Source organism: Sinorhizobium sp. B11, from assembly GCA_039725955.1.
GTDB lineage: Bacteria > Pseudomonadota > Alphaproteobacteria > Rhizobiales > Rhizobiaceae > Rhizobium.
The window spans coordinates 1,638,758-1,752,192 of record CP091034.1 but is presented as its reverse complement, the minus strand read 5'-3'; the positions used below and the strand labels follow the sequence as shown (position 1 = coordinate 1,752,192).

The following is a 113,435-nucleotide window of genomic DNA, read 5'->3' as shown; positions in this document are numbered from 1 at the left end:
GTTCCGCCACCGGCCACGACATTGGCGCTCAGTGTCGCGAGTTTCGAGCCGATCAGCGGGGTCAGTTACGGTCATATCGGGGAGTGGTCGCGCTACTACCATGCCTCTCAGGGCATGGGCCGCTGGCGTGATATCGGCCACAATAGTTGGCCACTGCACTTAAAGCTCAGTGCCGAGGGAACTGTTGCAGAAAGCGCTATCCTCGATTCGCTTCCCTCGAGGCTGGCTGATCTCGCGCGCGAAACGGACTTGCCGCAGGGTGTCGTCGATGCGCTGATGCGAGCGGATGGCGCGATCGGCAAGGCGATCGAACGTTTTCCGGAACGATCCGCCATCGTGAACGCGTTGCTGCAAGCGGCGTGTGAGATCGAAAAGGCGCTCGAACAAGCACCCGAGGCATTCCGCAGTGCTCACGAGCATCGCCTGCGGCGAAAGCTTGTCGAAATCGATGCAGCCCTTTGCGAGGCCGAGCAGGTCTTCGTTCGCGCCGTTGCCGAGCCGGCCGAGCTTTCGCCTGGCGCGATCGGCACGCTCACTCTTCATCTCAGCGGCAATGCCGGCGCTGCAGTCGTCAATGCCGATGCAAGATTGCCTGATGGCATTTCGGCAAGCCTCAAAGAAACCTCCCCGCTGCGAATCGCCTATGAGCTGACGTCGACAGCGGACGCGCCGCTGACCCGGCAGTATCAGCCGGGATGGTCGAGCCTCGGCGGCAATGGCAATGCTTCCGTCGATATCAGGGCGCAGATCGGCGGCCGTTCGGTCACAGTGGCCGTCGATCTCGAAGAGCCGCTCGTTATCGCCCCACGGCACTCGCTGACCCTTCAGCCCAATGCCTTCATCATTCCGGTAGAAAGCGATGGGCGGAAGCTGACGATCAAGGCTCTATCAGCGGGGCATGTTGGCTTTTCCACGCCGCCCGGCTGGACAATCAGCCAGGCTGATGGCGCGACCACCCTTTCAGCTCCTGATGTCATAACACCTGGCCTCGTCACCATCACGCCGCTCGTGGACGGGCAACCGGCCATGCGCATCTCGCCGATCGCCTATCCGCATATCGGCCATACGAGCTTCCGCGAACCGGAACTGCTGCGGGTTCTGGCCCTCGACCTCAAACTGCCTGAAGGCGCCAAAATCGGCTATGTCGGCGGCGGCGCAGATCGCGTCGGCCTGTGGCTTGGTCGCATGGGGCTCGACGTCACCGAACTCGATGCTCAGGCTTTGTCAGGCGATCTTTCGCACTTCACGACCATCGTCGTCGGCATCTTCGCCTTCGGCATCCGCAAGGATCTCGCGGCCGCGACTGCCCGCCTGCATCGCTTCGTCGAAGAGGGCGGCCACCTGCTAACGCTTTATCATCGCCCTGTTGATGGCTGGCAGCCGGATGCGACGCCACCGAAACGAATCGACATCGGGTCGCCCTCGGTCCGCTGGCGTGTGACCGATCCGACGGCAGAGGTGACCGTGCTGGAGCCTGACCATCCGCTGCTGCGGGGTCCGAACAGAATCACATCGGCAGACTGGGATGGCTGGGACAAGGAGCGCGGCCTCTATTTTGCTGCCCGCTGGGACGACGCCTATGTGCCGCTGCTTGCCATGCATGACCCTGAAGAGCAGCCGCTCAAGGGTGCCTTGATATCAGCAGAGATCGGCAAGGGCCGGCATACACATACGAGCCTTGTGCTGCATCACCAGCTCGACAAGCTGACATCTGGCGCCTTTCGGCTGATTGCCAATCTCGTGCAGCCCGCCTGAGGCACGCGAGATGGATGGCCTTGCCACAGCCAGGGATAGCCGTTTCGGCATTCTCTGGCTGCTTTCCGATACGACACTGGTGACGGGCATGACGGTGCTGGTAAAGATGCAGGGCGCATCCTACCCGGCCATCCAGCTTGTCTTCATTCGCGCACTGATCGGACTGGTGCTTATTCTGCCGTTGATCTGGCGGCATCGCCGGCAGCTTGCCAATTCCAGAGATCCTTTGCGAAACATCATGCGCATCAGCTGCAATGCCGTCGCGCTGACAAGCAATTTCGTGGCGCTCACCATGCTGCCGCTGTTGCTCGTCAATGCGCTCGGCTTCACGCGGCCGCTCGTCTCCATGCTGATGGCAGTCGTCATGCTTGGCGAAAAGGTCAGCCGCTGGCGGTGGGTCGGCGCAGTATTTGCCTTTGTCGGCGTGCTCATCATGCTGGCGCCGGATACGTTCGCCTGGAATCTCGGGCTGATCGCGGTGCTGTTGTCGATCATCTTCGGGGCACTGGCGACGATCCAGACACGGATGCTGCATTATGAGAACACGACCGTCATGATGGTCTTCTATACGGCGGGCCTGACCCTCATCACCTTCATTCCCGCACTCTTCGTCTGGCAGCCCGTGCGCGGCGAAGACTGGCCTGCCCTGCTCGGAATCGGGCTTCTGGCACAGGTCGGGCAATTCTGTTTCCTCCGAGCCTATCAGATTGCGAGCGCCAGCCTGCTTGCGCCTTTCGGTTATCTGTCGATCGTCTTTGCGACGGCCAGCGGCTACATCTTCTTCGATGAAGTGCCCGATCTCCGCACATTCATCGGCATTGCCGTCATCATCGCAACCTTGCAGGCAGTCGCTTTTATGGAACGACGGCGGCGGTAGCGTCCCGCTCGGTCGATCGATCGTCCACACCAATCGGGGCGCCGGCAGAAAATGCTCGAATGTCTCGACGCTGCAATACCGCCCTCCGACGATGGCAAGCATCAAGAAATGTGCGCAATGCGTCCACAAGGAGATTTTTTCGGTTGACCGCGATAGGTCGCCTGCATATGTTCCGCGCACTTCCAGCCGGGGTGCTTCGCACTCGCGGAAAGGGAGAGCGTAGCTCAGCCGGTAGAGCAACTGACTTTTAATCAGTAGGTCTCGGGTTCGAACCCCGACGCTCTCACCATAGTCCTTTTGTTTCCCAACTGTACGCCGCGTGAGGGTGCTGGAAGTCAAATGCCGAAAACACCCAAAGAACCCAAACTCGAGCATTCCGACTTCTCCGGCGAATTCGAAGACGGCGGAGTGACCGTGCTGGTCGACATATATCGGCCGGCTGGCACCAATGGCGATTGGACGCTCGAGGTCATCTCACAGACGGAAGTCGTGACGACCTGGGAAGACAAGTTCGCGACAGATCTGGATGCTTGGGAAGAATTCCTGGCCACCGCAGAACGCGATGGCGTGCAGAGCTTTCTCGATGAGGATGAACCGCAGCTGCATTGACGGGATACTGCCAGGCACAATCCCGGCAGCTTGACGCCCCGACTCACTCACTCTCAATAGCTGCAGGAGCGTCCATCATTCGGCCTGAAACCGTCCCGGCAGGCAAGGTTCATCGAATCTCCAGGCACGTAGCCGGAGGCGGAGCCATAAGAATTCGGGGGCGTCGCGCATGCCGTCAGCACGGAAATGCCAATCAGCGCGCCAACTGCCACAAATGCCCGAAACCTGCTCATCAATATTTCTCCTCTTGGATTCTCTCGCGATAATCTATCACGCGGTCACAACAACGGAATGGCCTTATGCCGGAAAAGGCTTACAGCCCATTTCCACCTGACTGATTCGCGTGGCTATCCCTATTCGGAATCGCACGGCCCTCCAATCGCGGCCGCCTCGGCATTGCAACTTCTAGCTTTACGTTATTAGCAATGTATTAGCCATCATGGCGTCTAACAGACGTACGAACGGCCCGACGCCTTTGCGAGTCGGAGCATGATGCTGGGTACCGTCGATCGGCAGGATGCCGGATAGGCCTTCCTCTTCTTTGGTGACGAGACGATGACCAGTATCCTGACGAACACTTCGGCAATGGCAGCGCTAAAAACGTTGCGCAGCATCAACAAGCAACTGGCTGAAACGCAGCAACGCCTGGCGACCGGCTATCGTATCAACAAGGCCTCCGATAATCCGGCCTACTGGTCGATCGCCACGACAATGCGTTCCGATGACAAGGCGCTTTCCGCCGTTCAGGATGCGCTGGGTCTCGGCGCTGCCAAACTCGATACAGCCTATGCCGCAATGGACAGCGCCATCAGCGTTGTCGACGAGATCAAGGCCAAGATCGTCGCCGCAACCGAAAAGGGTGTGGACAAGGCCAAGATCCAGGACGAAATCAGCCAGCTTCAATCCCAGCTCCTCAGCATTGCCCAGTCTGCCTCCTTTGCCGGCGAAAACTGGCTTGTCGGCGGCAACAGCACGAAGAATGTCATCTCTTCCTTCGTTCGCGATGCAAGCAATGGTGTGAGCGTCAAGACGACCGATTACGCTCTCGACAGCTCCACGAGCGGGAACGTCCTTTTTGGCCTCAATACAAGTGGCATGATCGACACATCGTCCGGCCTGCTTGGTTCATCCATCGTCGGTTCGTATGGCGGCGTTTCGATCACCATGCCCTCGATTTTTTCAATCGACGTCACCAACATGAGCCTTGGCGATCTGCAGGTAGCGCTCCAGGGCGTGGACCTGACGATCGGCAAGATGACGGATGCCGCTTCCAAGCTCGGTTCGATGCAGAAACGAATCGACATGCAGCAGAACTTCGTCAGCGATCTCCGCGATTCGATCCAGTCCGGCATTGGCCGCCTCGTCGATGCCAATATGGAAGAAGAGGCAACCAGGCTTGCGGCGCTTCAAACGCAACAGCAGCTCGCCATTCAGGCGCTATCGATCGCAAATGCATCGACGCAGAACATACTGATCCTGTTCCGCCGTTAACAGGCAGGAGAGCACGCGGAAGGTCCGGCGCCAGCCTCGTATGGACGCAGACCGGACCTCCCGGCATTTGCAGTGGGGTGCCTGCAAATGCCGGGCAATACCACCAGTCACGTCTGAGTCGATCTACTCAGAGAGCCAATGATGGTTTGCGCGCGGTTAATATCCACGCGCCTTGTCTCATGTTGGGATAAATGGAGCATCCCGCATGGCCTGCGGCAATCTGGAGATCCGGCCTGCTATGTCCGCGCAAAAAGGTGATTGGCAATCGCCCCGCCACGGCGCTAGGAACATCGCTCAGACTGCCGCCGGAGAGAATGCGTGTCGATTGCCGATATTTCCCTTTGGAGCGCGCTGCTTGCCGGAGCGCTTTCCTTCCTGTCGCCTTGCGTGCTTCCGCTCGTTCCACCCTACCTTTGTTATATGGCGGGCATTTCGGTCGAGCAGTTCCGTGGCGGCGGCGCGGTTGCTGCCGGGCCGGACGTGCGGCGCGGCGTGCTTTTCTCGGCGCTTTTCTTCACCCTCGGCTTTGCGACCGTCTTCGTGGCGCTTGGCGCCGGTGCATCGACGATCGGCATGGTGCTGCGCCAGCACCTCGACCTGCTCGCCAAGATCGGCGGCCTGATCATCATCGTCATGGGATTGAATTTTCTGGGGCTTTTCCGAATCGGCCTTCTGGCGCGCGAGGCCCGCTTTCAGGGCAATGGCAAGCCGGCGACCCTGACAGGCGCCTATATCATGGGCCTTGCCTTCGCCTTCGGCTGGACGCCGTGCATCGGGCCGGTGCTCGGGGCGATCCTTGGGGTTGCGGCGTCGCGCGAAACGGTTGGCTCAGGTGCGGGTTTGCTCGCCGTCTATTCGCTCGGCCTTGCCGTGCCCTTCTGGATTGCCGCCGGCTTTTCAGGCGCCTTCATGCGCTTCCTGTCGCGCTTCCGCCGGCACCTTGGCACGGTGGAGAAGATCATGGGCGTCTTCCTCGTGCTGACCGGCCTCGCCTTTCTGCTCGGCTGGGTCAGCAACGTGGCGATCTGGTTTCAACAGAGCTTTCCGATCCTGATGCAAATCGGCTGAGCAAAGACGCTCTGGCCGATTGCAATGGAATTCAGGCTTTCTTCCGCTTCAATCGTTCCTTGATCGCATCCGGGATATCGCGGAAGCCGCGCCCCGGCTCGATGCCTTCGCGCATCACGATATTGCGCAAGGGCGGGATGGCCGACAGGACATGCAGTCCTGCGGCGCGCAGCACCTGCACCGGCAGGAAATCGGAAAGAAGCGAACGATTGAGGAGATCGACGCTTGCGGTGCGCGTCATGATGTCGGCACGACGCTTGCGGTCGAAGCTGCTGCCGGCGTCGGCGGCGACGGGCAATTCCGCGCGAGCAGAGAGGAGATCGCTCAGCGCCATGATATCACGAAGGCTGAGATTGAGGCCCTGCGCGCCGATCGGCGGGAAGACATGTGCTGCCTCGCCGACCAGTGCTACGCGGCCCTTGCCGAAACGATGCGCCATCATGCCTGACAGAGGCCAGATCTGCGCGCCTTCCTCGACAGTGACCTTGCCGAGTATGGATTGCATGCGCTCCTCCACGACATTGCCAAGCTCGGCCAGCGACAGCTCGATGCGGGCGGCGGCATCGGAGGGGTTCTGCACCCAGACGAGGCTGGAGCGATTGCCCGGCAGCGGCACCTGCGTGAAGGGGCCGTGCTCGGTGTGGAATTCCGTGGAGATATTCTGGTGCGGCAGCGTATGGGCGAAATTCAGCACCATGGCCGATTGCGGATAGGACCAGGTGCGGACGTCGATGCCGACCGTTTCCCTGAGCTTCGACTTGCGGCCATCGGCGCCGACGGCGAATTCGGCTACGATCTCTTCGCCGTCCGCGAGCGTGACCGTCACGGCTTCAGGAGCAACGCCGATCGTCTCGGCCATGCTGGTGAAACGGGTAATGTTGCCTTCCGCCGCAATCGCGGTTTCGAGCACATCCATCAGCGCCTTGTTCGGGAAGTTGTAGCCAAAGGCGTCGAGCCCTACTTCGGCAGAGCGGAACGTCGTGGTCGGAGCACGCAGCAGGCGGTTTGTGCCGTCGATGATGCGCATGCTGCTAAGAGGTGCGGCTGCCGGACGAAGCTTCTCCCAGAGTGTCAGCCGATCCAGGAAGCGAATCGACTGGTCCATCAGTGCCGTGGTACGGCGGTCCTCCTTGGGAGCGGGAGGAGCGACCAGCGCCACATTGCGACCGCCGCGCGCCAGGGCGACTGCGGCGATCATGCCGGCGAGACCGCCGCCGATCACCGCCACTTCGAATTTGCTCATGCTATCGTTCCGTCATCAAGAAGATGGCAGAACCGGCAGCCTCAGGCGGCCGGCTTTGCCTGACGGCGCCAACTATAGCCCTTGCCGGCTTCGGCGTCACGCACCGCCGGCTGATAATGATGCGGAATGGACGGCAGGCGCTTTTCCGACAGGCGGCGGATCGCCGTCTCGTTGGTGACCGCGAAACTGTCGATGCCGACGCGCAGCATCAGCGGCACCTGGTCGATCAGCACATCGCCGACCGCACGCAGCTCGTTGGTGTAACCGAGGCGCTGGCGAAGAAGCGACGCATGGCTGAAAGCGCGGCCATCGTTGAAGGCCGGAAATGCCACAGCCACGATCTCCAGGCGATACAGATAAGGCTCAAGCTTCAGCACGTCGTCAGCCGGCTTGATAACCACGCCGAGGCCAACATCGTTGCTTTCATCCGCCTTGGCGATCAGTTCGTCGAGCGTCAGCAGCGGCTTCTGGTCGCCTGATGCCTTGACCTCGTCGGTTTCGATCACCCACGGGTCGTTCTCGACAAAACCGGTTTCTCTCCAGATCTTCGTCATCATCCCCTCCTTATGCCGCTTCCTGAGCCGAACCGTAGAGCGCATCCTTGAAAGGCTGCGGACCGACGCGGCGATAGGCCGCTAGGAAGATTTCCGAGGGATCGAGGCGAAGGCCGAGATAGGTGTCGACGATCGTCTCTATGGCATCCGTCACCTTGTCCGGCTCGAAGCCGCGGCCGATGATTTCGCCGATCGAGGTATGCTCGTCGCCCGAACCGCCAAGCGTGATCTGGTAGAGTTCGGCACCCTTCTTTTCAACACCCAGAAGACCGATATGGCCGACATGGTGGTGGCCGCAGGCGTTGATGCAGCCGGAGATCTTGATCTTCAGCTCACCGATCTCGGCCTGACGGGCCGGATCGCCGAAGCGGCGGGAAATTTCCTGCGCAACCGGAATGGAGCGCGCATTTGCAAGTGCGCAATAGTCCAGCCCCGGACAGGCAATGATATCGGTGATCAGGCCGGCATTGGCTTCGGCGAGATCAATCGCAAAGAGGCCACGATAGACGGCTTCGAGATCAGCGAGCGCCACATGTGGCAGGATGAGGTTCTGCTCATGGCTGACGCGGATTTCGTCGAAGGCATATTCCTCGGCGATACCGGCAATGGCATCCATCTGCGAGTCGGAGGCGTCGCCCGGGATTCCGCCGATCGGCTTCAACGAGATCGTCACCATGCCGTAATCGGGGTTCTTGTGCGGCTGGACATTCTGCTGCACCCAGCGGGCAAAAGCCGGATCGGCCTTCTTCCAGCGGGCGAGGTTTTCCCAGCCTTCGGCACGCTGCGGCAGGGCCGGCGGCGCGAAATAGGCGGTGATGGCTTGAACGTCCCGTTCCGGCAGCTTCAGCTCGCTATCCTTCAACTGGGCGAATTCGACCTCGACCTGACGGGCGAGTTCTTCGGCGCCGGTCTCATGGACGAGGATCTTGATGCGGGCCTTGTACTTGTTGTCGCGGCGACCATGCAGGTTATACACGCGCATGACGGCGGTCGTGTAGGACAGCAGGTCCTCTTCCGGCAGGAAATCGCGGATCAGCTTGGCGACCATCGGCGTGCGGCCCTGCCCGCCACCGACGTAGACGGCGAAGCCGATCTCGCCCTTGTCGTTCTTTTTCAGATGCAGGCCGATATCGTGGACCTGGATGGCCGCGCGGTCGCGCTCGGCGCCTGTTACCGCAATCTTGAACTTGCGCGGCAGGAAGGAGAATTCCGGATGGACTGATGACCACTGGCGCAGGATTTCGGCATAGGGGCGCGGATCGGCGACTTCATCGGCGGCGGCACCGGCGAAGTGGTCGGCCGTCACGTTGCGGATGCAGTTGCCCGACGTCTGCATGGCGTGCATCTCGACCGTTGCGAGCTCGGCAAGAACGTCCGGCATGTCCGACAGCTTCGGCCAGTTGAACTGCAGGTTCTGGCGCGTGGTGAAATGGCCGTAGCCGCGGTCATAGGTGCGGGCGATATGTGCGAGCATGCGCATCTGGCGCGAGCTCAGCGTGCCGTAGGGAATGGCAATACGCAGCATGTAGGCATGAAGCTGCAGGTAAACGCCGTTCATCAGGCGCAGCGGCTTGAATGCGTCCTCGGCCAGTTCGCCCGAAAGGCGGCGCTGGACCTGATCGCGAAACTGCTCGACGCGCTCGGCGACAAAGGCGTGGTCAAATTCGTCGTAACGGTACATCGTCTTCCTCAGACTGCAATGAATTCGGGATCGGCCGGCTTGTAGCCGGGCGCATATTCCATGGTCGGGCCCTGGGCGCGGATACGTTCACGCAGGCGCAGCGGCCAGAGCTGGCCGTTGGTCTCCTGGACGTCGACGACGGCAACGTCGACGACCTTGTTGTCGGCGTAGGATTTCTTGCCGATCTCCTCAAGGGCAGCGACGGCTTCGGCATGGCGGGCAACGAGTGCCTCCTGCAACGAGGTCACCCACTCGCCGTTGGCGTTCAGCCAGACGGCGATGCCGTCGCCCAGGCGGTTGGCGGTCAGAACCTTGTCTACCATGTCAGCTCCTTGCAAGTTCATCGAACCGGGCGCGTTCACGCACCAGAGGTTCGGACAGTTCGAAATTGGCGCCTGCGACAGCATCGCCGATAATGACCATGACCGGGCCAGTCAATTCGTCACGATGCTGCAGGTCGGGAAGATCGCGCAAAATGCCATGAAGCAGCCGGCGATCGGCACGGCTGGCATTCTCGATGACGGCAACCGTGGTTTCGGCGGGAATGCCTGCCTGCATCAGCCTCTCGGCAACGGAAGCTGCAACCGTGCGGCCCATATAGACGGCGATCGTGGCGCCCGATACGGCGAGGCTTGCCCAGTCCGGGAGCACGTCACCCGTCAGATCATGTCCGGTCGTGAAAACCAGCGAAGAGGCGACGCCGCGAAGCGTCAATGGCAGCTCGAAATCAGCGGCGGCGGCAAATGCCGAGGTGATGCCAGGCACGATCTCATAGGAGATGCCGGCGGCACGCAGGGCGGCCATCTCTTCGCCTGCCCGGCCATAGACTAGCGGATCGCCGCTCTTCAGGCGTACGACGCGTTTGCCCTGGCGACCGAGATCGACCAAGAGATCGTTGATCTCTTCCTGAGACTTCGAATGGCAGCCCTTGCGCTTGCCGACAGAAAGACGCTCTGCATCACGGCGCCCCATATCGACGATCGCCTGCGGTACGAGCGCGTCATAGACGATGACATCGGCTTCCATCATCACGCGCTGCGCACGCAAGGTCAGGAGATCCTCGGCGCCCGGACCGGCGCCGACGAGCCAGACATGACCTTCGACGTGATCCAGCGAACGCAGCAGACCGTTGGCGGCGCGGCGAGCTTGCGGGATGTTACCGTTGGCGACAGCATCGGCGACAGGGCCGGAGAAGAAGCGACGCCAAAAGATGCGACGGGAAACGCCGCGTGGAACGAGATGCTCAACCGTCTTGCGATAGTTCGTCGCCAGAGCCGCCAGACGCCCGAGCGAGGGTGACAGGAGCTGATCGATCTGGGCGCGGATCATCTGGGCGAGCACCGGCCCTGCCCCTTCGGTGCCGATCGCGACTGCAACAGGCGCGCGATTGACGAGAGCCGGAGTGAAGAAATCGCAATAATCCGGCTGGTCGACGGCATTGGCCGGGATCTTGGCCGCGCGAGCGGCATCGACGATACGGCGATCCTGTTCCGCGTCGCCAGTTGCCGCGAACACCAGGACGGCACCATCGACCTGGTCAGACGTAAAGGCTTCGCGGACGGTATCGATGCGGTTGGCAATCAGAAAAGCGTGGAAATCGGCTTCAGGGCGATCAGTATGCGCAACAATGCGCGCCTGCGTATTCAACAGCAGGCGAACCTTGGCGAATGCTTCGTCGCCATTGCCGAAAACGGCGGCAACCCGGCCTTCCACGCGAAAGAAGGCGGGAAATACCGAAAGCTGTTCAGTCCTGGGAGGCATTCTCAATCCACTTCGAAGTTGCCCGAATATGCATTCTCTGGACAAGCGAATGAAGAAACAGAATTCCAAAGGCCGGCCAGTCACGTATTCTTTTACCCGGTTGATCAATGATTTGAGAAAACTCACCCGTGCGGCGCAAAAGCCACATATTCTGAGCGTGTCGATTAGGTTTTTCGCTGCGGACTGCGGGGCGGCACGGGAAGCGACACCAATAAAGCCTGTGGCAAAGTCGCCCGCGAAACAGTTGCGCATTCCGCTTCATTCCGATGGACGGTAGGATAACACGAACAGGAGAATTTCATGCCGGAAAAGACAATCGCCTCCCGCCTGCTGCAGGTCATGGAAGAGAATATCCTTCCGATGACGGAACTTGGTGTCGCCACCGGCAACAAGGTCTTCGGGGCAGCTATCCTGCGCAAATCCGATCTTTCGCTCATTGTCGCCGAAACCAATAACGAGCTCGAAAACCCGCTCTGGCACGGCGAAGTGCACACGCTGAAGCGCTTCTACGAGCTCAACGACAAACCCGCGACGAAGGACCTGGTCTTTCTCTCCACTCATGAACCCTGCACCATGTGCATGTCGGCGATCACGTGGGCCGGCTTCGATAATTTCTACTATTTCTTCAGCCACGAGGATTCGCGCGACAGCTTCGCGATCCCGCATGACCTGAAAATCCTGAAGGAGGTCTTCGGCCTTGAACCCGGCGGCTACCGGCGGCAAAACGCCTTCTGGAACAGCTTTGCGATCGCCGATCTCGTCGAGACCGAGGATGAACAGCAAAAAGCCGACCTCAAGCGGCAGACCGCACGGATCAAGTCCCGCTATGACGCCCTTTCCAACACCTATCAGGCCACCAAGAGTGCCAACGACATTCCGCTGAACTGAGAGACCATGGAACCTTCGAAAGACATTTCGCGCCTGATCGAAATCATGGCGGCACTTCGCAATCCCGAGACCGGCTGCCCGTGGGACGTCCAGCAGGATTTCGAGAGCATCAAACCCTATACGCTCGAAGAAGCCTATGAAGTTGCCGACGCGATCGAGCGCAAGGACATGGACGACCTCTGCGATGAACTCGGCGACCTGCTGCTGCAGGTGGTCTTTCATGCGCGCATGGCCGAGGAAGCCGGAGAGTTCTCCTTCGGCGATGTGGTGGAAGCCATCACCCGCAAGATGATCCGCCGCCATCCGCATGTGTTTGCCCGTTCGGATGCCGACACGCCCGACGCCGTGAAGAAACAGTGGGACGAGATCAAGCAGGCAGAGAAGCGCGAGCGCACCGAGCGTAGGGCGCGGCGCGGCATGACAGAAGATTTCAAGGCCGGCTTCCTCGGCTCGGTGCAACGCAGCTTTCCGGCGCTGACAGAAGCGCTGAAGCTACAAGAACGTGCGGCCAAGGTCGGCTTCGATTGGTCAGCGCCCGAACCGATCCTCGACAAGATCGAGGAGGAAGTCGATGAACTGCGTGTTGCACTGCGCGACGGCGACAAGTCAAAGGTCAGCGACGAACTCGGCGACCTGATCTTCGCTGTCGTCAATATCGGTCGGCATGTGAAGGCCGATCCGGAACAAGCACTGCGCGGAACGAACACAAAGTTCAGGCGCCGATTCAATCACATAGAGACGGTTCTTGATGCAGAAGGCGAGAGCCTGGAAGCGGCCAGCCTGGAGCGGATGGAAGAGATCTGGCAGGCGGCCAAGGCAATCGAGCGGGCTGTCGTAGCCGAGGCGGAGTGAAACTTCGCCCAGATGGGATTATCGCTCCCAGTCTTCCTTGGCGGGCTTCGCACCATTGCCGATGCGGCGCTCGAGTTCGGCGGCCTCCGTCTCGGACAGGCGGAGGTCCAGCGTCACGGAACCGTCCTCGTTGTCCTCGCGGCTGTCGACGACGGCATGGTCGTAGAGCCAGGGCAACAGCGCCAGCCTGTCGACAGGCAAAGTGACAGTCGTTTCCGTCATGACGCCGGATAGACGGCGGCTGATTTCATCCATAAGCCCGTCCACGCCCTCGCCGCTGATGGCGGAAACGGCAATGACATTCTTCATGCCGGAGGACTTCTGCACCATGGCGTCATGGGCTTCGGGTTCGAGCCGGTCGATTTTGTTCCAGACCTCGAGAATGCGGCGTTCGCCTTCAGCCTCGTCGATACCGAGGTCATTCAGGATGCGCAGCACGTCAGCGCTCTGGGCCTGACTGTCGACGTCAGACATATCGCGCACATGGAGGATGAGATCGGCTTCCAGCACCTCTTCCAGCGTGGCGCGGAAGGCGGCGACCAGATGGGTCGGCAGGTCGGAGATGAAGCCGACTGTATCGGACAGGATGACGGTGCGGCCATGCGGCAACTTCATGCGGCGCAGTGTCGGGTCGAGCGTGGCGAAGAGCATGTCTTCAGCGAGGACCCCTGCTCCGGTAATGCGGTTGAACAGCGTCGACTTGCCGGCGTTGGTGTAACCGACGAGCGCCACGATCGGATGCGGCACCTTCCTGCGCTTGGCGCGATGAAGCTGGCGCGTGCGGACGACCTGTTCCAGCTCGCGTTCGAGCTTGATGATGCGATCCTGCAGCAGACGCCGGTCGGCTTCGATCTGGGTTTCACCCGGACCGCCCATGAAGCCGCCACCGCCACGCTGGCGTTCAAGGTGGGTCCAGCTTCGGACCAGGCGGCCCTTCTGATAGTTCAGATGCGCAAGGTCGACCTGCAGCGTGCCTTCCTTGGTCGAGGCACGGCGGCCGAAGATTTCGAGGATCAGGCCCGTCCGGTCGATGACCTTGGCGTTCCATTCCTTTTCCAGATTCCGCTGCTGCACCGGCGTCAACGGGTGATCGACGATCACAAGACCGGAATTACGCTCGTCCAGAAGGTGTTTGATTTCCTCGATCTTGCCCGTTCCGAGAAGCGTAGCCGGGCGCGGATCGTTGACCGGGACGATCGAGCCATTGACGACGTCGAGATCGATCGCCTGCGCCAGGCCGGTCGCCTCGTCGAGACGGCTTTCCGGCGTGCGGGTCGATGCCGATTCGCTCTGCCCGCCGCGCGAGCGCGATTTCAGCACCGGCACAACGACGGTCGCGCGCATATCATCCCTGTGCTTGGCAGCTTCAGGGATGATGGAATCGTTTTTTGTATCGCGTGTCGAAATGACGGCCGGCCTTGGTTAGGACGCTGCTTCTTCGCTCTCGAACATCTGCATTGGCTGACCAGGCATGATTGTCGAGATCGCGTGCTTATACACGAGCTGCGAATGTCCGTCACGACGGAGAAGAACACAGAAATTGTCGAAAGACGTGACAACGCCTGTGAGTTTTACGCCGTTAATCAGAAAGATTGTCAGGGAAATCTTTTGCTTGCGTACAGTATTGAGAAATAAGTCCTGCAGATTCTGAGAACGTTCCGCCATCGCGCCGCTTCTTTCTTTATTGCCGGCCTGATCAAGCCGGTAGAATATCAATCAACCTCTCCAGCAAGGCAGGTGGCACCCTCATTCCTCCTGCCCAGCAAATCTTGGTATCAAATCGTAATCTTTTCCGCAACGTCGAAAAAGGCTTCCCGAATATTCTGCGAAAGGCTTCCGGGATGACCATTCGCAATGGCCTGTCCATCAACGGAAACGACCGGAAAACAAATGCTTGTGGCGGCGGTGATGAAGACCTCGCGGGCTGCCATCATCTCCGAAACGGAGAACTTCCGCTCGACGATCTTGACCCCCAATTTGGCTGCGACATCGATGAGAGTCGTACGCGTGACACCCCGCAGGATACCATGGTCGGCAGGCCGCGTTACCAGCGTACCGTCGGCATCGACGATCCAGACATTGGTTGCAGCCCCTTCTTTCACCATGCCCTCGGCATCGATATAGATCGCTTCCTGGGCACCGGCTTCCTTGGCCTGCTGGCGCGCAAGCGCGTTCGACAATAGCCCAACCGACTTGATGTCGACTCGGTCCCAGCGATTGTCCGGAACGGTGATCGCCTTGATGCCAGTGGCATTCTTCCTGGCGATGACGGATGGATCCGTGCTCTTGGCGGTCACGACGATCGAGGGCGGGGTGCCGGCTGCCGGGAAGACATGGTCACGGCGGGCGACGCCACGCGTCACCTGCAAATAGAAGAGACCGTTGCGGACGTGATTGCGGCGCAGCGTCTCGCGAATCACGTGCGTCAGCGCTGCACGGCTCATCGGCCAGGCGATGCGCAATTCCCCCAGCGAACGGTCGAGACGGTTCAGATGCCGGGTCAGGTCGACGATCAGCCCGTGACGGACCTCGCAGACTTCATAGACACCATCGGCAAACTGATAGCCACGATCCTCCACATGCACCATGGCATCGGAATGCGGGACGTAGCGTCCATTCACATAGGCAATTCTTGGCATTGAAACCTGCTTCAGGCAAAGGAGGGAACCGACGCGAACACGAGCCCGCGCCGGAAAAACATCAGACGCCGAGCGACTTCAGCTTGCGATGTAGCGCCGAGCGCTCCATGCCGACGAATTCGGCCGTGCGCGAGATGTTGCCGCCGAAGCGGTTGATCTGGGCGATCAGATAATCCTTCTCGAACATCTCGCGAGCTTCGCGCAGCGGCAGCGTCATGATGTGGTAGTCGTTCTTGGCCGAGACCTTCGGCAGCATGTCGCCCAGATCGGTCGGCAGCATGTCTGCAGTGATCGGCGCATCCGGACCGTCCGTGCGGGCAAGAATCATCAACCGCTCGATATTATTGCGGAGCTGACGGATATTGCCCGGCCAGTCATGGGCCTGCAGCACCGCCATGGCGTCATCGCCGATGCGGCGTGGCCGGATACCCGCCTGTTCGGAAATCTGGCGCATCAGTTGGTCGACGAGGAAGGGAATATCTTCTCGGCGTTCGGACAGCTGTGGCACGCGCACCGGGACGACGGCGAGGCGATGATAGAGATCTTCGCGGAACCAGCCCTCGGCGATGCGGCTTTCCAGATTGTAGGCGGTCGAGGAGATGATGCGCACATCGACCTTGACGCGCTTGGAACCACCGACACGTTCGAACTGCTGATCGACCAGCACGCGCAGGATCTTGTTCTGCGTCTCGCGCGGCATTTCGCCGACTTCATCGAGATAGAGGATGCCGCGATGAGCCTCTTCCAGTGCACCGATCTTGCGCGCCTGCCCTGGCGCGCCCTCGGTGCCGAACAGTGCAACTTCCATGCGGTCGGGCGTGATGTTGGCGGCATTGAGCGCCACAAAGGGGCCGTTGGCGCGCGTCGACTTCTTGTGGATCATGCGCGCCACCAGCTCCTTGCCGGAGCCGGATGCGCCGAAGATCATGATGCGGCTGTTGGTGGGGGCGACCTTTTCGATCGTCTGGCGCAGCTGCGAAACGGCGACCGAGGTGCCGATCAGCTCCAGCGCATCGCCGGCGCGGCGCTTGAGCTCGATATTTTCGCGTTTCAGCTTGGAGTTTTCCAACGCCCGTTCGGCGATCAGGATCAGGCGATCCGCCTTGAAGGGCTTTTCGATGAAATCGAAGGCGCCACGCTTGATGGCGGAAACAGCCGTCTCGATGTTGCCGTGACCTGATATCATCACCACGGGAAGCTCGGGATGGCGGGTCCTGATCTCGTCCAGCAGCGAGAGGCCGTCGAGCTTGCTGCCCTGCATCCAGATGTCGAGAAAGACCAGGCGCGGCACGCGATCGGAAATCGCCGCCAGGGCGCTATCGCTATCATGCGCCATGCGGGTTTCGTGCCCTTCATCCGACAGGATGCCGGCAACGATCTCGCGAATGTCGTGTTCATCGTCGACGACGAGAATATCAGAGGCCATAAACGCTTTCCTTGTCACTGGCTGCCGGGGCTGTGGCCACATCGCGGCGTGGCAGATGCACGCGGATCATGGCTCCTCTTCCCTGGTCAAAATCTGCGGGCGCATCATGCAGTTCGAGCTGCCCGCCATGTTCTTCGATGATCTTCTTGACGATGGCCAGGCCGAGACCGGTGCCCTTTTCGCGCATCGTCATGTAGGGCTCCAGAATGCTATGGCGGTTTTCGACCGGCAGGCCACGTCCGTTGTCGATGATATCGACCGTGAAGCGGTCGCGCGCTTCGTCGAGCGACGTGCGCACCAGGATCTTGCGCTCCTCGCGCTCCTCGCTCGGCACGGCTTCGATCGCTTCCACCGCGTTCTTGATCAGATTGCCGAAAGCCTGCCCCAGCATGCGGCTATCGAACATGCCTTCGAGCCGCTCCTCGCCAAGTTCCTGCAGGAAGGCGATATGGTTGTTGCCCATCTCACGCAGGAAAATCGCGTCGTGGAGGATGGAGCGCAGATCGCTCGGCTCCTTGGTCGGCTTCGGCATGCGGGCAAAGGCCGAGAACTCGTCGACCATGCGGCCGATATCGCCGACCTGGCGGATGATCGTATCCGTGCACTGGTCGAAGACTGCGCGATCATTTTCGTCGATCTGCTTGCCGTAACGACGCTGGATACGCTCGGCCGATAGCTGGATCGGCGTCAGCGGGTTCTTGATCTCGTGAGCAATGCGGCGGGCGACATCACCCCATGCGGTGGAGCGCTGGGCGATGACGAGGTCGGTGATGTCGTCGAGGGTGATGACGTAGGATTCACTCAGATCACGCACTTCCTCGCGCGTCACCTGGACGCTGAGCGTACGCACCGTGCCGCCGCGCACCAGCGCGATCTGCTTGCGGAAATCGCCGCGATAGCGTGCGGCGGCTTCCGTCAGCACCTGATCCACTTCCGGCGCGACCTCCGACAGCTGCTTGCCAAGCAACTCGTCGGCCTGCAGCGCCATCAGCGTTTCGGCAGAACTGTTGACGATGGTGATGCGCCGGTCCTGCTCGACACCGATCACAGCAGCCGTCACACCCGACAGAACGGCCTCGATGAAGCGGCGGCGATCGTCCACTTCATCCTTCGCCTCGAGGATTTCGTCCCGCTGCGTGCGGATTTCCGAGATCATCTTGTTGAAGGTGCGCGACAGGCTGGCGACGTCGCCATCGACGGCGTGAACAGGCACGACAATATCCATGTTACCCGATGCGACGCTATCGGCAGCGGTAATCAGCAGGCGGATCGGCCGCACGATACGGTCGGCGACTGCAATCGCGGTCCAGATCGCAGCAAGCAGCACGATCAGAGCGAAGCCGATGTAGAGAACCGCAAAGGCGATCTGCAGCGAGACCCGGCCGGCTTCCATCGAACGGTATTCGGTGGCGTTCTCCTCCATCATGCGCATGGCATTCATGACCTTGGGGTCCACGGCACGCACCGTATAGAGGAAGGTTCCGGGGATCGATTCGAGCCTGATTATGGCGCCGACAAGATTGGTCACGCCCGGCGGGATCAGCGTCGGCTGGCCGGCGGCCGCCTTTTCCAACGCATCCTGCGGTATCGCGGGCAGCGGTTTTTCGGTCGTGATGTCGGCCTGGACATTGACCGAGCCATCGCGCTCGACGAGGAAGGCGCCGAGCAGGCCGCGGCCCCTTGCCTGGCGCGTCATCAGGTCGGCGAAGCCGGTCTTGTCGAGGCTGTAGAGCGCGCGGTTACGCTCGAGATCATTTGCCATCGAAACCGTCTGACCCTGCAGATAGCTGGCATTTTCCAGCATATAGGCCTGGCCGATGTTGCGAGACGAGCTGACGATCGCCTGGGTTCTGAGCGCAAACCACCGGTCAAGGCCGGCATTCAGCGTGATACTGGCAAAGATCGCCACCAGGATCGCCGGCGTGATCGCGACGATCGAGAAAAGCACGACGATACGGATATGCAGGCGGGCAGCCGCACGGCCGCGTGTACGGGCCTTGAAAAGCCGCGCGACTTCACGACCGATCAATGCGATCAGGCCGAGGACAAAAAACGAATTGATGACGACAGAGCCGATAACGACGTGCGAGGTCGGCGCAATCGGCGTCACGCCGAGCAGCACGAAGAGCGTGACGGTCGCGCAGACCAGCGCGCCGCCGGCAAGCACAAGGCCGGGTACGGCAAACAGGGCGCGGCGGTCGGTCACCGTTGTCACCGCCTCGTTCACCGTTTCCGGCGATACCCCTTCTTCGTCCATCCAGCCTCTCTTCGGTCGGCAGCGCCGCCGCGCCCAACGAGAAAGCCAAACCAACGCCGGTTTCAAAAAACCGGCGTCCAAACGACTCGATCGTGGGCGAATGTCCAAACCCGATGCGTGACCTTTAAGCAACGCATTGTGGCGAAAATGCAACGCACTTTGCCACAATGTCAAGGTCGAAGGTCAGGCGGTACGGGAGCTTCTGTAGACGGAAACGCCGAGTTCGCGGATCTTTTTGCGCAGCGTATTGCGGTTCAGGCCCAGCAAATCGGCGGCTTTGATCTGGTTGCCGCGGGTGGCCGTCAATGCCGCAAGTATCAACGGATATTCCATTTCCGTTAATATGCGATCGTAAAGGCCCGGCGGCGGCAGGTTTTCGCCGAAACTGGCGAAATAGGTGCGCATATTCTCTTCGACGGCCTGAGCAATCGTCATCGTGCCGCTGCGGATCGGGCCCTTGTCGATCGGGCTATCGGGGACATCGGAGCGAAGCTCGGCGTCGATGATTTCGCGGGTGATGACATCCTGTGGATAAAGCGCCATCAGGCGGCGGATCAGGTTTTCCAGTTCGCGCACGTTGCCGGGCCAGGCATAGGCCTTCATCAGCTCCAGCGCCTCCTGATCGAAGCGCTTGGAGCCGAGACCTTCCTTTTCGGCCTGCTGGACGAAATGACGGACGAGATCCGGGATATCTTCGGCACGATCGCGCAGCGGCGGCAGGCGCAGCGGCACGACATTGAGGCGATAATAGAGGTCTTCGCGGAACAGACCCTGATTGATCGCCTGCTTCAGATCCTTGTTGGTGGCAGCCACAATGCGCACATCGGTGCGGATCGGCGTGCGGCCGCCGACGGTCGTATATTCGCCCTGCTGCAGCACGCGCAGAAGACGCGTCTGGGCATCCATCGGCATGTCGCCGATTTCATCGAGGAACAGCGTGCCACCTTCGGCCTGTTCGAAACGACCGGTGGAGCGGGTCTGCGCACCGGTGAAGGCACCTTTCTCATGGCCGAAGAGCTCGGATTCGATGAGATCGCGCGGGATGGCGGCCATGTTGATGGCGACGAAGGGGCCGTTGCGACGCTTGCCGTAATCGTGCAGCGCGCGCGCCACGAGCTCCTTGCCGGTACCGGACTCGCCGGTGATCATCAGCGTCAGATCCGTCTGCATCAGGCGGGCGAGAACACGGTAGATTTCCTGCATGGCCGCGGAACGACCGACGAGCGGCATGCCGTCCTGCATGTCTTCGTCGAGCTTGGCCGGCTTCTTCTTCGGCTCGGCGAGCGCCCGGCCGATGATGCCGATCAGCTCCGTCAGGTCGAACGGCTTCGGCAGGTAGTCATAGGCGCCTTTTTCCGATGCCTTGATCGCCGTCATGAACGTATTTTGCGCGCTCATGACGAGAACGGGCAGCTCCGGTCGCGCCTTCTTGATGCGGGGCAGAAGGTCGAAGGCATTCTCATCGGGCATGACGACATCGGTGACGACGAGATCGCCCTCGCCGGCTGAAACCCAGCGCCACAGCGTCGCGGCATTGGAAGTAATGCGCACATCGTAACCGGCGCGGCTCAAGGCCTGATTGAGCACCGTGCGGATGGCCGCATCGTCATCTGCAACGAGGATCGTGGCTGTCATCTATTGGGTCCTGTCGAGCTTGCAATAGCGGCGTCATCAAGCGAGGCATCCTTGGAGGCCGGCATGAGGACGCGGAAAATCGTGCGGTTGTTCTGGCTGTCGCATTCGATGATGCCGCCATGATCGCCGATGATCTTGGCAACGAGGGCGAGACCCAGGCCGCTGCCATTCGTCTTGGTGGTGATGAAGGGGTCGAAAAGATGCGGCAGCAGGTCCGTCGGCACGCCAGGACCATTGTCGATGACGCAGAATTCCAGCGGCAGCGAGATTTTTTCGCGCGTGCCGGCGACCGAAAGGCGGATGCCCGGGCGATAGGCGGTCGTCAGGATGATTTCACCATCCGGACGATCGCCGACGGCTTCGGCAGCGTTCTTGACCAGATTGAGGAAGACCTGCACCAGCTGATCGCGATTGGCGTAGACGGCCGGCAGCGACGGGTCGTAATTCTCCGTCACGCGGATATTGCGGGCAAAGCCCGCCTTGGCAACGGCCTTCACGTGATCAAGCACGGAATGGATGTTGACCGGCACGCGGTCGACCGGGCGCTCATCGGAAAAGACTTCCATGCGATCGACCAGCGAAACGATGCGGTCGGTCTCGTCGCAGATCAGCCGCGTCAACGCGCGGTCGTCGTCGATCACGGACTGTTCGAGAAGCTGTGCAGCACCGCGGATTCCGGAGAGCGGATTCTTGATCTCATGCGCAAGCATGGAGGCGAGACCCGTGACCGAGCGGGCTGCCGCACGATGTGTCAGCTGCCGATCGATCTTGTCTGCCATCGACCGCTCCTGGAAGACGACAACGACCGAGCCCGGCTCGGCAATGACGGGCGCAACGTAGAGATCGACAAGCTTGTCCTGCCCGAGACGCGGCGAGCTCAAATCCACGCGGTACTCGTTGACCGGGGCCTTGCGTTCGCGCACCTGGTCGATCAAGGCCAGGAGCGGGCTGCCGAAGGGAATGAAGGTCGAAATGCGGTAGCGGGAGAGATGCGCGGCACTGGCACCAAAGAAGGCTTCGGCCTCCCAGTTGGCAAAGATGATGAAACCGCCCTCATCGACCATGACGACAGGGTTCTGGATAGCGTTCAGCACTGCCATCGCCATGGTGTTGACCGCATTTTCAGGGGAAGTCGTGCCGTCCGTGCTCATGCCGCCTCCCGCCGCTCTACCGCACCAGCCGCCATCGCATCGCCAAAACGGGCGATCACATCATCAGGATCGCGCGATGTCATGATCGCAGCCTTTCCCTCGCCGGAAAGGTCCGGCGCGAAGCGCTCCAGATACCAGCCGAGATGTTTGCGGGCGTGCCTGACGGCAACTGCCTCGCCATAGAATTCCAGCATCATGCGATAGTGCTCGATGGCAATTGCAGCAATCTCCTCGCGCTCGGGTTCACGGGCTCCTGCCAGGACACCGGCATGCCACGGCCTGCCCTGGCTGCCGCGGCCGATCATCACGGCATCGGCGCCCGAGCGACGCAAGATCTCCTGCGCATCCTCAGCCGTTTCGACATCGCCATTAGCGATCAGGGGCACGGAAATGACATCGCGTACGGGGCGAATTGCATCCCAGTCCGCCCTGCCCGTGTAAAACTGCATGCGGGTGCGGCCATGGATGGTGATGAGTTTCACCCCCGCCTCTTCGGCGCGCTTCGCGATATGCGGCGCATTGATGGAATTCTCGTCCCAGCCGAGACGCATCTTCAGCGTCACCGGGATATCGACAGCCCTGACCGTCGCCTCGACAAGCTCAAGCGCATGATCCGGATCGCGCATCAGCGCCGAACCGGAATAGCCGCCGATGACCTTCTTGGCCGGGCAGCCCATATTGATGTCGATGATGTCGGCGCCATGATCGGCCGCGATCTTGGCGGCTTCGGCCATCCAGTATGCCTCGCGACCGGCGAGCTGCACCATGTGCGGACGGAAACCGGCGGCCCGAAGGCGTGCCCAGGATTCGGCAGTGTCGTTCACCAGCTCCCGGCTCGCCACCATTTCGGTCACGACGAGGCCTGCGCCATAACGCCAGGCGAGCTCTCGGAACGGCATGTCCGTCACACCCGACATCGGCGCAAGCACAACGCGGTTCCGCACGGACACCGGTCCGATTCGAAAAGGCGTTGCGAGGTCCTTGGAAATCAAATGATTATCTTTCAGGCACACCATGTAACTGCATTATTTTTAGCCATAGATCTACGGCTTGCCAAGAGGGTCGAGCCCGAATTGATATTTTTTGGGCAAATGCTGGAAAAGGCCGAAGCAAGACGATAGAGCAACTGACATCCATTCCGCATATTTCAGGGATTTATGCTGCAAATGCATACTAAGCAACCGATATCGGCTGGGATTGTCGTCGTTGCGGCAGGCCGTGGGGAACGCGCCGGATCGTCGGAGGAAGGCCCCAAACAATACCGGATGATCGGCGGCAAGCCGGTTATCGTCCACACGCTTGAAAATTTCATGACATGGGAACCGGCAACGCAGATCGTCGTCGTCATCCATCCCGACGACGAGGCACTCTTTGCCAGAGCGTCCCGGCACATCATCTCGGCAACGCCGATCGAGACGGTTCACGGTGGCGCGACCCGACAGCAGTCGGTGCTGGCAGGTCTTCGGCACCTTAGGGATAAGGGCATCAGCCATGTGCTCATCCATGATGCAGTGCGTCCTTTCTTCGACCACCAGCTTCTCGACCGGATCGCCGATACGCTTTCGGCCGGCGCGCCAGCCGTGCTGCCTGCCGTGCCTGTTGCCGACACGCTGAAGCAGGCCAGCAGCGACGGAACCGTGCTCAAGACCATCCCGCGCGATCAGCTCTATGCGGCCCAGACGCCGCAATCCTTCGATTTTGCCACGATCCTCGAAGCGCATGAAAAGGCAGCGGAAAGCGGCAAGACGGATTTCACCGACGATGCCTCGATTGCCGAGTGGTTCGGCATTCCCGTGACCATCGTCGAAAGCGCTGCAACGAACGTGAAGCTGACAGTGAAGAGCGATATCACCATGGCCGACGACAAGCTCTCGGGCGCCCGTATTCCCGATGTGCGGACCGGCAACGGCTATGACGTGCATCAGCTCGAGCCCGGCGACGGCGTGACGCTCTGCGGCGTCTTCATTCCGCACGACCAGAAGCTCAAGGGCCATTCGGATGCCGATGTGGCGCTGCATGCGCTGACGGACGCGCTGCTTGCCACCTGTGGCGCCGGCGATATCGGAGACCATTTCCCGCCCTCCGATCCGCAATGGAAGGGTGCTGCATCCCGTATCTTCATCGAGCATGCTGCAAAGATCGTGCGCGCGCACGGCGGCACGATTACCAATGCGGATGTCTCGCTGATTGCGGAGGCGCCGAAGGTCGGACCACATCGCGAGGCCATGCGCGCCAATCTCTCGGAATTTCTCGGCATAGACATCGAGCGCTGCTCGGTAAAAGCCACCACCAACGAAAAGATCGGCTTCGTCGGCCGCCGCGAAGGCATCGCGGCAATCGCAACCGCAACCGTCGTCTATGGAAGCACGAAGCGATGAGCCTGTTTCCCGCAGACATCACGTCGATGGCGGAAGACATCATCCGGGACTTCACGGCTGCAGGCCTCATGGTCTCGACAGCGGAATCGTGCACGGGCGGACTGATTGCCGGCGCGCTCACGGAAATTTCGGGATCGTCCGCTGTCGTTGACCGTGGCTTCGTGACCTATACGAACGTGGCCAAGATGCAGATGCTCGGCGTACAGGAGGAAACGCTTGCCCGTTTCGGTGCGGTTTCGGAGGAGACGGCCCGGCAAATGGTGCATGGCGCCCTCTTCCGCTCCCGCGCCCACCTGGCGGTCGCTGTCACGGGTATTGCCGGTCCTGGCGGCGGGTCGCCGGAAAAGCCGGTCGGGCTGGTGCATCTTGCGGCGAAATCACGTTCAGGTAAGCTTGTCCATCGTAAGATGCTGTACGGAGACATCGGCCGCACGGATGTCCGGCTGGCGACGATCCGCACGGCACTTCAAATGCTTATCGAGATTGTGTGATTTTGAGTAACGCAACAAAAGGCAGTAACGTGAGTTTCTGCCGCGTCCAGGCAAGAACCGTATTGAGGAACCAGTCAAATGAGATATTTCGCATGCATCGGTGTCGTCTTGAGCCTCGCCTGCGTTTCTGCGGCTGAAGCACCATCCAACTATCAGGTTTACGGCGGTGTGCGGGTGGATTCCGATCCAGTCCTGCTGCGCAAATACGACCATGCGCTCAGCCGCTGCCAGCCGGAAGCGTTGGGCTATCGCGGATCGCCGGATACTACCAGCCTGCTCTACAACGCTGCGCTCAGAGGCTGCCTGTATCGCTACAGCTTCACCGATCGCGGTTCCTTTGCCTATCCGGCAACACAGATCTTCGACCATTTCATCGATCGCTGACCAAGGTTCTACCGGCTGTAGATCGTCGCTGCCCGCTTTTCGAAGGCTTCCGTGAACATGCGGAAAGCCCTGTCGAACATTGAGCCCATAAGCGCGCCAAGAATACGGCTCTTGAACTCATAATCGATGAAGAAATCGACCGTGCAGCCGCCGCCTTCCGCCTCGACAAACCGCCAGCGGTTGTCGAGGTAGCGGAACGGACCGTCGATATATTTGACATCGATGATGCGTTCGGCCCTGTTCAGCAGCACCTGCGTGGTAAAGGTTTCGCGGATCGCCTTGTAACCGACGGTCATATCGGCGATCAGCAGCAACTTGCCGTCGCGTTCCTTGCGGTTCTTCACCGACAGGGCTTCGCAAAGCGGGAGAAATTCCGGATAACGTTCGACATCGGACACGAGGTCGAACATCTGGTCGGGCGTGTGCGGGACGGGGCGATGCGTTTCGAATTGCGGCATGAAGCGCAGTTAAGCCGGCACACCGAGAAGATCAAGAAGCGCGCGCATTTGGCTGCGGGATTTCACCTGCAAAACCGGCACATGCGGCCCATGAGTTGCGATGGCGGCAGTCACCCGCGGCGAAAATCTCGTCTCGAAGGTCCAGATGAATTCCAGAAACTTCCAGTCCACCTTTTCTATGCAGCCCGGCGCCATGTCCGGACGTGTGCGGCCGATATGCTTCAGCCAGCGCGTCACCACACCCCAGACGCAGAGCAGGCGCGGCATGCGCACCCAGATGACGATATCGGTGCGCGGCAGGCGGATATCGAAGGTGGAGGTATTGGTGCCGTCCATGATCCAGCGCTCGCCGGCGATCCTTTCGACGATCCGCTGGCGCTGCTCTTCCTTGCTGCGTTCCACCCAGCCGGGCAGCCAGAGAATCTCGCGGTCGATCGAGAGATAGGTGAGTTCGAACCGACGCGCCAGCTTCTGCGCAAGCGTCGACTTGCCACCGCCGGAGCAGCCGATCACCATGATGCGCCTTGCATCACGGATCCGGGCGGCTGCAAAGACGTCATCGACATAGTTGATCGTTTGGTCGGCCTGCCCTTGCATGCTTCCACTCCTCCTAGCCGTTTGCCGATGGCAACCGGGAAAGCGGCGTGCTGGCTAGCTGCTTCACATGACCTGAAGATGACAACGAAGCGCACAAAGAAAGACCACGGCAAAAAATCGCCGCGGCCTCTTCAAGTCAAGATGTAAGGGCTTATTCCGCAGCCAGCAGCAGCTTCTTCTCGCGTGCAGCCTTCAGGCGGGCGAAGTCGTCGCCGGCATGATGCGAGGAGCGGGTCAGCGGACTGGAAGCGACCATCAGGAAGCCCTTGGTGTAGGCGACCGTCTCGTAGGACTTGAACTCTTCCGGCGTCACGAAGCTTTCGACCTTGTGGTGCTTGCGGGTCGGCTGCAGATACTGGCCGATCGTCAGGAAATCGACATCGGCGGTGCGCAGGTCATCCATGAGCTGAAGAACCTCGTTCCGTTCCTCACCGAGCCCGACCATGATGCCGGACTTGGTAAACATGGTGGGGTCGAGTTCCTTCACGCGCTGCAGCAGGCGGATGGAATGAAAATAGCGTGCGCCAGGGCGAACCGTCAGGTAGTTGCCGGCAACGGTTTCCATATTGTGGTTGAAGACATCGGGCTTGGCGGCGACGACACGTTCCAGCGCACCGGGCTTCTTCAGGAAGTCTGGCGTCAGGATCTCGATCGTCGTCAGCGGCGATGCGGCACGGATTGCCCAGATCACCTTTTCGAAATGCTCGGCGCCACCGTCTTCCAGATCGTCACGGTCGACAGAGGTGATGACGACATGGCTGAGGCCCATCTGCTTGACGGCCTTTGCGACGTTTTCAGGCTCGGCCATGTCGAGCGCATTCGGCTTGCCGGTGGCGACATTGCAGAAGGCGCAGGCGCGGGTACAGATCTCGCCCATGATCATGAAGGTGGCGTGCTTCTTGTCCCAGCACTCGCCGATATTCGGGCAGCCTGCCTCTTCGCAGACGGTGACGAGCTTGTGCTCCTTGACGATCGAACGGGTCTCGGCATAGCCTTTCGAAGTCGGCGCCTTCACACGAATCCAGTCCGGCTTGCGCAGGACTTCCGTATCGGGGCGATGCGCCTTTTCCGGATGCCGCACGCGCTTTACGTCGGGATTGATCGTGTCGAGAATGGTGACCATGTCAGTTCAACTTTCCGCCGCCCCATGCGGCCCGGCTTCTCATATTGCGCATCGCTCCTTTATTCAAATCTTTCGATCTGAGGAGATGCGCCCGATCTTCGCACTTTATCTTCGAACCAGCCGCGCGAAGAATATCAGCAGGCAGGCGCCGATGAAGCCGGTTACGAAATAGCCGAACCTTCCACCGGCGACCTCAATGTGGAATTGCGCCAGGATGGCGGTAGCGACGACCGAGCCGACGATGCCGAGGACAATGTTCAGCAAGACGCCATAACGCGCTTCCATCAGCTTGCCCGCAAGCCAGCCTGCAAGTCCGCCGATGATGATTGCCGATATCCAGCCGACGCCTTCCATCCTATTCCTTGCCCTACGCTATCGCCCTTGCGATCAGCACCACGACAATGGCGCCGACTGTTGCGTGGATGATCTGAACCACCAATGCATTTTCAATGCCCAGCGATATACCCAGCGCATTGAACAGAAAACCGCCCACGAACGCGCCGATGATGCCGCTGAGCAGGCACCGTATCAACCCACCCCCACCAACGACCAGGCTTGCGAGAAAGCCCGCGACAAGGCCGATCAGCAGAAAGATGAGAAGCGACTGCGTGCCCATAGACATGATGATTTCCTTTCGTTTTTTCCACCCTGACGGGGACGGAATTTTCCATCCCCGGATAAAGGGCAGATCAGGAAATTATCAAGCGTTCAGAACGCGGCCGTAAGCATCCAGCACGCTTTCCTTCATCGTCTCCGAAATGGTCGGATGCGGGAAGATCGTGTGCATCAGTTCTTCTTCCGTCGTCTCCAGGTTCATGGCGACAACGAAGCCCTGGATGAGTTCGGTGACTTCGGCACCGACCATGTGGGCGCCAAGCAGCTCACCGGTCTTCTTGTCGAAGATTGTCTTGACCAGACCCTGGTCTTCGCCAAGCGCGACGGCCTTGCCATTGGCGCTGAAGGGGAAGCGGCCGACTCTGACATCGCGGCCCTGCTCCTTGGCCTTGGCTTCCGTCAGGCCGACGGAGGCGACCTGGGGATTGCAGTAGGTGCAGCCCGGGATCTTCTGCCTGTCCATCGGGTGGACATTCGGCAGGCCGGCGATCTTCTCGACGCAGATGACGCCTTCATGCTCTGCCTTATGCGCCAGAAGCGGCGCACCGGCGACGTCACCGATTGCGTAAATGCCGGGCACGTTGGTCTTGCCGTAGCCATCGATGACGATGAAGCCGCGATCGGTTTTGACGCCGACAGCTTCCAGGCCGATGCCTTCGACGTTGGCCTGCACGCCGACGGCCGAGATCATGCGGTCGGCGGTGATCGTCTCGGTCGTGCCGTCCTTCTTCTCGATGGTCGCGGTGATCGAGTTTGCACCCTTCTCCACCTTGGCCACCTTGGCTTCGAGATGGATCTTCATGCCCTGGCGTTCGAACTGCTTCTTGGCGAGCGCGGAGATTTCCGCATCCTCGACCGGCATGACCTGGCTCATGATTTCGACGACAGTAACGTCGACACCCATGGTGCGATAGAAGCTTGCGAATTCGATGCCGATGGCGCCCGAGCCCATGACAAGCAGGGACTTCGGCAGTTCGTCAGCCTTCATTGCTTCGAAATAGGTCCAGATCAGCTTGCCATCCGGCTCGATGCCCGGCAGGGCGCGCGGACGGGCGCCGGTCGCAACGATGATGTGCTTGGCGGTGTAGGTGCCCTCGCCCAGCGCATTCTTCGGCACCGGACCCATCGGTTCCATCGGCTTCTTCGTCGTCTTTGAAACGACGATCTCGCCGGGTTTGGTGATCTTGGCTTCACCCCAGATGACATCGACCTTGTTCTTCTTGAACAGGAAGCCGACGCCGTTGTTCATGCGATGCGCGATGCCGCGCGAACGGGTGACGATCGCCTTGATATCGGGCTTGATCGTGCCTTCCAGCACGAGGCCGTAGTCTTTGCCATGCTGGGCGGTATGAAGGACGTCTGCGGAGCGCAGCAGCGCTTTGGTCGGGATGCAGCCCCAGTTTGAGCAGATACCAGCCAAATGTTCGCGCTCGACGCAGGCGACCTTGAGGCCGAGCTGTGCGGCGCGGATGGCGGCGATATAGCCGCCCGGACCGGAACCGATGACGATGACGTCGTAGGATTGAGCCATTGCTTTCCTGCCTTTGTTACGCTCCCGCGCGGGTCATCAAAACCCATGCGTGCTTCTTGCTGTTATCGAAGAGCGGCACGGCATTCATACGCGCCGCTTCCGAAAATCCGTTTCTTCCGTAAAGCGACAGAGCCGCTTCGTTACTATCCGACGTGATCAGGCTGACCGACAGCCGATCTGCCCTTGCGAGCTGATCTTCCAGCAGCCTCTTGCCGATGCCGATACCGCGCATATGGCGATAGACCGCGAGACTGCCAATGAACCAATGTCCGATCACCGATCTCTGCATCGCCAGCATCGGCTCCAAGGCCGGATGCCGGGCTTCGAGATCGCGTATGCCTTCATCCACTTCATAGCCGATCGCCATTCCGGCGATCTCGTCATAGGCCTCGCCAATGATGGCGTTCTTCCAGCCCCCGAGCGCTTCATCGCTCATCTTCAACCGGCCCCGCTCGAGCGGCGTATCGCTCATGCCGCTGGCAACATCGGCAAACCAGAGCCATGAGGCAAAACCGTGAGACGCGATATCCGCCAGGATCGCCAGTTCCGAGGCATCCCGGCGGGACGCCTCTCGGAGGGCGAGGAAGGCGGCCACTGTCAGAGCCCCAGCATCACCCGCACGATGGGTTCCAGGCCCCGACCGAGCGCGCGTGTATTTTCTGCATCGAGGTGAATGCCGTCGAGCGGCGTGGTCCTGGCAACGGAATTGCCGTCGAAGAAGCCACAGCCGAGTTCATCGGCAAGGTCACGGTAAAGCGTCGGAAGCTTTGCCGATTCCTCGATACCGCCGGGGAAGGATGCCGCGAAGGGCACATTGCCCGTCTCGCAGATCGCCGGCGGCGCCACGATCAGGATCTCCGGCCCGTCGAATTCGAAGGGCCAGGCATGATTGCGGATCAGCCGCACCAGACGGCCGATGCCCTGGCATGCGGCAAAGGCCGAGCCGGCGACAACCGGCTTCATGTCGTTGGTGCCGAGCAGCAGGATGACGAGATCGAGCGGCGCATGCGTCTGCAGGATGGTCGGCAGAACGCGTGCGCCGTTGCGATCGCAATCGGCAAGATGGTCGTCAAAGGCGGTGGTGCGGCCGTTCAGGCCTTCCGCGATGACGCGAGCCTCGCTTCCGAGCGTAGCCTGAAGCACGCTCGGCCAGAGGTTCTCATAGGCATGACGACCGATCGTGTCGGCATCATAGCCCCAGGTCAGCGAGTCACCATAGCAAAGAACAGTCTTCGTCATGTCCGCCCTCCCGCGTCCTGCTTAGACCAACATGCCCATCGGATTTTCGATGTAGCCCTTGAAAGCCTGAAGCAGCTCGGCGCCGAGAGCACCATCGACGCAGCGATGGTCAGTCGAGAGCGTGACGGTCATGACCGTTGCAATCGCCATTTCGCCGTTCTTGACGATGACACGCTGCTCGCCCGCGCCGACTGCGAGGATCGTCGCATGCGGCGGGTTGATGACGGCTGCGAAATTCTTCACGCCCATCATGCCCATGTTGGAGACCGAGGTCGTGCCGCCCTGATACTCCTCGGGCTTCAGCTTGCGGTCCTTGGCACGCTTGCCGAGATCGCGCATCTCGTTCGAGATGGTCGAGAGCGTCTTCTCTTCGGCCTTGCGGACGATCGGGGTGATCAGACCGCCGGGGATCGAGACAGCGACGCCGACATCGGCATGCTTGTGCTTGACCATGGCGTTTTCGGTCCAGGAGACGTTGGCATCCGGAACGTCGCGCAGTGCAAGCGCCAGGGCCTTGATGACCATGTCGTTGACCGAGATCTTGTAGGCCGGCGCGCTGTCCTTGCGCGGAGCGGCGTCATTCAGCTGCGCACGCAGCGCCATCAGCGCGTCGAGTTCGCAATCGACCGAAACGTAGAAGTGCGGAACGGTCTGCTTGGATTCAACGAGACGGCGGGCGATCGTCTTGCGCATGCCGTCATGCGGTACGAGCTCGTAGGAGCCTTGTTCGAAGAGCTTGAGCACGGCTTCGTCCGAAGCGCCCTTCGGAGCGGCAGCGGCCGGAGCAGCAGCCTGCGGGGCAGCTGCAGCAGTAGCCGGGGCCGCCTTGGCGCCACCACCTGCAGCGGCAGCCTCGATATCACTCTTGACGACACGGCCATGCGGACCGGTGCCGGCAACGGCGGAAATATCGATACCGGCTTCCTTCGCAAGGCGGCGGGCCAGCGGAGAGGAGAAGGTGCGTGCGCCGTTCGAAGAGACTGCAGCCGGCGCCGGGGCAGCAGCCGGCGCCGCCGGGGTCGGAGCAGGTGCGGCCTCAGCCTTTGTTTCGGCCTGAGCCGGAGCGGCGGCAGCCTTCGGTGCCGGAGCGGCAGAGCCGGCGCCGCTTGCAGCAGCGGCGACATCTTCGCCATCAGCGGCGAGAACAGCGATCAGGGCATTGACCTTCACGCCTTCGGTGCCGGCCGCGACGACGATCTTGGCGACCGTTCCTTCGTCAACGGCTTCGACTTCCATCGTCGCCTTGTCGGTTTCAATCTCGGCGATCACATCGCCGGACTTGACCTTATCGCCTTCCTTGACCAGCCACTTGGCCAGATTGCCTTCTTCCATGGTCGGAGAGAGGGCGGGCATCGTGATATTGATCGGCATCGAAAGGCCCTCTCCTTATTTGTAGCAAACGGCTTTCACCGCATCGACCACTTCGCCGACATTCGGAAGCGCGAGCTTCTCGAGATTGGCAGCGTAAGGCATCGGAACGTCCTTGCCGGCGATCGTCAGGATCGGCGCATCGAGATAATCGAAGGCCTGCTGCATGACGCGGGTGGCGATTTCCGTGCCGACCGAGTTCTGCGGATAACCTTCCTCGACGGTAACCAGGCGACCGGTCTTCTTGACCGATTCGATCACGGTCGGAAGGTCCATCGGACGAAGCGTGCGCAGATCGATCAGTTCGACATCGATGCCGATCTTTTCGAGTTCGGCGACCGCCTTCGTTGCATAGGTCATGCCGATGCCGAAGGAGACGACGGTGACATCCTTGCCCGGACGATGGATGCGGGCCTTGCCGATCGGCAGAACGAAATTATCGAGCTTCGGTACATCGAAATGCTGGCCGTAGAGAATCTCGTTTTCGAGGAAGACGACCGGGTTCGGATCACGGATGGCAGCCTTCAGCAAACCCTTGGCGTCGGATGCCGTATAGGGCATGACGACCTTCAGGCCCGGGATCGCGCTGTACCAGGCTGCGTAGTCCTGGCTGTGCTGGGCGCCGACGCGGGCAGCAGCACCGTTCGGGCCGCGGAAGACGATCGGAGCGCCCATCTGGCCACCTGACATATAGAGCGTCTTGGCAGCAGAGTTGATGATCTGGTCGATCGCCTGCATGGCGAAGTTGAAGGTCATGAACTCGACGATCGGCTTCAGGCCGGCCATGGCAGCACCGACGCCGACGCCGGCAAAGCCGTGTTCGGTGATCGGGGTGTCGATGACGCGGCGAGCGCCGAATTCCTGCAGAAGACCCTGGGTCACCTTGTAGGCGCCCTGATATTCGGCAACTTCCTCGCCCATGACGAAGACGCTGTCGTCAGCGCGCATTTCTTCAGCCATGGCATCGCGAAGCGCTTCACGCACCGTCATCGAAACCATTTCGGTACCGGCCGGGATTTCCGGATCGTTCGGTACGAAAGCCTTGGGTTCAGCCGGAACTGGAGCGGCAGCCGAACCAGTATTCGTCGGCTTCTCTTCCTGCGCGACCTGAGGGGCGGCAACTGGAGCCGGCTGAGCGGCAGCCGGGGCTGCGGAAATCGCGTCGGCGGATTCGCCATCCTGTAACAGGACGGCGATCTTGGCATTGACCTTGACGTTTTCAGTGCCGGCCGGAACCAGCAACTTGCCGATGACGCCTTCGTCAACGGCTTCGACTTCCATCGTCGCCTTGTCGGTTTCGATTTCGGCAATCACGTCACCTGAAGTGACCTTGTCGCCTTCCTGCTTGAGCCACTTAGACAGCGTGCCTTCTTCCATCGTCGGAGAAAGGGCGGGCATGAGGATATCGATAGGCATGGGTTCCCTCCCCGATTAGAGCAGAATGTCGGTATAGAGCTCGGATGCATCCGGCTCCGGATCGGCCTGGGCGAAATCGGCGCTGTCGGCAACGATATCGCGGACTTCCTTGTCGATCGCCTTCAGATCGTCTTCGGTCGCCCAGCCCTTTTCCATCACGCGCAGGCGAACCTGCTCGATCGGGTCCTGCTCGGAGCGCATCTTCTGCACTTCTTCCTTGGTACGATACTTCGCCGGATCGGACATGGAGTGACCGCGATAGCGATAGGTCAGCATTTCAAGAATGATCGGACCTTTGCCGGAACGGCAGTGCTCGAGCGCCTCATCGGCAGCAGCCTTGACGGCGCGAACATCCATGCCGTCGACCTGAATGCCTGGAATGCCGAAGCCGGAACCACGGAGCGAATAGTTCGACTGCGCGGTAGCACGCGCCGTCGAGGTGCCCATGGCGTAGCGGTTGTTCTCGACGATATAGATGATCGGCAGCTTCCAGAGAGCAGCCATATTGAAGCTCTCATAGACCTGGCCCTGATTGGCCGCGCCGTCGCCGAAATAGGCGATCGAGACGCTGTCATTGCCGCGATAGCGGTTTGCGAAGGCAAGGCCGGTTCCGAGCGAAACCTGGGCACCGACTATGCCGTGGCCGCCGTAGAAATGCTTCTCCTTGGAGAACATGTGCATCGAACCGCCCTTCCCGTGGGAATAGCCGTTACGACGGCCGGTCAGCTCCGCCATGACGCCCCGGGCTTCCATGCCGGTAGCCAGCATATGACCGTGGTCGCGATAGGCGGTGATGACCTGATCGCCTTCCTTCTGCGCCATCTGCATACCGACGACGACAGCTTCCTGGCCGATGTAAAGGTGACAGAAACCACCGATGAAGCCCATGCCGTAAAGCTGGCCCGCCTTTTCTTCGAAACGGCGGATGAGCAGCATCTCGCGATAGGCCTTCAGCTCTTCATCGCGATCGAAATCGGCGACAGGGCCGCCATTCGATGCCTTGGCTGCAGACTTCGCACTATTTTTGCGGCTGGAAACGGTCGCGGTTTTGCGCAACGCCATTCAACCCTCCCTATGGGTTTATCGGTTCTCAGGTGGCGCGTACCATAGGGAAGAAAAACGACCACAGCAATGCCATAATTGCATGGCTCATATTCGCCGTTAAATTATTGATAAATAACAGGAATTTCAGATTAACCTAAATTCGGTTAATTGCGGTAATGATTGTAAATGACGATCTCGTCCGCGCGCGACATGTTGAGCTGATACCGCGCCTTTTCGTCGAGCATATCCTTGTCCAGCGAGCCGTCACTCAAGAGCGCAACCTGCGCCTCCAGATGCTCACGCTTGGCCTTCAGCACAGCCAGTTCCTTCTCGCGCGCAACACGCTGGCGCTCGAACGCCTCCGTCGCACGCAGACCATAGTCACCGTGAATGCAATGATAACCGAAATAGGAGAGGAAGGCGACCGTCATGGCCGGAATGACGAAGCGACCTGTCTTTCTCTTCTTATGATGCTTTGTCCACATACACGCATGCTCTAACGCATTACCAATCATTTCAATCTAACGCGCAGAGATTAACCGTTCGTTGACTCTGAGCCATTCCCGGCCAGACTCAACAAAAAACCCGCGCCGGAGCGCGGGTTCCAAATGGCTGATTTATAAGCGCGTATTAGGCGCGGATGATGGAGCGGCCGGCGTACTGAGCCTGCGGGCCGAGACCTTCTTCGATGCGGATCAGCTGGTTGTACTTGGCAAGGCGATCCGAGCGCGACAGCGAGCCGGTCTTGATCTGGCCGCAGTTGGTGGCAACTGCGAGATCGGCGATCGTGGAGTCCTCGGTTTCGCCGGAGCGGTGCGACATGACGGCGGTGTAGGCTGCCTTGTGCGCCGTGTTGACGGCATCGAGCGTTTCCGTCAGCGAGCCGATCTGGTTGACCTTGACCAGGATCGAGTTGGCGACGCCCATGCGAATGCCGTCGCGCAGGCGAGCCGAGTTGGTGACGAACAAATCATCGCCAACCAGCTGGCACTTCTTGCCGGCGAGATCGGTCAGAGTCTTCCAGCCTTCCCAGTCGTCTTCAGCCATGCCGTCTTCGATGGAGATGATCGGATACTTGGCAGCGAGTTCTGCCAGGTACTCGGCCATGGCGCCTGGCTCGAGCGTGCGGCCTTCGCCTTCCAGTACGTACTTGCCGTCCTTGAAGAATTCGGTCGAGGCGCAATCGAGGCCGAGGCACATGTCGTCGCCCGGCTTGTAGCCGGCTTTCTCGATCGACTTCATGATGAAATCGAGGGCTTCCGGAGCGCTCTTGAGGCCCGGTGCGAAGCCGCCTTCGTCACCGACGTTGGTGTTGTGGCCCTGTGCCGCCAGCTCCTTCTTCAGCGTGTGGAAAACTTCCGAACCCATGCGGACGGCTTCGCGGATCGAATCTGCGCCGACCGGCAGGATCATGAACTCCTGGAAGTCGATCGGGTTATCGGCATGCGCGCCGCCGTTGATGATGTTCATCATCGGGACCGGCAAAAGGCTTGCGGAAGCACCGCCGACGTAACGATAGAGCGGCAGGCCGGCAGCCTGCGCTGCAGCCTTGGCGACAGCGAGCGAAACGCCGAGGATGGCGTTGGCACCGAGGCGCGACTTGTTTGGCGTGCCATCGAGTTCGATCATGATCTTGTCGATCTGGATCTGGTTTTCAGCATCGATGCCGCCGATGGCGTCGAAGATTTCGGTGTTGGCAGCTTCGACAGCCTTTTCAACACCCTTGCCGAGATAACGCTTGCCGCCATCGCGGACTTCGACGGCTTCGTGCGCGCCGGTCGAAGCACCCGAGGGAACAGCTGCACGGCCCATGCTGCCGTCTTCGAGATAGACGTCGACTTCGACGGTGGGGTTACCACGGCTATCGAGAATCTCGCGGGCGATGATATCGGTAATTGCAGTCATGGTCTCTTCCTGCTCGGTGGGTGGATAAATCGTTTGAAATCGTCTTAATCGAAGGCGTACAAATTACAAAGCCGCAATTTTGCACGTTCAGCAGCGCTTCAAACGTGGCCTATAGCACATTCATGTCAGGGTTTTGAAGGGAACGGCAGTCGCCGGTCAGCATATCCCACCCATCGAAAGATGATAAACAGTCCATCCGGGCAGAATGTTGGCAGGCCGCCACCGTCGATAGCAACCCACGGCTGAAAATCCCTGGAATAGCCCCAATTTTGGACGGTTACACGCCCCTTGATTTTAGCCTTCGGTAACCATCCCGGCTTAATTTTAATACCCGTGTGAGATCCTCAGAAGTCAGTCGTTTCAACCCTTGGGGCGATACGGAACGGCAGGGATGAAAAGCTGCAGCCTCGCGCCAAAAACAACCAGAACGCGATTTTATCGACTCTCTTGGCGGCATTTCACATGGGGCACAGATGAAACTCAATATTGCACGCAGCCTTGCCATTTTCGGTGCCGTTGTCATCCTCGGACTGGTGACCTCCATCGGCTTGCAGAACTACGCACTCAACATGCTTCGTGTGAACGGGCTGATGTATAAGCAGATCATCTACGGCAAGGATCTTGTCGCCGATATTCTCCCGCCGCCGCTCTATGTCATCGAACCCTACATGCTCGCGCTCGAAGCCGTCGAGCAGCCAGCCTCGGCAAAGGCCAATATCGAACGCATCCAAACGGTTCTGAAGTCAGCTTATGAAGACCGCCGCAAATATTGGTCCGAAACGCCGCTCAGCGCCGATCTCAAGCGCAAGCTTCTCGACAACGTTCTCGTCAAGGGCGACGCGTTCTGGCAAGTCATGAACGAGGAGGCGATACCCGCAATCGTGAAGGGCGACAAGGCCGCCATCGAATCGGCGCTCCCCAAGCTTGCTACGAATTTTCATGTTCACGAAGCGGCCGTAAACGAACTCGTGGCGATGGCCAACGCCTTCCAGATGGACGCCGAAAAGCAGGCAGCGGAACAGACGGAACTGCTCTCCGCCGTTACGCTATCGGCCGCCGCGCTTTCCTTCGTGATTATCGTCGTCGGGCTCTACATGTTCCGCCGGCGCGCAATCGTGCCGCTATCGGCGATGCGCGATTATATGGCGGTGCTTGCGAGCGGCGACTATTCCCGCGAAGTTCCCTATGTCAGACGATCCGACGAAATCGGAGAAATGGCGCGCGCGGTCACGGTCTTTCGCGAATCGGCAGAAGAACGCAACGCCATACGCGCGCTTCAGGACGAAGAGCGGCAGGCACAGATGCGCCGCGATGCCGAACTCGACGCATCGAAGAGCGTGGAGAATGCCACGCGCCAGCGCGTTATTGAAAGCCTGAGCGCAGGCCTGGAACGTCTCTCACGCGGCGACCTGACCGTACGTCTCGACGAGCAGTTCGCCAATACTTACGAGAAGCTTCGCGAGACCTTCAACACCAGCATCATCATTCTTTCCGATGCCATGAAAGACATTTATGCCGCCACGAATACTGTCGGCGACAGTTCGCGCGAAATCGCGCTCAGCACCAATGATCTGGCACAGCGCACCGAGAGCCAGGCAGCTTCCCTCGAACAGGCGGCTTCGGCACTGGATCAGATCACGGTCACGGTGAAAAACTCCTCGGAGCGGGCCCATGAAGCCAATGCGATGATGTCAGCCACGAAGGAGAGCGCGGCGCATTCCGCCGAGATCGTTCGTGAAGCAGTGACTGCCATGGAGAAGATCGAGGACTCAGCGGTCAGGATCGGCGATATTATCAACGCCATCGATGAGATCGCCTTTCAGACCAATCTTCTGGCGCTCAACGCAGGTGTCGAGGCAGCACGCGCTGGAGACGCGGGCAAAGGCTTTGCCGTCGTCGCCCAGGAAGTCCGCGAACTCGCCGGACGCTCCGCCAATCTCGCCAAGGAGATCAAGCTTCTCGTCGAGACGTCGTCGCGACAGGTTTCCGCGGGCGTTGCACTTGTCAACCGGACCGGCGAGGCACTCGGCGACATCGACCGCCAGGTGCTGCAGGTGACGGCGCTGATCGAAGCGATCGTGCGCTCGTCTTCGGAACAGTCGGTCGCGCTCGTCGAGGTCAACGCTGCCGTCAACCGGATGGATCAGGTGACCCAGCAGAACGCGGCCATGGTCGAGGAAACGAACGCCGCCTGCCAGGAGCTCGGCACTGAGGCGTCCCAGCTCGGGCGCATGCTCTCCCGCTTCGCACTGGAGGAAAGGCGCTCGTCCCGCGCGGCAGCCTGATGCCGCCTGTCGTTCAGGCGGCCTTGGCGATCGCGTCGAAGGCGAGAAGCTTCTCGAGAAGCCGCGGCATGTCCTTGAGGTAGACCATGTTCGGCCCGTCGCAGGGGGCGTTATCGGGATCCTGATGGGTCTCGATAAAGACACCGGCAACGCCGACGGCCACGGCTGCACGGGCCAGCGTCTCCACGAACTGCCGCTCACCGCCGGAGGTTTCCCCCTGCCCGCCGGGCTGCTGGACTGAATGCGTGGCGTCGAAAATGACGGGCGCGCCCGTTGCTGCCATGATCGGCAGGGAACGCATGTCGGAGACTAGCGTATTGTAACCGAAGGACGCACCACGCTCGCAGAGCAGAATGTTCGGATTGCCGCTCTGGTTCAGCTTGCCGAGCACATTCTTCATGTCCCAAGGCGCCAGGAACTGGCCCTTCTTGACGTTGATGACGCGGCCGGTCTTGGCAGCGGCAACCAGGAGATCCGTCTGGCGAGACAGAAAGGCTGGTATCTGCAGGATATCGACGACCTTACCCACTTCGGCGCATTGTTCTTCGTTGTGGATGTCGGTCAGAACCGGAATGCCGAGTTCTTTCTTGAGATCGGCGAAAACTTCCAGCCCCTTTTCAAGGCCGACACCGCGTTTGCTCGACAAGGAAGACCGGTTCGCCTTATCGAAGGAGGTCTTGTAGACGAGCCCGATGCCAAGCTTGGCGCAGAGTTCCTTCAATGTGCCGGCAACCATGAACGCATGATCGCGGCTTTCCATTTCGCAAGCGCCAGCAATCAGCGACAGGCGTGAAGCATTGGAGAAGGTGACCTTACCGGCGCCTTCGCCGACCGTCACCACGGAGTTGGTAGTAGAGCTCATGATGTTTCCTCAAAGGCGAAGAGTACGCCCTGGCCGGGCGCAGGCTTCACCAGAATACGGTTGCCCTTGCGTGTATAAGTCACCCCGTTAGCAGCCAAATGCGCTTCTGTCACGGCCAGATCGCCGACAGCAAAGCGGATCGCCCGACCGCGCAGACCACGATCGGTATCCGACGTGGCAAGATCGAAATAAGCCTCCAGCCCTTCCGGGGTCATCAGGCTGATCTTTGCGTTTCCGGTGGGCACGTCCAGCCCGAAACTCGTGAGCTCAGTAGATGCGCCTTTTGCCACGGAGCGAACGAACTCACCGAAGGCTGTCGGCTCGGGGGCCGCGAGCGCGATCTCGGCAATGCCTGTGACACCATTGGCATGGGTCTCAAGCGCGGTCCGGTCGGCAGGAAGCGGATTAACGCGTTCGACTGCGAAGAGAAAGAAATCCGGTGCCCGCAGGTCGCCAGCGAAGGCCAGCCGGAAGCCGGCAATATTCTCGGTGCCATCCGGCATTTTAACAGGGCGCTCGAACTGCAGCACAGAACCGGCACTCAGACTGTCCTTCACGAATCGAGCATGTTCGTGCTTTGCATCTGCCGTCGCAAAGGCAATCGCGGACAGTCCTTCGCTGCCGCAGCGGAAGCGAAAAGCCTGATTGCGGGCGGTGAACACATTGCCATCGTGTGCTGCCTCCTCGCTCTCTTCGACGCTCGCGACGCCCAGGGGCTCCAGATAGGTTTTGTCGGCAAAGAAAACGCAGGCATTTTCGGTCCCAAAAGGATGACGGGCATCCGGCGCCACGGTGAAACCAAGCTTGCCCAGTCTTTCGCGGGCAAGGTCGATATCGGTAACCGGCAAAACGAGATGATCGATTGCAAGCGTATCTCGGCTCATTAGGTCCCCTCCAACAGTCACAAGGAGATGTGCTTCAGCAGATGTTGCGAGACAAGGCCGGGAAGGCCCGGGCGCGAGAAAAATAAAATTCTCACCAGAATGGACAGAAGTTTTACGAAAATTTAGCTACTTGCGGAACACATATGGAACATATAGTGTCCGTTCTGGATTTGTTTCAAGACTGGGGTGCACGCCATGCTTACGCGCAAACAACAGGAACTCCTTCTTTTCATTCACGAAAGGATGAAGGAGTCAGGCGTTCCTCCGTCTTTCGACGAGATGAAGGATGCGCTGGATCTGGCCTCGAAATCCGGTATTCACCGGCTGATCACGGCGCTTGAGGAACGCGGCTTCATTCGCCGGCTTCCGAACCGCGCACGCGCGCTCGAAGTCATCAAACTGCCGGAGGCCTACAGCCCCAGCCTGCAGCCACGTCGCGGCTTTTCACCGAGCGTCATCGAAGGCAGCCTCGGCAAGCCGCAGCCCGTTGCAGCGCCTGCTCCGGCAAAGCCAGCGCCTGCTGCCGATAACGGCAACTCGGTCTCCGTCCCGGTCATGGGTCGCATCGCGGCCGGTGTGCCAATCTCGGCAATCCAGAACAATACGCATGACATCACCGTTCCTGCCGATATGCTCGGCTCCGGCGAACATTATGCGCTCGAAGTTCGCGGCGACTCGATGATCGAAGCCGGCATCTTCGATGGCGACACCGTCATCATCCGCAATGGCAGCACTGCCAACCCGGGTGATATCGTCGTTGCCCTCGTCGACGACGAGGAAGCAACACTCAAGCGCTTTCGCCGCAAGGGTGCATCGATTGCGCTTGAGGCTGCAAACCCAGCCTATGAGACCCGAATTTTCCCACCGGATCGAGTGAAGGTTCAGGGAAAGCTCGTCGGCCTCATTCGCCGCTATCACTGACTGGTGACTGGCTTGCGTCTGTGAATGTATCGCTGCGCCAGTCATAGGCGCGGTGGCGCATCCAGGGGCGTTGCAATGGGCCGAATGCGGTTGCGACATCGATTCCACTATCTGTGAAGCGAAGCTCGACAGAACCTGTCTTGCGTAGCGTCTCGCCGGTAAAGAGCAGCGCGCCGGAACGACAACGGTCCAAGCGCAATCGGACAGGGGTTACGACAATATCGGCCGTATCGCAGGCCGGCCCGAGGTAGGCAGCATTTTCGATGACAGTCAGTTTCTTTCCATTGCCTAGCAAGGCGGTACACCAGGTGCGCTTTTGGCAAGAGAATCGTGACGTTGGGCTGATGGCGAGTGCCTGCCTCATTGCCTCTCTGGCTTCATTCTGTTGATCGGTTGACAGCTGCAATCTTTTGCCATCGGACATGGTGGGTGTCTTGGTTGCTTGAAGCATAACCGGCTTCTGATGCTCTTCGATGGCAAGTGCCCTCTGCCATTGTTCGAAAATGAAGGCTGGCGGCTTTTCGCGGTTTGAAGCCATTGCCTCTCCATCGATTACAGCGACCAGGCTGCCGTCTTCCGAGATGGCGACGTCGGGCATCGCTTCTGATGGAATCAACACAACGGCGAACGTTGAAACAGTGATTATTGCGGTTCCGATATGCCGCAACCGGCTTCTGAGCAAGGTCAGCAACAGGAAGCCGAAGACGGCTGCCGGAAAGTACCAGCCGGGTAAGCGGGCAACATCTATATTGCCGCCCCAACCCGCCACCGCCTTTGCAATAGCGATTACCAGGTCGAGCCCGAAGCCCGCCACCGGCCATAGCCAGCCATCCAGACCAAAAGGCATCAGCAGCATCGCCAGCATGCCGGCCGGCATGACGATGAAGGAAATAACCGGCATGGCCGCGAGATTTGCCGGCAGGCCATAAGCAGTCAGCCGGTGGAAATGCTCGATCGAAAACAGCGCCGTCGAGAAACCACCGATGAGAGACGTCAGGAAAATGCCGCCGAAGAAGCTGCCGACCATGAAGAAGGGTTTCATGATCGGAAGTTTGGCAAAGGCGTTCTCCCGCATCGGCCGCCCTTTCCAGAGGTCGTACCCGGCGACAAGGGCAAGTGTTGCGGCGAAAGACATCTGGAAGCTCGGTCCGAGCACTTCCGATGGTGAGACCGCGAGGATCACGAGAGCCGACAGCGCCACGTTTCTGAGGCTGATAGACGGCCGGTCGAAGAAGACGGCAACCAGCATGATCGCCATCATGATGAAGGCGCGTTCGGCTGAAACGGCAAAACCCGAGATCAGATAGTAAGCCGTCACCGCAGCGAGTGCGCCGGCTGCCGCGATCTTCTTGGTCGGCCACGCCTGCGCAATACCCGGAAACAGGCTGAGAGTCACGCGCAGCCCGACAAAGAAGATACCGGCAGAGAGTGCCATATTGAGGCCGGAGATCGCCACGATGTGGGCAAGGCCGGACTGCCGCAGTGCCTCCGTCGTTTCATCCGAGATCGCTCGTCTCTCATCGGTGACAAGTGAAGCGGCAAAGGCCCCGGTGTCGCCCGGCAGAGTGGAGCGGATCCGATCGCCGATGCCGCTTCGCAGGCGGTAGAACCACTCCAGGACGGTCTCGCCGACAGAGCCCGCCTGTTCCGGCTGTTCTGTAACCTTCTTCGGTGCTCCATAGAAGAAGCCGTTAGCACCAATGCCGTCAAAATAGGCGCTGAAGGCAAAATCGTTGAGGTGAGGAAGCGCGGGTCCTGCCGGAGGCGTCAGACGCGCCCTGCCCTCTATGATATCGCCGAGTTCAAAGGGCCGGGCGGCGCCGCGTACGAGCACAGAGATGCGCTCGGGCGGACGCTTGATTTCGGGGGCGTCCGTGCCGGTGACGTCAAGGATATAACGCCAGCGCCCTTCACCATCGCCTTCTCGCCGTTCGATCCGGCCAGTCAGCGTTGTCGTCACGGCTGAATCGAGGATCAGCGTCCTTGCCCGCCATGTTTCGATCTGTGCCGAGAGCATTCCGCCGGCAAAGAGAAGCAGGGCAAGCAGTATTGCCCGCAGTCTCGTCCGGGCGTGGCCGCAGAGCGCAACGGCAATGAGGAGAACGAGCAGGCAAAGGCCGAGCGAGACCGCCGGAACGTTCGAGGCTGCCAGAAACCAGGTCGCAGCACCCGCACCAAGGAAGACCGGCGAGAAGAGAACGAGGCGACCGTGGCCGGCTTCTTCGGCCGCCATACGCACGGACGACCCGGCGTATCGTTTTGCACGGTTGCCAATCGCCATCGAAACGGGATCGCAACCTGCGTCCGAACCGATAGAGGCACAACGGCGCGCGGCACGACACCAGCAAAATCCATATTTTCATCAATGGATTGCTCGTACCGTTCTCTTGTCTCCAACCCCGTCATAATCGCCTGGACCCGCCCCCGGATACCGTCAGAATGCAACCTCAGATCAAAACGCGCAAACAATAATCGATTGAAATACGAGGAAAATTCACAGGAGCGAAAAAACCAGTCAAATCATGGTGTTCTGCTATGCATTCAGCTCATCGCTGCACTGCCTAAAAGATGATGCCGCGATGCACAAAATGGCATCACGGTAACTTGGCATTAGCTTCCCGATCATATAGCTATCGCTGAGGACGCTTAACTCTTATGGCGCTTTTGCGGCGCCACCGCCACTCCGGAGGATCAGCATGACGGATCAAAGCGCTACAATCAAAATCGGTGAAAAATCAGTCGACCTGCCCGTGCGAAAAGGCACGGTTGGACCTGATGTCATCGATATCGGTGCACTCTACAAGAACACGGCTTCCTTCACCTACGATCCCGGGTTTACGTCGACCGCATCCTGTGAATCGAAGATCACCTATATCGACGGTGACGAGGGTGTGCTGCTGCATCGCGGCTATCCGATCGAGCAACTGGCCGAACACGGCGACTTCCTTGAAGCCTGCTACCTGCTGCTTTACGGCGAACTGCCGACCGCAGCTCAGAAGAAGGACTTCGACTATCGCGTCACGCACCACACCATGGTGCACGAGCAGATGAGCCGCTTCTTCACCGGCTTCCGCCGCGACGCCCACCCGATGGCCGTCATGTGCGGCTGCGTCGGCGCGCTTTCGGCCTTCTATCATGACTCTACCGACATCACCGATCCGCACCAGCGCATGGTCGCCAGCCTGCGCATGATCGCGAAGATGCCGACGCTCGCTGCCATGGCCTACAAGTACCATATCGGCCAGCCCTTCGTTTACCCGAAGAACGACCTGGACTACGCGTCGAATTTCCTGCGCATGTGCTTTGCCGTTCCGTGCGAAGAATATGTCGTCAATCCGGTGCTTGCACGCGCCATGGACCGTATCTTCATCCTGCATGCCGATCACGAGCAGAACGCGTCGACCTCGACGGTCCGTCTCGCCGGCTCTTCGGGCGCCAACCCGTTCGCCTGTATCGCTGCCGGCATCGCCTGCCTCTGGGGCCCCGCTCACGGCGGTGCTAACGAAGCAGCTCTCAACATGCTGACGGAAATTGGCACGGTTGACCGCATTCCGGAATATGTCGCTCGCGCCAAGGACAAGAATGATCCGTTCCGCCTGATGGGCTTTGGTCACCGCGTCTACAAGAACTACGATCCGCGCGCCAAGATCATGCAGAAGACCACGCATGAAGTCCTCGGCGAACTCGGCATCAAGGACGATCCGCTTCTCGAAGTTGCGATGGAACTCGAGCGTATCGCTCTGACCGACTCCTATTTCATCGAGAAGAAGCTCTATCCGAACATCGACTTCTATTCGGGTATCACGCTGAAAGCTCTGGGCTTCCCCACGACGATGTTCACCGTGCTCTTCGCTCTCGCTCGCACCGTCGGCTGGATCGCACAGTGGAACGAAATGATCGAAGATCCGGAACAGCGCATTGGTCGTCCGCGCCAGCTCTATATCGGCGAGCCGAAGCGCGATTACGTGCCGGTTTCCAAGCGCTAAGAGCTAACCTTTAGACAAAAAAGAACCCGGTCAGGAATGACCGGGTTTTTTGTTGGCGAGAACATCGAGCAATATCTGCGCCGCGTGCTCTCCGGGTGGACTCTTCGTCCGCATGCGCTGCCAGATGAGCTCGTAACCTTCCTTCATCGCCTTGAGCTGGTAGGTGTCGGCCGACAGCCTTTCCATCCAGCGTGCGAGGCTGGCACCACGAACAATGTCGTTCAGATATTCCGGCACGACGGCGTAGTCGGCGATCAGATTGGGCAATGCGCCGGTCCAGGTCTTGATGCCCGATGTCAGCATGCGCATGATCCAGTCGACCTTGTAGGCGGAAACGACGGGAACATCGGCAAGCGCCAGTTCAAGGATCACGGTTCCGGATGCCGCCATGGCCGCATCGGCTTCAGCGAAGGCTTTCCACTTCGCCTCGGCACCGACGACGATGTCAAGCTTGGCCGACCATCCCGCCGTCAGTTCGCGTACGAGTGCCTCCTTGTGCGCTACCGTCGGCAGAATGAAGCGCATCGCTCCATTGCGGGCAACGAGCTCATGCGCGGCAGCCTCGAAATAAGGCAGAAGCTTCCTGATCTCTGACGAACGCGAGCCGGGAAGAAGCAGGATCGTGCCATTGCCCGGCCTCCGGCCGTCGCGCAGGCGGCGGGTCTCCAGAAGCGCGGGATCCGCGACCAGACGATGCCCGACGTAAGTGGTAGTCGGTCCATTGAGGCGCTGCATCGCTTCGGGCTCAAAAGGCAGAACGGCCAGCACATGATCGACGTAGGCGAGCATGCGCTGCGCGCGATATTCCTTCCATGCCCAGACACTCGGGCAGACATAGTTGACGACAGGCAGATCCGGTAGCGCCGCGCGCACGCGTTTTGCGACGCGATGGGTGAAATCCGGGCTATCGATGATGAGCAGAATATCGGGTTTCGCGGCAATGATCGACGCCGTCGTCTGCCGGATGAGGGACCAGAGCTTCGGCAGCTTTGCCAGCACCTGGGTGATGCCCATGATGGAAAGCTCGGAGAAATCGAACAGCGATTTCAGTCCCTGGCCCTGCAGCCCCTCACCGCCGACGCCGACAAGCTCGATAGGTCCGGAATAGATCTTCCTGAGTCCGGCGATGAGATCTGCACCCAAGAGATCGCCGGAGACTTCGCCGGCTATGACGGCAATCTTCAGCGGTCTTTCGTTCATTGAAGCCCCCATCCCGGCAACCCCTTGTCGATACCGCAGACAAAAAGACCGTTCTCGTCTGCTGCCTTGATAAGTGCGTCACGATCCAGCACCAGAGATCGTCCAGCCTCGATCGCGACTCCCGCAAGGCCAGCAGTCTTGGCGTTGAGAATAGTGGAAACGCCAATCGCAGGCAGATCGGCGCGGATATCCTGCTGCGGCTTGCAGAGCTTGACGAGCACACCGCGGCGACGCGGCGAAATACGGCCCGCGGCCCTAAGAGCTGCCACGCGCTCGAGCATGCCGTCCGTGCCCTCCAGCCCCTCCATCGCGACAACACGACCGCCGATCGACACAGCGCCCTGCCCGATGTCCAGACGGCCAAGTGCCTCCGCCGCCTCGCCAGCACGAGCGATATCGCGCCGATCGTCATCGCCAGGCACAATAGCGCCGAGAGGGCCGACAGTTGCCAGAAGATCGGGCGCAATCTCGTGCGCGCCGACCACGCGCAATCCCTCGCCTTCGATCAGCTTGATGACCATCTGCAGAACCGTGTCGTCTCCACCAGACAGAAGCGTGCGGATGGCCGAGGGAACCTTGCGCAGTATGCGCAGTGTCGGCCGCACCTCACGCCATTCCGGCCGACGGCGCACGCTGCCCGACATGACGACGCGGTCAATGCGATATTTCTTGAAGAGCCTATCCAGGGCAGCGAAATCACCGATACCGATCGTGGCATGGTCGAAGCCGTCCCAGCGACGGTCGCCCTCATCCTTCAGGACCACGATGACAGGGTTTTCGCCGGCAGAACGTGCGGCCTCGGCGACATAGGACGGCAGGAGGCCGCCGCCGGCAATAATCGCCAGCCGCCCTTCAGCGGTGTCACCAACAGAAGCCACCGATCAGCCCTTCTGTCCCCGGCTCGGCGAAGACAGCGCGCGATCACTCTCGGCCGCGATGAAATCGAGGATCTCGACCACCTGCTCGCAATTGGCATATTCGTCACGAATTTGGGCGGCATTCTCGCGGATCGAGCCGGGACCCTCGAAGATCGCCTTGTAGGCACGGCGAACGGTATGAATGACAGCGCGATCAACGCCGGCGCGTGTCATGCCGACGACGTTGAGGCCGCTCAGGATGCCCGGATTGCCATTCAGCATACCGTAGGGAATGACATCGTAACTCACGGCGGACAGACCGCCGACAAAGGCGTATTTGCCGACACGGGTGAACTGGTGCACAGCCGCGCCACCGCTGATGATTGCGTGATCGCCGATCGCAACGTGGCCAGCCAGCATGACGTTGTTGGACATGATGACATGGTTGCCGACCCGGCAATCATGCGCGACATGCGAATAGGCGAGAAAAAGGCTGTTGTCGCCGATGACAGTCGAACCGCCATGCTCGACGGTGCCGGTGTTCATCGTGACGCCTTCGCGAATGGTGCAGTTGCGGCCGATGATCAAGGTCGTATCAACGTGACTGTGACGGGCACTCTGGGAGTCTCCGCCGATGACGGCCGAAGGAAATATACGCGTACCGGCACCAACGGTCGTCAGACCGAGAACAACCACATGGCTGATCAGTTCAACATTGTCTTGAAGCGTGACCTTGGGGCCAACATGGCAAAAAGGGCCGACCACCACGCCTTCACCGACCGTGGCACCGTCCTCGACAACGGCCATGGGATGAATTCTGGCGCTTTCGGCAATCATGCTCATGCATTGTCCTTACGTACGATCATCGCGCCGATATCGGCCTCGGCGACGAGCGCGCCCTCGACCTTTGCGTCGCAATGGAATTTCCAGATATTGCCGCGCTGCTTGATTTTTTGCACGTGATATTCAACGCGGTCGCCCGGCACGACCGGCTTGCGGAAGCGGGCATTGTCGATCGTCATGAAGTAGACGAGGTTGCCGGTCTGGCCTTCTTTCTTGGCGCAGATCGCGCCTGCCGTCTGCGCCATTCCTTCGACAAGCAGTACGCCTGGCATGATCGGTGCTTCAGGGAAGTGACCGGTGAAATGAGGCTCATTGACCGTGACATTCTTGATGCCTACGGCTGCATTGTCGCCGTCGATATTGATGATCTTGTCGACCATCAAAAACGGATAGCGGTGCGGCAACAGCTTCATGATTTCCATGATGTCTGCCGAAGAAAGCGTGCTGGCTGTTTCCTCAGTCATTCTTGGCTCCCTTTTTTCCGCGCACTCCAGATTTTGCCATGATCTGGGCAACGTCTTTCAGATAATCATTTAGAGGACGCGCCGGTATTCCGCCATAGCGGCCGCCCGCAGCAAGGTCGGTCATCACACCGCTCTTTGCAGCGATCTGTACGCCGTCTCCAATGGTGATATGCCCCTTCAGGCCGACCTGTCCACCGATCTGCACGCCATCGCCTACAATCGTGCTGCCGGCAAGGCCGACCTGCGAAACGATGGCGCAATGACGGCCGATGCGAACGTTGTGGCCGATCTGGACCTGGTTATCGACTTTGGTTCCCTCGCCGATGACGGTATCGTCCATGGCGCCGCGGTCGATCGTGGTATTGGCGCCGATCTCGACGTTGTCCTGGATAATCACCCGGCCAATCTGCACGATCTTGATCATGCCACGCGGGCCAGGTGCGTAACCAAAGCCATCCTGACCGATGCGCACGCCGTTATGGATGATGACACCATTGCCGATAAGCGCACAGAGAATGCTCACGCCCGTCGCAATCGAGCCGTTTCGGCCAATCTTGACGTTCGGACCGATGATCGATTGCGCGCCGATGCGCGTTCCTTCTCCGATTTCCGCTCCGGGGCCGATGATCGCCATCGGTTCGACGATCACGCCCTTCTCGAGGCGTGCGGTCGGATCGATGATCGCGCTTGGCGCAATCTCCGTCTCGCCGGAGGAAAACGTCACCGGCTTCAGCGCTGCGGGATAAAGATATCCACCGGCCATAGCAAAGGCTGCATGTGGATTGGATGAGATCACGACCGGGATATTCGACGGCACGAGCCCGACCATCGCCTTGTCGCAAATCACCGCCGATGCCGAACAGGTCGAGAACTCGTCAAGATTACGGCGCGAGAGGATATAACAGATATCGCCCGCTTGCGCTCTCGCGATCGGCGAGACCGAACGGACGATGACATCGCCATGAGCGGAATTGGCAAGTTCCGCCCCAAGAAATTGCGCCAACTCAACGAGCTTCACGCCTTCATGGGGCAGAAAAAAAGTATTTTGCTCCATCGGCAAAACTCCAGAACGGAATTGAAATTTACAGTTCCGGACTGCCGATATCAGAATTGGTTGTTAATGCCAAACTTGAAGCGCTGAGTCTTGTCGAAGTCTTCCTTCAAGACCGGGATCGCATAGTCGACACGCAACGCGCCAAAGGGCGACTGCCAGATCACACCGACACCAACCGAAGCGCGCAGGGACGAACCATCACCTTCTTCGGTATCCGCGCCGAGAAGCTCGACATCATTGCCGAACAGCGTACCGGCATCCGCAAAGACTGCGCCGCGCAGGTTGAAGTCACGCGGGAAGCCCGGCATCGGGAACGTCGCTTCGGCAGAAGCGGTGAAGTAGGTCGTACCACCGAGCGGATCGTCCGGGCTGGTGATGCGCGGGCCGATGCCCTTGTTCTCGAAGCCGCGGATATCGGAATTGGTCAGCGTGAACTGGTCGAAGACGTTCAGGTGATCACCGAAGCCAACGACATAACCAGCTGAAGCCGAGACCGAGCCGATGATGTCGGCATCGTCAGCGAGCAGGTGGTAGTAACGGGCCTTACCGTAGATCTTGTAGTACTGGGAGTCGCCGCCCAGGCCCGCAATTTCCTGCGTCGCAGTGGCATAGATACCTTCACGCGGCAGGACGGTATCGTCCAGCGTATTGTAGGTCAGCGTCTGCGATATGGAAGACCGAGTCCACGGGCTTTCGTTGACCAGGTTTTGATAGGTAGCGGACAAATCGTCCAGACTGCTTCCGCTGGAATCGTACTTCATCTGCTTGTAGTTATAGCGGAACGTCGTTGCCAGATCTTCGGTGATCGGCGCCGTTACGCGCAGGACACCACTGGTTTCTTCGTAATCGTAGTTGTCGTTGCTCGACGTCTCGCTGTGATTGACATCGAAACCGGCAGCAAGGCGATAACCGAGGAAGTAGGGCTCGGTGAAGTTAATACCGTAGGAGCGCGAGCCTTCCTCACCGCCACCGGCCGAAACGCGGATGTACTGACCGCGGCCGAGGAAGTTCTTTTCTTCGATCGAAGCTTCGAGCAGCAGGCCGTCGCCACCAGCCGCATAACCGGCGCCGATACCGAACGAACCGGTCGACTGATCCTGCACATCGACAACGATGACAACACGGTCAGGCGAGCTGCCCGGCTGGGTTGAAATGTTGACCGAGGAAAAGTAGCCGAGCGCCTCAAGACGGCGCTTTGCGCGGGTAATCATCTGCTGATTGAAGGCATCGCCTTCGCTGAGATCGAACTCGCGACGGATAACGTAATCGCGCGTGCGGCTGTTGCCGCGGATCTCGATACGCTCGACATAGGCGCGCTCGCCCTGGTCGACGAGGTATTCGACGCCGATCGTATTGTTGTTCAGATCGCGGTTGCCGCGCGGCGTGACGCGCGCGAAGGGATAACCGGCCGAAGCAACCTGATCCGAAATCGCCTCGATGGATTTCTGGACTTCCTTGGCGCTGTAGACCTGGCCTTCCCGCGTATCGACGAGCGACTGAAGCTGCTGGGCATCGACACCCTCAACGGTCGACTGGACGCTGACCGGACCGAAGTCATAACGCGGGCCCTCTTCGATGTTGAAGGTCAGCGTGTACTTGTTCGTGGATTCGTCGAACGCGGCATCAGAAGAAACGATGCGCATGTCGGCATAACCGCGGTTGTAGTAGAACTGGCGCAGCGCGTCTTCATCAGCGTGCAGCTTGTCTTCGTTGTAGACGTCCTTGCGGGTCAGGAACGAGAGAAAGTTCGAACGCTTGGTCTGAATGACAGCGGCAAGACGACCGGCGCTATAGGCCTGGTTGCCGACGAAATTGATGGCGGCGATCTTGGTGCGGTCGCCTTCGTTGATGACGAAAGCGAGGTTGACGCGGCCTTCGCCGAGCGGCACGACCTGCGTCGTCACTTCGACTTCACTGCGACCGGTCGCCGCATAGGCTTCCTTGATCGCGGCGATGTCGGACTGGATCTGCGCATCGCTGTACGGGCCAGCGGCATGCGTCTTGACGACGGCGGCGAGCTTGTCGTCCTTGACCTTGCGGTTGCCGTTAAAGACGACCTGGTTGACGAGCTGGGCTTCCTGAACGTTGACGACGAGCGTGCTGCCGGAAACCGAAATCTTGACGTCAGAGAAATAGCCGGTGCCGTAAAGCTGCTTTACGGAGTCGTCGATATCCGTGTTGGAGAAGCTCTTGCCGGGGGTAATGGTGAGGTTCGACCGAACGGCTTCGGCACCGACACGGCTCGCACCGCGCACGTCAATCCGCTGAATGACGGCAGCTTGCGCAGCCGTAGCCGAAACGAAAGTCAAAGCACCTGCGCCAGAAGCAACAACACTAGCAGACAGCGCAATCGCCGATACTGCGTTCAAAAACCTTGAACCAGCCTTCATTTCACCCATTACCTTTTTCCCTCGTCTCCGGCCCCGGGAGAGACCCGATTCCGGCCACGTGTGTCGTTTTACCCGCTTTTGACATACAAGCAAGGGAGCTCGTTAATTTCTGTTTACTTCATTTCGAACCGTGACCCATTCGCCACTACAGCTTTGAAACATCGTAAATAAACAGTAATTTTCCTTCACTCATACGCACTACCCAATGAGCGCGCTAATGTCATTCCAGGTCGCAAAAACCATTAATGTAAGCACCATGGCCAGGCCAATGCGAAACGCAATTTCCTGAGCCGAAGAACCGAGCGGCCTTCCCCTGACCGCTTCCACCGCATAGAACATCAGGTGGCCGCCATCAAGTACCGGAACCGGCATCAAATTCAGCAATCCAATCGAAACTGACAAAACCGCAGCGAGCTGCAGCAGCGCGCCTATTCCAAGCGTAGCCATCTGGCCCGAAGCTTGCGCCACGCGGATCGGCCCACCCAATTGATCGGCTTTCATTGCTCCGGTGAGCAGGTTGCCGATATATTTGAAGGTGCCGGTCACGATATGCCAGGTCTGGATCACGCCTTCATGCAGCGCTTGCAGCGGCGTGAAGGTCTGCAGTCGGAAGTGGCCGACCTCTTCGTTGGTGACGATCCCGATCAGACCGACCTCGATCTTGTTGCCGAACTGGTCGGTGATGTCGGTGCGCTGCGGCACCATCGGCAAATCCATCTTCTCGCCGTTACGCTCGACCGTGACGACTATATTCTGGTTCGGACGAATGCTGACATAGCGGCGCACGTCGTCAAAAGTCTGGACCTTGGTCCCGTCGATGGAGACGAGCAGGTCGCCCGGCAATACGCCGGCCGCCGCAGCTGCGCTATCCGGCTTCACTTCGGCGACGACCGGATCGGACACAGTGCGGCCATAGACCGCGAAAAGAACCGTGAAGATGGCAATAGCCAGGATGAAATTGGCGATCGGGCCGGCTGCGACGGTTGCGGCACGCTTCCACAGCTTTGCCCCGGCGAAGGAACGCTCGCGCTCCTCGTCCGTCATCACTGCCAGTTTGTCGGTATCCGGCTTGCTGGACGCATCCTCGTCCCCGAAAAAGCGAACATAGCCGCCGAGCGGGATCGCCGAGATCTTCCAGCGCGTTCCGTGACGATCGGTAAAGCCAACAATCTCCGGGCCAAAGCCCACGGAAAAGGCGAGGATACGGATACCGCTCCAGCGCCCGACGAGATAGTGGCCCATTTCATGCACGAAAACGAGCAGCGACAGCACGATGACGAAGGGGACGATATAGCCCGTCAAAAAACCGAATATTCCGGTCACCGCTTCCATGAGTTCCTTCTTCTATCTGGCCGCAACGATCAAAGGCCGAACAATGCCGCACCGAGCGAGGTCGTCCCGGTGCCCTTTATCAGCGAAAAAAGGCCAGCAAGCAAGAACGCTGAAAAACAGGCGAAAATCAGTCCATCGACACGGTCCATGACCCCGCCATGTCCCGGAATGAGACGGCTGGAGTCCTTCACGCCGAATTTTCGCTTGATGAAACTTTCGAAAAGATCGCCTGACTGGCTGAAGACGGACAGGATGAGCGCGATCACTGCGGCGCGATCCACGGCTTCCGGAACAAGAAAATGGACAATGACGGCTCCGGCAATGACAGCCGAAATGGCACCACCTACGGCCCCGGACCAGGTCTTCCCAGGCGAGATGCGCGGAGCAAGCTTTGGACCGCCAATCGCGCGTCCGACGAAATAGGCGAGAATATCGGTTGCCCAGACCACCGCGAAGATGAAGAGCATCGCATAGAGGCCAAGCGTTTCATCGCCGCGGATCGCGGCAAGCGCCAGTCCAGTACCCCCTGCATATAAAAGGCCCGGAGCGAACCAGCGGCTGGCGCGATGCAGAAAGATCATGGCGATGCCGAGAGCGGTCAAGGCGATCAACATTCCCAAGGCATATTCGAATGCGCCTGCCAAAACGAGCAGGGCAACCACCACCTCGCCCACCCAGCCGAGCACGTTCGTGACCCGGTCGCGGGCGATGCCTGTAATCGTCGACCATTCATAATAGATCAGGAGCGCGATCGCCGCCGCCACAATGCGGAAGATAAAGCCGCCATACCAGGTGGCGGCAAGAATGATGATCGCGAGAATCAGGCCTGAAACGATACGGAGCTTCAGTTCCTGCTTCATCGTCAGGTGTTCACTGCTGCGGCCTGAGCGGAAAGACCACCGAAGCGGCGATCGCGCGAGGCAAACTTCTCAAGCGCCGAAAGGAAGAGCTCGCGGCTGAAGTCGGGCCAATATTCCGGCAGGAAGACGAATTCCGAGTAGGCAGCCTGCCATAACAGGAAATTGGAGAGCCGCTCTTCGCCACTGGTGCGAATGATGAGATCGGGGTCGGGAATGCCCGCCGTATCCAGCCGGGCATCGATCAGCGCGGGCGTGATGTCCTGCGACCTGAGGCGCCCCTCCTCCACATCCTTGGCGAGGCTCATCATGGCGCGGGCGATCTCGTCGCGAGATCCGTAGTTGAACGCGATGACGAGTGTCAGCGCCGTATTGGCCTTGGTCGTTTCCTCGGCCTCCAGCAGGAGCTTGAGAATGTCGCTGCGCAGGTTGACGCGGTCGCCGATCACCCTGATGCGCACATTCTGCCGGTGAAGCTCTGCGAGATCGCTGCGGATGAAAGCCTTCAGAAGGCCGAGAAGATCAGTGACCTCGGCTTCCGGGCGACGCCAGTTCTCCGAGGAAAAGGCAAAGAGCGTCAGATATTTGATGCCAAGATCGCCGGCAGTGCGCACGGTCTGGCGAACGGTCTCGACCGCTCTGCGGTGTCCCATCGTCCGCGGCAGGCCGCGCTGCTTTGCCCAACGACCGTTGCCATCCATGATGATGGCAACATGTTCTGGCGCAGTCAAAAATGAGGTTTCCGACATTTTCTGTCCGGTCTTTCTTGGCGGGGACGCAAGTATACTAGACTTGCATGATTTCCTTTTCTTTCTCGCCAAGCAAGCGGTCGATTTCCAAAATCGTATCGTCCGTCATTTTCTGAACACGTTCCGACTGTGCCCGGCTTTCGTCCTGGCCGATTACGCCATCCTTTTCGGCTTTCTTAAGGCCGTCCATGCCGTCGCGTCGTACGTGGCGAATCGCAACCTTGCTCTTTTCGGCATAGTCATGGGCGACCTTGACGAGTGACTTGCGGCGCTCTTCGTTGAGCTCCGGCAGCGGGATGCGAAGGTTCTGACCGTCGACGATCGGGTTCAGGCCGAGATTTGATTCGCGAATCGAACGGTCTACTGCGCCGACCATGCTCTTGTCCCAGACGGATACCGTCAGCATGCGTGGCTCCGGCACCGTGATGTTGGCGACCTGGTTCAGCGGCATGCGCGAACCATAGGCTTCCACCGTCACCGGATCGAGAATGTTGGCCGAAGCGCGGCCCGTGCGCAGCGATGCAATGTCGCTCTTGAACGCGGAAACCGCGCCATCCATGCGGCGCTTCAGTTCCTTGATGTCGATACCTTCACTCATACCTATTCTCCTGTCTCAGAAGATTTGCGCCGGCAACGGCACAGCTCCCTATCAGTTGTCGGACACGATGGTCTTGAGACCACCACCCGTCAAGATTTCAGCGAAACGTCCCTTCTCGTGAATCGAGAAAACAACGATCGGAATGGAATTCTCGCGCGCGAGTGCAACAGCGGCCACATCCATGACCGCAAGGCCCCGGTCGAGAACCTCCTTGTGCGTCAGATGGTCGAAACGCGTCGCTTCCGGATCCTTCTTCGGATCGGCGGTGTATATGCCGTCGACCTGCGTGCCCTTGAAGATTGCCTCGGCGCCCATTTCGGCGGCGCGCAGCGCTGCAGCAGAATCAGTGGTGAAGAAAGGATTGCCCGTGCCGCCGGCGAAAATAACCACCCTGCCGAGCGACAGGTGATACAACGTGGCGCGCTGCGAGAAGCTCTCGCAGATTTCCGGCATGGAGATTGCCGACAGAACCACCGTATCGATATTCAGCTTGCGCAGCGAGGTCGCCAGCGCAAGCGCGTTGATGACCGTGCCAAGCATGCCCATGTGGTCACCGGTGACGCGGTCGCCACCCTTGGACGCAACGGCCACGCCACGGAAGATGTTGCCACCGCCGATAACGACGCCGACTTCGACACCCATCTGCCGCGCATCGGCAATGTCGGACGCGATGCGGTCTGCCACCGCAACGTCGATACCGAAGCCCTGCGAACCCATCATGGCTTCCCCAGAAGCCTTGAGTAGAACACGTTTGTAGATTGGTTCCGACGTCATGTTGGCTCCTCGTATATTGCCGCAATTGCCCGATACACGAAGGGCACCGCGTTGTCACGCGATGCCCTTCGGTTTTCCCAAATATGGCTGAAAGATCAGCCCTTGGCGACAGCAGCGACTTCGGCTGCGAAGTCGGTCTCTTCCTTCTCGACACCTTCGCCGAGGAGCAGACGGGCCATGCCGACGACTTCGATCGCAGCGCCGGCTTCCTTTTCGGCTGCCTTGACCGCAGCGCCGACCGTCAGTTCCGGGTTGATGACGAAAGACTGCGAGAGAAGGGCTACTTCTTCGAAGAACTTGCGCATGCGGCCTTCGACCATCTTTTCGATGATGGCTTCCGGCTTGCCGGATTCGCGGGACTGCTCGATGAAGACATTGCGTTCGCGTTCGGCGACTGCGGCATCGACTTCTTCGGCACGGATCGCCAGCGGGTTGGTCGCGGCAATGTGCATGGCAACCTGGCGGCCGATCGAGGACAGGACGGCCTTGTCGCCGACCGACTTCAGCGCGACGAGAACGCCGAGCTTGCCGATGCCGTCGCCGGCAGCGTTGTGGATGTAAGTGGCGACGACACCGTGCTCGACTTCCAGCTTGGCTGCACGACGAAGCGTCATGTTCTCGCCGATGGTTGCGATCGCTTCCTTGACGGTGTCGGCGACCGGCTTGCCGGATGCCGGATAGATCGCAGCCGAAATAGCTTCGACGGTGCCGTCGGTGGAGAGCGCAACTTCAGCGATGCCGCGTGCGAGATCCTGGAAGGCATCGTTACGGGCAACGAAGTCAGTTTCGGAATTGAGCTCGATGACGACAGCCTTGTGACCAGCGCCGGCGATGGCGACCAGGCCTTCAGCAGCGGCGCGGCCGGACTTCTTGTCGGCCTTGGAGATGCCCTTGGCGCGCAGCCAGTCGATCGCGGCTTCGATGTCGCCGTTGGTCTCGGTCAGCGCCTTCTTGCAGTCCATCATGCCTGCGCCGGACTTTTCGCGCAGTTCCTTCACCAGTGCAGCCGTAATCTCGGTCATAAGCTTCCTCTTGTCGGTTTATTCGGTGGCCCGCAGAACGCGGTGCGGCACCGGATTGAGGCACGAAATGTACCTGTATGTATGACAGCGTTATGAAGACGCGCCATACAGAATTCATGGAGGCAAAAGCAATCACAGCTTCCGCCTGAAACGGGCAAGGCCGCCGAACTTCTGAGAGTCGCGAGCGGCCTTTCCCAATCCTTGCAAGCTTGGGCGGAGCTTTGCTCCACCCGCTTTTATCAGGCTTCGCTCGCCTCATCGAGCGCCGGCTCGAACGGAACTTCGGTCGAAGCGCCGAGGTCGCGGCCCGATCCGCTCTGCTGACGGGCGATACCGTCGATCGCAGCGCGGGCGATCAGGTCGCAGTAGAGAGCGATGGCGCGCGAGGCGTCGTCGTTGCCCGGGATCGGATAGTCGATCAGGTCCGGATCGCAGTTCGAGTCGATGATGGCGACGACCGGGATGCCGAGGCGCTTGGCTTCGTCGATCGCGATCTTTTCCTTGTTGGTGTCAATGATGAACATCAGGTCCGGCGTGCCGCCCATGTCCTTGATACCGCCGAGGGCCTTGTCGAGCTTTTCGCGCTCGCGCTCGAGGTTCAGGCGCTCCTTCTTGGAGTAGCCGGACTGCTCGGAGCTCAGGATTTCGTCGAGCTTGCGCAGGCGCTGGATCGAGTTGGAGATCGTCTTCCAGTTCGTCATCATGCCGCCGAGCCAACGCGAGTTGACGTAGTACTGGGCAGAACGCTTGGCCGAGTCAGCGATCAGCTCGGAAGCCTGACGCTTGGTGCCGACGAAGAGAACGCGGCCGCCGCGAGCAACGGTGTCGGACACGACCTGGAGGGCGCGCGACAGCATCGGAACGGTCTGAGCCAGGTCGATGATGTGGATGTTGTTACGATCGCCGAAAATGTAGGGCTTCATCTTCGGGTTCCAGCGGTGCGTCTGGTGACCGAAGTGGACGCCTGCTTCGAGAAGCTGGCGCATAGAAAAATCAGGCAATGCCATGCCTTTTACTCCTTTGCCGGTTGAACCTCCGCAAGGCGAACAGCATCCTCTTTGAAGATGCCACCGGGCGGAAAAGCCGGATTTCTCCCGGACGATCCCATGCCTTACGTGTGGAATGCGCGTGCCCTTACATTCGATTTTCCGCAAAAGCAAGGCTTGTGCCAAAAAATCTGCCTTGGACAGCGCTCGATATATAGACCCGAACGGTTCAGTTTGCCAGCATGTTGAGCAACCCCAGCATGACACCGGCATCCGGGATCGGCAGCACCGCATCGATTTCGGATGGCAGAAGGCCGGCAATCGTCCCCTGCGTATCGCCGGTCGCCGTGCCGAGCGGTCCGCGGAAACCATGTTTGGTCCAGGCAAGCTCCTGCAGCCTTGCGCTCGTCAGTGCCTCGATCAGTCGTTCGGCCGTTTGGTCGACGACGATCAGCGGGTGGGCCGAGTAGACGGTCGGGCGCGGATAGAGGACAACAGGCTTGGCGCCCTGCCCCGACTGGATGCGGCTCCACCTGCCGGGATCGGCAAGCGCCCATTCGACCAGCTGATTCTCGTAGCCGATGATCATCGGCTCGCCGCCGAGGCCGCCTGCCAGATACTGATCGAACAGCTTGCCTGAAGACGGCGATTTGAAACCCATGTTGCGGAAGATCGACTGCACCTTGCCGCCAACCCGGGTGAGATCATCTGGTGTTGCGACATTGCCGCTGAAGAGGCTGAGCGCAAGGCCCGAGAAGATGAAGCCGGAATTCGAGCGGTTCGGATCGGTGGAGACGATGCGCGCCCGGCCGTAGAGTGTGGCGACGCCGAGCTTCGACCAGTCGGTGCCGGCAAGAATGGCATCGAGCAAGGCCTTAAGGTCAAGCTGATGATGACCGTCAACTACGGTCACGAGACCCGATTTGATCAGCCCATCCACGACAGGCTGCCATGTGTAGACGACGACAGGCGTGTTCAGCATGACCCTGTCATCGCGGATCTTCACGCCGCTCTGGCGGGCGATATCCACCATGATGGACGACGACGGCCAGAGAAATTGCGGGTTCTGCGACAGCAAGGCTTGCTCGCGAACCATCTCGACCGAGCCGGCGACGCGACTGTCGATCGATAGGCCGTAGTCCTTGACGGCGTCGACGACGTCGGGATCGGCAAGGAAAGCCTCCTTCTCGCCACCGACGAAGCCGAACAGCTTTGTACGCGTCCCCAGCAGGCCCTGCAGCTCCGGCCGGTCGCGAACGGCGAAATAACCGCCCGTGCCGGCGATACCGGTGGCAAGCAATCCAACTCCAAAGGCGCGGCGGGAGAGAGCCATCAGCGTCCGAGATCCTCTTTGAGCGATGCCTGAATGAGGCGCAGGTCGGTGTCGAGCGTGCCAAGCGCATCATCAACAAGGCTGTCGGCATAGTGAACGAAGGCATCCTCCAGCTTTACCAGTACAGCGCGGACGTCCTCCAACTGCTTGATGTCAGGCGCGCGTTTCGCCTCGATTGCCGCAAAGCCCTCTGCAACCTCGGCCGCACGCGGTAGATAGTAGCTGAGGAACCGCCGCACGGCATTGGCACTTTCCGGCTTTGCCTCCACCGTGCGGAAGACATCGGCGGCTATTTCAGCCAGGTGACGCACGCGCGCTGCGGTCGGCTTATCGGTAATATCGTCGGCTGCCGCCTCCAGCCGTTGTGCAGACGGCACCGCCGCTTCCAGCAATTCCCTTGCGAAGGCGAGACGACCGCGGCCGATCACCTTGATATCGAGACCTTCGAAAAGCCTGCGCGGCGCCAGAAGGAAAACGAGGCCGGCAAAAACCAGAAGGCCGATGACGGCGGCAATCCAGAACGGCATGCCGGCGGCAAACGTCAGGACGGGGACGAGAATGGCGGTCACCAATCCCGCCATGATCCAGTTGCCGTCATTGCCGAGCCAGTTGCGCATGCCGGTCCTAGTTGTAGCCGCGGGCGGTGCGGAATGCCGTCGCAAGGTCCGACCGGCCATCGAAGACACGTGCCGCGGTCGCTGCCGCCAGACTGTCGAGCTGGGTCTTGTCCGCATCGCCGAAGGTGATCCCGAAGATCGGCACGCGTGGTTCCATCGCGTTCCAGTCGCTCATGAAGGCTGCACTCTGGTCATCCGATCTGCCGTCAGTCATGATGATGATCGCCGGCAGATAATTGCCGAGGTCCCCGGTCTTCGTCATCTGTTGGAGCGCGCGTTCGGCACAGGCATACATATTGGTGCCGCCCCCTGCATGCTGTCCGGAAACGGCGTTGAGAAGCCCCTGTTGTTCCATCATGTCGCCCGAGGCCGAGAAGATATCGCGGACATTGGCATCGAACGGAATGATGAAGATGCGGTCGGCCGGCGACCATTGCACCAGAACCTTGCTTGCCTCCTCGGGCGTGAACAAGAAGCGCATCGCCTGCTGCAGACTGTTCTCGCCATCTCCCTGCATCGAGCCGGAGAAATCGAGGCAGAGTACCGTCAATGACGGTTTGCGCAGCGCCGCCTGATAGAGCGTGAGCGCCTGGCGGATCACGGCCGGCTCCGGCATGCGGATCGCGGTCACCAGTTTGGCAGGATCGAAATTCCAGCTCGGCTCAGCTTCGGCGGTGACGCTGCCGAGCGGCAGGCGGCGGCCGGTTTCGGCAATCTTCTTCTGCACATCGGGCGAACGTAGATAGGTGAGCAGATCCTTGAAAAAGGCCTGGACCTCGGGACCCCGGCCATGATCCACAAAGCCGATCGGCGAATCCGCCATCGCCACGCCATCGGCGGGATAAATGGCATAGAGCGGCTCCTTGCCGATGCCTGACAGCTTGTCGTTGGTTTCCTTTATGACAGCCTCATAATTCCACATCGCATCATAGACCGTGCCCTTGCCGGCCGAGTCCGTATAGAGGTCGGCAAGCCAGCCCGACGAGCCGGAGGAGCGCGCGACGCCGGCAAGCAGGCTTCGAACGGTGTCCTGCACAGTCTTGTTGTCGAGATCGCCCGGCTCGATGACAGGCTTGTTGCCGAGCGCGCTTGAAAGCATGGCGAGATAGGCGCTGGCACCGGAATTCGACTGGGTGGCCGATGTCATCAGGAATTTCAGCGATCCGCTGTTCACCGCTGTCAGGATATCCTTCATGAAGACATCCTTGCCGACCCAACCGAGCTGCTCGGCCTTCGACTTGCGCACGCCGAGGATGACGGGTGTCTGCGCCACCGATGTCAGGTCCTTGACCCTGCGTTTGGCATCGAACATGTCGACCCAGACGCTGGAGGCCGGCCACACGGCATCCTGTTCCACGCCTTGATCGCTTTGCAGCGCAAGGCCGATATCGAGGGTGCCCTCATATTTGAAGGAGCAGGTCGCGTGTTTCTCCTTGCAGAATTCCTCGACGATCGGCTGCAGGATGGTATTTTCCGAGCCGGAAACGATGGAAAAATTCGGGCCGCTGGTGAAAGCATCGCATCCTGCAAGTGCCACCAGGCCGGACAGGGTGAGCGCGGACACGAGTGATCGGATAATGATTTTGCCGCTCACGCCTGGGTCATCGCCTTCTTGAGGTCGATTGTCAGCTGTTCCATCTGCTGCTCGGCCTGTGCACGCTTCTTGCGCCCCTCTTCCTGCACGCGCAGCACGCCGGTGACGGTATCGATCAGATCCTGATTGGCCTTGGCAAGTGTTTCCATATCGACAATGCCGCGCTGCGACTGCTGCTCGATGGCGATCGCCTGATCCTTCATCATTTCGGAGGCCTGGCGGATCATGTCATTGGTGGCGTCGGTCACCGTCTTCTGCAGGTCCAGGGCCGATTTCTGCCGTGTGAGCCCCAGAAGGATCACCATCTTCTGCTTCCAGGCGGGAACCGTCAGCGCCGAGGTCGCCTGCAGGTTCTCGATCAGCGTCTCGTCGCCGGCCTGGACGATGCGGATCTGCGGAAGCTGCTGAATGCCGAGCTGGCGCGCCTGCTGCAGATAGAAAATGCGCTTTTCAAGCCGGTCGAGCGCCTGGACACTGTCCTGATAGGTCTGGGCTTCCAGCATGCCGCCGCCGGGGCTGGAGGATGCGGCATCGGCCGCGCTCTTCAACTTCGGCAGCTCGATCAAACGAAACTGCTCGGCGAAATTCTTGCCTGCCTGGACATAGGCATCGAGCTTCACGATCGACTGCTTCGTCTCTTCATGCAGGTCGTCGAGCAGGGCGATGTCGCGACGCAGCGTATCCTTGTGGCGGTCGAGCTCCAGGCCGATGCGGTCTATCTGGCCGGCGACATCCTCGAACTCCTCCTTGAAGTGCTCGAGACGCGCTTTGGCGGAGAGGAACATGCGGCTCAGGAAACCCCTGTCCTTGATAGAAGCGGGATCAAGGCTCTTCGATTTCAGGATGATGTCGGTCAAAAGCTTTCCGACCTCGCCAAGATCCTTATTGCGCACCTCGCGCAGGATCCTGTCGGCATAGTCACTGACGGCTTGCTGCGCGCGGTCGCCGTAAACGGAGATGCCGGCACGGTCTGCAATGCGGATAGTGTCCGTAATCCGGGCGACTTCCTTAGGATCGGCGGCGATCGCCGGCAGGGGAGCATTCTGGACAGTCGCGAGATCGGTATCGGCCATTCGGGTCGTCTTTCTCGGCTTGTGGCGCAATTGGTGTTACGAATTGCGACCCCATAATCGGAGCAAATGGGTCAAACGCCATGCAGGACCGGAAAGGCAGAATTCCGCAAAGACCGGCCCGCGGCGACTCATCTGCGGGACGACAGTTTAGCTGTACTAGAAATACTGTTTTATGACAGGCGCTTACGTCGGCGCAAAAGCCGTCTTACTGGCAGGCAGGCGCAGCCTTCTTGTCGAGCAGCTCGAGCTTGGCGAGCTTGCCGGTCAGGACGAAGTCTCCATAATCCATCGTCAGATCCCGGGTGATGCCGTTCTCGTAGAGCTTGAACGACATGCGGTAGACCGGCAGCGTGTCGGATTTGGCATTCTCGTTAAAATAGGAGATCGTCACCGGCCAGAACGAAGACTTCGCAAACTCGCCGGCATTGTCGGCATCGGCCTCGTCCGCAGCCGGAGTTTCCTGCTTGCCCACGATCGTCGTCGTTACCAGGGATTTGTCGCCGTCGTCAGAGCCGTCGAAAACGCGCGCCTCGAAGAAACGCTTGCCGTCCTTGGCGTTCTGGATGACGTCGAGCATGTGCTCGGTCGGAAAACGGCTTTCCGCGAGCTGCAGTTCACGGCTTGCCGGCTGCTTGAGATCGACCTTCACACCCTCCGGCTTGTCTTCGGCCGCACCGTTGACTTCCTTGTCGAGCTGATCATCGGTGAATGACTTGGTGTCGAAAGTGAATTTGCCGTCCTTCAGGCTTTCAAAGGTTTTGGTCTGCTGATCGCTGACGCGCACGTTGTCGCCGGTGTCGATCTGGGTGACGAAGCGGAAGTTGGTGGTGAAGCCTTCGCAGTAATTGCCGTCGAACTCATAGACCATGCGGCCATACATGGAAGCGATGCCCGAGCGTTCCGAAGCATCCTTCAGTTCCAGGTCGTAGACGGCGCGGTGAGCGACAAGCCCGGTCGCGATCGCAGCGCTCGTCGCCGGCGCGGCCGCCGAAACATTGGCGGAGACGCTCGCGAGAAGAAGAGCGGCAAGTGACGATCGGAACATTCATTAACTCCTGTTGGACTCGTCCGCGATGTTATAAGAACCGTTTCGGCCAAATCGAGGCGGCCAAGTCGAGGCTCGAAACTGTCACATTAAAGATTCTAGTCTTGATGCATAATTTTTGAAGAATTGACAACAAAAGCGGAGACGAAAATGTCCGATCAAATCGCAACGCGTCTCTCGGAAATGGGGATAACCCTGCCCGAAGCTGCCGCACCCGCCGCCAATTATGTCCCCTATGTCATCAGCGGCAATCTGCTCACCATCTCCGGCCAGCTGCCGCTTGAAGGCGGCAAGGTCGCCGTGTCGGGCCATCTCGGCAAGAATGTCGATGTCGCCACCGGCCAGCGCGCGGCAGAGCTTTGCGCCATCAATATTCTCGCTCAGGCAAAGGCGGCCCTCGGCGGCGATCTCGGCCGCATCCGCCGCGTCATCAAGCTCAACGGCTTCGTTGCCTCGACGCCTGATTTCATCGAACAGCACCTTGTCATCAACGGCGCTTCGAACCTGATTGCCAACATACTCGGCGAAGCCGGCAAACATGCCCGCGCTGCCGTCGGCATGGCAGCCCTGCCCCTTGGTGCTGCAGTCGAAATCGATGCTATCATGGAAATCGCATAATGACGAATGCCGCCTGGATCAAAGAGCTGCCGGTTGCGCACCGTGGCTATCACGACCTCAACAATACCGTCTGGGAAAACACGCTCTCGGCTTTTTCACGAGCCGTCGAAGCAGGCTTTGCCATCGAATGCGATCTGCATTACGCGTCGGATGGCGTGCCAATCATCTTTCATGACGAAGATCTGGAACGTCTCTGCAACCTGAAGGGCGACGTGCGTGAGCGGACCTCCGGGGAGCTCGGGCTGATCGCCATCGGTGGCACGAAGGACAAGGTGCCGACACTGAAGCAGCTTCTCAACCTCGTGCAGGGCAAGGTGCCGCTGGTTCTGGAACTCAAGGGCCGCGAGGCCGATGACGAAGGCTTTGCCGAAAGCGTTCTCGAAGTCCTCGAGGGCTATGAAGGCAAGGTCGCGCTGATGAGCTTCGACCATTGGCTGCTGAAGGACCTGAAGGAGCTCGGCGCCCCCTACCCGGTCGGGCTGACGGCCAACGGCAACACGGCGGAAGAATATGCCACGCATGAGAAGGCGATGGAGCTCGGTCTCGATTTCATCTCCTATTATTATGCGGACCTGCCGAACTCTTTCATCTCGCGCCAGCGCGACAAGGGCATTCCTGTCATAACCTGGACAGTCCGTGACGAAGATGCCCGCAAGCGCACCTTCGACAATGCCGACCAAATGACTTTCGAGGGCTTCGATCCGCGCGCGGCGGTTTGACGCTCGCTTTTTCGACAAGATCGTGCGCAGACTGGGAGGGAGCCCGCTCCCTCCTCCCAACGGCTTCGCATTTGCTTCATGACAGACGAATCGTCAGACGAACTTTCCATTCGCATCGAGCGATCTTTCACCGCGATTTCCCCCGAGCGCTGGTCCAGGCTTTCGGGAGCATCGAGGACGTGCGACACCGTCGCCTATACCCCCTTCGTGTCGCATGCCTTTCTCTCGTCACTGGAAGAATCCGGCTCGGCCACCGCCCAGACGGGCTGGCTCGGCCACCACATGCTTCTGGAGACGGACAAGGGTGAGCTCGTCGGCGCCCTGACCGGCTATCTCAAGAACCACAGCCAGGGCGAATATGTCTTCGACCATGGCTGGGCCGACGCTTTTGAACGGGCCGGCGGCAGCTATTATCCGAAGCTGCAATGCTCGATCCCCTTCACGCCCGCGACCGGTCCGCGTCTGCTGGTGGCCGACGGATTTGCAAGACTGCCGATTCAGAATGCCATGGCGGAAAGCCTCAAGGAGGTGGTGCGCCGCCTCGATATTTCCTCGGCGCATATCACTTTCGTGCCCGAGGACGAGATGTCGGTCTTCGACACCGACGGCTATCTTCATCGCACTGACAAGCAGTTCCATTTCATCAATGAAGGCTATGCCAACCACGATGAATTCCTGGAAACGCTCGCCTCCCGCAAGCGCAAGGCACTCCGCAGGGAGCGTCGAATGGCGGTGGAGAACGGCATTACCATCGACTGGCTGACGGGACGGGATCTGACCGAAAAGATCTGGGACCAGTTCTTTGCCTTCTACATGGATACCGGCGGCCGCAAATGGGGGCGGCCCTATCTGACGCGCAAATTCTATTCGCTGATCGGCGAGCGGATGGCTGACGACATCCTGCTCGTCATGGCTAAACGCGATGGCCGCTATGTTGCAGGCGCTATCAACTTCATCGGCGGAGATACGCTCTACGGGCGGCACTGGGGCTGCATCGAGGACCATCCCTTCCTGCATTTCGAGGTCTGCTACCATCAGGCCATCGATTTCGCACTGGAAAAGGGCCTCAAGAAAGTGGAGGCAGGCGCGCAGGGCGAACATAAGCTTGCCCGCGGCTACCTGCCGGTGACAACGCATTCCGCCCATTATATCGCCCATGCGGGATTGCGGCGTGCGGTTTCCGACTATCTCGAGCGCGAGCGAGAGGATGTCGAATACATGAATGAGATGCTTGCCGAGCATACGCCCTTCCGCAAGGGCGAACGGCTGCAGGAGGATTGACGCGCTTGGCTCCGCCGCGCTACGCGATGGGAAACACGAGGAGATTTCGCCATGACCAGCGCCGCCTATGACGACAACAATATCTTCGCCAAGATCCTGCGCGGTGAAATCCCGTCACATCGCGTCTACGAGGACGACAAGACCGTTGTCTTCATGGATGTGATGCCGCAAGCGCCGGGCCATGTTCTGGTCCTGCCGAAGGCACCTTCCCGCAATATTTTTGATGCCGACCCCGCTTCCCTTTCCCATACGATCACCGTCGTCCAGAAAGTCGCCAATGCGGTCAAGGAAGCCTTCGACGCTGATGGTGTGTTCATCGCCCAGTTCAACGAGCCGGCGGCGGGCCAGACCGTTTTCCACCTGCATTTCCATGTCATCCCTCGGCACGAGGGCGTGGCGCTCAAGCCGCATTCCGGCAAGATGGAGGACGGCGCCGTGCTTGCCGCCAATGCAGAGAAGATCAAAGCGGAACTCGCGTAACGGAAACGCCACCCTGCTTTTCGAAATGCCAAGTTGCTTCATTGATTTAGGAGAAAACCATGATCCGCCACACTGTTGCGTTCCGTCTCAAGCACCCTGCCGGATCCGCTGAAGAGAAGGCTTTCCTGGGAGAGGCGCTGACGCTCAGGCAGATCCCGAGTGTCAGAAATTTCGAGCAACTGCGCCAGACAAGCCCGAAGAACGATTTCACCTTCGGCTTTTCGATGGAGTTCGACGATCAGGCTGGCTACGACGCCTATAACGTCCACCCGCTGCATGTGGCCTTTGTGCGCGATCGCTGGGTGCCCGAGGTCGCGGATTTCCTCGAGATCGACTACGCGAAGCTCTGAACATTGTGCTAAAAACAACAAAGGCCGCTTCTCAGCGGCCTTTGTTTATTATCAGTCCCGAAGCTTACTTCTTGCGCGGAACCTTCGGAACCGTCGAGCCCTTCTTGGGAGCGTCGCGGACTTCAGGCTCAGGCTGCGGCACGGTCTTCGCCTTCGTCTTCTTGACTGGCTTGGTCTTCAGCTCGCCATCATCCTCGTCGATCGCTTCCGGATGAACCAGTTCGGCTTCCGGCTTCGGCTTGATGGGGGCCGTTTCCGGAATGGCTTCCAGAATGAGGCCGGGTTTGCCGTCTTCCTTCGTGCCGACGGTGACATTGACGACGCCGCCCTTCTTCAGCTTGCCGAAGAGGATTTCGTTCGCCAGCGGCTTCTTGATGGCATCCTGGATGACGCGGGCAAGTGGGCGGGCGCCCATCTTCTCGTCGTAACCCTTTTCCGACAGCCAGGCGATCGCATCCTCGTGCAGGTCGAAGGTCACGTTGCGTTCGGAGAGCTGAGCTTCCAGCTGCATGATGAACTTCTGCACGACCTTGTGAATGACGGCCGTCGGCAGCGGCGCGAACGGGATGATCGCGTCGAGACGGTTGCGGAATTCCGGCGTGAACAGGCGGGTCAGCGCCTCTTCGTCTTCGCCGGTACGCTTGGACGAACCGAAGCCGATGGCGGCCTTGGCCATTTCCGAAGCGCCCGCGTTGGTCGTCATGATCAGAACGACGTTGCGGAAGTCGATCTTCTTGCCATTATGGTCGGTCAGCGTGCCGTGGTCCATGACCTGCAAGAGGATATTGTAGATATCCGGATGGGCCTTTTCGATTTCGTCGAGCAGGACCACGCAATGCGGATGCTGGTCGACGCCATCGGTCAGAAGGCCGCCCTGATCAAAACCGACATAGCCGGGAGGTGCACCGAGCAGACGGGAAACCGTATGCCGCTCCATATATTCCGACATGTCGAAGCGCAGCATCTCGACGCCGAGCGAGGCGGCAAGCTGCTTGGCGACTTCCGTCTTGCCGACGCCCGTGGGGCCGGAGAAGACGTAAGCACCGATCGGCTTGTTCGGCTCGCGCAGGCCGGCACGTGCCAGCTTGATCGAGGTGGACAGGGCTTCGATCGCCGTATCCTGACCATAGACCACCGAGCGCAGTTCCTGCTCGAGATTGGCAAGAACGGCTTCGTCGTCCTTCGAGACGGTCTTCGCAGGGATGCGGGCCATCGTCGCAATCGTCGCTTCGATCTCCTTTTCGGTGATCAGCTTGCGGCGCTTTGACGGCGGCAGCAGCATCTGGGCCGCACCGGTCTCATCGATGACGTCGATCGCCTTATCCGGCAGCTTGCGGTCCGAGATGTAACGGGCCGACAGTTCAACAGCCGTCTTGATCGCCTCGTTCGAGTAGCGCAGGTGGTGGTATTCTTCGAAATAGGGCTTCAGACCCTTCATGATCTCGATCGCATCATCGATCGACGGCTCGTTGACGTCGATCTTCTGGAAGCGACGGACCAGAGCCCGATCCTTTTCGAAGAACTGGCGATATTCCTTGTAGGTGGTCGAACCGATGCAGCGGATCGCTCCAGAAGACAGGGCCGGCTTCAAGAGGTTCGAGGCATCCATGGCGCCGCCCGACGTTGCACCCGCGCCAATGACGGTGTGGATTTCGTCGATGAACAGCACAGCGCCCGGATATTCTTCCAGTTCCTTGACGACCTGCTTCAGGCGCTCTTCGAAGTCGCCGCGATACCGTGTGCCGGCAAGCAGCGTGCCCATGTCGAGCGAGAAGATGGTTGCGTCAGCCAGTGCTTCCGGCACCTTGCCTTCGACGATACGCTTGGCGAGGCCTTCAGCAATGGCAGTCTTGCCGACGCCGGGATCCCCGACATAGAGCGGGTTGTTCTTGGAGCGGCGGCACAGGATCTGGATGGTCCGGTTCACCTCGGCGTGACGGCCGATCAGCGGGTCGATCTTGCCACCCTTGGCCTTCTCGTTGAGGTTCACGCAGTAAGCCTTCAGGGCGTCCTGCTGCTTCTTCGGCCCGCCTTCTTCCTCATTGCCGCCGCGTGCGGTCGGCTTGGATTCAGACTCATCCTCAGCGCCGCGCGGCGGCCGGTTCTCGGATGCGCCGGGGCGCTTTCCAATGCCGTGGGAGATGTAGTTGACGGCATCGTAGCGGGTCATTTCCTGCTCCTGCAGGAAATAGGCAGCATGGCTTTCACGCTCGGCGAAGATCGCAACCAGCACGTTGGCGCCGGTTACTTCCTCGCGGCCCGAAGACTGGACATGGATCACCGCACGCTGAATGACGCGCTGGAAGCCGGAGGTCGGCTTGGAGTCCTCGTCATAACCGGTGACCAGGTTGGAGAGTTCGTTATCGACATATTCCAGGAGCGTTTTACGGAGCGCGTCGAGGTCGACATTGCAGGCACCCATGACCGCAGCCGCATCGGCATCGTCGATCAGGGCGAGCAGCAGATGCTCGAGCGTCGCATATTCATGATGCCGCTCGTTGGCAAAGGTCAGTGCCTGATGGAGCGCCTTCTCAAGACTAGGCGAAAATGTTGGCACGTTCAGTTCCTCACTTCTTTTCCATGACGCATTGCAGCGGATGCTGATGCTGCCGGGCAAAGTCCATCACCTGGCTCACCTTGGTCTCCGCTACCTCGTATGTGAATATTCCGCATTCGCCGACGCCATGGTTATGGACATGCAACATGATGCGGGTGGCACTTTCCCGATCCTTTTGAAAAAAACGCTCCAGGATATGGATGACGAATTCCATTGGGGTGTAGTCGTCATTCAAAAGCAGTACGCGATAAACGTTGGGCTTCTTGGTCTTCGGCTTGGTGCGCGTGATGACCGAGGTTCGATTTCCGTTGTCCCCGTTCCTTTCGCTGTCGTTCTGCATCCGGATCGGTTTGGCGATCATTTTCATTCATTCCTCAATCAATCCGGCGAGCAGCATGGGAGGGGTGCTTTCCCGCCGAATATCTGAAACACTAAGGTAGTTCATAATAGAGCGATTTTAAGCCCCTTGTTTCCGACTGCAATCACAATTCCGCAGGACTTGACGCAAAGGCCAAAAAAGTCTGCGTAAAAACCGGAGCATGCTTCGGGAAACAAAAAAGACCGGCCGCAAATGCGGTGCCGGTCTTTGATTTTCAATAGGTGGGGCGCGATGCGCCACCAGATTTATGCGGCGGCAGGGGTTACCGGAGAGGCTTTCGAGACCTTGGCGGCAGCGGCAGCCATCGGCGTCTCGTAGGGCTTATAAGCATTTTTGGCGAGATCGGCATACATTTCGCCGAGCCTGGTCGCCTCAGTGATGAAAGCCTCATAGGAAGACTTCGCATAGTTGGTCTGCAATTCGAAGGCCGCCTCGAAGCTCTTTACGCCCGACAGCGTCTCGAAATGGGTGACGGCATCCTGAAAGGACTTCTTGGAATATTCGGCCGCCTCAGAGGCGATCGCCTGAAAACCCTTGGCGGTATCGGAATAGCTCTTGAGCACCGAGTCCACGGTTTCCTTGCTCTTCCGGTTCGCATCGTCGAAATTGAACATGACCATCCTCCAATTGGCTGTTGCAGGCAGAGGGTAGCTGCAACGCACAAAGAGTCAAGTAGTCTTGTGCATTGCAAAACATCCAGTGGTTGCAGTCAGTATTCACGCCAGAGACCGAATTTTTGGGCACGTCCGTCTTTTATTGATTTTGCTAAAATATATCAGCCGCATGCAACCGCAGGGTTAGCAGAAATTTTGGCGAATACGCCCATTTGGCGGCGGCCGTCCAACAAAAAAGCCGCGCATCGCCCGGCGATGCGCGGCTTTTGATCAACGTGACGTTCGATCAGAGATCGACGTCGAGAATTGCCATCGAGAAATTGTAGGAACGGTCGCCGTCCTCGTCGTCGATGTAGATGACGCCCAGAAATTCTTCGCCAATATAGACTTCCGCGGAGTCGTTCTTGCGCGGGCGCGCCTTCACCACGATCTGCGGATTCAGCGTGCGTTTGAAATAGGCGTCGAGCTTCTTGATTTCTTCTGGCTTCACTCTCTCATCTCCGTAAGCAATCTCGGTTGGCCGCTTCTTGCACAGGTAAAGCGGCGCTGTAAAGGTCGCGAGATCCTGTTAGCAATGACTGTCCCTGCCAGGATCTAGGCGCTTTTCCGCATTTTTCCAATGAAGGCTCAGATATCTGCGCCGATAACCTGATCCATGACGCGTGCCGGCTCCGAGCAGCCGGCCTCGCCGACGACCTTGGCGGGCACACCGGCCACTGTCGTCTTGGGCGGTACCGGCTTCAGCACGACCGACCCGGCGGCAACACGCGAACAGAAGCCAATCTCGATATTGCCGAGAATCTTGGCACCCGCGCCGATCATCACGCCCGTTCCGATCTTCGGGTGGCGGTCGGCGCCCTCCTTGCCGGTGCCACCGAGTGTGACGCCGTGCAGAATGGAGACGTTGTCGCCGATGACAGCCGTTTCGCCGACCACGAGGCCGGTCGCATGGTCGAGGAAGATGCCCTTGCCGATGCGGGCGGCCGGATTGATGTCCGTCTGGAAGACACTGGAGGAGCGGCTCTGCAGATAAAGCGCGAAATCGCGACGGCCGCGGTTCAGCAGCCAATGCGCCAGCCGGTGCGTCTGCAGGGCGTGGAAGCCCTTGAAGTAGAGGACGGCTTCCATGAAACGCAGGCAGGCGGGGTCGCGATCATAGACTGCCTGAATATCCACGCGCAGGATCGAGCTCCATTCCGGCCAGTCGTCGAGCATTTCCTCAAAAGTCTGGCGCAGCAGGTTTGCCTGCATGTCGGGATGGTCGAGGCGCTCGCAGATGCGATGGATGACACATTCTTCAAGCGAGCGATGGTTGATGGCCGTCGAATAGAGGAAAGCCGCCAGCACCGGATCGCTTTCCGCCGCAAGGCGCGCTTCTTCTCGCAGACTGTCCCAGATAGGATCCATCACTTTCAGCGGATGGGCTGCGTCCAGCGTGCGGATATCCGTCTTAGCGACCATTTCCGGCCTCCTCATTTCCCGTTGGGATGCGATTATATAGAGGAAAACGCCGATAACATAAATGGGTGCCGAGGGCACACCGATTCAACGCTTTTTCCTGGAGATCACGATTATGTCACCCGCTGGCGACATCAGCCGGCAGCAACCTTTGCGTAGAATTCCAGCACGGCTTTTTTGAACACCCGGTCACCCACGGCGAGCATGTGGTCGCGACCGGGGATATCCAGCGCTTCGGCATCGGGCATCAGCGCCGCGAGCTCCTGGGGGGAACCAGCGATATCGTCCTTGGTTCCGACCCCGATCAGGGTGGGCGCGTCGATCTTGCCCATATCAGCGCGGGCGACAAGATCACGCGACCCCTTGATGCAGGCGGCAAGCGCCTCGCGGTCGCTCTTCGTCTGGTCGGCAAAAGCACGGAACATCTGGCCACGTGGATGGGTGACATCGGCCAGAGAAGGGGCAAGCAGTGCATCGGCGATCGGATCCCAGTCGCCCACTCCGTCCGTCATGCCGATACCGAGGCCACCAAGCACCAGCGAGCGGACGCGGTTCGGATGGGCAAGTGCGGCAAAGACGGAGATGCGGGCGCCCATGGAGTAGCCCATCAGATTGGCCTCGGGGATACCGAGATGATCAAGCAGAGCGATCGCATCGCCCGCCATGAACCACGGCCTGTAAGCTTCGGCATCGCGCGGCTTGTCGCTGTCGCCATGACCTCGGTTGTCGATGGCGATGACACGGTAGCCGGCATCACCCAGAGTCTTCAGCCAGCCCGGATGAACCCAATTGACGTTGGCTGACGAGGCAAAGCCATGAATCAGGAGCACCGGCGGGCCGGAGGGATCGCCCTCATCGAAGAAAGCGAGTTTCAATCCATCATGCATGAAGCTCGAAAATGCAGGCGTATTCAGGTTCATCGGGCCGTCCTTATTTGGCGCGACCATAGTCGAGCGCCCCCCAAGCGGGAAGCCAAAAACTCGCAGGGGAGCCATGCTTTGGCACTACACTTTTGTTTCGAAGGCCTATAAGGTCCGCGCAGAATTCAAAGCATTCGGAGACAGACATGGCCGGCCACAGCATTCCCCACTTCCAGAACGACGGCGGTCACCGCGTTATCGAAGTCGGCGTCAAGGAATTCATGTGCACCGGCGCATCCGTTCCCTTCGATCATCCGCATATCTTCATCGATATGGGCGACGACAATGAGAAGGTCTGCTCCTATTGCTCGACCCTCTATCGCTACAACGCCTCGCTGAAATCCAACCAGACCAACCCGCCGGGCTGCGTCTTTCACGTCAAGGCGGCGTAATTTCCCTCTTCTATAGATCGGATATCCCATGCCGGTCGAACATGCCGCCATCATCGGCGCCGGAATTGCCGGGCTAACAGCCGCTCTGGCGCTTGCGCGACGGGGCATCAGCTCGGATATTTTCGAACAGGCAACCCAACTTGCAGAGGTGGGTGCCGGCCTGCAAATCTCTCCCAATGCATCGCGCGTGCTTGCCGAGCTCGGTGTTCTCGACGAGCTGACCGGCGTCTGGCTCGAGCCGCAATCCATCCGGTTGATTTCGGGTAGTTCGCTGCGCGAACTCGCTGCGGTTCCTGCCGGGAGCTTCGCCAGGAATCGCTGGGGAGCACCATACGGCGTCCTGCACCGCAAGACGCTTCAGAAGGCGCTTCTGGGTGCTGTTGGCATCAATCCGCTCTGCACGCTCCATTTGGGAATACGCTTCGAGTCGGATCTGCCGCAGGGCCAGCGTCCGGCCGATGTCGTCATCGGCGCTGATGGGGTCTGGTCGCGGTTGAGGCAGGCAATACCAGGCGCCCCTGCCCCGCGATTCTCAGGAAATGTCGCCTTCCGCTTTACCATCGCAAAAGGAGAGGCACCGGGGTTTCTCGATCCTGCCAGTGTCTCGGCCCTGCTCGGCTCGTCGGCGCATATGGTGTGCTATCCGCTGAAGGAAACCGGCGGCTTCAACATGGTGGCGATCACCGCCGGCAACATTTTACCGCAGGTCTGGCAAGGCGAACCGAAACCGGCTCAAATGGAGCTTCTCCGGTCACGCTTCCGCCGCTGGCATCCGTCTGTCACCGGCTTGCTCGGACGGCACAGCGACATCACTTTCTGGCCACTGTTCGAAGTAACGCCGGGCAAATGGCAGGATGGGAACAAGACCGTGCTGATCGGCGATGCCGCACATGCCATGATGCCCTTTGCGGCCCAGGGCGCGGCAATGGCGATCGAGGATGCATTCGAGCTCGCAGCCTTCCTCGCCACCCGCCCGGCTTCCGAAGCCATCCCGCTCTACGAACGGCACCGCGCGCCCCGCATCGCCAAGCTGCGTCAGCGCGGCGCCTTCAACCGTTTTGCCTATCATGCAAGCGGACCGATCCGGATCGGCCGGGATATTGTCCTGTCGCTGAAACCGCCGCAAAGCCTCGCGGCGGATCTCGACTGGATTTACGGCTACCGCCCTGTCGGCTGATCCGACAGCGGTTGATCAGACGGCGTTTGCCGCCGCAAAACCGCGCTCGATGTCAGCCTTGAGATCAACGATATCCTCAAGACCGATCTGCAGGCGAATGACGGGGCCTTCGACCGGTGCCTTGGCGATCTTGCGGTCGGAGAGATTGACCAGCACGGCGAGACTTTCATAGCCGCCCCAGGAATAGCCGAGCCCAAAATAGGAGAGTGCATCGAGGAAGGCATGCGCCTTCGGCTTTGCCTTCTGCGGATCGTTTACATCAAGCACGAAGGAGAAGATGCCGCTGGCCCCCTTGAAGTCACGTTTCCAGATATGGTGCGACGGGAAGCTCGGCAGAGCCGGGTGCAGGACGCGGGCAACCTCCTCGCGGTTTTCGAGCCACGTGGCGATCGAAAGTGCGCTTTCGTAGTGGCGCTCCAGCCGGATGCCCATCGTGCGCAGGCCGCGCAGGATCTGATAGGAATCGTCGGGCGCGCCGCAAAGGCCGAGCGTGCCATGCGTCTCGATCAGCCTCGGCCAGTGCTCGGCATTGGCTGAAATCGTTCCCATCAGGATGTCGGAATGGCCCGACGGATATTTGGTAGAGGCATGGATGGACACATCGACGCCGAAGTCCAGCGGCCGGAAATAGAGAGGCGTGGCCCAGGTGTTATCCATCAGGACCACGGCGCTGTGCTTGTGCGCCACAGCGGCAATGGCCGGGATATCCTGCATCTCGAAGGTATTGGAACCGGGGGCTTCGGTCAGCACGACCGTGGTGTTCGGCTTGAAAAGCGCTTCGATGCCGGCCTCGATCGCCGGGTCGAAGTAGTCGACTTCGACACCCATGCGCTTCAGGACAGTATCGCAGAAATGGCGAGTGGGACCGTATACGGAGTCGACAATAAGGACGTGATCGCCTGCCGCTACATAGGCAAGGATAGCGACCGTGACGGCGGCGAGGCCGGAAGGCACAAGCACAGTTCCGGCCGAACCTTCGAGCGCATTGATTGCCTCGGCAAGGGCGTCGGTCGTCGGCGTCCCGCGGGTGCCGTAAGTGTATTTCTTGTTGCGCGTCTCCATGGACTTGGCATCGGGAAAGAGCACGGTGGATGCACGCACCACCGGCGGGTTGACGAAGCCGTGATAGTCGCTGGGATCATAGCCGATATGGGAAAGACGGGTATTTATGCCGGCGCCCGGCAGGAGACTGTCTAGATCTTTCATTTGGGAAATGGCCTTCTGGCGAGGGTATGCGAAGCCCGAACTTTTGAACCCCGTCGCCATCAGGGTCAACCCCTACAACTTGACGTGATCGTCTCGCCTTGCGAAGCCGCCAACGTTTGACCTCGCGATTTTAGCGCCATTTTTCCTCACCTTGGCGCCCAATTTCTAGCCAAATGCCCATGCGTACAGCGTAATCTGTCAAAATGCTGAAATTTGCCGCAATTATTGGCCGCGACACTTGACCATAGTGACATTTGCGACTGTGATAGACCCACTCGCGCCGGGAGGGTTGCGGGAAACGGGGAGGCACACGGGCAATTTCAATTCGGCCGCTCCCCAATATGATAAAATATAAGACAACGGAAAAAAGGTTGGGAAAAATGAAGTACAAGCTCCTGTCCGCAGCTGTCGGCGCAGCAGTTTTCGCTCTTGGCGCTTCGGCCGCTTCGGCCACAACTCTCGGAGACGTAAAGGCAAAAGGCTTTGTTCAGTGCGGCGTCAATACCGGTCTTGCCGGCTTTGCTGCTCCTGACGCGTCCGGCAATTGGTCGGGCTTCGACGTCGACTTCTGCCGCGCGGTTTCCGCTGCGGTCTTCGGCGATCCCAACAAGGTGAAGTTCACCCCCCTCAGCGCCGCCAACCGCTTCCCTGCCCTGCAGTCCGGCGAAGTCGACGTGCTTGCCCGCAACACGACCTGGACCATCAACCGCGATACCGCGCTCGGCCTGAACTTCCGCTTCGTCAACTATTATGACGGCCAGGGCTTCATGGTTCGCAAGAGCCTGAACGTGAAGTCGGCGCTCGAACTTTCCGGTGCATCGGTTTGCGTTCAGTCGGGCACCACGACCGAGCTCAACCTCGCCGACTATTTCAAGGCCAACAACCTGCAGTACAATCCGGTGGTCTTTGAGAAGCTTGACGAAGTCAACGCTGCCTATGACTCCGGCCGTTGCGACGTCTACACGACTGACCAGTCGGGTCTCTACTCACTGCGTCTGACGCTGAAGAACCCCGACGAGCACATGATCCTGCCGGAAATCATCTCCAAGGAGCCGCTTGCTCCGGCCGTTCGCCAGGGTGACGACCAGTGGTTCGATGTTGTCAGCTGGGTCGGCTATGCGATGGTCAATGCCGAAGAATTCGGCATCACGCAGGCCAATGTCGACGAGATGAAGAACTCGCCGAACCCGGATATCAAGCGCTTCCTCGGCGTGGAAGCCGATACGAAGATCGGTACCGACCTCGGCCTGACCAATGACTGGGCCTACAACGTCGTCAAGAATGTCGGCAACTATGGCGAAGTCTTCGAAAAGAACATCGGCCAGGGCAGCCCGCTGAAGATCGCACGCGGCCTTAACGCTCTCTGGAACAAGGGCGGCATTCAGTACGCTCCGCCGGTTCGCTAATCGGCTTCAGGCATGAAAAGCCGGAAAGGCGGGAAACCGCCTTTCCTCATCCTCCTATAAAAAAGCTCCGAAAAGGGGCGCATAACGTGGGGAATTGGCCAGGCATGACGCATCAGGTTGCGGATTCATCGTCTTTGACTCGGAGCGGCTGGAGCTTCCAGTCTGCCCTCTATGACCCGACAATTCGGGGCATCTTCTTCCAAGCTCTTACCATTATCTTGCTGGTCGCACTGATCTGGTCGATTGCTCACAATACGGCAGTCAATCTGGCGCGCGCCAATATCGCATCGGGTTTCGGATTTCTAAACGGTCGCGCCGGCTTCGAAGTCGGCCAGTCGCTGATCCCTTATTCCAGTGATTCGACCTATGGCCGTGCGCTGCTCGTCGGCCTTCTGAATACTATCCTGATCGCCGTTACCGGCATCATCACCGCGACCATCATCGGTTTCATCATCGGTATCGGCCGCTTGTCGCGGAACTGGCTGATTGCAAAGCTCTGCACAGTCTATGTGGAAGTCTTCCGCAACATCCCGCCGCTGCTGGTAATCTTCTTCTGGTATTCGGGCGTTCTGGCGATCCTGCCCAACGCCCGTGACTCGCTGCATCTGCCGCTCGGATCATATCTGAACAATCGCGGCCTCGCCTTCCCCAAGCCGATCTTCGGCGAGGGTTTCTGGCTGGTCGGCATTGCTTTCCTGGTCGCGATCATCGCCGCCATCGTCACCGCCCGGTGGGCGCATCGCCGGCAAGCGGCAACGGGCCAGCCCTTCCACACGATCTGGGTCTCGGTCGGCCTCATCGTCGGCCTGCCGCTCCTTGCCTTCCTCATCGCAGGTGCGCCGCTTTCCTTCGATTTCCCGGTCGCCGGCAAATTCAATTTGACGGGCGGCTCGGTGGTTGGCCCGGAATTCATGTCGCTATTCCTGGCGCTTTCCTTCTATACGGCTGCCTTCATCGCCGAGATCGTGCGCTCGGGCATTCGTGGCGTGCCGAAAGGGCAGACGGAGGCGGCGGCGGCACTCGGCCTGCATCCCTCAGCAATCACCCGCCTGGTGGTCATTCCGCAGGCTTTCCGCATCATCATTCCGCCGCTGAGCAGCCAGTATCTGAACCTCACCAAGAACTCGTCGCTGGCGATTGCCATCGGTTTTGCCGATCTCGTCGCCGTCGGGAGCACGACCCTCAACCAGACCGGTCAGTCGGTCGAAGTGATCCTGATCTGGGCAGTGATCTACCTCAGCCTCAGCATCCTCACCTCGCTGCTGATGAACTGGTTCAATGCCAAGATGGCCCTGGTGGAGAGGTAAGATGAGCAATAGTTTTGTCAGAACCACCATGCTGGCGCAGGAGCCGCCGCCATCCGGAGAAAAGGGCGCCGGAGCCTGGATACGCCGCAACCTGCTTGCGACACCCAAGGATATCGTCCTCACCCTTCTGGCAGTGACCTTCCTCGCCTGGGCCTTGCCGCATGCCATCGACTGGCTGTTCGTACAGGCGGTCTGGACAGGCCCGGACCGCACCTTCTGTGCCACGACAGTTCAGGGCGGCATTCAGCCGGACGGGTGGAGCGGTGCCTGCTGGGCCTTTGTCAATGCCAAGTTCGACCAGTTCATCTACGGGCGCTACCCGCTCGACGAGCGCTGGCGCCCGACGCTGGTCGGCATTCTCTTCGTGCTCTTGCTCGTGCCGATGCTTATTCCATCAGTGCCGCGCAAAGGCCTGAATGCGATCCTGCTCTTCATCGTGCTGCCGGTCATCTCCTTCGTCCTGCTGTACGGCGGGTTCGGCCTCGAGGTCGTCGACACGCCGCTCTGGGGCGGACTGATGGTGACGCTGGTGCTCTCGTTTGTCGGCATCGTCGTCTCCTTCCCGGTCGGCATTCTCCTGGCTCTCGGCAGGCGCTCGCATATGCCTGTCATCCGCATGGTGAGCATCATTTTCATAGAGGTCGTGCGTGGAGTGCCGCTGATCACGGTGCTCTTCATGGCAAGCGTCGTGCTGCCGCTCTTCCTGCCGGCAGGCTGGACAGTGGACAAACTGCTGCGCGCGATCGTGGGTGTATCGATCTTTGCCTCCGCCTATATGGCCGAGGTCATTCGCGGCGGCCTGCAGGCAATCCCGAAGGGCCAGTTCGAGGGCGCCGATTCACTCGGCCTTGGCTACTGGCAGAAGATGCGGCTGATCATCATACCGCAGGCGATCAAGCTGGTGATCCCCGGCATCGTCAACACCTTCATCGGCATGTTCAAGGATACGTCACTGGTATCGATCATCAGCATGTTCGATCTGCTTGGCATCGTTCGCCTCAACTTCACCGACGCCAATTGGGCAACCGCCGTAACGCCGCTGTCCGGGCTGATTTTCGCCGGCTTCACCTTCTGGCTTTTCTGCTTCGGCATGTCACGCTATTCAGCATTCATGGAACGTCATCTCGACACCGGCCACAAACGATAAAAAGAGGAACAAGCAATGGCAGAAGCCCAATCAAAAAAGATGACCGTGTCGGCGACCGATGTTGCCGTCGAGATCATCAATATGAACAAATGGTACGGTGACTTCCACGTTCTTCGCGATATCAACCTCAAGGTCATGCGCGGCGAGCGCATCGTCATCGCCGGCCCTTCCGGTTCCGGCAAGTCGACGATGATCCGCTGTATCAACCGTCTGGAAGAACACCAGAAGGGTCAGATCATCGTCGATGGGACCGAGCTGACCAACGACCTCAAGAAAATCGACGAAGTGCGCCGCGAAGTGGGCATGGTGTTCCAGCACTTCAACCTCTTCCCGCATCTGACGATCCTGGAAAATTGCACACTGGCGCCGATCTGGGTGCGCAAGATGCCGAAGAAGCAGGCCGAAGAAATCGCCATGCACTTCCTGAGGCGCGTCAAGATCCCCGAGCAGGCCAACAAATATCCGGGTCAGCTTTCGGGCGGCCAGCAGCAGCGCGTGGCGATTGCCCGCTCGCTCTGCATGAACCCGAAGATCATGCTGTTCGACGAGCCGACCTCGGCCCTCGATCCGGAAATGATCAAGGAAGTGCTGGATACGATGGTGGGCCTTGCCGAAGAAGGCATGACCATGCTCTGCGTCACCCACGAAATGGGTTTTGCGCGTCAGGTTGCGAACCGCGTGATCTTCATGGACCAGGGCCAGATCGTCGAGCAGAATTCACCGGCCGAATTCTTCGACAATCCGCAGCACGAGCGCACCAAGCTGTTCCTCAGCCAGATCCTGCATTAACAGGACCGATCTGAAATTGTGTAAAACCCGCCGGTTAACGTGCCGGCGGGTTTTTCGTGCATTCTAGCGGGAGGCCGTGGAGCGCAGCAGGCCGCAAAGCCCTGCAAGGCCGGAATCATAGCCGCTGGAGACAGATATATCCCGGCAACGGATCAGCAGCTTACGCTGGTCATTGACCGGCATTTCACGAAAGCGCTGAACGATAGCCGACTGGGTGCTGCCGCTCCCTGCGCCTGTGCCACTGCCATTACCGGCGCCTGAGGCTGCACCGGCACCGCCGAGTCCAAGACCGAGATTCAACCCGTTCGGGCCGAAAAGCGTAGACCCTGTTTCACCTCCACCGCCGAGTCGGGCATTGACGTTTGCACCCGTCCCCGAGCGCCCGAGCGCGCGGGCTTTGACGTCAGCGTTCAGTCCATTGCTTCCGCCGGCACCGAGATTGACATTGGCGTCGATGCCATCCCGACCACCGACGTCCGCATCCACGTGGGCTGCAACCCCGCGGCTGCCACCGACTGTCGCGTCTACGTCAGCGTTGGCAACGCTGCTACCGCCGAGGGAGGCGTTGGCATCCGCATTGACGCCGTTGGCGCCGCCGGCGGAGGCGTTCGCGTTGGCATCCAGCCCACGCGAACTCGTTGACGCGCCGACATCAGCACTGATTCCTCCAACATTTGCGGAAACACCGAGATCGAGCGCTCGCGCAGCAGCGGCAGGCAGTGACAGGGCAATGCAGGCCGAGGCGAAAAGCGCAAGCGACCGTCTTTGAGAAATGCACTTCATGACTTCCTCCGTTTTTTGAGCCGGATAGTTCCGGCGATAAACCGAGGAACGCGCGTACCTTCGATCGAGCGAGCCAGCCGTAAGTGGACGTAACCCGTTCGAATTAAACGCCGTAAGGTTGTGAATGTTTCAGGCAAGCATCTGGAAAGGCGGAATAGTTAGGGACCTCTAAAATTAATCTCATAGCCTGTTTCACAATGAGACACATACACCTTTCGGATGAGGGGCGACCGGCCTTTCCAGCCGGCCGCGATGCTCGCAGTTGTCCCTTTATGTCAGTTGCTACCGTCATTCGGGCGGGACTTGCGCGCTTCTGTGCTGCTGGAAGAAGCCGTTTTGCCATCAGGCTGCTGGCCGAAATAAGTTCCGCCAAGATGTCCTCCGGCACTGGTATTCTCTACCTGCCGCTCTGTTCGCTTGCGGATATCGTCTGCATTGGTCTTACTCATCCTAATCTCCATCGCTTGAAAAATGGACATCTGGACAACCGATGCGGGCCAATAGGGTTCCCTAAAAGACGACCGCGACAGCTTGGCATAGTCAGCTCCTGGAACCAAAATAACAGCAAAGACTTTCCTGCCTTGGTTATGACAAAGCCGACGCTATATCCTTCCTGCGATATCCATAGGAGATTGAGATGAAAAAGATACTCGCAACCACAATCGCTACAGCCGCACTGCTTCAGACCTTCGCCATGGGCGCCAGCGCCGCGGACATGGTACGGGCAAGCCCGGCTGTCGAACCGGATGTCAGCGGGGGCGTAAAGATCGGCTACCTCAGCTGCGATATCGGCGGCGGCGTCGGCTACCTGCTCGGCTCCTCCAAACAGATCGATTGCGTCTTCCAGCCGACAAGCAATGCCGAAGCGCCGGAGCACTATAGCGGCGCATTGCGCAAATTCGGCGTCGACCTTGGTTTCACGACGCGCGGCCGCCTCCTTTGGGCTGTCTTCGCCCCGACCGCCGGCTACCATCGCGGCTCGTTGGCCGGCCTCTACCAGGGCGCAACCGCTGAAGCGACGCTGGTTGGCGGCATCGGCACCAACGTTCTCTTCGGCGGTACGTCCGGCTCGATCCATCTTCAGGTCATCAGCGTCACCGGCCAGCTCGGCATCAATGTGGCTGCAACCGGCACTTCCATGACGTTGACGCCTGGCAGCTGAGACGGCGAAAAGGCTTAAAAAACAAGGCCGGCCGCGCATTCGACTGAGGTCGCGCGGCCGGCCTTGTTGTACCGGGCGATCAGCTTCAGGTATGGCGCGGACTTCTTGAGCGGCTTCTTCGGATCGAATTCGCCGTTCTCGACGCTCTCCTCGACGTCACCGATCATACGCACTTCCTTAGCGCGCTCAAGACGCGGTCCGATCGCGATTTTCGAATAGTGAAGCTCAAGCCGATCGGCGAGCCACTGGCGGTTTTCGAAACCGCGCTTGAAGCAGACACGGCGGATCATCCGTTCCAGATCTGGCGGATATGCACGCGGCAAACATTGCCCGGCCCCAGTGATAAGCAATCCTCTATTTGTCGGGTTGCTGCAAAGTCTTGAAAAAATCCTGCGTCTGCGCGTTTGAAGCGCTCTCGTAAGCCGCCCGAAGCGAATGGTAGTTTTGCTTCCAAGCATCATCACCTGGCACGAGACCAATTCGGTTGAACTTGTATTCATCACGCGCTCGCCTGATAGCCAACTTCGCGGTGTAGGCCGACGACCACTGATCCCCAAATTTATAGATCTGCTTCACACCCTCTATAATTGCAATTGCGAGCGTTATCAGCACACCGATTACTCCGAGCGCTGCGCCCGGGATTTTTAGCGCATCCGCCGCCGCGGACCCTGCAACGAAAACCGGCGCTAAAAGAGACAGAACCATCGTGGAAACGGTCAGTCTACGATGCCACTTTCCTGCTTTTTCGATTTGCTTGCGGTAGTAGTCGAGAGATTCAGAGATGATCCGCAGAAGCCGGTCTTCTTGCTCATCGTAACCAATCTGATCTGGCGTTAGTTTCGACGCCGGCACGGCAATCGGTGATAAGATTTGCGGTTCGCTCATATTGGCCCCTCTCGTTCAATTGGCGTTCCCCTGGCTCAATAAGGAAGCGCACAATCTGAGATTTGCCAATAGAAATGACACACTTCTTCTATCGCGCGGATTGCTGCTTATCCGCGCCATCGCCCGGAACCTTTTTCGTACCAAGCTTGTTGCTAGTGCATGATCAACACAGAGCAAAAAGCCAGCAAGGGCATGATCAAGTTCGTGCTGACGATTTTCGTCATCGCGATCATTGTCGCAGTGGCGTATCTGGTGCTTTTCACGCCGGGTCAGCCCGTTCCGTAGCGCAGGGGTGGCCTATAGTGGTGCAAAACGGCTCGAACAGGATCACGCCCCAGGCAGCCACACGACCGCATGACCTTCACATCTTGTATTGACTCACAACTTAGGCGACCTTCTCATAGCCTGATTTTTTCGCGGCTAACCCGGAGGTTGATTATGAGTATCAAGTCTCTTCTTGGATCTTCGCTTCTCTCATGTACGCTTGCTCTGGCTTCCTTTGTCTCACCGGTCGCGGTTCCCCGAGTAGCGAGCGCTCAGGTTATCGTCGGCTCCGGCACCAGCCTAAACCACGGACGAGGTATATCCTGCCCTCAGGGTGCGCGGCTGCTTCGTACGCGAGGCTTTCGCGGCGTCCGTCAGGTTAATTGCCGCGGCAGGTACTTTACCTATCGCGGAGTCCGCCGCGGGGTGAGCTACGAGATCAGCATACGTCAAAGAGATGGTCGTATCGTCGACCAGCGGCGCACGAGCCAACCGCGGTAACGCTTTCATGCCGGCCACCACCAATCGCGGCTACGACGAAGCCCGCCTCGGTACGTCTGCCTGTCATGGTCCTGCCTTCTGATCGGCTGAAAATTTTCGCGTGATGTGACCCAGGGCGCTCGACATCTGCAGCAAGCAATGCAATTTTTGATTGCATTTCTGGGTGGAGGTTCGGGATGGGTGACAATTCGGCGGTGCCCCTGGCTTCAGGTGCAACGGCGCGGCGCGCTGGAAGAGCCTCTTCATCTCAGCGCGAGATGACGGTCTGTCTTTTGTCTCCTGCCATACCCTGAAGCCTTCGATGGCTCTGGCGTCGAGATTGCAAAAGCATTGCTTGCTGCTGCTGTTACCCCAAAGCGAACAGTCAAGAAAAGTGGTCTGCTAAGCTATTGAAAAGATGGCGACCCCTGCAGGACTCGAACCTGCGACCTGCTGCTTAGAAGGCAGCTGCTCTATCCAGTTGAGCTAAGGGGCCTCTGGATGCCGCCACGAACGGCACCAGCATTTCTGTTCCTGAACCTCGGACGGATCAGTGCGTCCAGGGCTGCGTGCGGGTATAGCGGAAATTATCCGGGTAAGCGACCACCTGGCGAACAGGATCCTTCGGCGGGATGACACGATATTCGACGCCGTTGCGCTTGGCGTAGGCTTCGGCGAGTTCCTGCGTTTCGAAGGTCAGCTTCACCTGCTGGCGCATGTCGCCTGAAGATGTGTAGCCCATGATCGGGTCGATCTTGCGCGGCTGCTCCTGATCGAATTCCAGCACCCAGAGGTGGGTCTTGGCCTTACCGGACTGCATTGCGGTCTTGGCCGGACGATAGATCTTAGCAGACATGACTGCGGCGCCTCCGATATGCGGGCATTTCCCGCCTTTCATAACTCGGCCAAGGGACAGGCCGCTTCCACACCGAAGATGGCAGGAAGAAGTGAATTTTGCTTATCCGCGAATCCCCGTTTTTTCAAGGGAAAAGCGCCTTTGCCACTGCAGTGACTGAGCAACGAAACCGAATGTCTCGTGGCGCGTTTATTGGATTGAGCGCTTGAGCGCAGCCCTTGTTCGCAGCCGGGTGTGGATAAGCGGGCAATCTTGTCACACGATCCGATATGTTTCGGATTGTTGCATGTTTTGATCGCTTTCTAATTGTTATGACCGGCGGAGGCGACTAGGGTGCCTACCAACCGTTGTGACACGGGTGCGAGCTATGAGAACCTCTGCAGAATTTCATGCCATCATGATCGGTGCTACCATCACTGCGTTTTTTTATGCAGTGATCAGCTATGCTCAGTATGTCGGCCTGCTTGCTCAGGGCTGAATCACGGCACGCCTGGATAGGCGTGCTTCGCGACATCGATGACATCGTCACCATCTTCCCAATTGCGAACTCGCGAGCCAAAGATCGGGCCTATACCCATAAGGCATCGGTCAGATGCGAGACTGACTCAAATTGCGGAAAATATTGGGAGAATAATGGTCGGAGTGGAGAGATTCGAACTCCCGACCCTCTGGTCCCAAACCAGATGCGCTACCAGACTGCGCTACACTCCGAGCCGTTGATGGCAGCGGGAATACACGCTTCCCCCTGCCCTAGCAACCCCATAAATCCACCGGACCCGGCAGATTTCACAGGCTTACTTCGCCTTTTTCGTTATCGTGGCGCTGACGAGGCGATCGCCGGGGCGGATATTGAGCTTGCGGGCGACGCCGGCGTTCACCTCGACCACATAGCGGACCTCCCCCATCGAATCGATGATGTCGCGGGAATAAGGCGTGGCGTCTTCCTTGATATGGGTGATCACGCCCCTGTCGTCTGCAAACAGCATGTCGAGGGGCAGGACGGTATTTTCCATCCACATGGTCACACGCCGCGATACGCCGAAATCGAAGATCATGCCGGCGTTTTCGGCCATCGACTTGCGGAACATCAGGCCGTAGGCGCGCTGCTCGCCGGTGGCGGCGATCTCCACGGTGAAGTGCAGCATCTTGCCGGCGGTCGTCTGGATGATCAGCGGTTCTTTGTCGAAGCGCATGTCCTGCTGCGCGAATGCCGGCAGGGCGGCGATGAAAAAAAGCGCCAAGAAGGCGCTTCTCATCATCTCAACAGAAAACAGGCTGCGCATCAGTGAGACCGGCCAACCGGGCTCGGAACGTCAGGATGGATCTCGGCGGCCATCAGGCCCTTCTCGCCGTCGCCGAAACGCACGAGCACCACCTGGCCGGGGCGCAGTTCGGTCAGGCCGAAGCGGCGCAGCGTTTCCATATGCACGAAGATGTCTTCCGTACCCTCACCGCGGGTCAGGAAGCCGAAGCCCTTGGTGCGGTTGAACCACTTCACCAGAGCGCGCTCGAGGCCGCTCGTTGCCGTGACCTGCACGTGGGTGCGAACCGGCGGCAGCTGCGACGGATGGACCGCAGTCGATTGATCCATGGAAAGGATCTTGAAAGCCTGGTAGCCACGTTCGCGACGCTGGATGAGCGCGACGATGCGGGTGCCCTCAAGGATGGTCTGGTAGCCATCGCGGCGCAGGCAGGTCACGTGCAGCAGTACATCCTGCATGCCATTGTCTGGTACGATGAAGCCAAAGCCCTTGGCCACGTCGAACCATTTCACCACGCCGGTGATTTCAACGAGGTCAACCGGTTCCGCCGACAACTCTTCAATGTCGGTGAAGCCATTCGATGAAATCCTGTCAGCCATGTCGCCAGCCCCTCAATACGCGTCACACTGTTACGGTTAACTGATTCTTGAAATCAAGATTAACATCTTGGTAACGGATAAGCGCAAGTCCTAGTTTTCGGTTATTCCCAACTGTACATTTTATCGAGATGACTTGCCCGAAGCTGGTGTCTGTTACTCCAGATGGGCTAGCCTAAATAGAGAGAGGAAACACAATGCGTTATCTCCACACCATGGTTCGCGTCAAAGACCTCGACGCTTCCCTCCATTTTTACACTACACTCTTCGGACTCGAGGAAATCCGCCGCCATGAGAACGAGAAGGGCCGCTTCACGCTCGTTTTCCTGGCCGCTCGCGATGATCTCGACCGCGCCCGCAGCGAGAAAGCCCCCTGTCTGGAGCTCACTTATAACTGGGACACGGAAGATTATACCGGAGGACGCAATTTCGGTCACCTCGCCTATGAGGTGGATGACATCTACGCGATCTGCCAGAAGTTGATGGATAATGGTATTACGATTAACCGCCCCCCGCGCGACGGCAACATGGCCTTCGTACGCTCGCCCGACGGCATCTCGATAGAGATCCTGCAGAAGGGCGAAAAACTGGCCCCGGCCGAACCCTGGCTTTCCATGGGCAATACCGGCGCCTGGTAAGCCGAGCCAAGCTGCGGGCAAGCTTCACAAGGCACTCTCCGGCCCAATCGTAACGGAAGCGCGCTTTCGAGCGCCTTCCGCATTCACCGGAGATTTCTCGGTTGACCAGAAACAACAAGATTGCCCCTCCGAGCCGGCAGGCTATCGGAGCTTTGTTGATCGCCGGCTCTATCCTGGCGCTTTCCGGATGCGTCTCCGACAAGAAGGCGCTTGATTCGGCCGCCGTCGCCACACCGGCTGCGGAGGGACAGCCGGCACCACGGCTTGCAGCGGCAATGCCTGCCGCATCGTCCCCCGCGCCGAAACAGCTCTATCGCGATCCGATGCTGACCAATGTTTCCGGCGTCAATCCGCAGGCAGCAGTGCAGGATCCGAATGCGGCAACGGCTGCGGCACCCGTCGATCCGTCAATGCAACAGCAGCAGCAACCGGCCAATATCGGTGGTCTGGTCATGCAGTCGACGCGAATCAACGCGCAGGCAATGAGCATCTTCTCCGATCGCCAGCCGCCGCCGCAGAACAATTCGACCTCGACGATCATCCAGCCGCAGGGTGGGAACGCCTATGCGCCACTGAACGCCGGCCCAAGATCGAGCGTGTTCAGCGCGCCGCCCGAGCCGCAACAGGGCGAGATGCTGCCACAGCAATCATCGCAGAATACCAGCACGAAGATCGCGCCCGTGCAGACCGCCTCGCTTGCCGGCGGAAACATTCCGGGATCGACCATGAATGCGCTCTACAGCGCGCCGAAGCAGAACCTGCTCAGCAGCCTTTCCGGGCTTTTGCAGAAGGCATCGCTGCCTGGGATGACGCGCGTCGCGCCAAACGGCCTGCATGTGCAGAACGACAGCGTCCAGGTCGGCTGTTTCAAGCCTGATCTCATGCGGGTCATCAAGACAGTCGAGACTCATTTCGGCAAGCCAGTCGTCGTCACATCCGGTTACCGCGACCCTCAGCACAATCGTGAAGTCGGGGGCGCCGAAGAATCGATGCACAAGAGCTGCGAAGCAGCCGACATCCAGATCGACGGCATCAGCAAATGGGATATCGCCCAATATATCCGGTCACTCCCGAACCGCGGCGGCGTCGGCACCTATTGCCATACGGATTCGGTCCACCTGGACACGGGCAATGCCCGCGACTGGAACTGGGGTTGCGGCCGCAAGAGCGCGCCGATCGCTTCGGCAAGAGCGATCTGACCTTCAACCTCTGAAAGCCTGACGTTGAGTGAAGCGGCCGGAACCCGATTCCGGCTCCCGCCGCAGCTCTTTGATTCGGCTGCAATAATCTACATTTTCCACATGCGGATACGGCCTGTCATTTTTTTGAAAAATTTCGAATTTGCCGCTTGCGGGATCGAAAGTGCCTGACTATAAGGGCGCCACCACAGCACGCGCCCTTCGTCTATCGGTTAGGACGACAGATTTTCATTCTGTAAAGAGGGGTTCGACTCCCCTAGGGCGTGCCACTTCTTCTTCCAATCCGATGTCCTATCTACCGCTTGTGGAAAGCCTTGCGCCTTCCTATTTGAGCTGAGTGCCTGCGCCCTTCGTCTATCGGTTAGGACGACAGATTCTCATTCTGTAAAGAGGGGTTCGACTCCCCTAGGGCGTACCAGAATCTCTGAGAATCCCGTGGCTGCCATCGAGCAGACCAGATGAGTCGAAGCTCTCGAGCGGCTGATGCTTCGTCTTACACGTTCCCATTCCAGCATCGGCCCGAAATTCGGAATCGATTCTCGGAAAGCCTGATGGGCGGATCGAATAGATGGAGTGTCCTTCATCCGGGCGTAAGGCGACCGGGCATTTCCAGCGCCTCCGCACGGGACTGCAGGGCCGTGTGGTTCCCACTTTTCCACAAGCCCGGAAAAAATCTGCATAATCCGGTAAAAAATTCTCATTTTGCCGCTTGCGGCGCAGAAAGGTGCTGACTATAAGGGCGCCACCACAGAGCACGCGCCCTTCGTCTATCGGTTAGGACGACAGATTTTCATTCTGTAAAGAGGGGTTCGACTCCCCTAGGGCGTGCCACTGTCTCCTTGTTATTTCCCCGTATTTTTCATAGTGTTGCCTTTGCGGGCGCAGCTACGCCTGCCATGCGAATTGATGAGGCAAATGGGGTGACATTTCCCCCATCCGGCACTGCTTTCTGTGACGCAAAGTTCGGTTTCTGGCTCCTCTCGGCGGCTTTGTCGAAAGGTCATTGTTTTCAATGGCATGACAAGCCAAGAATCATTTTCGGCATTTACCGGGGATTAGCGGTCGTCGCTTAGTTTATTGAAATATTTTTGCAGACCGCCAATCCAACAGGCCTCTCGGCGACGGGTGATTTCGGACATGAGCTATACGGACACGACCTATACTTCGTGGTTTGCGCGCATCAAAAGCGCGCTGACGGGTGCACTGGTCGGCCTTGTCCTGCTTATCGGATGTATCTGGCTGCTGATCTGGAACGAAGGGCGTGCGATCCAGACCTATCGCGCCCTCTCCGAAGGTGCGTCACAGGTGATTTCGGTCGATGGTATGGCTGTCGATCCGGCCAATGAAGGCAAGCTGGTCCATATCAGCGGGGTGGTGAAATCCGATCAGCTCCCGCAGGACAGTCAATTCGGCATCACCGCCGATGGCGCTGTGGGTCTCTCCCGCGAAGTCGAGATGTATCAGTGGGTGGAAAAGAGCGAGAGCCAGACCAAAAAGACACTGGGCGGCGGCGAGGAGACGACGACCACCTATTCCTACACGAGGGAATGGAGCCCGGATGTGGTCGATTCGAGCCGCTTCAAGCAACCGGATGACCATCAAAATCCAACCGGCATGCCTGACGGCGCTACCTTCACCGCAAATACGGCCCATGTCGGCGTCTTCTCCGTGCCTGGCAAGAACATGGCAGGCATCGGCTACTCTTCACGCCTCGCGCTCGCTGACAGCGACGTGCAGCGCATAGGAGCAGAGATTGGCGCTGGCCGGCCGGCAAAGCGAAATGCAGAGGGTGCCTATATCGGCGTGAACGAAAACCTGCCTGCCATCGGCGACCTCAGGATCAGCTATCATCGGATCGACCTGGAAACGGCAAGCGTTGTCGGCAAGCAGAATCATAGCGAACTCGTTCCCTACGAAACGACGAACCACCGCGATATCTTCCTGACCGCTGTCGGCAATGTGGATGCCAGCCGGATGTTTCAATCGGCCGAGAGTGAAAACAATATCATCACCTGGCTTGTGCGCATTGCCGGTCTCATCGGCTTGTTCATCAGCTTCAAGCTGATGTTTGGGCTCCTGCCCATTCTTGGCGACCTGATTCCATTTATCGGCACGGTCATTGGCTTGGGTACGAGCATCGCGGCCTTCGTGCTGACACTGCTGATCGGCCCTGTTGTCATCGCCATTGCCTGGTTCGCCTACAGGCCGCTGCTTGCCGTCGGCATCATCGCGGGCGGTCTATTGCTCGCCCTGGCCGTAAGCCGCCTTCGCAGAAAGGCGCCGTTGTCACAGCCGCAGCCGGCCTGATGGCCTTGGGGCGGTCACTTGGCCGGCGCGCCATCACTGATGCGCAGCTGGATCCTGCGCGAGCCCTGATAATGTTCAGCACCGAGAGAGCCTGCGACATGCAGATTGGCGCCGCGTGAGTTGAGGAGCAGGTTGCCGAGCGGAGTCTCCGCGGCCCTGAAGGCGATGCCGTCAAGGCGCGCGCCATCCATGGCTTCCAATGTCACTTTCACGTGCCGTTCGCCGACCAGACGGGAATCACGCACACGATGCGCCGGCACGGCAAAGACCGGCTGGGAATGTCCCGAGCCATAGGGGCCTGCGGTTTCCAGACGGTCGATGAGCTCAATGGTCGCGCCGCTTGCAGCGATGGCACCATCGATCTTCAGCGTTTCGTTGGCGACAAGGGCCGAGACCGTCTTCTGTGCCTTCTCGGTGAAGAAGGCGCGCAAGAGACCGAGCTTGCTACGCTCGACAGTCAGACCTGCCGCCATGGCGTGACCGCCGCCCTTGACGAGCAGTCCCTCATCGACCGCGGCGCGCACCATCCTGCCCATGTCGAAGCCATTGATCGAGCGGCCCGAGCCGGTACCCCTGCCGGATGGATCGAAGGCGATGGCGAAGGCAGGTCGCTTGAACCTTTCCTTCAGGCGCGCGGCAATAAGGCCGACAATACCGGGATGCCATTTCTCATGGGCGGTAACGATGACGGAAGCGCCCTCGCCGTCTCCGTATTCGGCAAGTGATTCGGCTTCGGCCTCCTGCAGCATGATGGCTTCCATGGCCTGACGCTCGCGGTTGAGCTCATCCAGCCGCTGGGCGATAGCTTCGGCCTCTACGGCATCATCAAGCGTCAGCAGACGGCTTCCAAGCGCTGCATCGCCGATTCGCCCGCCGGCATTGATGCGCGGGCCGATCAGGAAGCCGAAATGATAGGGCGTAGCCGGGCCAGCAAGGCCCGCCTTGCGGAATAGCGCCGCGAGGCCGGCATTGCTCTGGTGGCGCGCGGCGACTAGTCCCTTGACCACATAGGCACGGTTGAGGCCCTTGAGGGGCACGACATCGCAGACGGTTGCAAGTGCCACGATATCCAGCCACTGCAGGAGATCTATCGCGAGGATGCGCTTGTCGCCTGCCTCGCGCAGCAGGCGCAGCGTTGCGACAAGCACCATGAAGACGACGCCGGCCGCGCAAAGGTGGCCCAGACCGGAAAGATCGTCTTCGCGGTTTGGATTGACGAGGGAATGGCAAGGCGGCAGCTCATGTGTCACCTGATGGTGATCGACGACGACGACATCGATGTTGCGGTCCGCGGCAGCAGCCAGCGCCTCATGGCTGGTGGAGCCGCAATCGACCGTGACGATCAGGTTAGCGCCATTGTCGATCAGCTGATTGATGGCTGTTGGATTGGGGCCGTAACCTTCGAAGATGCGATCGGGAATGTAGATATGCGCCTTGATGCCGAAATGGGTCAGGAAACGATACATGAGTGCGGAGGATGCCGCGCCATCGACATCATAGTCGCCGAAGATCGCGACCGGCTCGCCATCACGGATCGCAGCCGCAATACGCTTGGCCGCCCTCTCGCAATCCGTCAGCTTGTAGGGATCGGGCATGAGGCTGCGGATCGTCGGATCCAGAAATTCGACGGCCTCGTCGACGGTCACACCGCGGCCGGCAAGGACGCGTGCGATCAGATCCGGTAAACCATGCATCTGCGACATGGCGAGCGCGCGGTTCTGCCCGGCCTGATCAAGGCGCGAAACCCAGCGATTGTCGAGAACCGATTTTTCGACGCCAAGGAAGGCGCGCGGTACCGGATCGACCTGATCTGCCATGCCAAACTCCGCTTTCATCATCTGCCCTTTTTACAGATGCGGGACGGATAGCAAAGCGGTTGATTTCAGGCCCTGTGGATTACCGGAAAATTGTCCAGATAACCAATCCGATAACAAACAGCTGGACGAAAACGATCGACAGCAGAATCAGCAGCGTGGCCCAATTTCGTCCCTGAGGCGGCTCGCATTCAAGGGCGGCTCCAAGCGCTGTCGGATCAAATTTCGGTGAACCCGCCCGAGGACTCTCGGGCTCGATGCGTATGTCATGCGTCTGCTTGATCTTCCTCACCCGCGACTCCAACGGCTCCCGGGATGATTATATCTATATCCGCATATCTGTTAATATAAATTTTTGTGAAGTACTTTGATTAATAACAGAAAACCCGTCCGAGTGATCCCGGACGGGCTGATCTGCTCCAATCTGGAATAAATGTCAGGATTCTTCCTTAGGACGCTCGATGCGGATTACCTGCGGCTCCCCGACGAGGTAGCCCTCTTCCTTGATCGCAGCAACTGCCTTGCGCACTGAGTCTTCCATCGTCGCGTGGGTGACGAGGATGATCGTCTGGTGGTGCGAAGGCGCCAGATGCTGCTTGGAACGCTGGACGATCGATTCCAAAGAAATCTGGTTTTCCGCCATGCGCGTGGCGACGCTGGCAAAAACGCCGGTGCGGTCGAGAACGGTCAGGCGGATGAAATAGCCGCCCTCGTGGCTCTGGATCTGTGCCTTGCGGTAAGTCTCAAGCGACTTGGCGGGATGGCCGAGAACGGGAACGCGCTGGGCGCCCGGCTGGCTCTTGGCGATGTCAGCGATATCGCCGAGCACCGAAGACGCCGTGGCATTGCCGCCTGCACCCGGGCCGACCATCAGCAACTCACCGAGGATATCGGATTCGATCGCGACGGCGTTTGTGACACCATCGACCTGAGCGATGACGGAATCGACGGGCACCATGGTCGGATGCACGCGCTGTTCGATGCCGGTCTCCGTGCGCTGAGCGACGCCGAGCAGCTTGATACGGTAGCCGAGGTCGGCGGCGGCACGGATATCCTCGATCGAGATATTGGTGATGCCTTCGAGATAGATATCATCGGCCGCGATCCTGTTGCCGAAGGCGAGCGTGGTCAGGATCGAGAGCTTATGGGCGGTGTCGTTGCCTTCGATGTCGAAGGCCGGATCGGCTTCGGCATAGCCGAGGCGCTGGGCTTCCTTCAGGCAATCGGCAAAGGACAGGCCTTCCTTCTCCATCTTGGTGAGGATGTAGTTGCAGGTGCCGTTCATGATGCCATAGACGCGCGAGATCGTGTTGCCCGTCAGCGATTCACGCAGCGCCTTGATGACCGGGATGCCACCCGCAACGGCTGCTTCGAAATTCAGAAGCGAGCCCTTTTCCTCGGCAATCGTTGCAAGCTCGACGCCGTGATAGGCAAGCAGCGCCTTGTTGGCAGTCACCACATGGAGACCACGGGAGAGAGCGGCGCGAACAGCGACGTTGGCCGCGCCTTCAGCGCCGCCGATCAGTTCAACGAAAACGTCGATATCGGCCTTCTCGGCAAGATCTTCAGGACGGTCGAACCAGGTGATGCCGGTCAGATCGATCCCACGGTCCTTCGAACGGTCACGAGCCGAAACTGCCGTAATCGTAATCGGGCGGCCGCAGGTGACTGCAAGTTCATTGCTCTTCTGCTTGATGATGCGAACAAGCGAGGCACCAACGGTACCCAAGCCCGCAATGCCGATTTTGAGGGCGTCTGCCATGGATCGATCCTGAAATGTCTGGTGAGAGACAGCCGCAAATATGCGGCTGTCTTTCTAGGTTGCAATTAACGGTGGGCGTTGAGCGAGATGACGTTGTGCATCGTCTCGTCTGCCGTCGACATGAACTTCTTGATGTTGCGTGCAGCCTGGCGGATGCGGTGTTCGTTCTCGACGAGTGCCAGACGAACGTAATCATCGCCCTGCTCGCCGAAGCCGATGCCCGGGGCAACGGCAACGTCAGCCTTCTCGACCAGAAGCTTCGAAAACTCCAGCGATCCGAGATGACGGAACTTTTCCGGAATCTTCGCCCAGGCAAACATGGTAGCGGCCGGTGGAGGCACGTCGAATCCCGCCTTGCCGAAGCTTTCAACCATGACGTCGCGGCGGCGCTTGTAGACATTGCGGACTTCCGCAATGTCGGAGCCATCGCCGTTCAGGGCATGGGTTGCGGCAACCTGGATCGGCGTGAAGGCGCCATAATCGAGGTAGGACTTCACACGCGTCAGCGCTGCAATCAGTCGCTCGTTACCGACCGCAAAGCCCATGCGCCAGCCGGGCATGGAGAAGGTCTTGGACATGGAGGTGAACTCGACGGTCACATCCATTGCCCCCGGAACCTGCAGGACCGACGGTGGCGGCTCGCCATCGAAATAGATTTCCGAATAGGCAAGATCCGACAGCACGATGATGTCGTGCTTTTTTGCGAAGGCAATGACGTCCTTGTAGAAGTCGAGGGTCGCCACGAGTGCCGTCGGGTTCGACGGATAGTTCAGGATCAGCGCCAGCGGCTTCGGGATCGAATGGCGCACGGCGCGCTCGAGCGGCGGAAAGAAGCTTTCGTCCGGCTCGACCGACATGGAACGGATCACGCCGCCGGCCATCAGGAAGCCGAAAGCATGGATTGGATAGGTCGGGTTCGGGCAGAGGATGACGTCACCCGGCGCGGTGATCGCCTGCGCCATGTTGGCAAAGCCTTCCTTGGAGCCGAGGGTCGCGACCACCTGCGTGTCGGGATTCAGCTTCACGCCGAATCGGCGCGCATAGTAGGCAGCCTGGGCGCGGCGCAGACCGGGAATGCCCTTGGAGGACGAATAACGGTGCGTGCGCGGGTCCTGGACGACTTCGCAGAGCTTGTCGACGATCGCCTGAGGGGTCGGAAGGTCGGGGTTTCCCATGCCGAGATCGATGATATCGGCCCCGCCCGCTCGCGCGCTCGCTTTCAAACGGTTGACCTGTTCGAAAACGTAAGGCGGCAAACGCCGGACTTTGTGAAACTCTTCCATCTCTTTCCCCATGGAAATGCGGCCAACGTGACCGCTGTCGAAGCTCGTTCCGTCTCCCGGCAGCTGCGATACGAGCTTCAGACTCGCAGCGCCGTATTCCTCTTCAACTTAACTGCGCGGCAAATCTTTGACGGAGAAGCCGCGCACGAAGCGCATTATCGGGAAAATTGTGTCTTCCGATCCATCCGGAAGGCTTTGCGTCCAAATCGCCTGAAAGGCAAGGCTTATTTGGTGATTTCGGAGAGCGTTTCGGCCCCGTGGTCGGCGGCCAGCTTCCGCATCTCGGCAACGCGGCGTTGATACTCCGCCTCGGAGATTGTGCCCGCCTGGCGCTTGGCACCAAGGGCGCTCAGCTGATGCTGCAACTCGGCCGCCTGTTCGTCGTTCATCTGAACGTTGGCGGCCGTCAGCGGCGCACCGAACGACGGGTAGCCGTCGGGGCTCTTGGTCAGGCCGCCTTCAACGGGTTCGCCCTTGGAAGCGGGCATCACGACTGCAGTCGGTGCTGCCATACGCTGGGCGAAGGCCTTTTTCTCCTCGGCGGTCTTGTTGCATCCGGCAAGCGCGAAGGCCATGGCCGCGGCCGCCGCGCAGATTGCTGCGGTGCGGGTGAAGGTCACGAAATGCCCAATGCCTGTCGTCGTCATGCCTGATGATCCAATCCTGCCTGCTTCGACTGTTAAATTCGTCGCAGCGACAAAGCAATAGCATGAGAGCGGGCGGGCGGAACTTGTTTTCTTCAACGCAGCAGATGTACAACGGACAAACAATGGATGCTGCCGCCGGAGGAAGTGCGTGACCGACAGCAAGCGGGAGAATGGTGCCAAGCTGGATTTCGACGCCAAGGATCTCGATCCCTATATGCTGAAGGATCCCGAGGCCATGGCGCTCAATTTCGCCCGTGCGCTCGAAAACCTCGGCAAGGCAGCTTCGGCATGGCTCGGCCCACGCGAGCGCGGCGAAATCACCGACACGGCCGTAGAACCCGTCACCGATATGGTGAAAACGCTCTCCAGGGTGACGGAATACTGGATCGCCGATCCACGCCGCACTTTCGAGGCGCAGACACAGCTGATGACCTCCTTCTTCGGCATCTGGATGCGCTCGATGCAGCGCATGCAGGGCGAGACGGTCGAACAGGAGGTCGAGCGCAAGGACAAGCGCTTCGCCGACGAGGACTGGCAGAAGAACCCCTTCTTCGAATTCTTGAAACAGGTCTATTTCGTCACTGCCGACTGGGCCGAAAAGCTGGTTGCGGAGACCGAGGGGCTCGACGAGCACACCAAGCACAAGGCCGGCTTCTACGTGAAGCAGATTACGGCGGCGCTCTCGCCCACAAATTTCGTGGTCACCAATCCCCAGGTCTATCGCGAGACGATAGCGACCAGCGGTGAAAACCTCGTCCGCGGCATGAAGATGCTGACCGAGGATATTATCGCCGGTCGCGGCGAGCTGCGGCTGCGTCAGACCGACATGACCAAATTTGCCGTTGGCCGCGATATGGCGCTGACGCCAGGCAAGGTGATCGCCCAGAACGAGATCTGCCAGATCATCCAGTACGAGCCATCGACGGAGACCGTGCTGAAGCGGCCGCTGCTGATTTGCCCGCCATGGATCAACAAGTTCTATATTCTCGACCTCAACCCGCAGAAATCCTTCATCAAATGGTGCGTGGACCAGGGACATACGGTTTTCGTGATCTCCTGGGTCAATCCGGATAGCCGCCATGCACTGAAGGATTGGACCGCTTATGCGCGGGAGGGGGTCGATTTCGCGCTGGAAACGATCGAAAAGGCGACCGGTGAAAAGGAAGTCAACGCCATCGGCTATTGCGTCGGGGGCACGCTCCTTGCCGCAACCCTCGCCCTGCACGCCAGGGAGAAGAACAAGCGCATCAAGAGCGCAACGCTCTTCACCACCCAGGTCGATTTCACCCATGCCGGCGACCTGAAGGTTTTCGTCGACGAGGAGCAACTTCAGGCGCTGGAAGCGCACATGCAGGAGCTCGGCTATCTCGATGGTTCACGCATGTCGACCGCCTTCAACATGCTCAGGGCGGGCGAGCTCATCTGGCCCTATTTCGTCAACAACTACCTGAAGGGCCAGGAGCCCCTGCCCTTCGACCTCTTGTTCTGGAATGCCGATTCGACTCGCATGGCGGCGGCGAACCATGCCTTCTACCTGCGCAACTGCTATCTGCGGAATGCGCTGACCAAGGACGAGATGATCCTCGACGGCAAGACCTTATCGCTGAAGGACATCAAGATCCCGATCTATAATCTTGCGACGCGCGAGGATCATATCGCGCCGGCAAAGTCTGTCTTCGTCGGCAGCCAGTACTTCGGTGGCAAGGTGCAGTTCGTCGTCGCAGGCTCCGGCCATATTGCCGGCGTCGTCAACCCGCCAGACAAGCACAAGTATCAGTTCTGGACGGGCGGCCCGGCCAAAGGCGATTATGACGCATGGCTCACCAAGGCGAAGGAGACGGCAGGCTCCTGGTGGCCGCACTGGCACGGATGGATCGAATCGCAAGCCGGCGAGCATGTGGCTGCCCGCAAGGTCGGAGGAGCAGCGCTCAATGCGATCGAGGAAGCTCCCGGAAGCTATGTGATGGCGCGCAGCTGAACGCGGAAAAATTTCCCGTCGCCGGCTTGCCTTCAGCGGGCTACGGCAAGTCTTTGAAAAAGAGCTTCTTCTAAAATATTGCGTCTGTTTTCGCGACAATCGAAGCAGAGCGCTTCGCCTGTAAACCAATTGGAAACCATAGTTCGTCATCCTTAAGAAACGGTCGCATGTCGCGAACAGGCCCAAATTCGGCCTTTTTGGGCAGTTAGCGGCTCCGGCAAAAATCAGTAAGCCAGTGCTGCCGGCCTGCGTAGCGCGTTTTGGAAGACGAGTAGAGTATGGCGTTTGCGGTAGGGACGTTCAATAACGTCGCCCCTTTTGGCGGATCCCCTGTTCGTTCAGGCAGATCTCGCGGTTTTCTAACCGGCATCGCAATCGCCGGATTTTTGACCTCCACGTGGCTTATCGGCACTGTCGCGACGATGCAATCGGTGTCGATGCCGTTCTCCACACAAAAGGAGATTTCCCCGGTTGCCACCGCGTTAAGGGCGACACGGGTTGCCGTCACGCATGAGCGTCTCATCCATGTGAACAAGGCTTCACGGCTTGCGGCATTCGACGCAAAGCCGGTAGTGCCTCTGACGGCGCAGTTGATCCAGTCGCATGCGCAAAGCACATCGGCTGCCTCGAATGCAAAGCTGGCGCTGGCCAAGACCAATGGCGTTGCCGTTGCCGTCGCGGAACTTCAGCCGGTAGCCGCCTCCGGGAATTCGCGCTTCAGCAAGGACGATACAATCAAGACGCCCGATGCGACCGTGGAAAACCGCTTCATTGGCGGCTGGCGCAGGTGATGCCGACCGGATCATCATTCCGTCGAAGGAAGCCGTGGCTGCGGCCGAAATGCCCGCAATGGTCGCCCTTGCCGACGCGGGTCCGCGTGTCATGCCTGTTCCGGTTGATCCGCAGCAGCTTAGCCGCGCAGTTGCTCCTGCCGCCGACAAGCCGGCGGAAATCGAAGTTGCCGAAGCGGACGGTGCACCGCCTTTCGATCTGGTTCTTGCCCCCGATGAGGATTCTGTCCCGCTGCCGATGGCGCGGCCCGACGGTCTTGTCGGCAAGCCGGCTCCTGCTTCCAAGGGCTCTCAGCGCTCTGCCGAGCCCGTGCTTGCCTATGCCAAGCCGAACTCACCAATCGAAGATGACGATGACGATGCGGTGCCGCGCTATGACAAGCCGGTCTTTACGCCGCGCGTGCGTGCCGGTGTTGCGATCTACGACATCGAAAACGCGACTGTCTACCTTCCGAACGGCGAGCGGCTGGAGGCCCATTCCGGTCTGGGCAAGATGCGCGACAACCCGCGCTACACTAATCAGAAAATGCGCGGACCGACGCCGCCACATACCTATAATCTGACGATGCGCGAATCCCTGTTCCATGGCGTGGCCGCCATTCGCCTGACGCCAGTGCAGGGTTCGGACGCAATCTTCAACCGCGTCGGCCTTCTGGCCCACACCTACATGCTCGGCAAGAACGGCGATTCCAACGGCTGCGTTTCCTTCAAGGATTACAAGCGCTTCCTGGCCGCCTACAGGCGCGGTGACATCCGGCAGCTCGTCGTCGTGCCACGGATGAACAACAAGCCGGCTTCGACACTCGCGTCGCTCTTCTCTTCGCGGACCTAAAGCTTAGCCGCGAGGAAATCCGCCAGGGAACGGCTCTCCGCAGACAGACGGAGCCGTCCTTTGACCAGGGCGAGTTCGGACGCCGGCTGCGGATCGAAGCCATCCGCGGCTCCAAGCTCACGATGCTCCGGCAGGACTGCATCCGACGGCAGCAGGCTGATGCCGAGGCCGGAAGCCACAGCAGCCTGCACACCCATCAATCCCTGGCTCGTATAGGCGATACGCCAGCGCCGCCCGCTGCGCTCGATGAAACGGATTGCTCTTTCGCGGTAGATGCAGCCGACAGGAAAGACGGCAAGCGGTACCGTCTCGTCCCGCACCGGCCGATGCATGCTTTCAACCCAGACCAATTCCTCCGTCCAGCTTGCCAGCGCGCTACCATCGCCCGGTTCACGCTTGATGAGCGCAAGATCGATTTCACCTGCCTCCAGAAGACGGCGAAGCTCGACGCTCCAGCCGCTCACCGTATCGAGCCTTATATGCGGAGAAGCCGCTGAAAAGCCCGAGAGGAGATCGATGAGCCTGCGGCCGGCAAAATCCTCGGGAACGCCGAGCCTGACGGCCTTGGGTGCGGCGGGCTTGCGCATAAGCTCCATCGCCTCTTCGGCTGTCGCCAGCAGGCGTCGAGCATAACTCAAGAGAAGCTCCCCTTCTTCGGTCGTCTGAATGCCACCCGTCGACTTGTCGCGCAGAAGAAGGGTGTGGCCGATATTGGCCTCCAGCTTCCGGACCTGCTGGCTGACGGTGGACTGAGTGAGATGAATGCGCTCGGCCGCCCGTGTGAAACCACCGGCGTCGACGACAGCCGCAAAAGTTCGGAGAAGATCGAGATCGAAGGGGAAGCTCATTCGATTTTCCACTGCCGGTTATTAGGACATTTAATTTCTCAATGAGCTGCTTTCTTGTCAATATGAGGAAAAGCATGGAGACCACCGATGACACTTCCCGGAAACCGGCCGAGCTGGCTGACCTTCGATTGCTATGGCACGCTGATTCAATGGGATGAAGGCCTGCTTGCCGCCATGAATGAGATCCTGTCGGCAAAGGGCGGCGATATCGACCAGCCAGCCTTTATCGCCGTCTATGACCGTTACGAACATGAACTCGAAGAGCAAAGGCCGCACCGATCCTTCAAACAGGTCACCGCGCTCGCGCTCGAACTGGCGATGAAGGAATTCGGCCTGCCCTTCGATGGCGCCGATGCCGACTTGTTGACTTCGTCAATCGGCCGGATGCCACCTTTCCCCGAAGTCGTTGCGACGCTCGGCAAGCTGAAAGCCGCCGGCTTCAGGCTTGCCATTATCTCCAATACCGACGACGCGATCATCGCCGGCAATGTCGCGCAGCTTGGCGGTTTCATCGACCGGGTGATCACCGCCGAGCAGGCGGAAGCCTACAAGCCGTCGCCGAAAATCTTCCGGCATGCATGGAAAACGCTCGGCATCGATATGAATGATCTCGTGCATATCTGCGCAAGCCCGCATCTTGACCTTGTCGCGGCGCGCGAACTCGGTTTTCGTGCAATCTGGGTGGATCGCGGCACCGGGCGCAAACCCCTCAGCGACTACCGCCCCAGCGAGATCGTGCCGACGCTCGACAAGGTGCCTGCCATCTTTGCAGCGAAGGGCTGGATGTAATTGACGCGACTGGAGACGAGACATGGCTCATGAATTGAACCTCGCGAAAGGGCAGCCGGCAATATTGCGCAACCTGCCGCTCGATACTGACGAGATCTGGCAGGCGCGCGTTGATCTGGCGGCGTGCCTCAGAATGGCGGCTCGGCTTGGGCTCGAGGAAGGCATTTGCAACCATTTCTCGGCCGTCGTACCCGGTCATCCCGATTTTTTCCTCGTCAACAGGCTCGGCTGGGCCTTTCAGGAAGCGACCGCCTCGTCACTGCTCATCTGCGATTTCGAAGGCAATGTCGTTGTCGGCGATGGCGTGCCCGAGGCAACCGCCTTTTTCATCCATGCCCGGCTGCACAGGATGTCGCCGCGCGTCGGAGCCGCCTTCCACACGCATATGCCGAATGCAACCGCACTCAGCATGGTCGAGGGCGATCCTTTCGTCTGGGCCGGTCAGACGGCACTGAAATTTTACGGCCGCGTTGCCGTCGACGAGAATTATAACGGGCTGGCCCTGGACGAACGCGAGGGTGACAGGATTGCCGCCGTGCTCGGCGACAAGGACATTCTATTCATGAAGAACCATGGCGTGATGGTCTGCGCGCCCAATATCGCCGAAGCCTGGGACGATCTCTATTATCTGGAGCGGGCAGCCGAGGTTCAGCTCAAGGCGATGAGCACCGGTCGGCGGCTCATCCCGGTTTCGACAGACATCGCCGAGCAGGCTGCCCGACAGATGCGCGAAGGCGATCCGGAAAGTGCACGGCTGCATCTCGAAAGCGTCAGGCGCGTTCTCGACCGCCAAGCGCCGGAATACCGGAACTAAGCGCCGTTACTTCAGCCAGGCGCCGATGCGTTCTATCGCCTCGGCGATTTCAGCCTGCGAGCCGGCATAGGACATGCGCAGCGTGCGCGGTCCTTCGACCGGGTCGAAATCGAGGCCGGGCGTGGCAGCGACATTGATCTCGGCCAGCATGCGACGGGCGAAATCCATGCTGTCATTGGTGAAGCGCGAGACATCGACATAGGCGTAGAAAGCGCCGTCCATCGGGGAGGCCGGCGCTAAGCCGATCTTCGGCAGCCGGTCGAGCAGCAGTTCGCGGTTTGCCGCGTAGCTTGCCTTGACGCAATCCAATTCTTCGTTGGCGCCAAGAGCAGCAGTAGCAGCGATCTGGGAAAGTTCCGGCGGCGAGATATAGAGGCTCTGGGCCACGCGTTCGATCGGACGCACCAGCCGCTCGGGCAGCACCATCCAGCCAATACGCCAGCCGGTCATGCAATAATATTTGGAGAAGGAATTGATGACGATTGCCTCGTCCGTCAGTTCCAGCGCGCTCGTCTCTTCTCCTGCAAAGGTCAGGCCGTGATAGATTTCGTCGGAGATGAAGGCGATGTCATTGGCATCGCAATAGGCGGCAAGCGCCTTCAGGCCTTCGCGGCCGGTCACAGTGCCGGTTGGATTAGCAGGACTTGCCAACAGCACGCCCTTCAGTTTCACGCCCTTTTCCAGCTGGATCGCTTCGAGGCTTTCGGGCGTCAGCGTGAAATGCGTGTCCGCCGTGACCGGCACTTCGACAACGTCGAGGCCGAGAGCGCCGAGGATGTTGCGGTAGGCCGGGTAGCCTGGCCGGGCGATTGCGACCGTGTCGCCGGCATCAAAGAGCGACAGGAAGGCGAGATTGAAGGCGGCCGATGAGCCGGTCGTGACGGCAATGCGGGCGGGATCGATCTCCAGGCCATGGCGGTTGCGATAATGCGAGGCGAGCCCCTGCTTCAACCGCGCCGTGCCAAGCGCATCCGTATAGCCGATGCGCCCTTCGGCAAGTGCCGCGCGGGAAGCATCGAGTGCGGCCTTGGGCGCCGGATGGGAGGGCTGGCCGACGGCCATGGAAATGACGGGGTGGCCGCTCGCACGTCGTTTCGTCGCTTCGGCGAGAACATCCATTGCATGGAACGGTTCGACTTCGCTGCGTTTCGAGATGGAAAACACGATCACTTCCTGCCTGGCTTCAGATGACGGCCAGACAATTGCCGCAATAATCGGCTCATCACAATCCCGCGAGGGCTTGGATCGGAGGAAAATTCCTGTTTGATGGCGGCCCGACGCGCCGTAATTTGATGCGGACGCATCCAAGCCCATTAACCCGGCAATGGTAATTTCGCTTCGAAAACCCATCAGCCGACGACGAGGATACCATGGCCTTCTTCTCCAAAACGCTCACCGCACTGGCGCTTGCAGCCTCCATCGCCCTTCCGGCTCAGGCATTTGCATTCGACGACCAGCAGAAGAAGGAACTCGGCGAATTCATCAAGCAGTATCTGATCGAAAATCCTGAGATCATGCTCGACGTGCAGGATGCGCTGCAGAAGAAGCAGCAGATGGCCCAGCAGGTGAAGGCCACCATGGCCATCGAGAACAATACCGACGGCATCTTCGATTCCAAGAATGACGTAACACTCGGCAACCCGAAGGGCGATGTCACCGTCGTCGAGTTCTTCGACTACAACTGTACCTATTGCCGCCACGCCCTGCCCGACATGCAGGCGCTCCTGAAGAAGGACAAGAATGTCCGTTTCGTGCTGAAGGAATTCCCGATCCTGGGGCCGGATTCGGTTGCCGCGCACCGCGTTGCGGATGCCTTCCGCCGGATTGCGCCGGAAAAGTACAGCGATTTCCACGTCGCTCTGCTCGGCAGTGACGGCCGCGCCTCCGAGGACACTGCAATCCAGGTCGCCTCTTCCCTTGGTGTCAGCGAAGACAAGATCCGCGCGGAGATGAAAAAAAGCCCGAACGACGATATCGTGCAGGCGACCTATCAGCTCGCCGCCAATCTCGGCATCAGCGGTACGCCGTCCTATGTGATCGGCAATGAAATGGTGCCCGGCGCCGTCGGCATCGACGATCTTGAGGCCAAGGTGAAGAACATGCGGGCCTGCGGCAAGACGAGCTGCTGACGCACCGCCCATCAAATCGCCTAAATCGAAGTGCTTCAGCCATGTGGACAAACATGGCGCGGCGCCCCCTGCCGATTCCGTAAGGGCTTTCAATAAGTCCGCGTGGAGTCTATAGGTGGCGCTCGCGCATTCCCGTGCCTTTGTCACCGAGAGGCTGGCATCGGACGCGAGGAATACACTGAACCGCGTACGGTTGCTTGATCCACCGAGGTCCAGAGCCGGTGCGCCAAACGGAACATTCGATGACGAAAACGATTTTTGTCCTGAACGGGCCCAACCTGAATATGCTGGGCAAGCGAGAACCTGGCATCTATGGTGGCAAGACTCTCAAGGACATCGAGGCGGACTGCAAGGCTGCGGGCCGCGAACTCGGGTTCGACATCGACTTCCGTCAAAGCAATCACGAAGGCATGCTGGTGGACTGGTTCCACGAGGCGGATGAAAAGGCCGCCGGCGTCGCCATCAATGCAGGCGCCTATACGCATACGTCGGTCGCGCTGCACGATGCGATCCGTGCCATTTCCATTCCCGTCATCGAGCTCCACATATCCAACGTGCATGCACGGGAAGAATTCCGCCACAAGTCGATGATCGCGCCTGCATGCAAGGGCGTGATCTGCGGCTTCGGGCCTCACAGCTACATCCTGGCGCTGCACGCGCTGAAGAACATCACGGCATAAGAAGAAGACAGGGCTACACTCATGGCTGAAAAGAAATCCGGTATCGATCAGGCGCTGATCCGCGATCTCGCAAACATCCTCAAGGACACGGATCTGACCGAGATCGAAGTCGAGCAGGAAGATCTGCGTATCCGCGTTTCGCGCGCAGGCACGCCCCAGTATATCCAGGCGCCGATCGGCGCTCCCGCCTATGCGGCGCCAGCTGCTGCAGCCCCGGTCGCGGCTGCCGCAGTTGCGGCTCCGGCGGCAGTCGGACGTAACCCGGCCAATACCGTCAACGCGCCGATGGTCGGCACGGTCTACATGGCTCCGGCCCCGGGCGCGCGCGCGTTCATCGAACTCGGCGCCACCGTCAAGGAAGGCCAGACGCTGCTCATTATCGAAGCGATGAAGACGATGAACCAGATCCCTTCGCCCAAGTCCGGCAAGGTCACGGAGATCCTCGTCGAAGACGGTTCGCCCGTCGAATACGGCCAGCCACTCGTCGTCATCGAATAAGGCTTTGCCAATGATCTCGAAGATCCTCATAGCCAATCGCGGCGAGATCGCCCTTCGCGTGCTGCGCGCCTGCAAGGAACTCGGCATTGCAAGCGTTGCCGTGCATTCGACGGCAGACGCCGACGCCATGCATGTTCGCCTCGCTGACGAGAGTGTGTGCATCGGCCCGCCGCCGTCGCGTGAGAGCTATCTCAACATCCATCAGATCGTCGCGGCCTGCGAGATCACTGGCGCTGACGCCGTGCATCCAGGCTATGGCTTCCTGTCGGAAAACGCCAAATTCGCCGATATCCTCGAAGCCCACGGCATCACCTTCATCGGCCCGACGGCGGAGCATATCCGCATCATGGGCGACAAGATCACCGCCAAGACGACGGCGCAGGAGCTCGGCATTCCCGTCGTTCCCGGTTCCGACGGCGAGGTTAAGACCGAAGAGGATGCGCTGAAGACGGCTGCCTATATCGGCTATCCGGTGCTGATCAAGGCAACGGCCGGCGGTGGCGGACGCGGCATGAAGGTTGCCAAGACCGAAGCCGATCTGATCGAGGCCTGGTCGACGGCCCGCACCGAGGCCGCCGCTGCCTTCGGCAACGACGCCGTCTACATGGAAAAGTACCTCGAAAAGCCGCGCCATATCGAAATCCAGGTATTCGGCGATGGCGAGGGCAATGCGGTCCATCTCGGCGAACGCGACTGCTCGCTGCAGCGTCGCCACCAGAAGGTCTGGGAAGAAGCCAACTCTCCGGCGCTCAACGTCGAACAGCGCATGAAGATCGGCCAGGTCTGCGCCGACGCGATGAAGAAGCTGAAATACCGTGGCGCCGGCACGATCGAGTTCCTCTACGAAAATGGCGAGTTCTATTTCATCGAAATGAACACCCGCCTGCAGGTGGAGCATCCGGTCACCGAAGCCATCACCGGCATCGACCTCGTGCATGAGCAGATCCGCGTCGCCTCCGGCGGCGGTCTGTCGGTCACGCAGGACGAGGTGCATTTCCAGGGTCATGCCATCGAATGCCGCATCAACGCGGAGGACGCGCGCACCTTCGTGCCCTCCCCCGGCACGATCACGCATTTCCATGCACCGGGTGGTCTTGGCGTGCGCATCGATTCCGGCGCCTATCAGGGCTACAAGATCCCGCCTTACTACGACAGCCTGATCGGCAAGCTGATTGTCCATGGCCGGACGCGTGTCGAATGCATGATGCGCCTGCGCCGTGCGCTCGATGAATTTGTCGTTGACGGCATCAAGACAACGCTGCCACTGTTCCAGGATCTCGTTTCCAACCAGGATATCGCCAATGGCGACTATGATATCCATTGGCTGGAAAAGTATCTCGCCAACAGCAAGCCGGCAGCATAGGACAGAATGGCAGGAGCGCGCAGGAAATCGCCAGGTATTACCCCGGAGATCCTCCTGCGCGCCTATTCGATCGGCCTCTTCCCCATGGCCGAATCTGCCGATGATCCGGAGATCTTCTGGGTCGAACCTGATGTCCGCGGCGTCCTGCCGCTCGACGACCGTTTCCACGTTTCCAAAAGTCTTCGAAAGACGATCCGGCAAAAGCCCTTCGAGATCCGCTTCAACAGCGCCTTCGATGCCGTGATGACCGCTTGCGCGCAAGAGACGACCGATCGTCCGAGCACCTGGATCAACGAGACGATCCGAACGCTCTATTCCGCCCTGCACGGCATGGGCCATGCCCATTCCGTAGAAGCCTGGGATGGCGATGAACTCGTCGGAGGTCTCTATGGCGTATCGCTCGGTTCCGCCTTCTTCGGGGAAAGCATGTTCTCGCGGCGCACCGATGCTTCGAAGATCTGTCTCGTACATCTGGTGGAACGTTTGCGGCAGAAACACTTCACGCTGCTCGATACTCAGTTCACCACAGAGCATCTGAAGACGTTCGGGGCGCTCGACGTGCCAAAGGCGGATTATGCGCTGCTGCTCGCCGATGCGATGGAATCACCACATCTGCTGTTTTAAGGTTGAAATTTTCATCCCTGCGTTGATTTTTTGACCGATTCAATTAAGGTCGAAATACAACGGAGGATGGAATTTTGAAGCGATATATTGCGGCTGCAATCCTGCTCGCGCTCGCTGCCGGAGCAGCAGATGCGCGCCCCTATCAGGAAATGTTTTCGAACAGGACTGACTTCTCCGATGAAGAGAAGTCGCTTCTGGAGAAGCTCGATTTCCAGCAAGGGGCAATCAAGCTGCCGACTGCGAAGGCGACGTTGAACGTACCTGAAGGGTTTTATTTTCTAAGCCCCGAAGATACGAAAACCGTGCTTGTCGACATCTGGGGAAACCCTCCGGGAGCAGCGGCTGACGCACTGGGCATGCTATTTCCTGCGCAATACTCCCCGACTGATGCCGGGTCATGGGGTTCGGTCGTCGAATACAGCGCGGATGGCTATGTATCGGACGCCGACGCAGCGACGATCGACTATGATGACCTGCTGCAGAACATCAAGGACTCCATTTCGGAGAGCAATACCGAGCGACAGAAGCAGGGCTTTCCGACTGTGACACTCGTCGGCTGGGCTTCTGCCCCGCATTATGATCAATCCGCACACGCCCTGCACTGGGCGCGCGACCTGCTGTTCAACGAGAATGGAAACACGCAGCATACACTGAACTATTCCGTGCGCACGCTAGGCCGTGAGGGGGTCTTTCAATTCGACTTCGTTGCCGGTCTCGAGCAGCTGAAGGAAATCGAGACCGCCGTCCCGACCGTGACCAAGCTGGTACAGTTCGACAAGGGAATGGCCTACGGCGATCACGTGGATGGCGACAAGATCGCTGCCTATGGGATGGCAGGCATGATCGCTGCAGGTGCTGGCGCCAAGGTTGCCGCCAAGATCGGGCTGCTGGCTATCGCCGCCGCCGTGCTGAAGAAGGCTTGGATCCTCGTCTTCGTGGTATTTGGCGGGGCGTTCAGCTTTGTGAAGAAGCTCTTCACGGGCAACAAAACGCCAAACGCATAGCGACCAGCATCAACAGGCGTGTCGCATCGAACCGATTGTATGCGACACGCATCCGGCGCCGCCATCGTCTTGCTGTAGATCGTATCTCGCAGCCGAAAGTCTGGCCGATCAGGTGCACGCTTTTACTTAGCGCCGGCGCTGTCCGGTGGCGGGACGTCGGAGTTCTGCTTGCAGTCCTTCAGCCAGACGTCATAGATCGGATGCTCGACGGCATTGAGGCCCGGGCTGTCGGCAAACATCCAGCCGGTGAAGATGCGGCGGATCTTGCGATCCAGTGTGATCTCGTCAACTTCGACGAAACCATCGATCTTCTGGGCTTCCGACTGGTCGCGCGAATAGCAGGCCTTCGGCGTCACCTGCAGGGCACCGAACTGGACCGTTTCGTTGACATAGACGTCAAACGTGGTGATGCGACCGGTGATCTTGTCGAGGCCGGAGAAGACAGCGACTGGATTGTCGATGCGGGCGGCCTGTGCCTGATTGGAAAGAAGCCCGGCGGAGAGCGCCAACAGCGATACAGCTCCCGCAGCCGGCAGGACCATGTTTCGCAGGGAAAGCTTCATACTACCCGTCTCCAGCACGTATCAGGTTCATGGCCGCAGCGATTGCGGCCAACCTGCGGGTAAAGGTCAATTGTGGCCAAAGCGCGGGGTGAAACCCGCCATCGGATGCCTTGATCTCAGTTACCGGGCGTCCAGGCGTCGTAGTCACCCGTCACGCGCGGACGCTCACCAGCAACGGACAGCGAGCCTGGCGGACGATAGGCCTGCGGCGAACCGGTCGGGTTGGCGCGATGCGGTTTCTGCCATTCCTTGGCGACGTAGGTTTCCTTGGACGGAGGAACATCAGTGCGGTGATGCATCCAGCCGTGCCAGCCCGGAGGAATGGCGGAGGCTTCGGCGTAACCGCTGTAGATCACCCAGCGCTTCGGCAGACCGTAGGAGGAAAGACCGCCTTCGTAATAGACATTGCCCAACTCGTCTTCACCAACCCGCTTGAAGCCACGAAGGGCAAACAGCGTGCCGAAGGTGTAATTGTTCCACCAGGTGAAGGTGTGCAGCAGGAACTTGATCATGTCTTTTCCTCGTGGCCGCAGGACGCGGACGAAAGCAGATAGGCTTTTTCGCTTATGCCGCCGCCAAGCCCAATTGTCCAGTGATTCCGACCGAAAACGCGGTCATTTCAGAGCCATCTTGAAACCGAGATGCGACGGCTTGAAGCCCAGCCTTTCATAGAAACGATGGGCATCCTTGCGCACCGCATTCGATGTCAGCTGGACGAGCCTGACACCGCGACTTTTCGCCTCGGCAACGGCAAATTCGATCATCCGCGCACCGATCCCCTGCCCGCGCAAATCGGCGCGCGTCTGCACCGCTTCGACAATCATGGCAGATGCGCCGCGTGCGTTAAGCGAGGTGGTGATCATCGTCTGGAAGGTGCCGACGACTTCAGCGTCCCATTCGGCAACATAAAGCGTCTGGGTGGAGGATGCCGCAATCGTCGCAAAGGCCCGGACGTAATCGGGATAGGCCTCAGGATCAATCGTGTCACCATGGCCGCCAAGCGGATCGGCGGCAAACATGGCGATCAATACCGGCAGATCGGCTTCACGTGCTTCGCGGATGATAATCTCGCCGGATGCCATCAGTGGAACTCGAGCGCTTTCTCGAAAACCAGCGTGGGAATGCCGGACTGGCCGGGGCCGGTATTCTCGTTGCGGCCAGCTTCGACAAAGCCGAGCCGGGCATAGAAATGGATGGCTTCGTGGTTCTGAACCTCGACCTCCAGCCGCATGATCTCCGCGTCCGGGAAGCAGGTTTCGAGCTCCGCGAAGATATCGCGGCCGATGCCTTGGCGCTGCAGATCCGGCTTCACGTAGAGAAGGTGCAGCATCACGGTTTTCGTCATCTCGGACGACATCGCTGCGTAACCCATGCCGCCAATATTCCTGCCATCATCGGCCACGAGGAATTCGGCGTTCTTTTTCGTCAGCCGCGCCTTCAGCGCGGTCGGCGAAAAGAGGTTGGTGATCAGCTCATCGACCTTTGTGACGCCGTGACTGGCGTCATAGGCACTATGGAAGCTCTCGACCAGAAGGGCGCGAACCTTCTCCAGATCGCGCTCGCCAGCCGTTCGGACAAAATAGACCAAGACCTTCTCCTTGCGGCATCGGTCTTCCGAAAACCGCTTCTGACCGTTCAGCCTGCAGCACCGGTCCGAAAATCGGAAACGATTCTCGGAAGACCTATGCGTAGCTTCAAAGAATTAGAGCGTCCTTTGTGCGTCCGAATGGACGCACAACGCTCCAGCCTTCGGCTTATTCTTCCTCGATACCAAGCTTGGCCTTGACGAGGGCCTGAACGGCCTGCGGATTGGCCTTGCCGCCGGTCGACTTCATGACCTGACCGACGAACCAGCCGGCAAGCGTCGGCTTTGCCTTGACCTTGGCGACCTGGTCCGGGTTGGCGGCGATAATCTCGTCGACAGCCTTCTCGATGGCGCCGGTATCCGTCACCTGCTTCAGGCCGCGGCTTTCGACGATCTCGGCGGGGTCGCCACCTTCGTTGAGGATGATTTCGAAAACATCCTTGGCGATCTTGCCGGAAATGGTCTCTGCCTTGATGAGGTCGATGATGCCGCCGAGCTGTGCCGGAGAGACCGGCGTTTCCTCGATATCCTTGCCGGTGCGGTTCAGGGCACCGAGCAGATCGTTGATGACCCAGTTGGCGGCCGCCTTGCCGTCACGGCCTTCGGCAACGGCCTCGAAATAGTCGGCAATCGCCTTTTCCGAGACAAGCACGGAGGCATCGTAGATAGAGAGACCCAGCTCGCGGACGAAACGCTCCTTCTTGTCGTCGGGCAGTTCCGGCAGATGCTGGGCAAGCTCGCGGACGAAGGCGTCGTCGAATTCGAGCGGCAGCAGATCCGGATCGGGGAAGTAGCGATAGTCATGCGCATCTTCCTTGGTGCGCATCGACCGCGTCTCGCCCTTGTTCGGGTCGAACAGGCGGGTTTCCTGATCGATCGAACCGCCATCTTCCAGGATGCCGATCTGGCGGCGGGCTTCGTATTCGATCGCCTGGCCGATGAAGCGGATGGAGTTGACGTTCTTGATTTCGCAGCGCGTGCCAAAGGCTTCGCCCGGGCGGCGCACGGAGACGTTGACGTCTGCGCGCATGGAGCCTTCATCCATATTGCCGTCGCAGGTGCCGAGGTAGCGCACGATCGAGCGCAGCTTCGTCATGTAGGCCTTGGCCTCATCCGACGTGCGCATGTCCGGCTTGGAGACGATTTCCATCAACGCCACGCCGGAACGGTTCAGATCGACATAAGACATCGTCGGATGCTGGTCGTGCATCGACTTGCCGGCATCCTGCTCCAGGTGCAGGCGCTCGATGCCGATCTCGATATCCTCGAACTGGCCCTGACGATCGGGGCCGAGCGAGATAACGATCTTGCCCTCGCCGACAATCGGATCCTTGAACTGCGAGATCTGGTAGCCCTGCGGCAGGTCCGGATAAAAGTAGTTCTTGCGGTCGAAGATAGAGCGCTTATTGATCTGAGCCTTCAGGCCAAGACCGGTGCGCACCGCCTGCTTGACGCATTCCTCGTTGATGACGGGCAGCATGCCGGGCATGGCGGCATCGACGAGCGAGACGTTCGAATTCTGCGGCTTGCCGAATTCCGTCGACGCACCGGAAAAAAGCTTGGAGTTGGAGAGCACCTGAGCATGGACTTCCATGCCGATGATGACTTCCCAATCGCCAGTGGCGCCGGGGATATAACGTTTCGGATCAGGCGTGCGAACGTCGACAAGGGTCATTGGATGCTCTTTAAAGGCTGTTCTTTTCATCTGGTGAGGTAAAGGAAATGGCCTGCCGGTGCAAGGCTTTCAGTGCCTCGACAAGGGTCTAGAAACCGGGACCGTAACCTTCCGGCTCCTGCGGGCCGAGATGTTTGCTGAGACCGACGGAGGGCACGTCGCGGTCGAGCTTCGGATTATAGGCGACAGAAAGCCAGTGGATGGCGTAGCCATGCTTCTGGAAGAAGGAGATCGCCTCGGTATTTCCCGAATGGGTCTGCATCGCCGCCTCCTCGAAGCCCTGCTCGAAAATGTCGGCTTCGATATGTTCGAGAAGTGCCGTGCCCAACCCCTGGCGGTTGAAGCTCGGATCGATCCAGAAG

111 protein-coding genes, 6 tRNA genes and 1 pseudogene (2 of these 118 running past the window's edge) are annotated in these 113,435 nt (G+C 59.5%); 42 read left to right on the top strand and 76 right to left on the bottom strand.

The window, feature by feature from the left end:
• From LVY75_18575 to LVY75_18560, 4 genes are all read left to right on the top strand, one after another.
• On the top strand, positions 1–1,755 hold the 3' portion of the coding sequence (locus tag LVY75_18575) for a PIG-L family deacetylase (protein XAZ25168.1). The gene continues 642 nt to the left of window position 1, outside the view; 1,755 of the gene's 2,397 nt are visible here — the last part of the coding sequence; its start codon lies off the left edge, out of view; it ends in the stop codon at positions 1,753–1,755.
• A gap of 10 nt (positions 1,756–1,765) precedes the next feature.
• The gene (locus LVY75_18570) at positions 1,766–2,632 is read left to right on the top strand and encodes a DMT family transporter (GenBank protein XAZ25167.1); all 867 of its coding nucleotides are present in this window, start codon (positions 1,766–1,768) and stop codon (positions 2,630–2,632) included.
• 213 nt (positions 2,633–2,845) lie between these two features.
• A tRNA-Lys gene (locus LVY75_18565) sits at positions 2,846–2,921 on the top strand.
• A 50-nt stretch (positions 2,922–2,971) separates the two neighbouring features.
• Entirely contained in the window at positions 2,972–3,241 is a 270-nt protein-coding gene (locus LVY75_18560; protein ID XAZ25166.1) for a hypothetical protein, read from the top strand.
• 53 nt (positions 3,242–3,294) lie between these two features.
• Here LVY75_18560 and LVY75_18555 read toward each other — a convergent pair whose 3' ends face one another.
• On the bottom strand, positions 3,295–3,474 hold the full coding sequence (locus tag LVY75_18555) for a hypothetical protein (protein ID XAZ25165.1): 180 nt from the start codon (positions 3,472–3,474) through the stop codon (positions 3,295–3,297).
• Positions 3,475–3,796: 322 nt separating this feature from the next.
• On the opposite strand from LVY75_18555, the gene LVY75_18550 reads away from it, so the two are divergent.
• A complete protein-coding gene (locus tag LVY75_18550; protein ID XAZ25164.1) occupies positions 3,797–4,732 on the top strand; it encodes a flagellin in 936 nt (311 codons plus the stop codon).
• Positions 4,733–5,050: 318 nt separating this feature from the next.
• A complete protein-coding gene (locus tag LVY75_18545; GenBank protein ID XAZ25163.1) occupies positions 5,051–5,800 on the top strand; it encodes a cytochrome c biogenesis CcdA family protein in 750 nt (249 codons plus the stop codon).
• A 31-nt stretch (positions 5,801–5,831) separates the two neighbouring features.
• Here LVY75_18545 and LVY75_18540 read toward each other — a convergent pair whose 3' ends face one another.
• The 5 genes from LVY75_18540 to cysG are packed head-to-tail and all read right to left on the bottom strand — an operon-like array spanning position 5,832 to position 11,039.
• A complete protein-coding gene (locus LVY75_18540) occupies positions 5,832–7,043 on the bottom strand; it encodes a UbiH/UbiF family hydroxylase (GenBank protein XAZ25162.1) in 1,212 nt (403 codons plus the stop codon).
• Positions 7,044–7,084: 41 nt separating this feature from the next.
• The gene (locus LVY75_18535) at positions 7,085–7,597 is read right to left on the bottom strand and encodes a DUF934 domain-containing protein (GenBank protein ID XAZ25753.1); all 513 of its coding nucleotides are present in this window, start codon (positions 7,595–7,597) and stop codon (positions 7,085–7,087) included.
• Between the two features lie 10 nt (positions 7,598–7,607).
• The gene (locus LVY75_18530; protein XAZ25161.1) at positions 7,608–9,278 is read right to left on the bottom strand and encodes a nitrite/sulfite reductase; all 1,671 of its coding nucleotides are present in this window, start codon (positions 9,276–9,278) and stop codon (positions 7,608–7,610) included.
• Between the two features lie 8 nt (positions 9,279–9,286).
• Positions 9,287–9,601 (bottom strand): DUF2849 domain-containing protein, encoded by a 315-nt coding sequence (locus LVY75_18525; protein XAZ25160.1) that lies wholly within the window; start codon positions 9,599–9,601, stop codon positions 9,287–9,289.
• A 1-nt stretch (position 9,602) separates the two neighbouring features.
• Complete coding sequence (gene cysG, locus LVY75_18520) at positions 9,603–11,039, bottom strand: siroheme synthase CysG (GenBank protein ID XAZ25159.1); 1,437 nt, start codon at positions 11,037–11,039, stop codon at positions 9,603–9,605.
• A gap of 300 nt (positions 11,040–11,339) precedes the next feature.
• On the opposite strand from cysG, the gene LVY75_18515 reads away from it, so the two are divergent.
• Both LVY75_18515 and mazG read left to right on the top strand, forming a co-directional pair.
• Entirely contained in the window at positions 11,340–11,927 is a 588-nt protein-coding gene (locus tag LVY75_18515; GenBank protein XAZ25158.1) for a nucleoside deaminase, read from the top strand.
• Between the two features lie 6 nt (positions 11,928–11,933).
• The gene (gene mazG, locus LVY75_18510; GenBank protein XAZ25157.1) at positions 11,934–12,779 is read left to right on the top strand and encodes a nucleoside triphosphate pyrophosphohydrolase; all 846 of its coding nucleotides are present in this window, start codon (positions 11,934–11,936) and stop codon (positions 12,777–12,779) included.
• 18 nt (positions 12,780–12,797) lie between these two features.
• On the opposite strand, the gene hflX is transcribed toward mazG, so the two are convergent.
• From hflX to dusB, 8 genes are all read right to left on the bottom strand, one after another.
• Entirely contained in the window at positions 12,798–14,123 is a 1,326-nt protein-coding gene (hflX, locus tag LVY75_18505) for a GTPase HflX (GenBank protein ID XAZ25156.1), read from the bottom strand.
• 78 nt (positions 14,124–14,201) lie between these two features.
• Positions 14,202–14,444, bottom strand: a complete 243-nt coding sequence (hfq, locus tag LVY75_18500) for an RNA chaperone Hfq (GenBank protein ID XAZ25752.1) — start codon at positions 14,442–14,444, stop codon at positions 14,202–14,204.
• Between the two features lie 110 nt (positions 14,445–14,554).
• On the bottom strand, positions 14,555–15,418 hold the full coding sequence (locus tag LVY75_18495) for a D-amino-acid transaminase (protein XAZ25155.1): 864 nt from the start codon (positions 15,416–15,418) through the stop codon (positions 14,555–14,557).
• Positions 15,419–15,479: 61 nt separating this feature from the next.
• Entirely contained in the window at positions 15,480–16,844 is a 1,365-nt protein-coding gene (locus tag LVY75_18490) for a sigma-54 dependent transcriptional regulator (GenBank protein XAZ25154.1), read from the bottom strand.
• Positions 16,834–19,101, bottom strand: a complete 2,268-nt coding sequence (locus LVY75_18485; GenBank protein XAZ25153.1) for a PAS domain-containing sensor histidine kinase — start codon at positions 19,099–19,101, stop codon at positions 16,834–16,836. The genes LVY75_18490 and LVY75_18485 overlap by 11 nt, the downstream gene beginning before the upstream one ends.
• A gap of 183 nt (positions 19,102–19,284) precedes the next feature.
• Positions 19,285–20,736, bottom strand: coding sequence for a nitrogen regulation protein NR(I) (gene ntrC / locus LVY75_18480; GenBank protein XAZ25152.1), 1,452 nt, complete (start codon positions 20,734–20,736; stop codon positions 19,285–19,287).
• Entirely contained in the window at positions 20,733–21,887 is a 1,155-nt protein-coding gene (locus LVY75_18475) for a nitrogen regulation protein NR(II) (protein XAZ25151.1), read from the bottom strand. Before LVY75_18475 ends, ntrC begins: the two co-directional genes overlap by 4 nt.
• The gene (gene dusB / locus LVY75_18470) at positions 21,884–22,903 is read right to left on the bottom strand and encodes a tRNA dihydrouridine synthase DusB (GenBank protein XAZ25150.1); all 1,020 of its coding nucleotides are present in this window, start codon (positions 22,901–22,903) and stop codon (positions 21,884–21,886) included. Before dusB ends, LVY75_18475 begins: the two co-directional genes overlap by 4 nt.
• A gap of 141 nt (positions 22,904–23,044) precedes the next feature.
• Between dusB and LVY75_18465 the strand changes: the two genes are divergently transcribed.
• The 3 genes from LVY75_18465 (at position 23,045) to LVY75_18455 (ending at position 25,140) form a co-directional block, all read left to right on the top strand.
• Entirely contained in the window at positions 23,045–24,265 is a 1,221-nt protein-coding gene (locus LVY75_18465; GenBank protein XAZ25149.1) for a bifunctional 2-C-methyl-D-erythritol 4-phosphate cytidylyltransferase/2-C-methyl-D-erythritol 2,4-cyclodiphosphate synthase, read from the top strand.
• The gene (locus LVY75_18460) at positions 24,262–24,756 is read left to right on the top strand and encodes a CinA family protein (GenBank protein ID XAZ25148.1); all 495 of its coding nucleotides are present in this window, start codon (positions 24,262–24,264) and stop codon (positions 24,754–24,756) included. The genes LVY75_18465 and LVY75_18460 overlap by 4 nt, the downstream gene beginning before the upstream one ends.
• Positions 24,757–24,834: 78 nt before the next feature.
• Complete coding sequence (locus LVY75_18455) at positions 24,835–25,140, top strand: hypothetical protein (GenBank protein ID XAZ25147.1); 306 nt, start codon at positions 24,835–24,837, stop codon at positions 25,138–25,140.
• Between the two features lie 8 nt (positions 25,141–25,148).
• On the opposite strand, the gene LVY75_18450 is transcribed toward LVY75_18455, so the two are convergent.
• The 13 genes from LVY75_18450 to eno all read right to left on the bottom strand — a co-directional run bounded on the left by LVY75_18450 (position 25,149) and on the right by eno (position 36,436).
• Complete coding sequence (locus tag LVY75_18450) at positions 25,149–25,598, bottom strand: type II toxin-antitoxin system RatA family toxin (GenBank protein XAZ25146.1); 450 nt, start codon at positions 25,596–25,598, stop codon at positions 25,149–25,151.
• Positions 25,599–25,607: 9 nt separating this feature from the next.
• Positions 25,608–26,195 (bottom strand): AAA family ATPase, encoded by a 588-nt coding sequence (locus LVY75_18445; GenBank protein XAZ25145.1) that lies wholly within the window; start codon positions 26,193–26,195, stop codon positions 25,608–25,610.
• A gap of 151 nt (positions 26,196–26,346) precedes the next feature.
• The gene (gene lipA / locus LVY75_18440) at positions 26,347–27,318 is read right to left on the bottom strand and encodes a lipoyl synthase (protein ID XAZ25144.1); all 972 of its coding nucleotides are present in this window, start codon (positions 27,316–27,318) and stop codon (positions 26,347–26,349) included.
• A gap of 105 nt (positions 27,319–27,423) precedes the next feature.
• On the bottom strand, positions 27,424–27,672 hold the full coding sequence (locus LVY75_18435) for a GlsB/YeaQ/YmgE family stress response membrane protein (protein ID XAZ25143.1): 249 nt from the start codon (positions 27,670–27,672) through the stop codon (positions 27,424–27,426).
• Between the two features lie 13 nt (positions 27,673–27,685).
• Complete coding sequence (locus tag LVY75_18430) at positions 27,686–27,940, bottom strand: GlsB/YeaQ/YmgE family stress response membrane protein (GenBank protein ID XAZ25142.1); 255 nt, start codon at positions 27,938–27,940, stop codon at positions 27,686–27,688.
• 78 nt (positions 27,941–28,018) lie between these two features.
• Positions 28,019–29,464 (bottom strand): dihydrolipoyl dehydrogenase, encoded by a 1,446-nt coding sequence (gene lpdA / locus LVY75_18425; protein XAZ25141.1) that lies wholly within the window; start codon positions 29,462–29,464, stop codon positions 28,019–28,021.
• Between the two features lie 16 nt (positions 29,465–29,480).
• The gene (locus LVY75_18420) at positions 29,481–30,059 is read right to left on the bottom strand and encodes a GNAT family N-acetyltransferase (GenBank protein ID XAZ25140.1); all 579 of its coding nucleotides are present in this window, start codon (positions 30,057–30,059) and stop codon (positions 29,481–29,483) included.
• Between the two features lie 2 nt (positions 30,060–30,061).
• The gene (locus LVY75_18415) at positions 30,062–30,703 is read right to left on the bottom strand and encodes an SGNH/GDSL hydrolase family protein (protein ID XAZ25139.1); all 642 of its coding nucleotides are present in this window, start codon (positions 30,701–30,703) and stop codon (positions 30,062–30,064) included.
• 21 nt (positions 30,704–30,724) lie between these two features.
• Positions 30,725–32,074 (bottom strand): pyruvate dehydrogenase complex dihydrolipoamide acetyltransferase, encoded by a 1,350-nt coding sequence (locus tag LVY75_18410; protein XAZ25138.1) that lies wholly within the window; start codon positions 32,072–32,074, stop codon positions 30,725–30,727.
• Positions 32,075–32,089: 15 nt separating this feature from the next.
• The gene (locus tag LVY75_18405) at positions 32,090–33,487 is read right to left on the bottom strand and encodes a pyruvate dehydrogenase complex E1 component subunit beta (GenBank protein ID XAZ25137.1); all 1,398 of its coding nucleotides are present in this window, start codon (positions 33,485–33,487) and stop codon (positions 32,090–32,092) included.
• Positions 33,488–33,502: 15 nt separating this feature from the next.
• Entirely contained in the window at positions 33,503–34,549 is a 1,047-nt protein-coding gene (gene pdhA / locus LVY75_18400; protein ID XAZ25136.1) for a pyruvate dehydrogenase (acetyl-transferring) E1 component subunit alpha, read from the bottom strand.
• Positions 34,550–34,695: 146 nt separating this feature from the next.
• Positions 34,696–35,016, bottom strand: coding sequence for a septum formation initiator family protein (locus LVY75_18395; GenBank protein ID XAZ25135.1), 321 nt, complete (start codon positions 35,014–35,016; stop codon positions 34,696–34,698).
• A 145-nt stretch (positions 35,017–35,161) separates the two neighbouring features.
• Positions 35,162–36,436 (bottom strand): phosphopyruvate hydratase, encoded by a 1,275-nt coding sequence (eno, locus tag LVY75_18390; GenBank protein XAZ25134.1) that lies wholly within the window; start codon positions 36,434–36,436, stop codon positions 35,162–35,164.
• A gap of 473 nt (positions 36,437–36,909) precedes the next feature.
• Here eno and LVY75_18385 point away from each other — a divergent pair, with 473 nt between their 5' ends.
• A complete protein-coding gene (locus LVY75_18385) occupies positions 36,910–38,721 on the top strand; it encodes a methyl-accepting chemotaxis protein (GenBank protein ID XAZ25133.1) in 1,812 nt (603 codons plus the stop codon).
• A 13-nt stretch (positions 38,722–38,734) separates the two neighbouring features.
• On the opposite strand, the gene kdsA is transcribed toward LVY75_18385, so the two are convergent.
• The gene (kdsA, locus tag LVY75_18380; GenBank protein ID XAZ25132.1) at positions 38,735–39,583 is read right to left on the bottom strand and encodes a 3-deoxy-8-phosphooctulonate synthase; all 849 of its coding nucleotides are present in this window, start codon (positions 39,581–39,583) and stop codon (positions 38,735–38,737) included.
• Positions 39,580–40,467 (bottom strand): VOC family protein, encoded by an 888-nt coding sequence (locus LVY75_18375; protein XAZ25131.1) that lies wholly within the window; start codon positions 40,465–40,467, stop codon positions 39,580–39,582. Before LVY75_18375 ends, kdsA begins: the two co-directional genes overlap by 4 nt.
• A 195-nt stretch (positions 40,468–40,662) precedes the next feature.
• Here LVY75_18375 and lexA point away from each other — a divergent pair, with 195 nt between their 5' ends.
• Complete coding sequence (lexA, locus tag LVY75_18370; protein ID XAZ25130.1) at positions 40,663–41,388, top strand: transcriptional repressor LexA; 726 nt, start codon at positions 40,663–40,665, stop codon at positions 41,386–41,388.
• Here the strand turns inward: lexA and LVY75_18365 are convergent.
• A complete protein-coding gene (locus tag LVY75_18365) occupies positions 41,369–43,669 on the bottom strand; it encodes a ComEC family competence protein (GenBank protein ID XAZ25129.1) in 2,301 nt (766 codons plus the stop codon). The genes lexA and LVY75_18365 overlap by 20 nt on opposite strands.
• A 415-nt stretch (positions 43,670–44,084) precedes the next feature.
• Between LVY75_18365 and gltA the strand changes: the two genes are divergently transcribed.
• Positions 44,085–45,374, top strand: a complete 1,290-nt coding sequence (gene gltA / locus LVY75_18360) for a citrate synthase (protein ID XAZ25128.1) — start codon at positions 44,085–44,087, stop codon at positions 45,372–45,374.
• A 30-nt stretch (positions 45,375–45,404) separates the two neighbouring features.
• On the opposite strand, the gene lpxB is transcribed toward gltA, so the two are convergent.
• The 18 genes from lpxB to LVY75_18270 all read right to left on the bottom strand — a co-directional run bounded on the left by lpxB (position 45,405) and on the right by LVY75_18270 (position 64,162).
• Positions 45,405–46,574: a lipid-A-disaccharide synthase gene (gene lpxB / locus LVY75_18355; protein ID XAZ25127.1), complete on the bottom strand. Its 1,170-nt coding sequence runs from the start codon at positions 46,572–46,574 to the stop codon at positions 45,405–45,407.
• Entirely contained in the window at positions 46,571–47,452 is an 882-nt protein-coding gene (locus tag LVY75_18350; protein ID XAZ25126.1) for an LpxI family protein, read from the bottom strand. Before LVY75_18350 ends, lpxB begins: the two co-directional genes overlap by 4 nt.
• Positions 47,453–47,455: 3 nt before the next feature.
• Positions 47,456–48,274 carry an acyl-ACP--UDP-N-acetylglucosamine O-acyltransferase gene (gene lpxA / locus LVY75_18345; protein XAZ25125.1) on the bottom strand — a complete coding sequence of 273 codons (819 nt, stop codon included), beginning with the start codon at positions 48,272–48,274 and terminating at the stop codon, positions 47,456–47,458.
• Positions 48,271–48,738 (bottom strand): 3-hydroxyacyl-ACP dehydratase FabZ, encoded by a 468-nt coding sequence (gene fabZ / locus LVY75_18340; GenBank protein XAZ25124.1) that lies wholly within the window; start codon positions 48,736–48,738, stop codon positions 48,271–48,273. Before fabZ ends, lpxA begins: the two co-directional genes overlap by 4 nt.
• Positions 48,731–49,792 carry a UDP-3-O-(3-hydroxymyristoyl)glucosamine N-acyltransferase gene (lpxD, locus tag LVY75_18335; GenBank protein XAZ25123.1) on the bottom strand — a complete coding sequence of 354 codons (1,062 nt, stop codon included), beginning with the start codon at positions 49,790–49,792 and terminating at the stop codon, positions 48,731–48,733. Before lpxD ends, fabZ begins: the two co-directional genes overlap by 8 nt.
• A gap of 50 nt (positions 49,793–49,842) precedes the next feature.
• Entirely contained in the window at positions 49,843–52,182 is a 2,340-nt protein-coding gene (gene bamA / locus LVY75_18330; protein XAZ25751.1) for an outer membrane protein assembly factor BamA, read from the bottom strand.
• Positions 52,183–52,380: 198 nt separating this feature from the next.
• On the bottom strand, positions 52,381–53,514 hold the full coding sequence (gene rseP / locus LVY75_18325; protein ID XAZ25122.1) for an RIP metalloprotease RseP: 1,134 nt from the start codon (positions 53,512–53,514) through the stop codon (positions 52,381–52,383).
• A 29-nt stretch (positions 53,515–53,543) separates the two neighbouring features.
• Positions 53,544–54,374, bottom strand: a complete 831-nt coding sequence (locus LVY75_18320) for a phosphatidate cytidylyltransferase (protein ID XAZ25121.1) — start codon at positions 54,372–54,374, stop codon at positions 53,544–53,546.
• A gap of 2 nt (positions 54,375–54,376) precedes the next feature.
• Entirely contained in the window at positions 54,377–55,120 is a 744-nt protein-coding gene (locus LVY75_18315; protein ID XAZ25120.1) for an isoprenyl transferase, read from the bottom strand.
• Positions 55,121–55,157: 37 nt separating this feature from the next.
• Positions 55,158–55,718, bottom strand: a complete 561-nt coding sequence (gene frr / locus LVY75_18310; protein XAZ25119.1) for a ribosome recycling factor — start codon at positions 55,716–55,718, stop codon at positions 55,158–55,160.
• Between the two features lie 51 nt (positions 55,719–55,769).
• Positions 55,770–56,492 carry a UMP kinase gene (gene pyrH, locus LVY75_18305; GenBank protein XAZ25118.1) on the bottom strand — a complete coding sequence of 241 codons (723 nt, stop codon included), beginning with the start codon at positions 56,490–56,492 and terminating at the stop codon, positions 55,770–55,772.
• 95 nt (positions 56,493–56,587) lie between these two features.
• A complete protein-coding gene (gene tsf / locus LVY75_18300; GenBank protein ID XAZ25117.1) occupies positions 56,588–57,514 on the bottom strand; it encodes a translation elongation factor Ts in 927 nt (308 codons plus the stop codon).
• A gap of 239 nt (positions 57,515–57,753) precedes the next feature.
• Positions 57,754–58,521: a 30S ribosomal protein S2 gene (gene rpsB, locus LVY75_18295; GenBank protein ID XAZ25116.1), complete on the bottom strand. Its 768-nt coding sequence runs from the start codon at positions 58,519–58,521 to the stop codon at positions 57,754–57,756.
• 208 nt (positions 58,522–58,729) lie between these two features.
• On the bottom strand, positions 58,730–59,833 hold the full coding sequence (locus LVY75_18290) for a substrate-binding domain-containing protein (GenBank protein ID XAZ25115.1): 1,104 nt from the start codon (positions 59,831–59,833) through the stop codon (positions 58,730–58,732).
• Positions 59,833–60,450, bottom strand: coding sequence for a 5-bromo-4-chloroindolyl phosphate hydrolysis family protein (locus LVY75_18285; protein XAZ25114.1), 618 nt, complete (start codon positions 60,448–60,450; stop codon positions 59,833–59,835). Before LVY75_18285 ends, LVY75_18290 begins: the two co-directional genes overlap by 1 nt.
• 7 nt (positions 60,451–60,457) lie before the next feature.
• Positions 60,458–62,044 (bottom strand): VWA domain-containing protein, encoded by a 1,587-nt coding sequence (locus LVY75_18280; GenBank protein XAZ25113.1) that lies wholly within the window; start codon positions 62,042–62,044, stop codon positions 60,458–60,460.
• A complete protein-coding gene (locus tag LVY75_18275) occupies positions 62,041–63,117 on the bottom strand; it encodes a toxic anion resistance protein (GenBank protein XAZ25112.1) in 1,077 nt (358 codons plus the stop codon). Before LVY75_18275 ends, LVY75_18280 begins: the two co-directional genes overlap by 4 nt.
• Before the next feature lie 205 nt (positions 63,118–63,322).
• Positions 63,323–64,162 carry a cell envelope integrity EipB family protein gene (locus tag LVY75_18270; protein XAZ25111.1) on the bottom strand — a complete coding sequence of 280 codons (840 nt, stop codon included), beginning with the start codon at positions 64,160–64,162 and terminating at the stop codon, positions 63,323–63,325.
• A 150-nt stretch (positions 64,163–64,312) separates the two neighbouring features.
• Here LVY75_18270 and LVY75_18265 point away from each other — a divergent pair, with 150 nt between their 5' ends.
• From LVY75_18265 to LVY75_18245, 5 genes are all read left to right on the top strand, one after another.
• The gene (locus LVY75_18265; protein XAZ25110.1) at positions 64,313–64,780 is read left to right on the top strand and encodes a RidA family protein; all 468 of its coding nucleotides are present in this window, start codon (positions 64,313–64,315) and stop codon (positions 64,778–64,780) included.
• On the top strand, positions 64,780–65,499 hold the full coding sequence (locus tag LVY75_18260) for a glycerophosphodiester phosphodiesterase (protein ID XAZ25109.1): 720 nt from the start codon (positions 64,780–64,782) through the stop codon (positions 65,497–65,499). The genes LVY75_18265 and LVY75_18260 overlap by 1 nt, the downstream gene beginning before the upstream one ends.
• A gap of 78 nt (positions 65,500–65,577) precedes the next feature.
• On the top strand, positions 65,578–66,780 hold the full coding sequence (locus LVY75_18255) for a GNAT family N-acetyltransferase (protein XAZ25108.1): 1,203 nt from the start codon (positions 65,578–65,580) through the stop codon (positions 66,778–66,780).
• Between the two features lie 51 nt (positions 66,781–66,831).
• Entirely contained in the window at positions 66,832–67,260 is a 429-nt protein-coding gene (locus LVY75_18250; GenBank protein ID XAZ25107.1) for an HIT family protein, read from the top strand.
• A 59-nt stretch (positions 67,261–67,319) separates the two neighbouring features.
• Positions 67,320–67,610, top strand: a complete 291-nt coding sequence (locus LVY75_18245; GenBank protein ID XAZ25106.1) for a Dabb family protein — start codon at positions 67,320–67,322, stop codon at positions 67,608–67,610.
• 64 nt (positions 67,611–67,674) lie between these two features.
• Here LVY75_18245 and clpA read toward each other — a convergent pair whose 3' ends face one another.
• From clpA to LVY75_18215, 6 genes are all read right to left on the bottom strand, one after another.
• Positions 67,675–70,167: an ATP-dependent Clp protease ATP-binding subunit ClpA gene (gene clpA, locus LVY75_18240; protein ID XAZ25105.1), complete on the bottom strand. Its 2,493-nt coding sequence runs from the start codon at positions 70,165–70,167 to the stop codon at positions 67,675–67,677.
• Positions 70,168–70,177: 10 nt separating this feature from the next.
• The gene (clpS, locus tag LVY75_18235) at positions 70,178–70,528 is read right to left on the bottom strand and encodes an ATP-dependent Clp protease adapter ClpS (GenBank protein ID XAZ25750.1); all 351 of its coding nucleotides are present in this window, start codon (positions 70,526–70,528) and stop codon (positions 70,178–70,180) included.
• A gap of 263 nt (positions 70,529–70,791) precedes the next feature.
• Positions 70,792–71,160 (bottom strand): phasin family protein, encoded by a 369-nt coding sequence (locus LVY75_18230; protein ID XAZ25104.1) that lies wholly within the window; start codon positions 71,158–71,160, stop codon positions 70,792–70,794.
• Between the two features lie 286 nt (positions 71,161–71,446).
• The gene (locus LVY75_18225; protein ID XAZ25103.1) at positions 71,447–71,650 is read right to left on the bottom strand and encodes a DUF3126 family protein; all 204 of its coding nucleotides are present in this window, start codon (positions 71,648–71,650) and stop codon (positions 71,447–71,449) included.
• 137 nt (positions 71,651–71,787) lie between these two features.
• Complete coding sequence (cysE, locus tag LVY75_18220) at positions 71,788–72,621, bottom strand: serine O-acetyltransferase (GenBank protein ID XAZ25102.1); 834 nt, start codon at positions 72,619–72,621, stop codon at positions 71,788–71,790.
• A gap of 131 nt (positions 72,622–72,752) precedes the next feature.
• Positions 72,753–73,538, bottom strand: a complete 786-nt coding sequence (locus LVY75_18215; GenBank protein XAZ25101.1) for an alpha/beta hydrolase — start codon at positions 73,536–73,538, stop codon at positions 72,753–72,755.
• Between the two features lie 146 nt (positions 73,539–73,684).
• Here LVY75_18215 and LVY75_18210 point away from each other — a divergent pair, with 146 nt between their 5' ends.
• Positions 73,685–73,930, top strand: a complete 246-nt coding sequence (locus LVY75_18210) for a zinc-finger domain-containing protein (GenBank protein ID XAZ25100.1) — start codon at positions 73,685–73,687, stop codon at positions 73,928–73,930.
• Positions 73,931–73,958: 28 nt separating this feature from the next.
• Positions 73,959–75,107 (top strand): FAD-dependent monooxygenase, encoded by a 1,149-nt coding sequence (locus LVY75_18205; GenBank protein XAZ25099.1) that lies wholly within the window; start codon positions 73,959–73,961, stop codon positions 75,105–75,107.
• 15 nt (positions 75,108–75,122) lie between these two features.
• Here LVY75_18205 and LVY75_18200 read toward each other — a convergent pair whose 3' ends face one another.
• Positions 75,123–76,313, bottom strand: a complete 1,191-nt coding sequence (locus tag LVY75_18200) for a cystathionine beta-lyase (GenBank protein ID XAZ25098.1) — start codon at positions 76,311–76,313, stop codon at positions 75,123–75,125.
• Positions 76,314–76,693: 380 nt separating this feature from the next.
• Between LVY75_18200 and LVY75_18195 the strand changes: the two genes are divergently transcribed.
• The 4 genes from LVY75_18195 (at position 76,694) to LVY75_18180 (ending at position 80,962) form a co-directional block, all read left to right on the top strand.
• Positions 76,694–77,719, top strand: a complete 1,026-nt coding sequence (locus tag LVY75_18195) for an amino acid ABC transporter substrate-binding protein (GenBank protein ID XAZ25097.1) — start codon at positions 76,694–76,696, stop codon at positions 77,717–77,719.
• Positions 77,720–77,823: 104 nt separating this feature from the next.
• Entirely contained in the window at positions 77,824–79,026 is a 1,203-nt protein-coding gene (locus LVY75_18190) for an amino acid ABC transporter permease (protein XAZ25096.1), read from the top strand.
• Between the two features lies 1 nt (position 79,027).
• Positions 79,028–80,173, top strand: coding sequence for an amino acid ABC transporter permease (locus LVY75_18185; protein XAZ25095.1), 1,146 nt, complete (start codon positions 79,028–79,030; stop codon positions 80,171–80,173).
• A 15-nt stretch (positions 80,174–80,188) separates the two neighbouring features.
• Positions 80,189–80,962 (top strand): amino acid ABC transporter ATP-binding protein, encoded by a 774-nt coding sequence (locus LVY75_18180; GenBank protein XAZ25094.1) that lies wholly within the window; start codon positions 80,189–80,191, stop codon positions 80,960–80,962.
• A 63-nt stretch (positions 80,963–81,025) separates the two neighbouring features.
• Here the strand turns inward: LVY75_18180 and LVY75_18175 are convergent, their stop codons facing one another.
• Together LVY75_18175 and LVY75_18170 are read right to left on the bottom strand one after the other, a co-directional pair.
• Complete coding sequence (locus tag LVY75_18175) at positions 81,026–81,745, bottom strand: hypothetical protein (GenBank protein XAZ25093.1); 720 nt, start codon at positions 81,743–81,745, stop codon at positions 81,026–81,028.
• A gap of 275 nt (positions 81,746–82,020) precedes the next feature.
• Positions 82,021–82,194 (bottom strand): hypothetical protein, encoded by a 174-nt coding sequence (locus tag LVY75_18170; GenBank protein ID XAZ25092.1) that lies wholly within the window; start codon positions 82,192–82,194, stop codon positions 82,021–82,023.
• A 188-nt stretch (positions 82,195–82,382) separates the two neighbouring features.
• On the opposite strand from LVY75_18170, the gene LVY75_18165 reads away from it, so the two are divergent.
• Positions 82,383–82,907 carry a DUF992 domain-containing protein gene (locus LVY75_18165; GenBank protein ID XAZ25091.1) on the top strand — a complete coding sequence of 175 codons (525 nt, stop codon included), beginning with the start codon at positions 82,383–82,385 and terminating at the stop codon, positions 82,905–82,907.
• A gap of 14 nt (positions 82,908–82,921) precedes the next feature.
• On the opposite strand, the gene LVY75_18160 is transcribed toward LVY75_18165, so the two are convergent.
• The 7 genes from LVY75_18160 to LVY75_18130 form a co-directional block, all read right to left on the bottom strand.
• Positions 82,922–83,197, bottom strand: a complete 276-nt coding sequence (locus tag LVY75_18160; GenBank protein ID XAZ25090.1) for a hypothetical protein — start codon at positions 83,195–83,197, stop codon at positions 82,922–82,924.
• Positions 83,198–83,261: 64 nt separating this feature from the next.
• Entirely contained in the window at positions 83,262–83,792 is a 531-nt protein-coding gene (locus LVY75_18155) for a DUF4231 domain-containing protein (GenBank protein ID XAZ25089.1), read from the bottom strand.
• 1,163 nt (positions 83,793–84,955) lie between these two features.
• Positions 84,956–85,032 (bottom strand) — tRNA-Arg (locus LVY75_18150).
• Between the two features lie 54 nt (positions 85,033–85,086).
• Positions 85,087–85,392, bottom strand: coding sequence for an ETC complex I subunit (locus tag LVY75_18145; GenBank protein ID XAZ25088.1), 306 nt, complete (start codon positions 85,390–85,392; stop codon positions 85,087–85,089).
• Positions 85,393–86,026: 634 nt separating this feature from the next.
• A tRNA-Pro gene (locus tag LVY75_18140) sits at positions 86,027–86,103 on the bottom strand.
• A gap of 83 nt (positions 86,104–86,186) precedes the next feature.
• The gene (locus tag LVY75_18135) at positions 86,187–86,675 is read right to left on the bottom strand and encodes a DUF192 domain-containing protein (protein XAZ25087.1); all 489 of its coding nucleotides are present in this window, start codon (positions 86,673–86,675) and stop codon (positions 86,187–86,189) included.
• On the bottom strand, positions 86,675–87,253 hold the full coding sequence (locus LVY75_18130) for a CspA family cold shock protein (protein ID XAZ25086.1): 579 nt from the start codon (positions 87,251–87,253) through the stop codon (positions 86,675–86,677). The genes LVY75_18135 and LVY75_18130 overlap by 1 nt, the downstream gene beginning before the upstream one ends.
• A gap of 194 nt (positions 87,254–87,447) precedes the next feature.
• Between LVY75_18130 and gloA the strand changes: the two genes are divergently transcribed.
• The 6 genes from gloA to LVY75_18100 all read left to right on the top strand — a co-directional run bounded on the left by gloA (position 87,448) and on the right by LVY75_18100 (position 91,394).
• The gene (gene gloA / locus LVY75_18125; GenBank protein ID XAZ25085.1) at positions 87,448–87,888 is read left to right on the top strand and encodes a lactoylglutathione lyase; all 441 of its coding nucleotides are present in this window, start codon (positions 87,448–87,450) and stop codon (positions 87,886–87,888) included.
• A gap of 101 nt (positions 87,889–87,989) precedes the next feature.
• Entirely contained in the window at positions 87,990–89,087 is a 1,098-nt protein-coding gene (locus tag LVY75_18120) for a D-Ala-D-Ala carboxypeptidase family metallohydrolase (protein ID XAZ25084.1), read from the top strand.
• 194 nt (positions 89,088–89,281) lie between these two features.
• Positions 89,282–89,356 (top strand) — tRNA-Glu (locus LVY75_18115).
• 74 nt (positions 89,357–89,430) lie between these two features.
• Positions 89,431–89,505: transfer RNA gene (locus LVY75_18110), tRNA-Glu, on the top strand.
• Positions 89,506–89,843: 338 nt separating this feature from the next.
• A tRNA-Glu gene (locus LVY75_18105) sits at positions 89,844–89,918 on the top strand.
• A 306-nt stretch (positions 89,919–90,224) separates the two neighbouring features.
• Entirely contained in the window at positions 90,225–91,394 is a 1,170-nt protein-coding gene (locus tag LVY75_18100; protein ID XAZ25083.1) for a TMEM43 family protein, read from the top strand.
• Positions 91,395–91,408: 14 nt separating this feature from the next.
• Here LVY75_18100 and recJ read toward each other — a convergent pair whose 3' ends face one another.
• The 4 genes from recJ to LVY75_18080 form a co-directional block, all read right to left on the bottom strand.
• The gene (gene recJ, locus LVY75_18095) at positions 91,409–93,211 is read right to left on the bottom strand and encodes a single-stranded-DNA-specific exonuclease RecJ (GenBank protein ID XAZ25082.1); all 1,803 of its coding nucleotides are present in this window, start codon (positions 93,209–93,211) and stop codon (positions 91,409–91,411) included.
• 433 nt (positions 93,212–93,644) lie between these two features.
• Entirely contained in the window at positions 93,645–94,970 is a 1,326-nt protein-coding gene (locus tag LVY75_18090; GenBank protein ID XAZ25081.1) for a homoserine dehydrogenase, read from the bottom strand.
• Positions 94,971–95,035: 65 nt separating this feature from the next.
• The gene (locus LVY75_18085) at positions 95,036–96,253 is read right to left on the bottom strand and encodes an LL-diaminopimelate aminotransferase (protein ID XAZ25080.1); all 1,218 of its coding nucleotides are present in this window, start codon (positions 96,251–96,253) and stop codon (positions 95,036–95,038) included.
• Positions 96,254–96,477: 224 nt separating this feature from the next.
• The gene (locus LVY75_18080) at positions 96,478–96,900 is read right to left on the bottom strand and encodes a hypothetical protein (GenBank protein ID XAZ25079.1); all 423 of its coding nucleotides are present in this window, start codon (positions 96,898–96,900) and stop codon (positions 96,478–96,480) included.
• 148 nt (positions 96,901–97,048) lie between these two features.
• On the opposite strand from LVY75_18080, the gene phaC reads away from it, so the two are divergent.
• Entirely contained in the window at positions 97,049–98,878 is a 1,830-nt protein-coding gene (gene phaC, locus LVY75_18075; GenBank protein XAZ25078.1) for a class I poly(R)-hydroxyalkanoic acid synthase, read from the top strand.
• 278 nt (positions 98,879–99,156) lie between these two features.
• Positions 99,157–100,501: pseudogene (locus tag LVY75_18070) on the top strand (DUF2778 domain-containing protein).
• On the opposite strand, the gene LVY75_18065 reads toward LVY75_18070, so the two are convergent.
• Positions 100,498–101,349 carry a LysR substrate-binding domain-containing protein gene (locus LVY75_18065; protein XAZ25077.1) on the bottom strand — a complete coding sequence of 284 codons (852 nt, stop codon included), beginning with the start codon at positions 101,347–101,349 and terminating at the stop codon, positions 100,498–100,500. The pseudogene LVY75_18070 and the gene LVY75_18065 sit on opposite strands and share 4 nt — an antisense overlap.
• Positions 101,350–101,436: 87 nt before the next feature.
• Here LVY75_18065 and LVY75_18060 point away from each other — a divergent pair, with 87 nt between their 5' ends.
• Together LVY75_18060 and LVY75_18055 are read left to right on the top strand one after the other, a co-directional pair.
• Entirely contained in the window at positions 101,437–102,138 is a 702-nt protein-coding gene (locus LVY75_18060; GenBank protein ID XAZ25076.1) for a haloacid dehalogenase type II, read from the top strand.
• A gap of 22 nt (positions 102,139–102,160) precedes the next feature.
• Positions 102,161–102,952: an aldolase gene (locus LVY75_18055; GenBank protein XAZ25075.1), complete on the top strand. Its 792-nt coding sequence runs from the start codon at positions 102,161–102,163 to the stop codon at positions 102,950–102,952.
• 6 nt (positions 102,953–102,958) lie between these two features.
• On the opposite strand, the gene LVY75_18050 is transcribed toward LVY75_18055, so the two are convergent.
• Positions 102,959–104,116 carry an aminotransferase class I/II-fold pyridoxal phosphate-dependent enzyme gene (locus LVY75_18050; protein ID XAZ25074.1) on the bottom strand — a complete coding sequence of 386 codons (1,158 nt, stop codon included), beginning with the start codon at positions 104,114–104,116 and terminating at the stop codon, positions 102,959–102,961.
• 206 nt (positions 104,117–104,322) lie between these two features.
• Here LVY75_18050 and LVY75_18045 point away from each other — a divergent pair, with 206 nt between their 5' ends.
• The 6 genes from LVY75_18045 (at position 104,323) to LVY75_18020 (ending at position 109,250) form a co-directional block, all read left to right on the top strand.
• Positions 104,323–105,081, top strand: coding sequence for a DsbA family protein (locus tag LVY75_18045; GenBank protein ID XAZ25073.1), 759 nt, complete (start codon positions 104,323–104,325; stop codon positions 105,079–105,081).
• Positions 105,082–105,323: 242 nt separating this feature from the next.
• Positions 105,324–105,761, top strand: coding sequence for a type II 3-dehydroquinate dehydratase (gene aroQ, locus LVY75_18040; GenBank protein ID XAZ25072.1), 438 nt, complete (start codon positions 105,324–105,326; stop codon positions 105,759–105,761).
• A 21-nt stretch (positions 105,762–105,782) separates the two neighbouring features.
• Positions 105,783–106,259 carry an acetyl-CoA carboxylase biotin carboxyl carrier protein gene (accB, locus tag LVY75_18035; GenBank protein XAZ25071.1) on the top strand — a complete coding sequence of 159 codons (477 nt, stop codon included), beginning with the start codon at positions 105,783–105,785 and terminating at the stop codon, positions 106,257–106,259.
• Positions 106,260–106,269: 10 nt separating this feature from the next.
• Positions 106,270–107,622, top strand: coding sequence for an acetyl-CoA carboxylase biotin carboxylase subunit (gene accC / locus LVY75_18030; GenBank protein ID XAZ25070.1), 1,353 nt, complete (start codon positions 106,270–106,272; stop codon positions 107,620–107,622).
• Positions 107,623–107,628: 6 nt separating this feature from the next.
• Entirely contained in the window at positions 107,629–108,246 is a 618-nt protein-coding gene (gene aat, locus LVY75_18025) for a leucyl/phenylalanyl-tRNA--protein transferase (GenBank protein XAZ25069.1), read from the top strand.
• 74 nt (positions 108,247–108,320) lie between these two features.
• Positions 108,321–109,250 (top strand): DUF2167 domain-containing protein, encoded by a 930-nt coding sequence (locus tag LVY75_18020; protein XAZ25068.1) that lies wholly within the window; start codon positions 108,321–108,323, stop codon positions 109,248–109,250.
• 122 nt (positions 109,251–109,372) lie between these two features.
• Here the strand turns inward: LVY75_18020 and LVY75_18015 are convergent, their stop codons facing one another.
• The 6 genes from LVY75_18015 to LVY75_17990 form a co-directional block, all read right to left on the bottom strand.
• Positions 109,373–109,813, bottom strand: coding sequence for a DUF2155 domain-containing protein (locus LVY75_18015; GenBank protein XAZ25067.1), 441 nt, complete (start codon positions 109,811–109,813; stop codon positions 109,373–109,375).
• Positions 109,814–109,929: 116 nt separating this feature from the next.
• Positions 109,930–110,325: an NADH:ubiquinone oxidoreductase subunit NDUFA12 gene (locus tag LVY75_18010; protein ID XAZ25066.1), complete on the bottom strand. Its 396-nt coding sequence runs from the start codon at positions 110,323–110,325 to the stop codon at positions 109,930–109,932.
• A 102-nt stretch (positions 110,326–110,427) separates the two neighbouring features.
• Positions 110,428–110,895: a GNAT family N-acetyltransferase gene (locus LVY75_18005; protein ID XAZ25065.1), complete on the bottom strand. Its 468-nt coding sequence runs from the start codon at positions 110,893–110,895 to the stop codon at positions 110,428–110,430.
• Positions 110,895–111,401 carry a GNAT family N-acetyltransferase gene (locus tag LVY75_18000; GenBank protein ID XAZ25064.1) on the bottom strand — a complete coding sequence of 169 codons (507 nt, stop codon included), beginning with the start codon at positions 111,399–111,401 and terminating at the stop codon, positions 110,895–110,897. The genes LVY75_18005 and LVY75_18000 overlap by 1 nt, the downstream gene beginning before the upstream one ends.
• A 166-nt stretch (positions 111,402–111,567) precedes the next feature.
• Complete coding sequence (gene gatB, locus LVY75_17995; GenBank protein XAZ25063.1) at positions 111,568–113,073, bottom strand: Asp-tRNA(Asn)/Glu-tRNA(Gln) amidotransferase subunit GatB; 1,506 nt, start codon at positions 113,071–113,073, stop codon at positions 111,568–111,570.
• Positions 113,074–113,161: 88 nt separating this feature from the next.
• Positions 113,162–113,435, bottom strand: the 3' portion of a protein-coding gene (locus tag LVY75_17990; GenBank protein ID XAZ25062.1) for a GNAT family N-acetyltransferase. It continues 236 nt past the right edge of the window; the window shows 274 of its 510 coding nt (coding positions 237–510); the start codon falls outside the window, past its right edge; the stop codon is at positions 113,162–113,164.

Excerpts from the sequence above, each read along its gene's own strand:
- LVY75_18540 (XAZ25162.1), bottom strand. The coding sequence starts at position 7,043 with ATGAGCAAATTCGAAGTGGCGGTGATCGGCGGCGGTCTCGCCGGCATG.
- LVY75_18375 (XAZ25131.1), bottom strand. The coding sequence starts at position 40,467 with ATGAGCCGAGATACGCTTGCAATCGATCATCTCGTTTTGCCGGTTACC.
- rseP (XAZ25122.1), bottom strand. The coding sequence starts at position 53,514 with ATGGAAGCGGTGACCGGAATATTCGGTTTTTTGACGGGCTATATCGTC.
- LVY75_18010 (XAZ25066.1), bottom strand. The coding sequence starts at position 110,325 with ATGATCAAGTTCCTGCTGCACACCTTCACCTGGTGGAACAATTACACC.
- LVY75_18490 (XAZ25154.1), bottom strand. The coding sequence starts at position 16,844 with ATGGCCTCTGATATTCTCGTCGTCGACGATGAACACGACATTCGCGAG.
- LVY75_18160 (XAZ25090.1), bottom strand. The coding sequence starts at position 83,197 with ATGATCCGCCGTGTCTGCTTCAAGCGCGGTTTCGAAAACCGCCAGTGG.
- clpS (XAZ25750.1), bottom strand. The coding sequence starts at position 70,528 with ATGATCGCCAAACCGATCCGGATGCAGAACGACAGCGAAAGGAACGGG.
- lipA (XAZ25144.1), bottom strand. The coding sequence starts at position 27,318 with ATGGTCACCATTCTCGACACGATCAATCCCGACGTAAAGCGCGTGCGG.
- LVY75_18555 (XAZ25165.1), bottom strand. The coding sequence starts at position 3,474 with ATGAGCAGGTTTCGGGCATTTGTGGCAGTTGGCGCGCTGATTGGCATT.
- LVY75_18145 (XAZ25088.1), bottom strand. The coding sequence starts at position 85,392 with ATGTCTGCTAAGATCTATCGTCCGGCCAAGACCGCAATGCAGTCCGGT.
- gloA (XAZ25085.1), top strand. The coding sequence starts at position 87,448 with ATGCGTTATCTCCACACCATGGTTCGCGTCAAAGACCTCGACGCTTCC.
- LVY75_18100 (XAZ25083.1), top strand. The coding sequence starts at position 90,225 with ATGAGCTATACGGACACGACCTATACTTCGTGGTTTGCGCGCATCAAA.
- LVY75_18320 (XAZ25121.1), bottom strand. The coding sequence starts at position 54,374 with ATGAAGCAGGAACTGAAGCTCCGTATCGTTTCAGGCCTGATTCTCGCG.
- LVY75_18250 (XAZ25107.1), top strand. The coding sequence starts at position 66,832 with ATGACCAGCGCCGCCTATGACGACAACAATATCTTCGCCAAGATCCTG.
- LVY75_18415 (XAZ25139.1), bottom strand. The coding sequence starts at position 30,703 with ATGACGAAGACTGTTCTTTGCTATGGTGACTCGCTGACCTGGGGCTAT.
- lpxB (XAZ25127.1), bottom strand. The coding sequence starts at position 46,574 with ATGAACGAAAGACCGCTGAAGATTGCCGTCATAGCCGGCGAAGTCTCC.
- lpdA (XAZ25141.1), bottom strand. The coding sequence starts at position 29,464 with ATGGCTCAATCCTACGACGTCATCGTCATCGGTTCCGGTCCGGGCGGC.
- bamA (XAZ25751.1), bottom strand. The coding sequence starts at position 52,182 with ATGAAGGCTGGTTCAAGGTTTTTGAACGCAGTATCGGCGATTGCGCTG.
- LVY75_18170 (XAZ25092.1), bottom strand. The coding sequence starts at position 82,194 with ATGAGTAAGACCAATGCAGACGATATCCGCAAGCGAACAGAGCGGCAG.
- LVY75_18245 (XAZ25106.1), top strand. The coding sequence starts at position 67,320 with ATGATCCGCCACACTGTTGCGTTCCGTCTCAAGCACCCTGCCGGATCC.
- LVY75_18445 (XAZ25145.1), bottom strand. The coding sequence starts at position 26,195 with ATGCAAGGGCAGGCCGACCAAACGATCAACTATGTCGATGACGTCTTT.
- recJ (XAZ25082.1), bottom strand. The coding sequence starts at position 93,211 with ATGGCAGATCAGGTCGATCCGGTACCGCGCGCCTTCCTTGGCGTCGAA.
- LVY75_18410 (XAZ25138.1), bottom strand. The coding sequence starts at position 32,074 with ATGCCGATCAATATCACGATGCCCGCCCTCTCTCCGACCATGGAAGAA.
- LVY75_18435 (XAZ25143.1), bottom strand. The coding sequence starts at position 27,672 with ATGGAAGGCGTCGGCTGGATATCGGCAATCATCATCGGCGGACTTGCA.
- LVY75_18090 (XAZ25081.1), bottom strand. The coding sequence starts at position 94,970 with ATGGCAGACGCCCTCAAAATCGGCATTGCGGGCTTGGGTACCGTTGGT.
- LVY75_18005 (XAZ25065.1), bottom strand. The coding sequence starts at position 110,895 with ATGGCATCCGGCGAGATTATCATCCGCGAAGCACGTGAAGCCGATCTG.
- LVY75_18265 (XAZ25110.1), top strand. The coding sequence starts at position 64,313 with ATGTCCGATCAAATCGCAACGCGTCTCTCGGAAATGGGGATAACCCTG.
- LVY75_18155 (XAZ25089.1), bottom strand. The coding sequence starts at position 83,792 with ATGAGCGAACCGCAAATCTTATCACCGATTGCCGTGCCGGCGTCGAAA.
- LVY75_18385 (XAZ25133.1), top strand. The coding sequence starts at position 36,910 with ATGAAACTCAATATTGCACGCAGCCTTGCCATTTTCGGTGCCGTTGTC.
- LVY75_18570 (XAZ25167.1), top strand. The coding sequence starts at position 1,766 with ATGGATGGCCTTGCCACAGCCAGGGATAGCCGTTTCGGCATTCTCTGG.
- LVY75_18530 (XAZ25161.1), bottom strand. The coding sequence starts at position 9,278 with ATGTACCGTTACGACGAATTTGACCACGCCTTTGTCGCCGAGCGCGTC.
- LVY75_18485 (XAZ25153.1), bottom strand. The coding sequence starts at position 19,101 with ATGGACGAAGAAGGGGTATCGCCGGAAACGGTGAACGAGGCGGTGACA.
- lexA (XAZ25130.1), top strand. The coding sequence starts at position 40,663 with ATGCTTACGCGCAAACAACAGGAACTCCTTCTTTTCATTCACGAAAGG.
- LVY75_18495 (XAZ25155.1), bottom strand. The coding sequence starts at position 15,418 with ATGCCAAGAATTGCCTATGTGAATGGACGCTACGTCCCGCATTCCGAT.
- LVY75_18515 (XAZ25158.1), top strand. The coding sequence starts at position 11,340 with ATGCCGGAAAAGACAATCGCCTCCCGCCTGCTGCAGGTCATGGAAGAG.
- LVY75_18290 (XAZ25115.1), bottom strand. The coding sequence starts at position 59,833 with ATGGCTCTCTCCCGCCGCGCCTTTGGAGTTGGATTGCTTGCCACCGGT.
- cysE (XAZ25102.1), bottom strand. The coding sequence starts at position 72,621 with ATGGTCGCTAAGACGGATATCCGCACGCTGGACGCAGCCCATCCGCTG.
- LVY75_18015 (XAZ25067.1), bottom strand. The coding sequence starts at position 109,813 with ATGAAGCTTTCCCTGCGAAACATGGTCCTGCCGGCTGCGGGAGCTGTA.
- accC (XAZ25070.1), top strand. The coding sequence starts at position 106,270 with ATGATCTCGAAGATCCTCATAGCCAATCGCGGCGAGATCGCCCTTCGC.
- LVY75_18175 (XAZ25093.1), bottom strand. The coding sequence starts at position 81,745 with ATGAAGTGCATTTCTCAAAGACGGTCGCTTGCGCTTTTCGCCTCGGCC.
- frr (XAZ25119.1), bottom strand. The coding sequence starts at position 55,718 with ATGAGTGAAGGTATCGACATCAAGGAACTGAAGCGCCGCATGGATGGC.
- tsf (XAZ25117.1), bottom strand. The coding sequence starts at position 57,514 with ATGACCGAGATTACGGCTGCACTGGTGAAGGAACTGCGCGAAAAGTCC.
- cysG (XAZ25159.1), bottom strand. The coding sequence starts at position 11,039 with ATGCCTCCCAGGACTGAACAGCTTTCGGTATTTCCCGCCTTCTTTCGC.
- accB (XAZ25071.1), top strand. The coding sequence starts at position 105,783 with ATGGCTGAAAAGAAATCCGGTATCGATCAGGCGCTGATCCGCGATCTC.
- lpxA (XAZ25125.1), bottom strand. The coding sequence starts at position 48,274 with ATGAGCATGATTGCCGAAAGCGCCAGAATTCATCCCATGGCCGTTGTC.
- LVY75_18430 (XAZ25142.1), bottom strand. The coding sequence starts at position 27,940 with ATGTCTATGGGCACGCAGTCGCTTCTCATCTTTCTGCTGATCGGCCTT.
- LVY75_18065 (XAZ25077.1), bottom strand. The coding sequence starts at position 101,349 with ATGAGCTTCCCCTTCGATCTCGATCTTCTCCGAACTTTTGCGGCTGTC.
- LVY75_18460 (XAZ25148.1), top strand. The coding sequence starts at position 24,262 with ATGAGCCTGTTTCCCGCAGACATCACGTCGATGGCGGAAGACATCATC.
- LVY75_18365 (XAZ25129.1), bottom strand. The coding sequence starts at position 43,669 with ATGGCGATTGGCAACCGTGCAAAACGATACGCCGGGTCGTCCGTGCGT.
- LVY75_18055 (XAZ25075.1), top strand. The coding sequence starts at position 102,161 with ATGGCTCATGAATTGAACCTCGCGAAAGGGCAGCCGGCAATATTGCGC.
- LVY75_18255 (XAZ25108.1), top strand. The coding sequence starts at position 65,578 with ATGACAGACGAATCGTCAGACGAACTTTCCATTCGCATCGAGCGATCT.
- rpsB (XAZ25116.1), bottom strand. The coding sequence starts at position 58,521 with ATGGCATTGCCTGATTTTTCTATGCGCCAGCTTCTCGAAGCAGGCGTC.
- ntrC (XAZ25152.1), bottom strand. The coding sequence starts at position 20,736 with ATGACAGCCACGATCCTCGTTGCAGATGACGATGCGGCCATCCGCACG.
- LVY75_18165 (XAZ25091.1), top strand. The coding sequence starts at position 82,383 with ATGAAAAAGATACTCGCAACCACAATCGCTACAGCCGCACTGCTTCAG.
- LVY75_18080 (XAZ25079.1), bottom strand. The coding sequence starts at position 96,900 with ATGACGACGACAGGCATTGGGCATTTCGTGACCTTCACCCGCACCGCA.
- LVY75_18060 (XAZ25076.1), top strand. The coding sequence starts at position 101,437 with ATGACACTTCCCGGAAACCGGCCGAGCTGGCTGACCTTCGATTGCTAT.
- LVY75_18405 (XAZ25137.1), bottom strand. The coding sequence starts at position 33,487 with ATGCCTATCGATATCCTCATGCCCGCCCTTTCTCCGACGATGGAAGAA.
- LVY75_18270 (XAZ25111.1), bottom strand. The coding sequence starts at position 64,162 with ATGTTCCGATCGTCACTTGCCGCTCTTCTTCTCGCGAGCGTCTCCGCC.
- dusB (XAZ25150.1), bottom strand. The coding sequence starts at position 22,903 with ATGGTGTGCCTGAAAGATAATCATTTGATTTCCAAGGACCTCGCAACG.
- LVY75_18195 (XAZ25097.1), top strand. The coding sequence starts at position 76,694 with ATGAAGTACAAGCTCCTGTCCGCAGCTGTCGGCGCAGCAGTTTTCGCT.
- gltA (XAZ25128.1), top strand. The coding sequence starts at position 44,085 with ATGACGGATCAAAGCGCTACAATCAAAATCGGTGAAAAATCAGTCGAC.
- lpxD (XAZ25123.1), bottom strand. The coding sequence starts at position 49,792 with ATGGAGCAAAATACTTTTTTTCTGCCCCATGAAGGCGTGAAGCTCGTT.
- LVY75_18525 (XAZ25160.1), bottom strand. The coding sequence starts at position 9,601 with ATGGTAGACAAGGTTCTGACCGCCAACCGCCTGGGCGACGGCATCGCC.
- LVY75_18315 (XAZ25120.1), bottom strand. The coding sequence starts at position 55,120 with ATGTCGGAAACCTCATTTTTGACTGCGCCAGAACATGTTGCCATCATC.
- hfq (XAZ25752.1), bottom strand. The coding sequence starts at position 14,444 with ATGGCGGAACGTTCTCAGAATCTGCAGGACTTATTTCTCAATACTGTA.
- mazG (XAZ25157.1), top strand. The coding sequence starts at position 11,934 with ATGGAACCTTCGAAAGACATTTCGCGCCTGATCGAAATCATGGCGGCA.
- pdhA (XAZ25136.1), bottom strand. The coding sequence starts at position 34,549 with ATGGCGTTGCGCAAAACCGCGACCGTTTCCAGCCGCAAAAATAGTGCG.
- pyrH (XAZ25118.1), bottom strand. The coding sequence starts at position 56,492 with ATGACGTCGGAACCAATCTACAAACGTGTTCTACTCAAGGCTTCTGGG.
- LVY75_18130 (XAZ25086.1), bottom strand. The coding sequence starts at position 87,253 with ATGGCTGACAGGATTTCATCGAATGGCTTCACCGACATTGAAGAGTTG.
- LVY75_18135 (XAZ25087.1), bottom strand. The coding sequence starts at position 86,675 with ATGCGCAGCCTGTTTTCTGTTGAGATGATGAGAAGCGCCTTCTTGGCG.
- LVY75_18475 (XAZ25151.1), bottom strand. The coding sequence starts at position 21,887 with ATGAGCACGGACGGCACGACTTCCCCTGAAAATGCGGTCAACACCATG.
- LVY75_18045 (XAZ25073.1), top strand. The coding sequence starts at position 104,323 with ATGGCCTTCTTCTCCAAAACGCTCACCGCACTGGCGCTTGCAGCCTCC.
- fabZ (XAZ25124.1), bottom strand. The coding sequence starts at position 48,738 with ATGACTGAGGAAACAGCCAGCACGCTTTCTTCGGCAGACATCATGGAA.
- LVY75_18085 (XAZ25080.1), bottom strand. The coding sequence starts at position 96,253 with ATGGAAGAGTTTCACAAAGTCCGGCGTTTGCCGCCTTACGTTTTCGAA.
- LVY75_18455 (XAZ25147.1), top strand. The coding sequence starts at position 24,835 with ATGAGATATTTCGCATGCATCGGTGTCGTCTTGAGCCTCGCCTGCGTT.
- LVY75_18215 (XAZ25101.1), bottom strand. The coding sequence starts at position 73,538 with ATGAACCTGAATACGCCTGCATTTTCGAGCTTCATGCATGATGGATTG.
- aat (XAZ25069.1), top strand. The coding sequence starts at position 107,629 with ATGGCAGGAGCGCGCAGGAAATCGCCAGGTATTACCCCGGAGATCCTC.
- hflX (XAZ25156.1), bottom strand. The coding sequence starts at position 14,123 with ATGCGCGCGACCGTCGTTGTGCCGGTGCTGAAATCGCGCTCGCGCGGC.
- LVY75_18275 (XAZ25112.1), bottom strand. The coding sequence starts at position 63,117 with ATGGCCGATACCGATCTCGCGACTGTCCAGAATGCTCCCCTGCCGGCG.
- LVY75_18465 (XAZ25149.1), top strand. The coding sequence starts at position 23,045 with ATGCTGCAAATGCATACTAAGCAACCGATATCGGCTGGGATTGTCGTC.
- gatB (XAZ25063.1), bottom strand. The coding sequence starts at position 113,073 with ATGACCCTTGTCGACGTTCGCACGCCTGATCCGAAACGTTATATCCCC.
- kdsA (XAZ25132.1), bottom strand. The coding sequence starts at position 39,583 with ATGAGCTCTACTACCAACTCCGTGGTGACGGTCGGCGAAGGCGCCGGT.
- LVY75_18230 (XAZ25104.1), bottom strand. The coding sequence starts at position 71,160 with ATGTTCAATTTCGACGATGCGAACCGGAAGAGCAAGGAAACCGTGGAC.
- LVY75_18450 (XAZ25146.1), bottom strand. The coding sequence starts at position 25,598 with ATGCCGCAATTCGAAACGCATCGCCCCGTCCCGCACACGCCCGACCAG.
- LVY75_18285 (XAZ25114.1), bottom strand. The coding sequence starts at position 60,450 with ATGCGCAACTGGCTCGGCAATGACGGCAACTGGATCATGGCGGGATTG.
- eno (XAZ25134.1), bottom strand. The coding sequence starts at position 36,436 with ATGACTGCAATTACCGATATCATCGCCCGCGAGATTCTCGATAGCCGT.
- LVY75_18260 (XAZ25109.1), top strand. The coding sequence starts at position 64,780 with ATGACGAATGCCGCCTGGATCAAAGAGCTGCCGGTTGCGCACCGTGGC.
- LVY75_18205 (XAZ25099.1), top strand. The coding sequence starts at position 73,959 with ATGCCGGTCGAACATGCCGCCATCATCGGCGCCGGAATTGCCGGGCTA.
- LVY75_18200 (XAZ25098.1), bottom strand. The coding sequence starts at position 76,313 with ATGAAAGATCTAGACAGTCTCCTGCCGGGCGCCGGCATAAATACCCGT.
- LVY75_18550 (XAZ25164.1), top strand. The coding sequence starts at position 3,797 with ATGACCAGTATCCTGACGAACACTTCGGCAATGGCAGCGCTAAAAACG.
- LVY75_18190 (XAZ25096.1), top strand. The coding sequence starts at position 77,824 with ATGACGCATCAGGTTGCGGATTCATCGTCTTTGACTCGGAGCGGCTGG.
- LVY75_18185 (XAZ25095.1), top strand. The coding sequence starts at position 79,028 with ATGAGCAATAGTTTTGTCAGAACCACCATGCTGGCGCAGGAGCCGCCG.
- LVY75_18395 (XAZ25135.1), bottom strand. The coding sequence starts at position 35,016 with ATGTGGACAAAGCATCATAAGAAGAGAAAGACAGGTCGCTTCGTCATT.
- aroQ (XAZ25072.1), top strand. The coding sequence starts at position 105,324 with ATGACGAAAACGATTTTTGTCCTGAACGGGCCCAACCTGAATATGCTG.
- LVY75_18535 (XAZ25753.1), bottom strand. The coding sequence starts at position 7,597 with ATGACGAAGATCTGGAGAGAAACCGGTTTTGTCGAGAACGACCCGTGG.
- LVY75_18210 (XAZ25100.1), top strand. The coding sequence starts at position 73,685 with ATGGCCGGCCACAGCATTCCCCACTTCCAGAACGACGGCGGTCACCGC.
- LVY75_18560 (XAZ25166.1), top strand. The coding sequence starts at position 2,972 with ATGCCGAAAACACCCAAAGAACCCAAACTCGAGCATTCCGACTTCTCC.
- LVY75_18180 (XAZ25094.1), top strand. The coding sequence starts at position 80,189 with ATGGCAGAAGCCCAATCAAAAAAGATGACCGTGTCGGCGACCGATGTT.